Origin of the sequence: Henriciella mobilis, from assembly GCF_003576285.1 — a bacterium.
GTDB lineage: Bacteria > Pseudomonadota > Alphaproteobacteria > Caulobacterales > Hyphomonadaceae > Henriciella > Henriciella mobilis.
In genome coordinates this window covers 912,861-1,028,203 of record NZ_QWFX01000005.1, presented here as the reverse complement: position 1 = coordinate 1,028,203, position 115,343 = coordinate 912,861, and the positions used below count along the sequence as shown (strand labels likewise).

Here is a 115,343-nt window from a genome sequence, read left to right as displayed (position 1 = left end):
TATCGAGTCAGATGCAACACTGTCCTATGTCGAACACCTGCCGATCGGCCCGGTTCTGGGCATCCTGCCCTGGAACGCACCGTTCTGGCTCGCCTTCCGCTTCAGCGCACCGGCACTGATGGCCGGCAATTCCTGCCTGATGAAACATGACCCGCACGTCCCGGGTTGCGCCCTGGCAATCGAGAAATGCTTCCGCGATGCCGGCGCGCCTGAGGGTTTATTCCAGGCGCTGATGATCGAAACCCCGCGGGTCGAGGCCGTCATGCGTGACAAGCGCGTGCGTGGTATTTCATTCACCGGCTCTTCGCGCGGCGGCGCAAAAGTTGCCGAGATTGCTGGTTCAGAGGTCAAGCCCGCTGTCCTCGAACTCGGGGGTTCCGACCCATCCATCGTGCTCGCTGACGCTAACCTCGAAAAGGCTGCCGATGTCCTGACCCTGTCGCGCATCATCAATGCAGGACAGTCATGCATCGCGGCGAAGCGGATCATCGTCGAGGCCAGAGTCTATGAGAAAATGAAGACGCTGATGAGCGAGAAACTGGGCGCCTTGAAGCTGGGAGACCCCGCGCTTGATGAAACCGACGTCGGCCCGATCGCCCGCAAGGACTTGCGTGCCACCCTGGACCGGCAGGTGCGCAGCACGATCTCCGAAGGCGCAACCTGTCTGCTGGGCGGCGAGGTTCCCAATCGGGACGGCTATTTCTACCCCGTCACCCTGCTTGCCGACGTCGAGCCAGGCATGACAGCCTTCAAGGAAGAGACGTTTGGTCCCATCGGTGTGTTGATTGAGGCGCGCGACGAGGAACACGCACTCTCGCTCGCAAACGACACCGAATTCGGCCTCGCGGCTTCCGTCTGGACCAATACCGAGCGGGGCCAAGAGATGGCGCGCCGTATCGAGGCAGGACAGGTCAGTGTCAATGGCATCGTCAAGACGGACCCGCGCCTGCCATCGGGCGGCATAAAGGCGTCTGGTCTCGGACGGGAACTCGGCCCGCATGGCATCATGGAGTTCGTGAATGCCCAACAGGTCTGGGTTGGGCCTGTTCGCGACAGCTGACCTGGAAACAGACAAACCCGATACGGCAAATTTCGAAGAAGTTTGACGCCGTCATTTCAGCGCGGCTTCAAATCTCTTCTATAGTCCTTGACGTTGGCAAGGCCGCATTTCTCGCGGCCCGAACAGAACGTTCAGGGGCTGACCATGCTGCTAGTACAACGCATCGCATTGATCGGACGGGCGGGAATTCTCGCCACGAGCCTGATATGCGGCGCACACGCACAAACGTCGCTGGCTGGCGGAGAATCCGCTGCTGCCATGACGACGAACCGCCCGGTCGAGCGCGACCTCACGGTCACAGTGAACAGGTCCACGCCGGTCGACATCTCGCGACCATTCAAGCGAATTGCCGTATCACAGCCGGGCATCGCCGACGCTTCGCCAACAGCTGACAACCGCCTTTATGTTCGTGGCCGGACGATCGGCAGCACGAACATCCTTGTCTATGATGATGAAGGCCGCCTCGTCGAAGTGATTGATGTCCGCGTGCAGCATGACCTCGGCGCGATCCGCAGCGATGTCACCGCACTCTTTCCTGCCGTGGACCTTGATCTTCGAACTGTGGCCAACCGCCTGCATGTGCGCGGCGACGTTCCCGATGATGCAACGGCTGCCGAGATCATGGAGATCGCCTCCAGCTATGCTCCCGAAGCAGTGATCAACGCGCTCAAGATCAGCAGTCCGCAACAGGTCATGCTGGAAGTCCGCTTTGTCGAAGCATCGCGCGAGGATGTGAAAGAAATCGGTCTGGGCAACCAGGTGAGCCGCGCGGGTGATTTTCTCTTCTCGACCGGGTCCAGCTTGCTATCGGGCGGGGCGCCGAAATCCATCGCGTCGATCCTCGGGCGCTCGGGCGACGTCGATATAGACGTCTTCCTGCAGGCCCTTGAGGAGAAGGGAATTATCCGCACTCTCGCTGAGCCGAATCTCGTGGCGCGTTCGGGCGAGACGGCCAGCTTCCTTGCTGGCGGCGAATTTCCCGTGCCGGTGGCCGCTGACAACGACACGATCACAATCGAATTTCGGGAGTTCGGCGTGAGCCTCGATTTTACGCCCACGATCCTTTCGGATTCCAAGATGAGCCTGGAAGTTCGTCCGGAAGTCAGCCAACTTGATCCGCGCAACTCGGTCCGTCTTGCCGATGTCGAAATCCCTGCTCTCAGCGTGCGCCGGGCACATACTATCGTCGAGCTTGCCGACGGCGAGAGCTTTGCGATTGCGGGCCTGATCCAGAACACGGTCGACAGCACCTCGCTACAGACACCTTGGCTCGCGGATGTACCTGTTATTGGTGCGCTTTTCCGTTCCAATCGTTTCCGCGAGAACGAGACCGAACTCGTCATCATCATCACGCCCCGCCTTGTTCACCCTGCAGGCCGCGGCACGCGCCTGTCTGACCCGCTGGAACAGACGCGTGCACCATCAGACATTGAACGTGTGTTTCTCGGCGACCTTGAAAAAGGCGCGGACAGACCACTCGGCGAGGCCGTCAAGTCCAATATCGAAACCCAGTCAGTCCGCCCGGATCTGGGCTACGTGCCCCAACTTTCGGAGGGCGCAGAATGAACAATGAATCCGCGGCAATAGCCCCAGCCTCAAAGACCAGGCTTCACGTCTACGCTCCTCAATGGGGAGGCAACATTTCGGACGCTGCAGGAGGCCTGAGTTCAGTGTCGCTCACCGTTCACGCGGATGCGGCGGACGCTGTCGATGCGGCCGGCAAGGACGCCGGCGGCATCGCTGTCATTGAGCAGGATGCCAGCTTCGATCTGGTGGAACTGATGATCCGGATCTCGCAGGAACAGCCCGATTTGCCAGGCATCGTGGTTGGCAAGAATGTCCCTGTTCTCGCGGTCAAGCACATCATTGCGATGTCCCGCTGGGACCTGATGGACGTCCCCGTAAACGCAGATGAGCTGAAACAATCCGTTTCGACTGTCACCCGGCGTGACAGCATGGGAACCGACAATACCGGCAGATGCTGGAGTGTGACTGGCTCGGTCGGCGGCTGTGGCGCGACGCTGCTGGCTGTGGAACTCGCCTACCAGATCAGTCAGCGTGAAACGAACAATTCGGTCTGCCTCGTTGACCTTGACTTCTTCGACGGCGCCTGCGCGTCCTATCTGAACTGCCCGTCCAGCCTGAACCAGTCAGCGCTCACCCAATCTGCTGACCGCATCGATGAAGCCCTCCTGCAGGCTTTCATTTCACGCCACAAGAACGGCATCCACCTGCTCTCGGCGCCGCGCTCGGACCGGCTCTGGAATACGATCAAGCCGGAGGCCATACTCAAGGTGCTCGACGTCGCCTGTTCGACCTATGACCATGTCGTCATTGACCTGCCCCGCTGGCCGACACCGTGGACAGCCGCAGTCGTTACCGGGTCGGACGAAAACCTCGTCATGAGCGAGCTGACCGTGCCAGCGCTGCACGCTGCCCGTCATCGTGTGGAAGAGCTGGAAATGCTGTCTGACGGTCTCGCCCAGCCACGCATCCTGCTCAATCGCATGGCCAAGCGCATGTTCAGCAATACCGTCACAGTCTCGCAGGCCGAAGAAGCGATCGGGCGCCCGGTCTATGCAACGATATCGTCTGACTGGGAGGCGGCCTTGGCGTCTGTGAACTTTGGCCAGGCCGTCAGCCAGGCAAAGCCCGGTAACCGCATCTCGAAAGATGTCGAGGCGCTGATCTACGCGCTTGAACATGGTGAGGAAGCAACCTCGTCCACCATCAAGGCAAGAAGGAGTGCATAATGGGCCGGTTTTCCCTCCTCTCCAAAGCGCAGCAACCACCCCATGAAGACCGGCCGGCGTCCAAAGCGATCGAAGATGGAGAAGGTCAAGACCCCGTCGAAGCGCCCAACTTCCTGACGGGGCTGGACGAAACGGAAGATTCTGCTGACGAGGCAGATACACCGCCGGCCTTCGACCTTCTCGACGCCAAGCTTCGCGTTCATAACAAGCTGATCGACGAGTTGGACCTGTCCATGCTCGACAAGCTGGACGAGACGGAGATGAAGCGCCAGGTCCGGCGTCTTGTCACCGAAATCGTCCGTGAAGAGCGTATTCCGATGAACCAGGCGGAAGTCGCCCAGTTCGCCGACTCCGTATACGATGAAATGACCGGTCTCGGCCCACTTGAGCCCCTGCTCGCCGACCCGAGCATTTCCGACATTCTGATCAATGGCGCAAAGCAGGTCTATGTCGAACGCCATGGTGAGCTGGAACTGTCGGAAGCGAAGTTTCGTGACAATGCTCACCTGCGCCGGATCGTTAGCCGGATCGTGTCAGCGGTGGGCCGCCGCGTGGACGAAAGCCAGCCCCTGGTCGATGCCCGCCTCCTCGACGGCTCGCGCGTAAACGCGGCCATCGAACCCGTTGCGATTGACGGCCCACTTGTTTCCATACGGAAGTTTTCCAAGAAGCCACTGACGCTGGATAAACTTATATCTTTCAGGGCGATGCCGAAGGAAGTTGGCGAGTTTCTCCACGGTGCCGTGAAGTCCCGCGTGACCTGCATCATTTCCGGCGGCACCGGTTCAGGCAAGACGACCTTGCTGAATGCCTTGTCTGCCGCAATCAGTCACAAAGAGCGTCTGATCACTATCGAGGACGCCGCTGAACTCCAGCTGCAGCAGCCGCATGTTGCGCGCATGGAAACCCGTCCGCCAAACCTCGAAGGCAAAGGTGAGATACGGCAGCGCGAACTCGTCAAGAACGCCCTACGGATGCGGCCAGACCGGGTCATCTTGGGCGAGGTGCGTTCCGAAGAAGCCTTCGACATGCTTCAGGCCATGAATACCGGCCACGAAGGCTCGATGGCGACAATCCACGCCAACAATCCGCGCGAAGCCATCAGCCGGCTTGAACAGATGGTCGCCATGGGCGGCCTGAGGATTTCGCAGGAAGCCGTTCGCGGTCAGATCGCATCGGCTATCGGCATCATTATCCAGGCCCAGCGCCTGTCCGATGGCTCTCGCCGCGTGACCCATGTCACCGAAGTCACCGGCATGGAGGGTGAGGTCATCCAGATGCAGGACATCTTCAAGTTTGAACGCCTGCGCACGGAAGAAGACGGGACGGTCGTGGGGGAATTCCGCGCCAGCGGCCTGCGGCCGCGCTGTCTCGACGAAATGCAACGCCGCGGCATCCGTCTTCCCGTCGAGTATTTCGACCCGTCGAAGCCGCTACTCAAGGTGCCGTAAGCCCGATGGGATTTGATGCGGTCATCTATGTCCTTGCCTTCGGCTCCGCGTTCATGGCGGTGCAGTCCGCGCTCGGCTTCGGCAAGACGGCGCTGGAAAAGACACGCATCAACAAGCGTCTCAAGGTAAAGGACAGCCAGGCTACGGTGGCGGATCTCATCGTGGAGCTTCGCCGCCAGCGCGGGCTCGACCAGGACGGCAATGGACGGCTGTCCCTGCAATGGTTCAACGACCTGGTCACCCGTTCCGGCCTGAGTTTTCAGCCAACCGTATGGGCGGCGGTTGCAGCGGGCGTCGGCGCTGTGGCATTTGGCGCCGCGTTCTGGTTCCTGAAAAGCCCGACCTTTGCTGTGCCTGCCGGACTTGTTGCCGCAATTCTGCTCCCCCTGCTCTTTCTCAAGCACAAGGTCGCCCAGCGGGAGAAGCTGCTTGGCGCGCAATTGCCGGATGCCCTCGAAATCATCGTCCGGAGCCTCGAGGCGGGTCATCCGGTTCCCACGGCAGTTTCACTGGTCGGGCGCGAGATGCCGGACCCGATCGGCTCTGAATTTGGTCTTGCTGCCGACGAAATCTCCTATGGCTCAAGCCTTGAGGAAGCCGTCCGCAAGCTGGCCGAGCGCACGCGCCAGCCAGACGTCGAGCTTTTCGCTGCCACTGTCCGCCTTCAGGCCAAAACCGGCGGCAACCTTGCGAGCCTGCTCAAGGTCAATGCATCAACGGTGCGCGCGCGCCAGAAGATGCGCCTGAAGGTTCAGGCTGCGTCGTCGGAGGGGCGTGCCTCAGCGCTGATCCTTACCGCGGCGCCATTCCTCGTCATGGGGGCAATGTATGTGATCACGCCGAACTTCTATGGCGATGTCATTGACGAAAAGCTTGTCCAGTATGGCTTGGGCGGCTGCCTTCTCTGGATGGCCATCGGCAATCTCGTCATGCGCAAGATGATCAATTTCAAGGTCTGAGGAGGTAGAAGCAATGCCCCCACCGGTCCCTGACCAGATAACCGCGATCACGATCATCATGATCGTCATGGGCGCCGCGATGCTTGTCCTTGGCAGCAAGGTTTTCCGGTCGGTTCGCGACCGGCGCCAAGTCAGCGACCGGCTCAAGACTGACGACGGCCGCCCATCGCGGGTATCGGCTTATTCCGAACGGCCCAAGGTGAGCCTTGTCGAGAAGATCGGCCGCCGCTTCACCGATCCGAACTCCGCGGACCTGACGAAGCTCCGGTTCCGGCTGATGAAGGCTGGCTATTACGGGAAATCCGCGCCCCACATCTATATTGGCGTCCGCTTCGTTGCGTTAATCCTGCCACAATTCATCCTGCTTGCCTGCTGGCCGCTCGTGGACCAGTACATGCCCCAGCACGGCCTGTTGCTGTCGTCCGTCGCACTCGGAATCATTGCATTCATTTCCCCCTCCTTCATTCTCGACAAGAAGGTCGCAAGCCGCGAGGAGCAGTATCGAAACGGCTTCCCGGACATGATGGACCTGCTGGTCGCCTGTGTAGAGGCCGGTCTAAGTCTCGACGGTGCAGTCCAGCGCGTTTCCGACGAACTGGTCCAGCGCTATCCCAATCTCGCCGATCATCTGAAAATCATGAACCTGGAAATGCGGGCCGGACGTGCACGGACAGAAGCCTGGAAGAATTTCGCCGACCGCCTTGGTCTCGACGAGGCCCGGGCTCTGGCGACCATGTTGCGCCAGTCCGAGGAACTCGGCACGAGCGTTGGTGAGACCCTGCGCGTCTTCGCATCTGACATGCGTGAAAAGCGGATGCTCTACGCTGAAGAGAAGGCCCTTGCCCTGCCGGCGAAACTCGTCGTGCCGCTGATCCTCTTCGTCTTCCCGTCGCTACTGGTTGTGCTGATTCTGCCGGCTGTCGTACGGATGATGTACGTCTTCAGTCAGACCTGACCCCCTAGACGTCTCTCGCAGGACAAGACGCGCGCGCTCCAAATCAAAGAACCGCGCACCATGGCGCGATCGGGTTGTCACTCAAAACGGTATGAAAAAAGCCCCGGCCCTCATTCTGAGGACCGGGGCGAGACCCCTTTGTGAGACATTTCTGTCTTTTGGGCTTTCGCCCCAAGCCCCTTTACTGGCTGGCGGGTACAACGTGTTGGCTGATGTCTTCGCCAAGAACCACCTCAATCGTCGACGACACAGGTGCCTTGGGCTGCAGCGGCCGAGGCCTCGGCGCGACGTAGACGGATTTGCGCGGCTGTTCCTCTTCACGCAGCGACACCAGCTCGGCTTGTTCAAATGCATCATCGGCACTGCCTCGCAAAGCGAGCGACAATGTACCGGTCTGCGATGCGACGGACAGTTTCTGTGCCTGGTCCAGAGACACTGACAAGGTGGCCGTTTCAAAGACGTCGGGTTGCTCGCCCGTCATGTCATCGTTGAGATCTACGCCGAGCACTTCGACATTCTGCAGGAGGACCTTCGAGACAAGCTTCAAGACTTTTGAATCAGGGGCGGCATCTTCGGTGAAGATCACATCGACCCGGTCACCCGGCAGCACAAAGCCGCCAACGCCCGATACAGCTGTCGTGCGGATGGTAAAAGCACGGTAGCCTGGCTCGATCTTGGCCGAAAGCGATGCCCGCATGCCAGGAGACAGCAACATCGCATTCGACAGGGGCTGACCAGCAGCAATATCGATCAGCGTCCGGCGGCTTTCGCCTGACTCTTCCAGCGCCTCTCGCGAGTCAAAGCTGCCAGGCGGAATCGCACTGACAGGCCGCTCCTCGACGCTGAACCAATCGGGACTGACCGAGACACCGCGAGGGATGCTGCGTGTCGCAATGAGAACCGGTGCCTTCGGTGGTTCTGCAGGTGCGGCCACCTCAACCGATCGCACAGCATCCGGCTCGGAGGAAGATAGCCAGAGCCTTGCGCCAAAAAGGGCAGCCGCACCAAACGCAATCGACAGGACAAGAGTGATCACTGGGGACATTTGCATTGGTGCATTCCTCGAACATCAGGTTAGGGCTAACCTAAAGCCTCGCCCCTTAACCGGTGTGCAAACATGGAAAGGGAATTGGAGCAGATCGCTTAACCAAATGGCCCGACGACCTGTGAGAAGTGCCAGCTTTCTGCAGCCGCCGCCATTATTATAACATGTTATACGTTTTTGATGATCGCCGTAGGCACAGGAGTTCTACCCGTTGGAAAAGATGAAATCGTATCTCGGCTGGAAGATCGACTATACTGTGCCCGCCGGCGAGCCGGCATTCGCCGCACCGGACTCGATGTCCTGGCGCATATTCAAGAATCCGATCGCACTCGCCATTGGAGGCGTTGCTGCAGTTCTGCTTGAATTTGCAGACGCACGCATTCGTTCCGGCGTTTGGGATCACTCGGTCTTCAAGACAGATCCAATCGGACGCTCACAACGCACCGGGACCGCAGCCATGGTCGGCGTTTACGGTCCGCAAAGCGCAGCGCGCCGGGTTATCCAGGGCGTCACCAACATGCACAGCAAAGTGAGCGGAATGACACCGTCCGGGGAGGCTTACAAGGCCCTCGACGTCGAACTCCTCGACTGGGTTTCAGCCACGGCCGGCTTCGGCTTTCTGACGGCCTATGATCGGTTCGTGAAACCGGTCTCCTATGAGGACAAATGCCGATTCTACGAAGAAGGTGACCAGGTTGCGCGCCTTTACGGGGCGCAAAACCCAATCCACAGCCCGGAAGACTTTGACGCAATGCTCGCAGCGCTCATGCCGCGGTTCGAACCCCACCCGATCAATTCCGAGTTCCTAGACATTGTGAAGTCCGGCAAGGAAATGAGAAACGTTCCCAAGTCGCTGCAGTCGAGCCTCGCCAATGCGTCTGTGTCCATTCTGCCGCCGAAAGTCCGCGAAGTGTTGGAGCTCGGTCCGGAATATGATCTCAGTCCGCTCGCTCGCATGTCGCTTAAGTCGCTCGGCGCCCTGGCCGAGCGAATTCCAGTGAAAGGGTCACCGCCGGCACAGGCTGCCACGCGGCTGGGCCTGCCCTGGACCTTTGCATGGAAAAGCCCAAAAGCGCAGCAGCGCATCCTTCAGGCGGTTCCCGGCCTCGAAAGCGCTAGCCCGGCACATCCTCCAGCGGAATGACATCGACAGCCTGCCGGCTCTGCTGATCGGTCGCCGCTTTCAGGATGCCCTTGACCGGCGACACATCCGAATAGTCACGTCCGTAGGCAACGACAATGTGATCAACGCCAACATGGACCGCGTTTGTCGGATCGTACTCAATCCAGCCGAGCTCGGGGCCACACCATGCCCGAACCCAGGCATGCATGGCATCAGCGCCGCTGAGCCGCGACTGTCCGGGCGGCGGCGTCGTCCGAAGAAAGCCGCTGACATAGCCCGCGGGAATGCCAACACTGCGCAATGCTGCAATCATGATATGGCTGAAATCCTGACAAACGCCGTGACGGGCGGCAAACGCCTCTTCGTGCGATGTCTCGACTGACGTCGCGGTCGCGTCGAAAGACATGTCCTGGTTCAGAGCTTCACCGACGATTTGCACCGCATCGGCGACACCGATATCTGGCGGCAGCATGTCCTCGACATAGTCACTCAATTGTCTATTAGGCCGGATCCGAGGACTTCTGCCAAGGAAATGAAGGGGCGAATCCGGTGCCAGCGAGTGAATATCATTCAAGGCTGCCGGCAACGCATCCAGCGCCAGGCCCGAGGTTTCTTCCTTGACTTGGACATGGCGTTCAATCCGGGCTTTCAGGCTGAATTCTATCCGGGAATGGGCGTGGCTGAAGACGATCTCATGCGCTTGATTGCCAAAGAAGTCGCGAAAAGTGCTTCGTTCGCTGGGTACGGGCGCGACATCAAGCGACGCCGCAATGGCGCGCTGCTGCCCCGACAGGTCGCGAGGCATGAACCTCAACATATGGCGGCCCGCCCAGACTGGCGCTTTGTAGCTGTAGGTAATGCGCAGGCTGATATCATACCGCATGACGACCCTCAGCTCATATAGGTCCGACCGAGACAATCGGAAAATGCTCCGATATCGCTTCTCAGAGCCAGCAATGCTGCGCTGTTCATGGCATCCTGCGGCATCGTCACAAATTTTGTGTGAATGCGGAGGAGCTGCGAATAAACCTCTGACGGATGGCCATTTTCCATCGCGCGCGGCAGCGCCTCCACATGCGCCTTCAGTACATCGAGATGGAAAATCAACGACCGCGGATTAAGCGGATCCCGCGCCAGCAGTTCGATGACGGATTTGCGTGAGGCAATGAACGCATAGCGTCGACGGTGAGAAATCGTGCTGTCGCCATATTCCAGCGCCAGATCAAGCGATCCGTCAGGCGCGCCCGGGTCGAGAAAGCTTGCCAAGGCCCAGGCGAGCGACATGACATGCTCGATTGACCGCCCGAGGCTGAGAAAACGCCACTCTGTGAATCGGTACATGTTCTCGTGGACCAGACCGGTAAACCCGCTCGACTCCCGAAGCAACCAGACCATGCGCCTTGCTGTCTCGTCGCCAGCGTCCAGGTCTTCGTCCTCGTCATGCACCGTATCGACAATTTCCGAGATGGCTGCCCAGCCATCCGGCGATAGACGGTCACGCACGCTCCCCGCTGTTCTCGAAGCGGAATCGATGGCGCTGACCAAGCCTGCCGGCATCGCTTCATTAGTATCGAGCCCGATCCGTTTCATGAAGGCTGACAGGTGTCTCAACAACGGGGAAGATGGCGATTCCGCATCTGCCAGCCGGGAATGATATGCCCGGTTAAGGCGCGCAAACCCTTCGGCCCTGTCGACATAGCGACCCAGCCAGTAAAGGTTCTCCGCCGCATTGCTTGGCAGCGCGCCGCGTTTGGCGCGCGGCTCCGCCGTCATTTCGCTAACCAGCGCTGTTCGGGTATCGACCGGCGTATCGCTGATAATCCAGACGTCGGCGACGGAGCCGCCCTTCTGCATATTGAGAACAGTCGAGCCTTCCTGAGGTCCAATCCGGGCAAAGCCGCCCGGCATGACAGACCATCCGTCGTCTGTCCGCACCATGAAGACCCGCAAGCTCATGGGGCGCGGCTGCAGGCGCCCATCGACAAAGGCCGGTGAGGTCGAGAACGACACCGCCTCCTGCCCCACGAGATTTTCACCCTCCTCGTCGATCAGGTGCTGCACCGTTTTGTATACGGATGATTTTAGCTCTCCGGCGAGCACGGTCGTCTCATCGGGGTCGAAGGGCATGCGGGTCGAAAGGGCTGGCGCAATCATCATTTTGTCGACATGATCCAGCACATAGCGACGCTCGGCTGCCTGTCCGCACCACCAGGTGGCAATGTTCGAAAGTGCCAGGGGCTCTCCAAGAAGATGGCGGGCAATCCGCGGGAGGAACGCCATCAGGGCGCGGGTTTCGAGGATGCCGGTCCCGAGCGCATTCACCATCGAGACTGTGCCCCGTCTGGCCGCCCCAACAAGGCCAGCCGTGCCGAGCTTTGAGCCTTCTTCCAGTTCGAGTGGATCGGAGTACAGCGCGTCCAGGCGGCGCCACAAGACATCAACCGGCTGCAGCCCAGATACAGTCCGCACACAGACTTCTCCGTCCACGACAGTCAGGTCTTCGCCCTCGACAAGGAGCAAACCAAGATAGCGTGCGATATAGGCCTGCTCGAAATAGGTCTCGCTGTAGGGCCCCGGGCTCAGGATCGCGACATGATTGTCCGCAGACCGCCGCAGATTTAGCAGGCTGGCACGGACATCCCGGAAGAAACCCGACAGACGGTGCACACGCGCCTCAGCATAGTGCTCAGCGTAGACGCGAGATGTCGCCACCCGGTTCTCGAGCGCATAACCCGCGCCAGACGGTGCCTGCGTGCGGTCGTTCAGAACCCACCACTGGCCATTCGGTCCCCGTCCGATCTCAAAAGCGAGGAAGTGCAGGTATTTCCCAGATGGCGGATCAACACCGACAAGAGGACGAAGCCATTCGGGGCTCTGCGCGATAAGCCGGCCAGGCAGGTAACCGTCGCGGACCAGCCTGTTTTCTCCGTAGAGGTCAGCTGCAACCTGCTCAAGCAGCTGCGCCCTTTGAGTCAGTCCCCTGCAGATCTCATCCCATTCGCGCTCGTGGATGAGAACAGGCACATGCGAAAGTGGCCATGGGCGCTCGCGCGAAACGTCATTCGTGTACTGGCGCAGAAAGACGCCGGAATCGCGCAGGTACATATCCCCACGCTTGAACCAGCTATTGATGGTTTCTGGCGTCTGACCAGCCAGGTGCGAGAGAAGTCCGGACCAGGCGGGGCGCAGCTGGCCGAATTCGTCCAGCAGCTCATCCGGCGCCGAAGGATTAGGCCGGTAGGACTCCAGCAACTTCCAGATGGCGTCCGATTGTGCCGGGTTGGCCTGGCTCATCGATCTACACTCCAACGCCGCGACGCAGGTCGAGCGTCGTCGGAAACTCCGGATGCGGGCGCTCGGTTTCAGGCAGTTGTGCCCCTGGAGTATGGCCATGCGGCTCGAACCGCGCGAGCCGGCGGGCTTCGGCCTCGTTGGAATTGACCGGAAAGGTCTCATAGTTCCGGCCGCCGGGATGCGCGACATGATAGACGCATCCGCCGATAGCGCGGTTCGACCATGTGTCGAAAATGTCGATGGTGAGTGGCGTGTTTACGGGCAAGGTCGGGTGCAATGAAAGCGGTGGCTGCCAGGCCTTATAGCGCAGCCCGGCCACTTGCGTCCCATTTTCTCCAGTTGGCGTAAGGGGAAGCCGACGGCCATTGCAGGTGACGACATATCTCTCTGGCGCAGTTGCCTTCAGCTTTACCTGAAGGCGTTCAGCCGAGCTGTCAGTGTAGCGCACTGTGCCACCGATCGCGCCGGTCTCACCCAGGACATGCCAGGGTTCAATCGCCTGGCGAAGCTCGAGCCAGTTGTTCTCATAGGTAACTTCGCCGCAGAACGGGAAGCGGAACTCGAATTGGGCAGCATACCATTCCGGCTTCATCTCGAAGCCATGCTCGCGCAGGTCGTCCAGCACCGCCATGAAGTCCTGCCAAACAAATTCCGGCAGCATGAACTTGTCATGCAGCATTGTCCCCCACCGCGGCGGCTTGCCTGTGGCCGGGCTTTTCCAGAAGCGTGCAATCAGCGCCCGGAGCAACAGCTGCTGGGCAAGGCTCATCCGTGCATTCGGCGGCATCTCGAAAGCGCGGAATTCGACGAGGCCCAGCCTTCCAGTCGGACCGTCCGGGGAATAGAGCTTGTCGATACAGATTTCCGAACGGTGCGTATTACCCGTGACGTCGATCAGCGCGTTGCGTAGCAGCCGGTCGACAAGCCAGGGCGGCGGCATGTCACCCTCACCCGGTTTCGGGATCTGCGAAAGCGCGATCTCAAGCTCGTAAAGCGTATCATGACGCGCCTCGTCGATCCGGGGCGCCTGGCTGGTCGGGCCGACAAAAATGCCTGAGAACAGGTAGGACAGGCTAGGATGACGTAACCAGTGCAGGATGAAGCTTTTCAACAGGTCCGGCCGGCGCAGGAACGGGCTATCGAGCAGCGTCGCCCCGCCGACCACCACATGGTTGCCCCCACCGGTACCGGTATGCCGTCCATCGATCATGAACTTGTCCGCACCAAGCCTGCTCTGCCGCGCCTCTTCATAGATCGTCTCGGTCGTCTCAACGCATTGCTGCCAGTCATGCGCTGGATGGATGTTGACTTCGATGACGCCGGGATCTGGTGCGACCCGGATGACGTTGAGGCGATGATCGGGCGGCGGCGCATACCCCTCGATATGGACTTTCAGGCCCAGCTTTTTCGCTGAAGCCTCAGCTGCATGGATGAGCTCCAGGTAGTCTTCCAGCGCTTCTGTTGGCGGCATGAACACGCAAAGTCGTCCATCACGCACTTCAACAGACAGCGCTGTACGAACAGCCTCCTCGGCCCCATCAAGCGTCTGCTCCTGGATATCCTGACCCGCTGTGGCAGCTGTCCGGCTAGCGACAGGCTGGCGAACGACCCCGTCTTCATCCTGGTTGATCGCTTCTTTCAGCGTGAAGTCTGGCAGTGGGCCATGCGGCGCAGCCGGGTCAGTGATGTTGATATACGGATAAAGCGCTGGCGGCACATGCGGCAGCGACTCCAGGGGCAACCGGTAACCGGCTGGGGAATCGCCGGGGACAAGGAAAAGTTTTCCCCGCCGCAGCTTCCACTTCTCTGTTCGCCAGCGTTGTCCAGTTGCCTTGGCCTGCCAGCGCTGGACGGGAAGGACAAACCCGCACGGTTCCGTCAATCCGCGGTCAAAGACCCGCGCGATCCGTGCACGCGCCTCGGCATCCTTCAGTTCGGAATTCTCTGGCGTGACGTTTTCCGGCAGTTTGGCCTCCTTGAGGAGCCATTCACCGGGATCCTCATAGGCCGGCATAACCGCGTCTGTGTCGACGCCGAGTTCGGTCGCAATCTCAGTCATGAGCTGTTGGGCTTCTTCGGGCCCCACATCGTACTGCTCGGTCTCGCTGGCGATCAGGTTTTCATCCGCCCAGACCGGCTTGCCATCCCGGCGCCAGTAGAGCGAGAAGGTCCAGCGCGGCAAGGTCTCGCCAGGATACCACTTCCCCTGCCCGTAATGCAGGAAGCCGCCGGGCGCGAAGCGGTCACGCAGGCGCCGGATCAGCTTGTCGGCGAGGTCTCGCTTGGTTGGGCCGACAGCCGCGGTGTTCCATTCCGCCGCTTCGAAATCGTCGATGGAGATGAAGGTCGGCTCGCCGCCCATGGTGAGACGGACATCCTGCTCCCTCAGAACCTCATCCACCTTGTTACCGAGCGCATCAAGATCAGCCCAGCTCTCATCGGAGAAGGGCTTTGTAATGCGCGGATGCTCGGCGACGCGTGCGACCTGCATGTCGAAATGGAAGTCGGTCTTCGTGTCCGGATCGCCGGTAAAGCCGCCAGCAATCGGCGCCGCGGTCTTGTAGTGGGGGGTTGCAGCCAAAGGAATGTGACTTTCGCCGGTGAGCAGGCCTGAAGTCGGATCGAGGCCAATCCACCCCGCCCCCGGGATGTAAGCCTCGGCCCACGCGTGCAGGTCCGTGAAGTCATGGTCGGTGCCTGCCGGCCCGTCGAGCGCAACCAGATCCGGCTTCAGCTGGATGAGGTAACCCGACACGAAGCGCGCGGCGACCCCAAGACGGCGCATGAGCTGGACCAGCAGCCAAGACGAATCCCGGCAAGAGCCCGAGCCGATGGTCAGCGTCTCTTCTGGCGTCTGCACGCCCGGCTCGAGGCGGACGATATAATCAACGGCGTCCGAGACACGCCGGTTGAGATCGACGAGGAAGTCGACTGTTCCAGTCGTCCCGCGCGGAACATCCCTGAGAAACGCCTCGAATTTCGGGGTGAGCGGCTCTGTCGACAGATAGATACCGAGATCGTCCGCATAATCGTCGGAATACTCGAAGGGCCATTTCTGGGCCCGCTCTTCAACGAAGAAGTCGAACGGATTGTAGACGGTCATGTCCGCAACGAGATCCACCTCAATCTTGAATTCCCGGACCGGGTCGGGAAACACGAAGCGCGACATCCAGTTGCCATACGGGTCCTGCTGGTGGTTCACGAAGTGATTGTCTGGCGAGACCTTGAGGCTGTGCGAAACGATCCGCGTACGCGAGTGCGGCGCCGGTCTTAGCCGGATAATCTGCGGTCCCAGACTGACCGGCCTGTCATAGGTATAGTGCGTGAGGTGATGGATGCTGGCGAGAATTGCCATGAAGGTTCCTGAAGTTGCGCGAAGCTGGCTCCATCGCAGCGCATTCTGGCCGCGATTGCAAAGAACTTTCGGTCAAGGATTGTCGTGCAAGGCTGGAAAGCCCGTCCTGACAAGCTGAAGAGATTCTGCCGCCCAGCTTTCAGGCAGCCCCTTCACCACGTCTGAAGCGCTGGCGAAGACTTTCGATGATCATGCTCAGACCAAACTCGAACAGTTCGTCATGCGTCGGCTCCGAGCGAGCCTTGATTTCTTCATCGACAATGCGTTCCTGGAGAGCGGAGCCAAGCGCGAAACGGCGCAGGGTTTGAATGGCGTAGACCGCCTCAATTCTCGAGAACCCATGCTGTTCCAGTACTTTAATCGACTTGTTGATCCGTCCCCGTGTAAGTTCATCATCGAAATGCAGCCGGACCATGATGCGCGCGCCATCTCTTGTCGCTCGCGCCGCACGATTGATTGCGCGGGCACCGTCAGCCAGCCAACTCGACCAATCGAATTCGGCATCGTGCTGGCTCGGCGTCGGGATGAGCGACTGATAAAGCCGCCTGCACATCGCATCGAGAATTTCGTCCTTGTTGCGGAAATGCCAGTAAAGCGACGCATTCCTGATCCCGAGGCGGGACGCAAGCCTGCGTGTACTGAATGCGTCAAGCCCAGTCTCGTCGAGAAGCTCCAGCGCACTATCGACAATTCGCTCCTGATTTAGCGGTTCACGGTCCTCATCAGGCACTGGTGGATTGGAATGCGTCCCCATGATAGACGAAATATCGCTCCGAAGCGCCATAAAAGGCAAGCTGTTTCGAAGCTTTCGGCTCAACCATTGTTTCAGGCGGAAGCATGGAAGACGGGCCATGTCTCCGAAATGCGACCGTTTTCAAAGACGGCGATATCTCCAAACTGAAGGAAAACGGATTCCGACTGTTTCGGCCTCAAGAAAACATACTCGTCGGGCTCGATCAGCGTAGTCGACGGCGCCGTCAGCATCTGCTGATTGCTGGAGCGCCCATAGGTATCGTTCAGAACGACGCTCTCTGGCCAGACGGGCTCTGCCATCCAGTTGCCCCCAAAAATATAGACTGTCTTGTCGTGTCCCTCAGGCAGATCCGGCTGCCGACCGCGAACAAACTCGAAGCCTGCAATATTGATCCCGTCCAGAACCTTGAGCGCTGGCGTTGCAATGAAACTCGCTGGCCAGTGGGGGGCCAGCAGAGGCGTATCGAAATCAGTCGGCTTTACGAGTACCGAGCCCACGGAGACTTCATTGGCAATTTGTGTATCGCGATAGAGCCGGTAGGTCGGACTTCCGGCAGCATTCAGAATCAAACCGCCAGCAGGTCGCGAAGCGCATGTCATTGCCTTCGCTTTTGAGAAGACTGACCACGCGCTTTGAAGCGCCGCTTTACGCAGTCCGCCCTTTTCCGGCATTTTCGCGACATGCGGCTCATACCCCATCAGCCCGGCGAATGTTGCGTGGTTTGATCTGTCGATCGACCTCACCGTGTTAACCAGTGCGTCATCCGGGGCAAAACCGCCGCGGTGCAAACCCACATCGACTTCGAGCACCAGCTGCATCGTGATTTCGAGCTCTGCAGCGAGAGCCAGATATTGTTCCGCCCGGGTTGGAGTATCGACCAGCCACTTGATGTTGGCGTCAGGGTTGGCCTCGCTATAGAAGCGCCTTGCGGCCGCAACAGGCATCGGCTTTCCCAGAAGCTGTTCGGCTTCCGGCATTTCTCCAGCCAGGGCCAACAGCATCTCAATGTTGAAGGTCATAAGCCGGTCTGAACCCGTCCGCGTCCTGATGTGGCGGATGAGACCGACAGACGGCAGGGATTTTGCCACGATACGGTAGCCCATCCCTTCCGGCAGGTCGTCCAGAAGCGTTTCGATGTTGTGGTCGAGCCGGTGGCGGTCGATCACCAGAGTGGGCTCGGCAATGCCAGCCTCTTTCAAGGCTTGGGACAGGGCGGCGAAGTAGTTTGCGTCCAATGCTGGGGCGGCAGTCATCGTGTACCCTTCACGCCGAAAAGCGTTTTCAGGTAGGGCGTCAGGAAGCGGCCCTCAGGGTCAAGCCGGTTCCGTACTTTCGAGAAGGTGACAAACTCGGGATACAGGTCCGACAGCGACCGGTAATCGAGGCTGTGAAGCTTCCCCCAGTGCGGGCGCCCGCCGGCCTTTCGTAAAATCGGTTCAATATCGGAAAAGAAGAAGTCGTAGCTGTCCTCGTGATAGGCATGCACGGCAATTGAAATCCGGCCACCATCATTGAAGGGGCTGAGCCAGATATCGTCTCCTCCCGTCCGTCGAACTTCGATCGGGAAGAAGACATCTGGATGCTTCTTCTCAATTATCGCGATCACATCCGACAGAGCTGAAAGCCCTTTTTTGACCGGCAGGTGGTATTCCATCTCGTTGAACCGGACATTGCGCTGACTGGCGAGCAACTGCCAGCTGTTTCCAATGACATCCTCACCTTCGAAGGACTCGAATGCCGCCTTCAGGAATTCCCGTCTTCCCGCAACGTCGTCTTCAGCATAGTCGCGCGCCCGTTTGAGGCCCAGGACAGCTTCGTCATCGTCCTGTGGAGGCCTTGGAGTCGGTTTGTTTTTCGTTTCCTCGTGGGCAATCGAAATGCCGTAGCCCGAGAATGGGATATAGAAAAACTCGTAATTCCGGCGGGTTTTCCAGCGCGATTGGGCGTGACCGATCAGTGCGTCCAAGGGCTCAGCCCAGGTCAGCCGGTGCAAGCGGTAGGAATCGACAAGCTGGACTTCCGCCTCAACAATTACGCCGAGCGCACCAAGAGAAACGCGGGCGGCGTCGAAAGCATCGCTGTCGCGTTCGCGCGAGATGGTCAGCAACTCGCCGCTCGCGGTCATGAGTTTCAGTGCCGTGACTTCCGCCGAAAGGCAGGACAGCCCGGCGCCTGTGCCATGCGTCGCGGTGGAAATTGCCCCCGCCAGGGACTGCTCGTTGATGTCACCAAGGTTGCGAAAGGCAAGACCGTACCGTTCCAGTTCCGGCGACAGGTACTTCAGACGTGCGCCGGCATTCACCCAGGCACGCTTCGCTGTCTGGTCGACACTGTGGACCAGCCCCATGCCGTCCAGCTTGATCAGCGTTCCATCCGTCGCCGCTAGAGGTGTAAAGGAGTGGCCGGCGCCAACAACGCGTACAGGTCCAGCCGCCCTGGTAATTGCGGCCTTGAGGTCGTCCATATCGCGCGGTCTGGCAATATGTTGCGGCTCCGCCGTCTGATTACCGGACCAGTTGCTCCATCCCTTTTTCTTGTCGTGCCCGTCAGCCCCCATCGCAAACCCGGCCTCCCTGCATATCTGTTCTTCTTCAAAAAATAGTGGCACCAGCCGGGCCGGGTGTCACGGGGCTTGACTCTTTTGTTCCAGAACAAAATAAGAACATATGGAGTCTGAAGCGCTGAACATACCGGGCGTCTTTCGCCTCGACCGCAAGCCTGAAAAGGCAGAGGCACGCTTCCCGCTGAAACTCGGGGCCGAAGGTGTTCACGAAATCTGCGAGCATGCGCACGGCGACATGGGCGCGGTGAGCGGTTTTGCGCTGGCAGCGGCAAAACCAGCCCCCGGCCCAGTCTTCTGGATCCGTCAGAGACGGCTGCGTCAGGAGCATGGCCGGCTACTGCAAGCTGGCCTGCCCGCACTCATTCGTGACGAGCGGCCAGTCCTGCATGCCGAGACACGCAAGCTCGCCGACACACTCTGGGCTATTGAGGAAGCGGTGCGATCATCCGCTGTCAGCCTCGTTATGGCGGAGCTGGAAGACATCGATTTCACCGCTTCACGTCGGCTGACGCTTGCCTCTGGGCGCTGCGGCGTGCCGGTCATCCTGATGCTGCCCTTCCGACATGAAGGCTCGAGCGCAGCGTCCGCCCGCTGGCGGGTTAAACCCCGGCCTTCAGCGCCAAACCCATTCGATGCCCGCGCACCCGGCGCCCTGCGCTGGCAGGCAACCCTTGAACGCTCCCGCCAGGCGCCGGCCATGGCGGGGCATGTCTTCAATCTCGAGCTGGACGATGAAACGCTATCTCTCCGTGTGGTTCCCGGACTGGCCACTGACACGCCTGCGCCGCGCAAGGCGCCGCAACCTCGGCAAACCGTCAGCCCGGACCTGCGCCGAAGCGCCTGAACCGCGCGCACCCTTCGCCCTGCTGGAAGATGGCACGCATGGCCTGCGCGTGGTCGCAGCAAATGCGTCTGCACGCGCCCTCGGCATCGCACCGGGGCTCGGCTTTGCCGACGCAAAGGCACGTTGCCCGGACCTCCAGCATGAGGATATCGACCGTGAGGCTGACACCAGGGCCCTTGCCCGGCTTGCCACCTGGATGATCCGCTATTCCCCGCTGGTCGCACTCGACGGTGCTGACGGGCTGATGATTGAGACAACCGGTTGTGATCACCTGCACGGCGGGGAGCCGGCCATGATGGAGGCCATCTCCGCCACTCTGGAGGCTGATGCGATCCCCCACCGGCTCGGCCTTGCCGGCACGCCAGGAGCCGCCTCGGCGCTTGCCCGCTCAAGCCCCGGCACAATCCTTAGGGATGGTGAGGAGGCAGACGGGCTTTCGACCCTTCCCGTCACGGCCCTGCGCATCACACTTGAAGCCGAGACCCTGCTCAATCGCTTTGGCCTGCGCCAGATCGGCCAGCTCTACGGGATTGACCGCAAGGCGCTTGGGCGGCGTTTTCAGTCCAGAAGCGCTGCCGATGCCGTGCTGCTCCGTCTCGATCAGGCGCTTGGCCTGCGCCATGAGCCGCTCGACCCGATCACCCCGCCCCCGGCCCTGTCCGCTCGCCTGCCCTGTCCTGAGCCGCTACTCGCCAAGGAGGGCATTCTTGATGGACTGAACAGGCTGGCCGAGCGCCTCTGCGCTGACCTTGCCGCACGCGGTGAAGGTGCCCGCGCCTTTACCTTTCACGCTTTTCGTGCCGATGGCGGCCTGTCGACTGTCTCAATCACGCTGGCCCGGCCCTCGCGCAGTCCGAAGCACATACTTCGTCTCTTCGATGAGAAGGTGGAGCGGATCGGTCCCGGCTTCGGCATTGACCTGCTCATGCTTGAAGCCCGTCGTACCGGCCTGATGGAGATGAGCGCCGCCGCGCTCTCCGGGGACCTTGCTGCAAGTGATTCAGATCCCGTCCTGCTGTCCGCGCTGGCTGACCGGATTACGGCAAAACTCGGTGAAGGTGTCGTCAGCCTCGTCAGGCCGGTCGAGAGCCACCTGCCAGAACGTGCTGAACCACATGCCATTTATGAAGGCGCTCTGCCGATAGCGCGTATGCCCGGCCCGCAGGAAGGCCCGCGCCCGATCCGTCTCATCGACCCGCCGGAGGAGATCAAGGTACTTGCCGAAGTGCCAGACGGCCCGCCACTGCGCTTTGTCTGGCGCCGGATCGCCCGCAGCGTTGCCCGCGCCGACGGGCCGGAGCGGATTGCACCGGAATGGTGGACCCATACCGCACCGCCACCGCCCGCACAGAGCCCTGACGGTGTCGAACGCAAATGGCTCGCCCCAAAGCTCGACCGGCGCGCCGATGCGGCCCTGATCGACCGGATCCGCAGTGATCTGGAAACCGAGGATCCGGGCGAGCCGGTCTCCAACCTGCCCCGCGCACGGGACTATTACCGCGTCGAGGACGAGTCCGGCCGGCGCTACTGGGTGTTCCGTCAAGGCCTCTATCATGATGGCCGCGGCGGCACGCCCGCATGGTTCGTCCATGGGGTCTTCGCATGACGGATTATGCCGAACTCGCCGTCACGACAAACTTCTCTTTCCTGAGAGGTGCGAGCCATGCTGCCGAACTGGTCGCCCAGGCCAAGGGGCTCGGCCTTGCTGCGATTGGCGTGGCCGACCGCAACACGCTGGCCGGGGTCGTGCGCGCACACCTGGCCGCCAGAGAAGCAGGTCTGCGCCTGCTCATCGGCGCGCGGCTGGTGACGACTGACGGTTTCGAGCTGATCTGCTACCCGACGGACCGGGATGCCTATGGCCGCCTTTCCCGGCTGCTATCGGATGGCAAGCTGCGCGCGCCAAAGGGTGAGTGCCACATCACGCTGGACGACATCCTCGCCCATGCGGAAGGCCAGGTCTTTATCGCCATCCCGCCATCAAAGCCGGATGAGGCCTTCCGCCAGCGTCTGGAACGGCTGCAGGCGCCATGGGCCGGCCGGCTCTATCTTGCCGCACGGTTCACCTTCTCCGGGCGTAATCGCGAGCAGATCGCCCGACTTGCCGATCTCGGGATGAAGGCCGGCGGCGTACCCATCATTGCAATCAATGATGTCCTCTATCATGCACCGGAGCGGCGCCCCCTTCAGGATGTCGTCACCTGCATTCGCGAGCATTGCACGATTGAAGAAGCCGGCTACCGGATCGAGGCCAACGCCGAACGTCACCTGAAACCGCCTGACGAAATGGCGCGCCTGTTCAGGGGTTTTGAACCGGCCCTGCGCCGGACCCTGGAGATTGTCGAGCGCTGCCGCTTCTCACTGGACGAGCTCGCCTATGAATATCCGGATGAACCTGTCCCACCCGGCAAGACCCCGCAGGAACACCTGGAGAGCCTTACCTGGGCGGGAGCAGAATGGCGCTATCCCGACGGCATACCGCAGAAGGTCCGCGCTGCGCTCATCAAGGAGCTCGGCCTGATCCGGGAGCTTGATTATGCCCCCTATTTCCTCACCGTGCATGACATTGTCGCCTGGGCGCGCGGCCAGGACATTCTCTGCCAGGGACGTGGATCGGCGGCGAATTCAGCGGTCTGCTACTGCCTCGGCGTGACCAGTGTGGACCCGGGCATTACCGAACTTCTCTTCGAGCGCTTCCTGTCGAAGGAGCGCAAGGAGCCACCAGACATTGATGTCGACTTCGAGCATGAGCGCCGCGAGGAAGTCATCCAGTATGTCTATCGCCGCTATGGCCGTCACAAGGCTGCCCTCACCGCGACCGTCATCTCCTATCGTCCGCGCTCTGCCGTGCGCGAGGTCTGCAAGGCGCTTGGCCTCTCGGAGGATATTGCCGGGGCACTGGCGGGGACGGTCTGGGGCAGCTTCGGCTCGGATGTGAAAGAGAAGCAGATCCGCCAGGCCGGGCTTGATCCGGCAAACCCGACTATCCGCCGCGCCGTACAGTTGACCCGCCAGCTGATCGGCTTTCCGCGCCACCTGTCCCAGCATGTCGGCGGCTTCGTACTGACACGCGGGCCCCTGGTCGAAACCGTGCCGATCGGCAATGCCGCGATGGATGAGCGCACCTTCATCGAATGGGACAAGGACGATATCAGCGCGCTCAACATCATGAAGGTGGATGTGCTGGCGCTTGGCATGCTGACCTGCATCCGGAAGGCTTTCGACCTGCTTCGGCTCCACAAGGGGCTGGACTATGACCTCGCCACAATCCCACCCGAAGACAAGGCGACCTATGACATGCTGTGCGAGGGAGACTCGCTCGGTGTCTTCCAGGTCGAGAGCCGGGCGCAAATGAACATGCTCCCGCGTCTTCGCCCCAAGGTCTTCTACGATCTTGTCATCGAAGTCGCGATTGTGAGGCCCGGGCCGATCCAGGGCGACATGGTCCATCCATATCTGCGCCGCCGCAAGGGGCTGGAAAAGATTACCTACCCCTCTCCGGCACCCGAACATGGCCCCCCTGACGAGCTGGAAAGGATCCTCAAGCGTACTTTCGGCGTTCCTCTTTTTCAGGAACAAGCCATGCAGATTGCCATGGATGCGGCGAAGTTCTCACCTGATGAGGCCAATGGCCTGCGCCGTGCCATGGCAACCTTCCGGAAGGTCGGGACGATCCACAATTATGAGGACATGATGGTGGAGCGGATGGCCGCGCGCGGCTATGAAAAGGCATTCGCGCAGCGCTGTTTCGACCAGGTGAAAGGCTTCGGGGAATATGGTTTCCCGGAAAGCCACGCCGCCTCCTTCGCCCTGCTTGTCTATGTCTCCTCCTGGCTGAAGTGCCATCACCCCGATGTCTTCTGTGCAGCCCTGCTGAACAGCCAGCCCATGGGCTTCTATGCCCCGGCCCAGATCGTCCGTGATGCGCGTGAACATGGCGTCGAGGTGCGTGAGGCCGATGTGAACCTGTCGGACTGGGATAACACGTTGGAACCTGCCTCCCGGCCAGCGGGCACACGGTTCACTGGGCACGAAGAAACGCCCAAACAAACAGCAAAACTCGCTGTCCGCCTTGGCTTCAGGCAGGTCGACGGGCTTGGCGAAGACGAAATGGAGCAAATGCTCCAGGCCCGTCTTGGCGGATTCGATGCGCCCGAAGACATACGCCGCCGGGCCGGCATAACGCGCCGGGCCATGGAGCTTCTGGCCGCCGCCGACGCCTTCCGTTCGATGAGGCTGGACCGGCGGGCCGCGCTCTGGGCTGCGCGCGGGGAGGCGGCGGGCAAGCCGCTGCCGCTCTTTGCGGCTGCCGATACGGCTGAGCAAGGCGGCGAGGCTCGTACACCTCTGCCAGAGATGCCGCTCTCTGAACACGTCCTGCAGGATTACCAGACGACACGTCTGTCCCTTAAGGAGCATCCCATGTCCTTCCTGCGCGCACATTACAGAAGCTTGCGCACGATCAGCACAAAGGAAGCCGTCGACCTCAGGAATGGGTCGCGGGTACAGACGGCAGGTATCGTCCTGGTGCGCCAGCGCCCCGGCTCGGCGAGCGGGGTCTGCTTCATCACGCTGGAGGACGAAACCGGTATCGCCAACCTTGTCGTCTGGCCAAACGTGTTCGAGCGCTTCCGGGCCGTAGTCATGGGCGCGCGCATCATATTCGTGAAAGGCCGCGTCCAGCGCGCCGATAATGTCACCCACATCGTCGCCGAACAGCTGATCGACCGGACCGACGACCTTGGTCTCCTGTCTGAAACCACGCTCAGCGACCCGCTACGCCACGCGCTCGACCGAGCCGACGAAGTTGTCCGCCCCATTCCTGACCGCAAGGGACCAGAGCCGCGGAACCTGCACACCCACCCCCGCAATGTCCGCGTGATCCCGAAAAGCCGGGATTTTCATTGAGGAATGTGTGATTTACGCAGTAATTTGACTGGCTTCCCCACCGGAGCGACCTAATTCTGAGGTCAAAGGGTCAGCATGCGATGAACGAGGGACTTCACTCCCCGCGGTCTTGTGTGCTCCGCATTATCAGCGACTCCCGCTGCGGTTGAACGAAGAATTAGGAGAGATTTGCTAGGGGCTTGGATGTGAAACACCTTAAACTGGCATATCTGGGCCTTGGAGCCGCGCTAGTCATGGCGGCCTGTCAGGGCGAGCAATCGGCAAGCGATCAGCCGCGCGCTGAACGTGCGGTCAAGATCGTGTCCTACTCCGTCACCTATCGGACTGAAACCACCCGCGTGGAAGCAGTGGGCACCGCCCGCGCCCGGTCTTCAGCAACCATCTATCCCGAAACTGCCGGCGAGGTGACACAAGTCAATTTCGAGGCTGGTGACTATGTCACCAAAGGGGACGTGCTCGTGCAACTTGAAGCGCGTGCCGAGCGGCTCGACGTTGAAGAAGCAGAAGTTGCCTTGCGAGACGCCCAGCGAACCATCGACCGTTACAATCGTGCCAGCACACCGGGCGTGATCGCTGGCAACGAGATGGATCGTGCTCAGGCTGCCTATGATACCGCAAAGGTACAACTCGACATTGCGCGCGACGCCCTCGCCCGCCGTACCGTGAAGGCGCCGTTCTCCGGACATGTTGGCCTGACCGATATCGATCCCGGTGCTCGCATCACCACCAGCACGGTAATCACCAGGCTAGACGCCCGCGATATACTGTTTGTGGACTTCCCCGTGCCCGAGCAGACTTTTGGGCGCATCCAGACTGGCGACATTTTCGAAGTCGAACCCTTCTCGGACCCGTCGCAAACCTATGAAGCCGAAGTGCTCACCGTGGACAGTGCCATAGACGCGACAACGCGGGCCTATACGGTGCGAGCCGCAATCGATAACTCCAATGACCGCCTGCGCCCCGGCATGAGCTTCCGGATCGGCTTCGACTTGCCTGGACAGCGCTATCCGACCGTGCCGGAGGAATCCATCGTCTGGGGCGGCGACGGCGCCTTCCTGTGGAAGGTAGAAGATGGTCGCGCTGACCGCGTCCCCGTCACGATTGTCAGCAGGGATGCCGGTATGGTTCTGGTCAAGGCCGAGCTTCCCGAAGGAACGTGGATTGTCGAACAGGGTGTTCAGAAGGTTCGCCAGGGAACACCTGTCGAGACGCCTGGACGCAGCCAGACCATTGCTGGACCGGGCGACGAGCGCCGGGAGGGCGGTCCGTCCGCAGCCCTGCCATGATGCCGCCTGGCGCTGGCCTGCCAGGCCTTTCGGTTCGCCGTCCATTGCTGGCGGCGGTGATGAACCTTTTGATCGTCATCGCCGGACTGGCAGCCATGCTGGGCGTCGAGGTCCGTGAGCTGCCAGATGTCGACCGTCCAATCGTCTCCGTGCGCGCCAACCTGCCAGGTGCGGCACCAGAAACGATGGATGCGGAAGTTACCAGCATTCTCGAAGGGGCGATTTCCCGAGTCTCCGGCGTCCGGGAAATCAACTCCTCCAGCGAAGAAAACAATTCGCGCATTCGCATCGAATTCAATCCGGGAGTCGATCTGGACACGGCCGCGTCGGACGTTCGCGAAGCGGTCAGCCGCGTGACCCGCGAGCTGCCTGATCGCGTCGAGAATGTGGCGGTGACAAAGGCCGACAGCGAAGGTGAGGCGGTATTGACGATCGCCGTGATTTCGACCGCCTATTCTGAAGAAGAGCTATCGCGCATCATCACAAATGACATCATTCCGGAATTCCTGTCGATCGAAGGCATCGCAACGATACAGGAATTTGGAACACGCGAGCGCCAGATGCGTGTCGTGGTTGATCCGCTCCGCCTTAGCCGGTTCGGTCTCACCATAGCCGACGTTGCCAGCGCACTTCGCGAAGCGCCATTCGACGTGCCAGTCGGCAGCTTCCGCTCTGAAAGCCAGGAACTTATCGTGAGAGCCGAGGCAACTGCCGCGACACCCGAACTCATCAAGGACATTTACATTCGCGGCGACACCAAGATTGGTGATGTCGCAGAAGCCGTTCTCGGGCCGGCCGACGCCGATGACTTTCTGCGATACAACGGCAACCCTATCATCGGGCTCGGCGTTGTCCGGCAGGCGCAATCAAACACCATCCAGATATCCAGCGCGGCCAAGAAAAAGATCGAACAACTCAACCGTCGCTTCGATGACATCCGCCTTGAAGTGACCTCCGACGAAGCCGTATTTATCGAGAAGTCGGTCGAGGAAGTCCTGCTCTCTTTGGCCATCACCGTGCTGATCGTCGTCGGAACTATCTGGCTGTTTCTCGGGTCGGCAAAGGCAACAATTATTCCCGCCGTCGCGATCCCCGTTTCGTTAATCGGGACCGTGGCCGGCATCTGGGTACTCGGTTTCTCGATCAACCTGCTCACCCTGCTCGCACTGGTTCTGGCAACCGGCCTGATTGTGGACGACGCCATCGTGGTTCTGGAAAACATCCAGCGTAAGCAGGCCGATGGTCTTCGCCGGCGTGCAGCTGCAGTCATCGGCGGCCAGCAGGTCTTCTTTGCTGTCATAGCCACCACAGCTGTTCTGATCGCCGTCTTCGTTCCGATTTCCTTCCTTCCATCGACGACCGGTCGGCTTTTCCGGGAGTTTGGCTTCGTGATGTCGCTTTCGGTCGGTATCTCGTCGATAGTGGCCCTGACGCTTGCGCCGGCCATTGCTTCCAAATTCCGTTTCATCGAACGTGATCCGGCCGACCGGAAGGACAATGCACTCGAACGCTTTGGACGATTGCTGCTCGGCGCTTACGAACGCGCACTGCGCTTTAATCTCGACCGCCCGATGGTTATCGTCATCGTGTCATTGCTGGCCGCCATCGGGGCTGGCTTGCTTTACCGGTCCCTTTCGCAAGAACTCGTGCCCCCCGAAGACAGGGGAGTCGTCCAGGTCTTCGCCACAGGACCCGATGGGGTTGGTCTTGCCTACATGGAACAGGAGGCAGACGAAATCGAAGCGCTCCTTCAGCCATTTGTCGATGATGGCACGATCGAAAACCTGTTCACGATTGTTGGCGCCTGGGACCCCAACCGCGTCAACGTCACGGCGCGGCTAGCCCCATGGGAAGAGCGCGAGCTAAGCCAGCAGGATGTCATCTCAGCTCTGCAGGGCCCGATGTCGGAAATCCCTGGATCGCGAGTCTCGGTTTTTGGCCGCTCAAGCCTTAGCGTCGGCTGGGGCGGGCGCGGCGGCGGGTTACGGATCGCCCTGACCGGCAATAATTATGATGACATTTATGCCGCTGCTCGCTCGCTGGCTCGCGCAGTCGATAGCAGCGACATCCTGTCCAATGCCGATATTTCCTACCAGCCAACCCAGCCGCAACTTTCCGTGCAAGTTGACCGGCGCCGGGCTGCTGACCTCAACGTGCCGCTGGACCAGATTTCAGTCACCCTGCGGGCCATGGTCGACGGCGAAGATCTGATTGATCTCAATGTCGAGGACCAGGCTATTCCTATCATCCTGGAGTCGGAAACCGGCGCCATCCGAGACCCGGGCGACCTGCGGAACCTTTTCGTTCGCTCCGACGAGGGCGCGCTCGTTCCAATCTCGACATTGACGGAAATCCGCGAGGAGGGTGTCGCCGCCGAGCTGGACCGTACCGCTCAACGGCGCGCTATCGAAGTCGATATGGACATAGCGCCGGGGCTGCCGCTCGCTGATGCCATTGCCGAGATTGAAAGGCTGGGTGATGAGGCCCTTCCTGCGGGCATCAACATGATACTGCAAGGCGATGCTGCGACGCTGGAGGAAAGCAATCGCGATCTCCTCATCACCTATGGCTTCGCCTTTATCATCGTTCTGCTGGTGCTGGTCGCCCAATTCGAAAGCGTGACCAGTCCGCTGGTTATCTTACTGTCGGTTCCTTTCGCGCTCGCGGCGGCCGTATATGCCCTGACTTTTACAGGCGTGTCGCTCAATATCTACTCGCAGATCGGTTTGATCATGCTGATCGGTCTGATGGCTAAGAACGGTATCCTGCTCGTCGAGTTTGCCGACCAGCTGCGCAGCATGGGGCGGTCTGTGAAGGACGCTGTCTTCGAAGCCGCAATCATCCGCGCACGTCCGATCGTCATGACTTTGATTTCCACTGTACTTGGCGCTCTTCCACTCATCCTGTCGAGTGGAGCCGGCGCGGAAGCGCGCAATTCCATTGGCTGGGTGGTTTTCGGCGGGCTGGGGCTGGCCGCACTCTTCACGCTGTTCCTGACACCGGTGATCTATCTCGGCGTTGCGCGTCTGTCGAAGCCACGTACGCAGGAAACCCGTGCGCTGGAAGAAGAGCTCGAAGAAGCCCGTGCCCAGCAAGGCGGCCAATTGGCTGAGTGACAGCGGCAAGCGACATGCTATAGCCGGTCTCATGCTGGCCGCTATCGAGACAGGTGGAACCAAATGCGTTGCCGCATTGGCTGAGGCGCCTGGGAAGATACAGCGCCGCATCGAAGTCCCAACCACCTTTCCTGACGAGACGTTCGCGCGCTTGCGCGATGCGCTCGGCAACGCCGGCCCGATAAGCGCGCTCGGTATCGCAGCGTTCGGCCCAGTGGATATCGATCCGGCATCGCCCACCTATGGAGAGGTGCTGGTGACGTCCAAGCCAGGCTGGCAGGGCGCCTCCTACCGAAACGCCTTCGCCGGGCTCGGCTGCCCCCTACGGATTGAAAGCGACGTTTCCGGCGCTTGCCTGGGCGAGTGGGGTTTTGGCGCCGGACAAGGCGAAAACGTCATAGCCTATGTCACGGTGGGTACCGGGATTGGCGCAGGCGTCGTCCACAACGGGGCGATTCTCAATGGTGTCGGACATTACGAGATGGGCCATATCAAGGTCAGCCGCGCCGACGATGACGGCAAGGCCCGGTCGGTCTGCCCTCTTCATGACGATTGCCTTGAAGGCCTTGCCAGCGGGCCGTCTATTCTGGCGCGCTGGGGGCAATCACTTTCGGAGCTGGCGCAAGGCCACGAAGGCCTGGATGTAGAAGCTTCCTACCTCGCCCAACTCGCCCGAACGTTAACCCTGACCCATCGCCCCGCCCGAATTATTTTCGGTGGCGGAGTCATGAAAACTCCCGGCCTGATCGAAGCGATCCGACGGCATACGAAATCGAGCCTTGCCGGCTATATTGATTGTGGACGCGCTGGCGACATGTCCGATTATATCGTGCCCGCCTCGCTCGGCGATGATGCCGGGATCACAGGTGCCCTCATGCTGGCGGACTCCGCGCTGTCCGAGCAGTAAATGACTGCCCTTCGGGCAGGGCTTGGCGCCGCCCGGGCTTTCTGAGACCATTGTTGTCAACAAGCAGAAAGACTTGCCGGAGGAACCACCATGCTCGCCAATATCAGCGAAACCGCTGTTGAAGATGCCGACATCGCCAAGGGCCACAAGTACCCACTCGCATTCGATACGCCGCCCGCCGCAGACCTGACGGACCTCGACCTCTTTACGGCGGGCCAGCCCTTCGAGGCCTTCGCGACGATGCGCAAGCAATCACCCGTCTGCTGGCATGATGAAAGCGAAGGCGCCGGCTTCTGGGCGCTTACGCGGTATGACGATGTGCGCGCCACCGAGCTCAACACGAAGGTATTCTCGTCGCAGAGGGGCGGCATCCTGATGAATTACGGGCGCGCCGATCAGCGCCACCCTCTGCTCCATCGCGCCTCGCTGGATGCAATGATTTGCCTTGATCAGCCCTATCATATGCCGCTGCGCCGCGCGCACATGCCGTTCTTCACACCAGCCTATGTTGCGAACCTGAAGGCGCGGGTGGACGAAAAAGTAGGGACATTGCTCGACACTATGGAAGCCCGCGCCAGGGACTCGGGCGGGCCGGTCGACATGGTCGAGTTGTTCTCTGCCGAATTGCCCCTGTTCACCCTGTGCGAAATCCTCGGCGTCGCCGAATCCGACCGCCCGAAATTGATCGAGTGGATGCATTATCTGGAGCGGGCCAGCGATACGATGAGGAAGGGAGAAGAAATCGATCCGGCCTTCTTCGGCGCCTTTGTCCAGAACGTGCTTGAGATGTTCGATTTCGGAAAACACGTCCTGCAGGCGCGCCGTAGGGACCCAAAAGAGGACCTTCTTTCGGCGATTGCCAATGCCGAGATCGATGGCTCGAAGTTGTCTGACGAGATGCTTGACGGTTCCTGGCTGCTGATCGTGTTTGCCGGCAACGATACGACGCGCAATTCCTTGTCCGGCACGATGAAGCTGCTCACCGAATTTTCTGAACAGAAACAGATGCTTCTCAAAGACACTTCACTCATCAGCAACATGACACACGAGGCCATCCGCATGGTATCTCCAGTGATCTATATGCGCCGGACAGCGACCGAGGACGCCGAGATACGAGGCCAGAAAATCGCGGAAGGCGAGAAGGTCGTCATGTACTACGGCGCTGCCAATCGAGATCCGGACGTCTTTCCTGATCCAGACCGCATGGACGTCACCCGCGTAAACGCAAAAGACCATATCGCCTTCGGGATGGGGCCACATGTCTGCCTTGGTCAACGCGTTGCAAACATGCAGCTTGAGGTGGCCTACCGCCAGATCCTGGCTCGTTTTCCGAACGCGGAATGGACTGGAGATATCGACATCACGCCGAACAATTTCGTGCACGCAATCGCCCGCCTCGGTGTCGACCTCGGTATTTGAGCCGGAGCGCCATTGGCCATTGAAAGCCGGGCAGCAGAGCCTTCCCTCATTGGCCAAAAAGACAAGAATCCAGCCCGTTAGAACAAATTTCAAGTGCCAGTTTAAACGTTAGTTTCGGGTCGGGTGGTAGTACCAAAGCTGTAGTCAGCCTCGCAGGAATATGAACTTGGACCAAGCCGCCGTCATCGGCCTGACCGTACCGGTTGTGGCAGGTTGCATGTGTGCAATCTTCCTCAGCTTCTGGTACTACAATCGGGAAGATAGAAGCGCTCTGCGGTTCGCGACAGCCTTTTTTCTCGCCGTCACCGGCTTCTCGGCCAACCATTATATTCTGGACAAGGATACGTTAGCGAACGCGATCTTCCATAACGCGTGCTATTCTGGCGGCCTGTATCTCCTCCTGGATGGAATCCATCTGGCCTTCTCTCGCAAGACGCCGGTGGGCACTCTAGGAACAATTGGGATCGGCAGTGTCATCGCTGCCGTCATCATTCAGTTGTCCCCAGCCGACCTTGGCCAGCGTGTTCTCTGGATCAATACCCTTCAGGGCTGCATGCTACTCGTCGCAACGGCGAGCCTTTGGGGCATCTGGCGCAGCAACTGGACCGGCACGGCCACCTACGCTGCACTTATTCTTTGCGCCATCAATATGGTGGTGGTTGCTCCATACAACATAGTTAACTCGTTTGTTTCCGGGGACGTCTTCTTCCAGACTGCCTATTGGGCAACCATGAACATGGTTACCACACTGTCGGTTACGGCCATGGGAGGCGCTCTGGTGGCCGTTTGCGTTATGCAGAGACTCGCCGACCTTCGGGAGGATGCCGATCACGATTACCTGACAGGCTTGAAGACCCGTCGCGCTTTTGAAGAGGCGGCGCGCTATTATTGCGACGCCCGGTCGGGAGAAGTCGCTGCCACGCTCATCATTATCGACATAGATCACTTCAAGACGATCAATGATGAACACGGCCATGTCGCAGGCGACCAGGTTATCGGGCGGATCGGAGCATTCCTGAACGCTCAGACCCGAAGCAGTGACGTCGCCGGTCGCATGGGCGGGGAAGAGTTCTGCCTGCTTCTGCCCGGAACGGATACAGCAGGTGCCCGTCAGCTGGCGGCGCGCTTGCGAGCGAAACTGTCCAACCTCACTTTCGACGCGCTGCCCGAAACCCTTCGCGTGACCGCAAGTTTCGGCATTGCCGAGTTTGGTCGCCGCACCGCATTTGCAGATGCTTATCCCATGGCAGACGCCGCTCTCTATTCCGCCAAGACGCGCGGCCGCGACCGTATTGTCTGCGCGCCTGCCCCCGAGGATGCAGGCCGACCGATCCGGAGGGAACGCTTCAAGGCGCTCCCCGACGGATCGCGCGTGCCAGTCGGACAATTGGCGTCCTGACACCCGTGGCCAAAGGGCCGGAGCGTCAGGCGGCCCTGGAAATCTGCGACAAAGCTTCGCCTGCAGCGGTGCCCGACGCGCGCCAGGCGATATCTCCTAGCGACACCATACCGAGAAGCTTCTTTTCCCGGTCAACAACCGGCAGCCTGCGAACCTTCTGCTGAGCCATGTTTTCGGCGACCTTTTCGACCTCGTCATCGTCAAAACAATAAAGCACACCAGAACTCATGAGGTCGCTGACCTTGGTTCTCCGGACATCCTTGTTGACCGCCACGCCCCGCACGACGATATCCCGATCAGTTATCATTCCAACCAGTTTGTCGTTGCGAGCAACAGGCAAGGCTCCAACATCCTCCCGCTGCATCTTCGTCGCAGCCAGCTGAAGGCTCTCGTCAGCTTCGATGTAGCAGCAGTCCTTGTGCATGATGTCGTGAATTTTCATCGTGGTCCTCCATCTGTTCCGAGGCCGCGCAAGTCCCTCGTCCGGGCGTCCGTGGTGAAAGTCCGGAAAGCCAGATGACCGGCGCGCCTCAAGCGGACATCTGACATCCGCCCCGAAGAACCGAGTACCTTTATAGCAACTTGTTAGTGACTGAGGAAGATTCAGACGGCTCCCAGCCCGTGGACCTCCCCGCGCAAACTGCGTCTCCTTAAACCAGACTCACAACAGCTTGCCCGCAGCAACATTTCGCGCAACGTCTAGCCTAATGACGCTGGGACAGACTTGCCGCCCGCCCCGGTCACATGCTCTCTGTCGAGCAACCCAGAAAAGTGGAGGATACCTGATGTCTGAGAAGCCAGAAAGCGTTGGAAAAGAAGTCCTGTATGAAGTGAAGGACCATATCGCCGTCGTTACACTCAATCGCCCAGACAAACGTAATGCGGTAAACGGTGCCGTCGCTTCAGCGCTCGGCTGGATCTGCGAGGAGACGGAGCGTGACCCCGATGTACGGGTCTGCATTCTGACGTCTTCACTCGAATCGACCTTCTGCGCCGGCGCGGACCTGTCCGAAATTTCGAAAGGCAACGCCGCATCCCTGTCGACCAAGGCCGGCGGCTTTGCCGGGTTCGTCCGCTTCCCGCGCACCAAACCCTGGATCGCAGCGGTTCGCGGAAACGCTCTGGCTGGCGGCTGTGAACTTCCGCTCGCCTGCGACATGATCGTCGCGGCAGACGATTCCCGTTTCGGCCTTCCCGAAGTCAAACGTGGGATTTTTGCCGGCGCAGGCGGTGTTTTCCGGCTTCCGCGCGCCCTTCCCCGGAACGTCGCACTGGAAATCGTCGCCACCGGCGATCCGATGCCTGCGGAAAGAATGTACCAGCTCGGCCTGGTCAATCGCATGGTTGCCTCCGACAAGGTCCTTGAGGAAGCCAAGTCGCTTGCTGGCCAAATCGGTGTGAATGCGCCACTCGCTGTCCAGAAGAGCCTTGAGGTCGCCAGACAGGCCTTCGAGGGCACCGAAGAGGAGCTCTGGAAAAAGTCCGGCGCAGCATCTGCGATTGTGTTCTCAAGCGAAGACGCCAAGGAAGGACCGCGTGCCTTCCTTGAAAAGCGCGCACCTGTCTGGAAAGGCAAATAAAAAATTGCGCCGTCCGGGCGGAATGAGCGTGCCCGGACGGCGCAGTTGCAGGTCTTGCAAGCCCCTCAACTCGCAAGTCTGCAAGGCTTCAAGGTCGGGATCGAGGAGTCGGAGGCTCAATCCCAGTGAAGCCGTCAAATCAACGCTAACCCGGTGAACGCCGGCACAATATCCGTAAGAACCCGTAGGCGAGGAAGTGGGCTGGCTCTGTCGGCCACGGCGTTCCGGCCAATCTCTTCTGTCACACAGCGGCGGCCAATAAAAAGCCCCGCTCGCCGGACTGGCGAACGGGGCCGAATGGTCCGCCCGCTGCGCGGGCAGAACCTCTAAAATGATCAGTTGCCGAAGCGGATCTTTGCCCGCACACCGATCGTCCGCGGCGCACCCAGCGTCGCGTAATGCGAACGCACGGTGACCGGATCGCCATTGATATCCGACACAATCTGGTTGGACAGCGGAGTCGAGATGATGCCGGTCTCGATGTACTCGTCGAACAGATTGTTGACGTAGAGCGAGACGGACCAGTCTTCCGCGTCATAGGTCGCCTTGGCATTGGCAACACCATAGGACGGGATCGCAACCGATGAACCGCGCCCCCCCGTGCGGGTCAGGATATCATCCTGCCAAGAATAGGAGCCGTTGAAGATCAGCTGGTTACCGTTGGCGAGCGGCACATAATACTGACCGAACACCGAGAACTGGCTTTCAGGCGAACCCGGCAGGCGATCGCCAGCCTTGCCGTCCTCGAAAGCCGTGCCAAAGCCTGGAGGCGTGATCGTACGGATCAGGAACGGCACGTCTTCTGTCAGCTCGGTCTTTGCATAGGAATATGAACCGCGAAGATCGAATTGATCTGTGACACGCCAGGAGCCCTGAAGTTCGATGCCGGTCGATTCAGCCCCTGCCGCGTTCACCGTGATCGGAATGTTCGCGTTCACTGTGGCAGAAGCGACCTGAGGATCTGTCCATTCGACATAGAAGATCGCACCATTCAGGATGAGATCTCCGCCGAGCCAGGCCGTCTTGGCGCCAATCTCATAGTTGGTTGTCTTGTCTGGGCCAAACTGGCGCTCGTCGAACTGAGCAATATCGCCCGGATTCGGACCGTACTGCTGGCCGGGTGCCAAGGCACACGCACCCTGAGTCGCATTCGGATCGAACTCATCACATTGGCCGATGCCATTGGACGCACCAACACGATAACCTTCCGAGATTGTGAAGTAAGCGAGGAAGTCGTCCGTCACATCGTAGGAAACGTTGAATTTATAGAGGAAACCATCGTCTTCCTGGGTCAGGCTTGGATCGAAAGGCAGGCCTTTGATCTGGTCCAGCGTGATCAAAGAGAAACTCGGATCCTCGAAAAGTGGGAAGAACACCGTTGTATCGTTGGGCGCGGTCGGATCACCCGATGGATAGAACCGCTCGGTGATTGCACCGTCCAAGAGTTCATATTCATAGAAACGTCCACCGATTGTCGCCTTGAGCTTGTCGGTGAACTGGTAGCCGACTTCGCCGAAGATCGCCGACTCGGTCAATTCATTGTGAGCGATTGAGAAATACTCGAAGCCATCCGGGCGGTTTGTGATGAAGTCAAACCCCAGCACGTCATTGGCGTACTGCGGATAGCCCGGCACATATTCTTCAGACGTCGCAACGTTCTCCTGCTTCGAGTAGAACCCGCCGACAATCCAGTCGAACTTGCTGTCCATAGTGGAAACGAGTCGGATTTCCTGGGTGAATGTCTCGGTCTCGCCAACTTCGCGCGTGAAGGAACCGAAGGCCGGGAAAAGTTCGTAGGAGTACTCAAGCGATACCAGAAGGTTGTTCTGGTCGCGCTGGCCATCGTCCTCGAATTTGGAAAGGCCGGTCGCCGACGTCAGTTCCGCAAAGCCGAGATCGGCAATGACCTCGAGCGCAAGCAGCTCGTTCTTGATCTCGTTCGGTTCAGGCACGCGAAGACCATTCTCGAAGTCACCCGCCGAGAAGATCTCAGGTCCAGCGCCCGGGAAGACAGTACGCTTATTGGAAATCCGGCGGCCGCCGACATCGACGTCCTGGAAGTAGTAGGTCAGCGTGCCATCGAGCCAGTCGGTCGGCGTCCAGCGGGCAGCAAACCGGCCGGAGACGGCTTCCTCGGTGTCGACATCGTCTTCGCGGCGCAGATTGGCCGCGACATCGGCTGGATCAGAGAAATCCGGGTCAGGATTGGAGACACCGATTTCACGAAGCAGGAAGGGCTGGTCGACGAAACCGGAATCGTCGAGGAAATCGATCGAGCCGCGGATCGCGAAGTTGTCGCCAAAGCCTTTGTTGAAGGTGAAGCCGGTATCATAGGAGAAGCTGTCGGCTTCGGAATACTGATAAACATCGGCGCGGGCTTCGACCATGTCGGTGTTGAATTGCGGCTTGACCGGAATGTAGCGGATAGCACCCGCCAGCGTACCAGCACCATAAAGCGTGCCTTGCGGCCCAAGCAGGACCTCGACGCGCTCCATGTCGTTGAGCTTGAGGTCGATGAAAAGCGGGACTTCGCCAAGATAGGTCGCGACCGTGCCGCCCCCCTGAATTGTCACCATCGCCCGGGCCGATCGGGTCGGCATTGATGCCCCGCACGATGATCGGGTTGCCCTGACGCGCGCCGCGATCGACGACGTTGATCCCTGGTACGAAGGAAAGGAGGTCTGAAAGCTCGCTGATGCCTTGTTCCTCGATCTGGGCGGCGCCGACGGCGGCCACATTGATCGGGACATCCTGAACTGATCCTTCACGGCGGGTTGCCGTGATGACAACAACATCCTGACGGGCGACAGCTTCTTCGCCATCAGACTCCTGTGCGGCGGCGGTTGGCAGCGCCCCCCCGATCCCAAGTGCAAACACACTTGCACCCAAAAGCCAGCTTGTTTTCATTGTTTCGTACCTCCTACATGCGGATCAAGAGGTAAGCTTTTCCCGAGACTTTCCGTTTATCAATGAATTTCGTAACCAATCGACTGCTTTTGACCCATCGGTGACACAAATGTCACAATTGTAGCGGGCAACTGACCAATTTATGGACACTTCATGAGCTCAGGCGATTTTTCTCTGGTGCGTGACCTTCTTGCACGCCGTGCCTACAAGGATGCACATGCCTTGTGCATGAAGGCTATCCGGTCTGACCCTAACCGGGGCGAGCCGTACTTTCTTTTGGGAATACTCGCAGCCGACCATGAGAACCACGCCAAGGCCATAGAGCTTTATGACCGTGCCATCGGTCTTGGTGCAGCCCCCTCTGAAGCCCTGGCGCAGAAGGCGCGCAGCCTGATAGCCCTCAATCATCGCGACCAGGCGCTTGCCGCTGTCGAGCAGGCAGCTCATCACAACCCGTCCGATGCTGCGAGCCTGGACACCATCGGTGTCGTGTACAGCCGCGCCGGCCTGCATGAGCGCGCCTTGCCCTGGTATGAAAAGGCGGTTGAAACAGCGCCGGGCTCCGCCCGGCTGCGCTACAATCTGGCCGTTGCACTGCAGTTTGTTGGAAAGATGGACCTGGCCCGCCAAGCCTATGAGGCGTGTCTGGAGCGTGATCCGTCGGAAACACGCGCCTTGACGGGACTGGTCCAGGTTTCACGTCAAACCGAGGACGACAACTACCTCGACCGCCTGATGGCGGCTCAGGGAGTCCTTGCCCGGCGCCCCAGCGAAAAACAGGCTGATGAAACACTCCACATCTGTCATGCCATTGCGAAAACGCTGGAAGATCTCGGCCGACACAAGGAAGCCATGAGTTGGCTCGCGCGCGGCAAGGCAGCCAAGCTTTCCACGCTGAACTATAGTTTCGACAGCGACAGTGCCCTGTTCGAGGCGGCCATCTCGACGGCGGAGTTCGATCTCGCCGACGGACGTAATCAGGCCGCCCCCGTCTTCATCGTCGGATTGCCACGGACCGGAACAACGCTCGTCGATCGCATACTGTCGAGCCACCCGGTCATGACATCCGCCGGGGAACTCACGGATTTTGCGCTTTGCCTCAAACGGCAGCTGAACACGCCATCGCGCTATGTCCTTGACCGCGAGACGCTGCTTGGGGCGCAGCAGGCCGACATGGACGCTTTGGGCCGGGCATATATTGCACATGTGGGCAAGACGCTGGGCATGGAAGGCCGGTTCATTGACAAGATGCCGTTGAACGCATTTTACGCACCACTGATCCTGAAAGCTCTGCCGAATGCCCGCGTGATCTGTCTGCGCCGGCACCCGCTAGACACCGTGCTGTCGAATTATCGCCAGCTGTTTGCGACGAGCTTTTCCTACTACAATTATGCGCTGAACCTTGAGACAGCTGCCAGGTACTATGTTGGTTTCGACCGTATGATGGCCCGTTTCCGGGACGCACTTCCAGAGGATCGCTTTACCGAGGTTCACTACGAATCGATCATCGCCGACCAGGAAGGCGAAACCCGCCGATTGCTGGATTTCTGCGGCCTTGACTTCGACCCGGCCTGCCTCGCCTTTCACGAAAATGCCGCGCCCGTCGCGACAGCAAGTTCCGTCCAGGTCCGCCGACCGCTTTATTCTACCTCGCTCAACCGCTGGAGAAAGGTCGAGGATGAACTCGCACCAGCCATCGCCATTCTCGACAAGGCAGGGCTGCTGGAAGACTAAGCGATCGAACGCCGACACGGTCTGCTCTTGATCGCTGCCCCGCAAACTCTAGGGATAGCGGCTGGAAACAAGACGAGTCAGGCGCGCAAATGCCAGAAAGAAAGCGACGGTTTCGAACAGGACCGGGGACGCTGGTCGCCGCCGCCTTCATCGGGCCGGGAACCGTCACGGCCTGCACCTTGGCCGGAGCGAATTTCGGCTTCGCTCTCATTTGGGCACTCGTCTTCGCGACCATTTCCACCGTCATCCTACAAGACATGTCCGCCAGGCTTGGCGCGGGCGCACGGCTCGGTCTTGGCGAGGCCCTTCTCAAATCGGCACCTGGCTCGCTTGGCACGGCGATCGCGGCAGGGCTGATCCTGGCCGCGCTTGCAATTGGCAATGCGGCGTATGAAAGCGGGAACATCGTCGGCGGAGTCCTCGGTATAGAAGCGATTGCGGGCGAAGGCGCACGCCGGGCATTGATCCTCACCATCGCGCTCGTGGCCGGCGCCATCCTGCTTATCGGCCGCTACAAGCCCATCGAACGGATCCTTGTAGCGCTCGTCCTGCTCATGTCCGGCGCATTCCTGCTGGCTGCTATCCTGACGCGCCCCGATCCGCTCAACCTCCTTTCTGGTCTCTGGCCGATCATTCCCGAGAACGGTCTGCTGACGACGATTGCCCTGATCGGTACGACGATTGTGCCCTATAACCTCTTCCTCCATGCGGCGGCGGCCCGGCAGCGATGGAACGACGATCCTGCCAGTGTCACCGAGGCCCGGCGCGAAGCGGCCGTATCAATCGCCCTCGGCGGCGTCGTCTCCATCCTGATCCTCTCGGCCGCAGCTGCCAGCCTCTTTGCCCGCGGCATCGAAGTTTCGAGTGCTCGCGATATGGCGCTCACCATTGAGCCCGCTTTCGGCCCTGCGGCCCGCTACCTGATCGGGGCGGGCCTGCTGGGTGCTGGCCTGACCTCCGCAGTAACGGCGCCGATGGCAACGGCTTATGCTCTCAACGAATTACTGCCGCCGAAAACCACCGCCAGTCAGACCCGGCGCTTCCGCATCATCTCGATCTCTATTGTCGCGATCGGGGCCGCCATCGCCCTCAGTGGGGTAAAAGCCGTCTCGCTGATCCTCATCGCACAGGCCGCCAATGGGATTCTCCTGCCTGTTATTGCTGTCTTTCTTCTCTACGTCATGAACCGCCGCAGCCTCCTCGGAAAAATGGCCAATGGCCCCATGGCGAATTTTGCAGGGGTAATCGTCGTCCTGATTGCCGCCCTGCTTGGCGCGCGCGGGGTGTTGCGCGCGATTGAAACAGGGCTTGCCACGTTATGAGCGACACAATTGGCGGCAAATCTGCCAATGGCTGGCACTTCTGGGTCGACCGGGGCGGGACGTTCACCGACATCATCGCCCGCAAACCGGATGGTTCGTTCGAAATCACCAAGCTGCTTAGCGAGAATCCAGACGCCTATCAGGACGCGGCGATGGCCGGCATTCGCGATCTCACGGGGGCAGACGACGACGCAGCGCTCGACACACGTCAAGTCGAGGATGTCCGGATTGGCACCACGGTCGCCACAAACTCCCTGCTTGAGCGGAAAGGCGCCCGCACAGTTCTCATTGTAACGACTGGTTTCGCCGACCTCCTGCGCATCGGGCGTCAGGCGCGTCCGGATATTTTTGCGCTCGATATCCGGAAACCCGCCCCTCTCTATGACGTGGTGCGCGAAGTCGATGCCCGTATCGGCCTTGATGGAGCCGTCCTTTCGCCGCTGAATGAAGACGCCGCCCGCTCCATTCTGTCGGAAGCCAGGAATAATGGCGTGGCATCCTGCGCGATCGCGCTCATGAATGCGTGGAAGTTTCCGGAAATGGAACGCCGCTTGGGCGAGATTGCGCGGGAGATCGGCTTTCATCATGTCACGCTGAGCCACCAGGCCGATCCGCTGGTTGGCTATGTCGCCCGTAGCGCGACAAGCGTCGCTGACGCCTACCTCTCTCCAGTCCTGCGCACCTATGTCGACCAAGTAAGAGGCGCCCTCGGCAAGGTTCCGCTTCGATTCATGCAATCGAATGGCGGACTGGCAGACGCCGATACGTTCCAGGGAAAGGACGCTGTGCTGTCCGGCCCAGCAGGCGGCGTAGTTGGTTCGGCGCGCAGCGCTGCAGCGCTCGGTCATGACAAGGTGATCGGCTTCGACATGGGTGGCACATCGACCGACATATCGGTCTACGAAGACGGGTTCGAACGGGTCACCGAAGCCGACGTTGCCGGGACGCCGTTGCGGGTGCCGATGATGGATATCCACACCGTGGCGGCGGGCGGTGGTTCGATCATTCGCTTCGATCAGGGCCGGCTGCAGGTTGGGCCCCACAGCGCTGGCGCTGATCCGGGTCCGTGTGCCTATCGCCGCGGCGGCCCGCTGACGGTCACCGACGCGAACATTCTCCTTGGGCGTATCCAGCCGGCCTATTTCCCTGCCGTCTTTGGCCCCAGGCAAGACCAGTCCCTTGACGTAGATGCCGTCGAGGCAGCTTTTGCTCAACTTGCCAGCACTATTCAGGCAGATAGCGGGGACGCATGGACCGCACAGGAGATCGCCGGCGGTGCGCTTCGCATTGCGGTCGCCAATATGGCCCAGGCAATCCGCAAGGTAACGCTGGAAAAGGGGCGCGATACGGACGGATTCGTTCTCCAGGCTTTTGGCGGGGCCGGTGGCCAACATGCCTGTCTGGTCGCTTCGGAACTTGGTATCGACACAGTCCTCATTCATCCCTTTTCCGGCGTTCTCTCGGCGCTCGGCATCGGGCTTGCGGACGAGATCGATATCCGCCGCGCCTCGGTCGAGAAGCCGCTCGATGAAGCCGGGGTGGCGAACGCAAGAGAGACCATCGACGCTCTCCGCGCTGCGCAGAACGATCGGTTCGCCGGTGCCGGCCCGGAGTCGCTGGACTGGTCGCCCAGCATAGCACTTCGATATTCGGGTACGGACACGACCATCGATGTTCCACTCAATCGTGCCGAGGTCATGCGCGCCGCGTTCGAGGCAAGCCACCAGCGACAGTTCGGATTCACCACCCCAGACCGGTCGATCACGATTGAGAGCGTCACCAGCGAATTGCGACGGGCGGGCACCGATGTCCGCTTGCCGGAACGCCCCCCTCGCAGTGAAGGCAATGCCGAGGCGACAGCAACAGTTCCCGCGTGGTTCGAAGGAGAAGAGCTCGAAACGCCTGCCTATCAGCGCGCCGATCTTCGTCCGGGAGACGCGATAGAAGGCCCTGCCCTGATTGTCGAGCAGACGCAGACCACGGTCGTCGATCCGGGCTGGAGCGTCAGCGTAGCCGCGCGAGGCGACCTCATCATCACACGCAAGGCCATCCAGCCACGCGGTGATATCGCCGCCCACGGGACGCCGGACCCCATACTTCTGGAACTGTTCAACAACATGTTCATGGCGATAGCCGAGCGGATGGGGGCCGTGCTGCGCGAGACGGCAACCAGCGTGAACATCAAGGAGCGCTTGGACTTCTCTTGCGCACTCTTCGACGCAGAGGGGCAGCTCCTTGCCAATGCACCGCATATGCCGGTGCATCTGGGCGCCATGGGCGAAAGTGTACGCACCGTCCTGAAGACACGCGGCACGAGCCTCAGGCCCGGCGATATGATCGCGCTCAACAATCCGTTTAATGGCGGCACCCATCTTCCGGATATCACCGTCATCTCGCCCGTTTTCGACGAAACCGGCAGCGAGATCCGCTTCTTCGTCGGCAATCGCGGCCACCACGCCGACATTGGCGGCATGACACCGGGCTCCACACCGCCTGATGCAAAAACGCTCGAGGAAGAGGGTGTTGTCATTGACGACTTCCTGTTGCGTTCGGCTGGCGAGTTCCGCGAGGCGGCCTTCCGCGACCTGCTCGCAAGCGCCGCCTACCCCGCCCGCGATCCGGATTCCAATGTCTCGGACATCCTCGCCCAGATTGCCGCGAATGAAGCGGGCGCCCGTGACGTTCAAGCCATGATCGCCCGCTATGGCTGGGCCGGCGTTTCGGCCTATGCCCGCCATGTCATGGATAATGCCGAGGAAAGCGTGCGCCGCGTGATTGACCGGCTGAGCGATGGCGAGATGCAGGTGGAAATGGATGACGGCCTGCCCCTCTGTGTCTCCATAAAGGTCGACCACACCGCTCGTTCCGCTCGGATCGATTTTTCCGGCACTGGCGCCCAGCGTCCTGGTAACTTCAATGCTCCGCCCGTCGTGACGCGGTCGGCAGTACTTTACGTCTTCCGCTGTCTGGTGGCGGACGAACTGCCCTTGAATGAAGGCTGCATGCGACCGCTGGAGCTGGTCATCCCCGATGGCAGTTTTCTCTCTCCTTCTCCAGGCAGCGCCGTGGTTGCGGGCAATACCGAGGTCAGCCAGGCGGTCTGCAATGTCCTGCTCGGCGCACTTGGTGCCTGCGCGGCAGCGCAGGGAACGATGAACAATTTCCTCTGCGGGAATGATACCTACCAGTACTACGAAACGATCTGTGGCGGCGCGGGTGCAGGCCCGGGCTTCGACGGCGCGTCTGGTGTCCACACGCATATGACCAATACCCGCATCACCGATCCTGAAATCCTTGAACTTCGCTACCCGCTGCGAGTGCGTGGCTTCTCGCTGCGGCCGGGATCGGGGGGTGCGGGCAAGCACAAGGGCGGCGACGGCGTTGTCCGCGAAATCGAAGCGCTGAGCGGGACGACGGTCACCCTGGTGTCCTCATCCCGCTTTATCCCGCCTTTCGGACTCGCAGGCGGCGGCAATGCTGAAACCGGCCGCCAATATGTCCGTCGCAAGACCGGCGAGACGGAAGACGTCGCCGGCATTTCCCGGGTCGAGCTGGAGCCCGGCGACACAATCACCATTGAGACTCCGGGCGGTGGCGGCTACGGGCATGCCGATGATTAAAACCGAGGACATACGACCGACCATCAGGCTGCGCCAGACGTCCGCTGGCCCGGCCGGTCGCGAACCATTCGACCTCACTGATCGGGGGCTGATGCTTGGCGATGGCGTGTTCGACACCTCCCTGGTGGTAGCTGGCAAGGTCCTCCTCATGGAGGCGCACCTTGAGCGGCTCGCGAAAGACGCCGCCGCACTCGGTATCGATATTGATCCCGGAACGCTGCGCAGCTTCGCTGCAGACGCGATTCCCGACGAGGCAGAAGACGGCGCCCTTCGGCTGACCGTGACGCGCGGGCCGGGCCCCAGAGGCGTTGCCCCGCGCGCCGTCGGGGAAGCCACGCTGATCTCGAAGTTCGACCCTGGTAAACCCGCTTTCCCGGCTCCGCCCATCCGCCTAGCCTGCAGCGACATCCTGCGTAATCCCAGCGCGCCGTCCTCGCGCCGCAAGACGCTGTCCTATACGGACGCCGTCATCGGCACGCAGCGCGCGAAAGCGGCCGGCTTTGACGATGCGCTCTACTTCACGCCGGGCGGCCATGCGGCCTGTACCTCCATCGCCAATATCTTCGCCCGATTCGGGCAGACGCTGGTTACCCCGCCGCTAGAGGATGGGGTCGTCGATGGCATCATGCGCGCCTGGCTGCTCAAGACCGCGCCCGACGCCGGATTCAAGGTCGAGGTGGCAAGCCTTTCGGCACAGGCCCTCGCGCGCGCCGACGCGCTTTACCTGACAAACAGCCTGCAGCTTATCAGGGCGGTGGAGGGGTTGGACGATATTCGCTTCGATGCCGCGTTGCCCGTCTCTCTCGTCGAGCTTTTCACGGATCTGCTGGACAGTTGAACGCGCTACTCCCGGCTGAGCGGCGCCATATCCGCGTCTCCCTGGCCATGCGCTGTCCGCGTACCTGGCACCCGGATGTCCTCGACAAGGTCCTGGATGTCCTGTGGCGGCGCCTTGGTGGCGAGCGCCACCGCGATCCCGACCGCAGCCGACAGCCACATGAAGACGAAGCCAATCCCTTCCGGCGAGACGCCGAACAGCCAGTGTGCCGGATCGGTGTCGACGAACTTGAACCAGTAGATATAGCCGAACGTCGTCACGAGCCCCGTGATCATGGCAGAGATCGCGCCTTCCCGATTCATCCGCGTCCAGAAGATGCCGAGGAAGATGACCGGGAAAAGCGATGCCGCTGCGAGGCCGAAAGCAAAGGCGACCACCTGGGCAACGAAGCCGAGATTATTGGAGAAGATGCCAAGCAGCCCGGCCGCCAGCACAGCGCCAGCCGCAGCCCCGCGCGCGACGCGAAGTTCGGTCTTGTCATTCATGCCCTTGAACAGGGTTCGTCGGCAGAGGTCATGGCTGACGGCTGAACTGATCACCATGAGGAGGCCCGCTGCCGTCGATAGCGCTGCCGCAAGCCCCCCGGCCACGACGAGCCCGATCACCCAGCCGGGCAGGTTTGCGATCTGCGGATTGGCGAGGACGAAGATGTCATTATTGGGCGTCACCTCGTTCGCGACGCCATCGGGGGCATTCGGCCCGCGATACTGCATTATGCCGTCGCCATTCTTGTCCTCGAAGGCGACCAGGCCTGTCGGCTCCCAGTCCTTGTACCAGGTGGGCACAGGCTTGCCGCCTTCAGCCTCGATTTCTGCAGCCCGCGTTTCGTAATCTTCCTCGTCGGAAATGTAGGTCGACTCGTTCACCGTATCGATGAAGTTGATCCGCGCGAAAGCGCCCACCGCCGGCGCCGTGGTGTAGAGGAGCGCGATAAAGATCAGCGCCCAGCCGGCCGATACCCGCGCCGCGCCCGCGCTCTTCACCGTGAAGAAACGGATGATGACATGCGGCAGCCCCGCCGTCCCGAACATCAGGGCAGCGGTGATGCAGAAGACGTCGATCATCGACTTGTTGGTCTCGGTATATTCAAGGAAGCCGAGATCAGTGACGACGGTGTTGAGCTTCTCCAGCATGGAGATGCCCTCGCCTTTGGCCTCGCCGATGAAGCCAAGTTGCGGGACCGGGTTGCCCGTGATGATGATCGACATGAAGATCGCCGGGACGGTGTAGGCGAAGATGAGCACGCAATACTGCGCAACCTGCGTATAGGTGACGCCCTTCATCCCGCCCAGGACGGCGTAGAAGAAAACGATCACCATGCCGATGATGATGCCCCACTCGAAGGGCACGCCCAGAAAGCCTGAAAAGGCCACGCCGACGCCCTTCATCTGCCCTGCGATGTAGGTGAACGAGACGAACAGGGCGCAAACCACCGCGATCACGCGCGCGGTCGTGGAGTAGTACCGGTCCCCGACAAAATCCGGCACGGTGAACTTGCCGAACTCCCGCAGGAATGGCGCGAGCAGCAGGGCGAGCAACACATACCCGCCCGTCCAGCCCATCAGATAGACCGAACCGCCATAGCCCATGAAGGCGATGAGCCCCGCCATGGACAGGAAGGAGGCCGCCGACATCCAGTCGGCTGCCGTCGCCATGCCATTGACGGTCGGGTGGACGTCATGGCCGGCGACGTAGAAATCGTCGGTCGAGCCAGCCCGCGCCCAGATGGCGATGCCGATATAAAGCGCGAATGTCGTGACGACGAAAAAAAGGGTCCACGGATCGAGCATGTCAGGCCTCCACCCCGTGCTTCTTCTCGATCCGGCGCATGGCCCAGCAATAGAAGAAGATCAGGCCGACAAAGACGTAGATGGCGCCTTGCTGGGCGAACCAGAAGCCGAGCGGTGCCCCGCCAATGGAGACCTGGTCGAGCCAGTCACGCAGCAGGATGCCCGCTCCATAGGAGACGACAAACCAGATCACCAGCAGGCCGATGGTCAGCCGGACGGTGTCTTTCCAATAGGCTTTCGCGCGCGCTCTAGCGGTTTCGTCTGCCATATGGCCCTCCCCTTTAATGCTTCGCCGACTCTCATGGCCGCTTTTTGGAGATGGTACGGATCAATTCTGCAAGCTGCAATCGACAATCCGGTTTGCGTGCCTGCGGGCTTGTCTCGGAAGGAACGGATGTGCAGCTCTGGCCGCCTGGAGCCGGATCCATGTGAGGCGCCCCAGCGCCGATACGGGATCAAATCTGCCCCCCTGCGCCAAAACCGCCACGAGCCGGCGGCCCTGGCGTTTCGAACAGACTGCCCTGTGAATGACAGGGCCGGGCGCGTCCGGTTTGAACGCTGAAGTGACTGCCGCTCTTTCGAGACGGCGATAGAGCGCCCGAACCGGACGCGCCCGCGGAAGCTTGCCCGCTCGTTTGACGCGGGCCACCCAGAGGTGACACATGGACGAGCCGTCGCCCACGCGCACAAGTGGATAGCGCCGACCGCCCATGGCAGGGGCGTTACACCCTGCCGGCAGCACTGGTCACTTCCGCCCCAGCTCCTTGCGAAGCCCTCTTCAGACACGCCGCGCGCTCGCTTGCCCGCTGCCTGCCTCAAGAAGCGCACCCACCGGTCGGTCCGGACCGCCCTGCCCGGGTGCGAGGTGAGGCGATTATGCCGGTGAAGCGGCAGGGGCGGAAACTATGGGGAACATTTTTGCACACATCGCCCGCTTTCCCCCGCGTTCAGCGTTTCGCGGGGCGCTGGTGCATGTTACTTCACTAGGCAAACAAAAAATTCTCTGGAGGAACCATGCATTATGCCGAGCTGAAGCGGGCACGTGATGAATTGACCGGGCCGGGCGCAGACTTCGAGATCGTCGAGGCAGACGTTCTCGGCAACCGTATCCGCACCTGGAAGAACGCCCCGCCGAGCGTGCGAGAAGTGTGGCTTGCGACCCGCGAATTCGCTGACCGTGACTATCTCGCCTATCACGATGAAACGCTGACCTACGCCGAAACGCATGCGCTGACCGCATCGGTCGCCAACTGGCTGTTTGCGCAAGGCGTGAAACCAGGCGACCGCGTCGCGATTGCCATGCGCAATTATCCCGAATGGATGATCATCTACTGGGCGTGCTGCTCGGTCGGCATCACCGTTGTCGGCATGAATGCCTGGTGGACGGCCGAGGAAATGGCCTACGCGCTGAAGGATTCAGAGCCGAAAGTCATCTTCCTCGACAGTGAGCGCCTGGCCCGCGTGCGCGAGAACCCGGACATGGTCGCCGGCAAAACGCTAGTCGGGGTGCGGCTGGACGACTACCCCGCCGATGTCACCCCCTGGAGCGATGTGGTTGCCACGGGCGGCGAGATGCCCGAGGTCACGGTCGACCCGGACAGCGATGCCTGCATCTTCTACACATCCGGCACGACGGGCTTTCCAAAAGGCGCGCAGCTCACCCATCGCGGTTGCGTGTCGAACCTGTACAACATGCTCTACGCCCGCGCCTCCTCCGCGCTGGCCGTCATGTATGCCACCGGCGAGGTGCCGCCCGATCCGCCGCCGGTCCCGGTGACGCTGATCAACACGCCGCTCTTTCACGTCACCGCCAACAATTGCGCCGCCTATGCCGTCACCGCAGCCGGCGGCAAGATGGTGCTGATGTACAAGTGGGATGCGGGCGAGGCGTTGCGCCTGATCGAAACACACCGGATCATGACGGTGAGCGGTGTGCCCGTCATGGCGCGCGAACTCATCAACCATCCCGACTTCGACAAGACCGATACGTCCAGCCTGATGGCGCTTGGCGGCGGCGGCGCGCAAGTCCCGCCGGACCTCGTCCTGAAAATCGAGGAAAAAGTGGCCACCGCGCGCCCGAACACAGGCTATGGCATGACTGAAACCTGCGGCATCATCACGTCCGTCGCAGCCGACTTCTATGTCGACCGGCCTGACAGTGCTGGCCCGGCCATGCCAAGCTATGAAGCCAAATGCGTCGATCCGGACGGCAATGAAGTGCCGCAGGGCGAGACCGGCGAGCTCTGGGTGCGTGGCTCATCCGTCATCAAGGGCTATATCAATCGCCCGGACGCGACCGCTGAAACCATCACCGATGGCTGGCTGCACACGGGCGACATTGCGCGCATCGACGAGGATGGCTTCATCTATATCGTCGACCGCAAGAAGGACATGGTGCTGCGTGGCGGCGAGAACATCTACTGCGCCGAGGTCGAGGCCGGCCTGTATCGTCATCCGGCCGTGGCCGAATGCTCTGTCTTCGGCCTGCCAGATGAGCGCCTCGGTGAGGAGGTTGCTGCGGCCATCGTCGCCAAGCCCGGCGAAACGCTGAGCGAGGACGCCATCCGCGAGCACTGCCTCACCATCATGGCCAAGCACAAGGTGCCGCGCTTCATCTGGATTCTCGACGAGGCCCTGCCCCGCAATGCCAGCGGCAAATTCCTCAAGCGCGACCTGAAGGAGCAGCTGCTCCAGCAGCTTGCCCAGGCCAGCAGCTGATCTCGTCCCCGGCCGCCTTCAGGCGGCCGGGAACTAGTTCACAAGACCTATTCGCCCGCCGATTCGTCGGGAACCGGGAAGCCCCGGTCACGCATCAGGGCGTTGGTATCGGGCGCATGACCGCGGAAGGCCATGTAGGCATCCGACGGCGACATGGTGTTGCCGACAGACAGGATCCACTTACCGAACGCGTCGGCGGTCTCCCGGTCGTAAGGCCCACCAGCTTCTTCAAACGCTTCCCAAGCGTCGGCACTGAATGTGTCGGCCCACAGATAGGCATAATAGCCGGCCGCATAGCCCTCGCCTGAGAAGACGTGGGCAAATTGCGGCATGCGGTGGCGCATTGGCAGCTCCTCCGGCATGCCGAGGCTCTCGAGCGTTTCACGCTCGAACGTATCAGCGTCGAAGCCTTCGAAGTCTGTCATCGTGTGCAGTTTCATGTCGACCAGCGCGCTGGCGAGATACTCGGTCGTGTCGAAGCCCTGACGCGCATTCGCCGCCCGCTCGATCTTGTCGACCAGTTCCTGCGGGATAGGCTCGCCGGTCTCGACGTGAAGCGCATAGTTCGAGAGCACCTCACGCGTCGGCAGCCAGTTTTCATGGACCTGGCTCGGGAACTCGACATAGTCACGCGGCACGGCAGTGCCCGCCAGCGACGGATAGGTCACGTTCGAGTTCAGCCCGTGCAGGGCATGGCCGAATTCATGGAACAGCGTCGTGGCATCGTCCCAGGAAATGAGGACCGGTTCGCCCTCGCCCACCTTCACGAAGTTGGAATTGTTGGACACGATGGGCGTGGTGAACCCGTCTAAGTTGTCCTGCGTGCGGTAAGCATTCATCCAGGCGCCGGAGCGCTTGCCCGCGCGTGCATAGGGATCGAAGTACCACAGGCCGAGATGCTCGCCGTCGCGGGTCACTTCCCAGACGCGGACATCTTCATGGAAGACGGGCACGTCGTCGATCTGCGTGAACTCCATGCCGTAAAGCTCGCCAGCCATCCAGAACATGCCTTCGCGGAGATTCTCCAGCTGCAGGTACTGTTTCACGGCTTCGGAGTCGAAGTCGTACTCCGCCTGGCGGACTTTCTCGGCATAGTAGCGATAGTCCCATGGCGCGATCTCGAAGTCGGCCCCTTCGGCATCGGCCACCGCCTGCATGGCAGCGACTTCCTCGGAAACCTTCGCCTTGGCCGCCGGCCACACTTTCATCATCAGCTCCATCGCTGCCTTCGGCGTGCCGGCGACATTCTTCTCAAGGGCCCAGGCCGCATAATTGTCATAGCCGAGCAGCTCGGAGCGTTCCGCCCGCAGCTTCATGATGTCGGCGATGACGGCATTGTTGTCATACTCATCGCCATTGTCGCCGCGATCGTAATAGGTGCGCCAGACCTCTTCACGCAGGGCCCGGTTGTCGGAGAAGGTCAGGAAGGGGTCCATCGAGGAGCGCGTGTTGAGGATGGCATACTCCCCGCCTTCATTGTCGCGCGAAGCAGCAGCCGATTTCGCTGCATTGACGACCGATGGCGGAAGGCCCTCAAGCTGGTCCTCGGTGAGCCAGGTGACATAGGCTTCCTCGTCGTGGAGGAGGTTGTTCGAGAAGGTCGTATAGAGCGATGCGAGTGCCTGGTTGATCTCGGCGACACGCGCCTTGTCGGCATCGTCAAGGCCAGCCCCGGCGCGCGTGAAGTCTGTGTAGTAGTCCCAGACCAGGCGCTGCTGCTCGGGGGTGAGCGTGCTGTATTCGTCGCCATTGTAGATCGCATCGATGCGTTCGAAGAGCGCCTCATTCTGATAGAACTCATCACGGAAAGCAGCGAGCTTCGGCGCCATCTCGCGCTGGACCGCCTGCACGTCCGGGCTGCTAAGGTTCGACGACCAGATGCCGAACAGGGTCGAGACACGGTCCAGTTCGGCCCCGCCCTCTTCCAGAACGAGGATCGTATTGTCGAAGGTCGCCGGAGCATCCTGCGCCGTCAGGGCGTCGAGCTCTTCGCGAGCGCTGTCGATGGCCGATTCAAGCGCAGGCTGGAACATCGAGACCTCAACCGCATCGAATGGCGGCACACCGGCATAGGGCCCGGACCACTCGGCCGTCAGGATGCGCCATGACTCATCCTGCGCGGGCGTGTCGGCGTCGGCCTCTTCAGATGGGCTGTCTGCAGTCTCGCTGCCGATTGCTGCAGCGGTTTCGGTCGGCGTGGCCTCGCATCCGGAGATCGCCATGAGGGCGAGCGCCGATGCGCTGAAAAGCAAGCTCGGTTTCATCGAATATGGCTCCTGGTTCCAACATGCCCTTTCATGACAGGGCGGGCAAAAAACATCCAGTTTCAAAAGAAACTATGTCGTTGACTTTAGCAGCGGCCGGGAAATGGCCAATGCGTCAGCTGCTACACATTTCACTGTATTTTTTTTGCAACAGGATGGTCTGATGATTGCAAGCTGTACGCAGTCGTACAGGCAGGTGGGGACCTGACATGCCATTTCTGAACGGTTTCGCCGTGGCGGACGGGAGCCGCGTTGCGCTGATCGCCCCGGATGAAGGCGCATCAATTACTTATGCCGCGCTGGACGCGCGCGCGAACGCCGCTGCAGAAGCCCTCCGGAACCGCCGTAACCTGGTCTTCATCGAGGCGCGCAACACAATCCAGTCGGTCGTGAATTACTGCGCGGCCCTGCGCAGCGGGTCGGTCGTTCATCTGCTGGACTCCTTCGACACCAAAAAGGCGCAATCGCTGATCGACGCCTACGCCCCCAATGTACTGATGTCGGACGATGCGACCGAGACGTTCAATTCCCGACCACTCGACCTGCACCCGGACCTCGCCGCCCTGCTGTCGACATCGGGAAGCACAGGCACACCGAAATTCGTGAAGCTGTCGCGCGAGAACCTGAAGGCCAATGCCCGGTCCATCGTCGACTATCTCGGGATCACGCCTGCTGACCGTGCGCTCAACAATCTGAAGCCGCACTATTCCTTCGGCCTGTCCATCATCAACTCACACTTCGAGGCCGGCGCCAGTATCGTGCTGACCGACCGGTCCTGGATGGAAGACGCCTTCTGGCAGACCCTCGACGAGACGCGCGCGACCAGTATTTCCGGGGTGCCCTATAGCTATGAGATGCTGGAGCGACGTCAGTTCGACCCGGCTGACCATGCCAGCCTGCGCTATGCGGCACAGGCAGGAGGCAAGCTGCACCCCCGCCTCGTCAGGCATTTCGCCGGCCTCTTCTCGCGCTGCGGCAAGGAATTCTTTGTCATGTACGGCCAGACCGAAGCAGCGCCGCGCATGTCCTTCCTGCCGCCGGACATGGCCGCGGACTATCCCCACTCCATCGGCCGCGCCATTCCAGGCGGCGAACTCATGGTTCTCGATGATGATGGCGTACCCGTCGAAAACCTGGGCGAGGAAGGCATTCTCGCTTACCGCGGCGCCAATGTGATGATGGGCTATGCGCTCGAGCCGGACGAACTGGCCAGCGACGATACGCCAGACATCCTCCTGACCGGAGACCTTGCCCGCGAAATCGCACCGGACCTGTTCGAGATCACCGGGCGCGTGAGCCGGTTTGTGAAACCTTTCGGCCTGCGCATCAGCCTCGACCAGGTGGAAGCATTTGCAAAGACCATGCATGCCCATGTCGCCGTCACCGGGACGGACGAAAAGATTGTCATTGCCCTGGAAGGCGATCTGGGCCCCCAAGCGGGTCGCGAGATCGTCGATGCCAGCAGCGAGCGCTTCTCCCTGCCGGCAGAGACGTTCGAAGCCCGGATGTTCGACGCATTGCCGCTGCTGTCAAACGGCAAGATCGATTACGCGGCGATCAAGCGCGCGGGCTCCACGGAACGTGTATCGGTGTTCCGGCGGATCGCCTTTCTGATCAAGGATGCGCTTGGTTTCAGCCAGGACCGGCCGGAAACCATCATGGAGGCTTTCCGATCCGTCATGCAGACCGACCACATCTCTGCAGACGATACATTCGAGAGCCTTGGCGGCGACTCCCTGTCCTATGTCAGCCTGACGCTCGAACTGGAACAGCTGCTCGGCCAGAACCTGCCGCGCAACTGGACATCCACCAGCATCGATGCGCTCGAAGCGCTGCGCGAGGACGCCCGTCTTGTCCGGATGGCCTGACCGGCTGACTGTCAGGCCGCGATAAGGGTCCGGCTGCGGTCTCTCAGCAGGATCTTCAGCACCACAAAGCTTGCGACCGACAGCAATACGGTCGCCGCGAAGTAGACCGGCAGCGTCACCAGCGCCGGCACATCGGCAAGGAAATGACTGTCGATGAGCCGGAAGGCGGCAACGAAATAGCCATGCACGAAGAAGATGAAGAAGCTGATCCGTGCAAACAGGTCCAGCCAGCGCGTGCGATGGTTCATGAAGGCGTAGAACAGGCTGAACAGACACACCGACATCACAAGCTCGATCAGCAGGTGCAGGCGCATCTTGAAGGCATGGGATGCATCACCGAGCATCGGCAGGCTGGCGCTGAATACGAGCAGGACCAGCGCCACGAACACGGCGCCTTTGGCATGGGTCCGGTAGAGGCCCGGCCGCGCCGCCAGCAACATCCCAAGAAGGAAGGCCGGCAGGAAATAGACCGACTCCAGTTCCGGGAACTTGTCGCTCTCGGGACGCCCGACAATTACCCCGACAACGACACTCAGCAGGAACACGATTGCCAGAGCCCCTATCCTGTCTTTCAGGAGGACAAACAAGGGTGACAGCGCAAACAGCGTGATGATCATCGGGATGAACCAGAGCGGGCCGAGATGCGCGCCAGTGGCGTAGAGGAACCCGACCTGCAAGACCGGGTTCAGGCTGGAAAACCAGTCCATGTCCATCCAGGCATGGTCGGTCTTGATCCCAAGGCAGTAGATGGCGATCGCCGGTATGGACAGGACAAGGTAAGGCAGGATGATCGCCTTGAATTTGCCCAGCATGAACCGCCCATAGCTGAAGTCATTCGTCGTGAAACTGAACAGGAAGCCGGCGATGGCGACGAAGTAGAACGTGTCGTTACCGATCGCGGAATCCAGGTAGCGGAATATTTCCGGCTGTACCTCGTAGACCGACAGACAGTGCGTCAGGACGATCAGCAGGATTGCTGCGCCCCTGAAATTGTTTACGTGATACATCCCCACCCCACAGAGAACAGAACACTAGCTAAACTGCGAATGGCTCGGTATGCCACGCAGCGCATTCTCGCGGGCTTCAAGCTGGCGGCTGCTCGGCACACTGGCGCGCGAGAGTTTCTGGTTGAAGACGTCGATATGCGCATCGGTCCAGCTCGCTGCTGTATGGCAGAGCGAGGGCGCATGCTCATAGGCCTTGTGGCTCATCTTCTCGATCAGGCTGTCATCATGCGAGAACATTTCGAGCAGCTCAACCAGGCGGCGCGGATCATTGACCGAGAAGCGCCGCCCGAATCCGAGATGTTCGACATCCGTTGAGAGGTAGGCTGAGTCCGAAACGATGACCGGGAGCCCGCTCATGGCCGCCTCGAGAATGACCAGGCCGAACGGCTCGGTCACCCGGCTCGGCACGATCAGCGCTCTCGCCTTGCGGGCATATTGCGCAATCTCGCCCGGTTGCAGCCAGCCTGTCAGGCGGGCATGCGGGAAATTGCGCGACGCCTCACGCTCCAGCTCACCGCTGCCGACCATGGTGATGGTCGTGCCGGCATCGGACGTCGCCTTGAGCGCGATATCGGCGCCCTTGTCGCGTCCAAGCCGGCCGACAAACAGGTAACCGGCATTCTTTTCCGCGCGAATGCGGGCATTTGTCCACGCATCAACCGGATTGGGAATGACCACCGTATCGGGCGCCGAAAACCCGGCGCGGCGGAACTTCAGGCGCATCTCTTCATGAATGAAGGAGAAGGTGGACGGGCTTTGATCGAATTGTGCGATGCGGTTCAGGTGCATGTGGCGGGCAAAGCGCCAGTATTTGTGGATCGCATTGCGCCGGTCGCACTGCTTCATGAAGCAGGCTGTCGACATCGGTTTGGCGTCGCACGGCTCAGACTTGCCGAAGTGCAGGAAAGACCCGTTCGGGCAGACATTGAAAAAGTCATGGCAGGTCACCAGCGTCCGGTCGGCCACCGGTCGCAGCGCCTTGTAGATGGTCGGCGACAGGATCTGCGCCCAGTTGTTGAGATGGTAGACGGTTCCCGGCGTATCATGCTCGGCAATCCACCGGCCGATCATCGCCACCGTGTTGGAGTTATGGATGCCGTCGCGCATGGCCTGAAGCGCCGAGCGCTCCAGCAGGCCCTGGGAGTTCAGGCCGCTGACCGTGACACCAAGATCTTCGAGATGGTCGGTCGTCGCCTGCCCCGTCAGCAGCGTCACAGGATAGCCGCGCGCTCGGTACTGCTCGACCGCCTTCAGCGCGAGAATGCCCGCACCGCCTTCGGCAATGCTGTAATCGTGGATAACGACAATGCGGTCGATCTTATCCATGCCGGCTCCTTGCGGGCGAACGCCGCGCGCTTGTAAACCCGCCGACCTGTCGGCGGACATCCATGACGACCGTATCGCCGCGTGCATCCATGTGATGGCAGCCGATCACGCCCGGTTCGAAGTCCGGCTCAATCTTGCGCACTATCGTCTCCTGGTAATCGTCGAGCGAGATGTGGTCGATCTTCATGACGTTGAGGCCATAGCCATAGCGGCCATGGGAATTGTCCTGCGAGATGCGGTAATAGGCGCCGTCCCGCTCGAGGATACGCCCGCCATTGCGGGCCGTGCGCGAGTCGAAGACGACGGGGTTGAGCGCATGCGGCGTCAGCGTCTTCATGCCCGGTCCGTCGACCTTGTAGAGATGCAGTTCGGAATTCATCTCGCCGAACGGATCGTTCGAAATGTTGGTGAACAACCACCAGTCATCGCCGATCTGCGCGAGGCTGGAATCGGCTGCAATCACATTGTCGAGGATTGTGGCCTCACGCTCCCAACGGTCCGGGAATTCGATGCAGCGCCAGGTCTCGATACGGTGCGCACCACATGTCTCCGGCATCATGAAGAGATCACCGTCATGCTCGAACAGGAACGGGAAGGACAGGTGGTAATCCGTCTTTAGCACAGGGCGAACATCCGCCAGCGCGCCATCCTCGAACCGGCCCGCACTCAGATGGCCGCGGCCTGTCGTGTAGTCATAGACTTCGAAAAAGCACCATGTCTCGCCATCCCGCTCCCACAGGAACGGGTCGGCATAGTATTCATTGGCCGGCGTCGGATGCGAGCGCATGGCCGACGGATCGGCGTCGGCAAAGGCGCTTTCACTGGTCTTCAGGAAGAACATGCCGGGCCGCAGCCCTACCTTGGTCGCAACCTTCTCGACGAGGCGCGCCATCATGCCGCCGGTAAACTTGGTCAGGTAGACCAGCAGGTCCAGCGTCCCCGGCGTGCATCGCGGCTGCGGCGCTTCGGCGAGCTGGTCCAGATGCAGGCCGCCGCGCTCGGCGCGCTTCAATTCGCGCAGGATCAGGGCAACCGCCTTTTCGCACATGAAGAGGTGATTGCGGGTCACCACGAACTTGGTGTTGAGCGCCGCCGCCGAGACCAGGGTCTTCGCCTTCCCGCCGCCCGGCGTGCGCAAGAGGGTGACCTCCGTCACAGGCGTCTTCTTCACAATCGCCTGCATCGCGCCGGCGCCGAGGCTTTCACGCGACACATCCACCGACCAGACGCCAAGCGGCACGTCGGATGCGATGGCATCTGCATCGCCGCCCGCCGTCAGGTCGATCACGACGTCGGGCTTCAGCACAGCAACGCCGTCAACGTTGGCCTCGCCGGTTTTCAGCGTTGCGCGGGCCTGATCGAACAGCTCGGTTTCAGCCGCTTGCGGCTTGGCAAGGAGCCGGCTTTCAAAGGCCCACCATGCCTTGAAGAGCGGACCGCTCCGGGACGACACTGCCTGGCTATCCGAAACCAGGAAGCCGCACAGTTCAAGCTCCGGCGCCCGGCAGATACCCTCGGCCAGCCGCAGCATCCACGGCGCCAGGGTATCAGGACCCGTACAGAGGATAGCGACCCGAAGCGTCATTGGCTCGCCCCCTTCCAGGGAAGCTGGACATTGTGCGCTTCGGCCAGATCCTCAAACGCCGCCAGCGTGGCCGGCTCGAGGTCGATCCCATTCTTTTCGCTCTCGGCAAACGCCGCCCAGCGGGCGTCGCCCGGCATCCGGACATCGCGGTCCCCGCCCGAAGCTGCAATGACGCCGGACAGCATGTCCATGCGCGCATAAAAATCGTCCATCGGCATCCAGCGCGCGGCATCGAGCGCCAGAATGAAATGCCCATTCTTCCCGCCCGTATCGACATGCTTGTACATTGAGCCAAGCTCGCGCGAGATGCCGGCGCCAGTCAGGACCGCGCTCAGGATCTCGACAAGGATGGCAAGGCCAAAGCCCTTGCCGCCGGCCGCTGGCAGGAGTGTGCCCGCCATAACCTTGTTCGGGTCGAGGATGGGGTCTCCGGCCGCGTCGATAGCGACACCCGGCTCGAACATCTCGCCCTTGGCGGCCTTTTCGCGAACCGTCGATCCGGCCACCGCAGCGGTCGACATGTCGACCAGGATGGAGCGGCCATCACGGCGCGGCGCGCCAAAAGTAAACGGGTTGGTGCCGAGTACCGCATCGAGGCCACCCGGCGCGGCGACCTTCGGAAAGGAATTGCTGAGGACGAGACTGATCATGCCCCGGCGCGCGGCCAGCTCGGCATAGTAGGCGCCCGCGCCAAAAAAGTTGCTGCCGGTCACACCTACAACGCCGACGCCTTGCCTGGCTGCGATGTCGCAGGCGCGGTCGACGGCCAGCCGTCCGGCATAGTGTCCGAAGCCATTGTCGCCATCGAGGTGATGCGCGCTCGGCGCGAGCTCGGTGAAGACGGGCGCCGGTGGACACTTGATGCCGCCAGCGGCCACACGCTTCAGAAGGATCGGCAGGCGTTCAACGCCATGATTGCGGCGTTCGACCTTGTCACACCAGACGAGGTTGTCGGTCACGGCGTCGGCCTGCTCGGCATCGACGCCAGCAGCGATCATCACCCGCCGGGTAACCAGATAGAGCTCAGCGCCTCGAATCCGCATGGCGTCCTTGTGCCTTGAACACATTAGCCACTTTCGAAAAGACCTTGGACACGTTGCCCCACGCCTCTGCCAGGGTCGGCATCGGGTCTCTCACGCTGAAATATGGCAGGATAAAGGGCTGGCCCAGCACTGTCTTTGCCCAGGATAATGGGCCCATGATGCCGAGCTTGCTCTGTTCGCGCATGGCCATGAAGTCCCGATCTGGATACCAGAGGCGGAGTTTCTGGGAGTACGTCCTGAATTCCTGAACCGGCTGGCCGGTCAGGTGGCAATAGATCATCTCATCGATCGGTGCTCCGGCTTCCGTGACGAGGCGGTGGGCTGCGGTGAACCGCGCATTGACCTCGATGATCTTGAGCTTGCCGTCGCGGGTGTCGCGCTTGAACTCGACATTGCCCATGCCCTGCCAGCCAATGCTTTCAAACAGAAGGCGGCCAAGCTCTGCGGTTTCCGGGAGCCATTCGGACTGGTGGAAGCAGCCGCCGCCCTTGTTCATCGGCCAGCGGCGGATGACGCTCTTAGTATAGTCGAAGAGGCAAACGCCATCGGTGGTGCGGTAGGTGTAGTAGCTGCTCAGCAGGTCATCCGGGCCGGGGATCATCTCGACCACCATCACGTCCTGCCCGCGCGAACGCGCCAGCGCGACCTTCTCGACGACTTCCTCGAAGCTGTCCTCGACGATGAAAAGCTTGGTCCCGAATTCATGGATGAAGGCGTAGGAATCCAGCGGCTTCACCATGACCGGAAACTTGATCTCTTCACGGATGTTCAGCACGTCCAGATCGGACTTGATTTCCCAATAGTTCGGCGTCGGCACATCGACCTTGCGCGCAAGCGCGAGCGTGGCCTGCTTGTCCAGCATGGTCCGGCGCAGCTCGGGAACGAATTCCTCGACGCGGTAGTGTTCTGACAGGGCCTTGTGGTTAGCTTCCATGAAGGCCAGCGACTCATCGCAGAAGGCAAAGATGATACTGCCCTTCAGCGTCTCGAGCTGATCTTCCAGCAGCAGCTTTCGCCAGTAATAGGGCGCGGTGTTTCCTTCCGGCACAGGAAATGTCTGCCGGGTGTACTTGGAATCCATAGACCGGCACCCAGGAAGCCCCGTGGCCGTGACATGCACACCAAGCCGGCCCAGATTGCGGGCGACGGCCACAGCGTTTTCACGTCCTCCGAGCAGGATGACGGGGGTGCTGGTATCAATCTTGGTCATATCTGAATCGTTCCCGATCCCGTTTCGAACATCTTCTCAAGAAGGACCGCAGCCACATCCGCCTTCTGGTCGTCATTCGCGACCAGATAGTGGTGATGTATCCCCGGATTGACGTTGATCTCGTTGAAGATCACGCCCCCTTCCTTCAGCGGCACGGAAATATCGTCCGCTGTCACGTCGAGCCCTGCAAATCTCACGCCGAATGCCTTGGCGAGCCGGGCGCCGGCTTCGATTATTTCAGGATGGACCTGATCGCGTACGACATGGTTCTGCGCGGCTGCGTTCTCATTGACCGCCAGTTTGACCCGGACCACTTCTCCGGCCTTCGGCACATAACCGGAATTCCGGCCCTCGGCAGCCAGCGTGTTCCGGCTCTCCTGGTCGAGGATCAGCGGGCTGAGCGCTGTGATCGGATCCATGGCGAGGCGGCGTTCATTCTCCGCCTTGACCAGCGCCGACACGCTTGAGCTGCCATCGCCGGTGACCGTTGGCGAATCCCGGCGGACGGCATCGATGAATTCGCCGTCGAGATAAAGAATACGGTAGTTGTCTCCAGTCAGCTGTTCTTCGGCCATGAGCGCCTGATTGAAGCCGGCCGCGTGACGGGCGGCCACCTGAAGCGCGTGTTCGGTCGTGATGCCGGTGGTCACGCCGCGCCCGCCGCCTGTACCGTCAGCGGGCTTGATCACGATCGGGCCGGACTGACTGGCGAGGAATTTCTCGGCCTTGGACAGTGTTGCCAGCGTGAAGTTCTTGAAGGCGGGTGTCCGCACATCGGCCTTCGCCATGAATTCGAACGTCATGGCCTTGTTGGCCATCAGCCGCAGGGTCACCTGGCTGTCGAGCATCAGATCGGAATGGTCGACAAAGGTCGCCCGATCGCCTCGGCTGATCTGGACCAGTCCGTTGGCGCGGCGTTCGGCTGTCGCGCCGACCTTTTCGGCAGCCTCGGACCAGAGTGCCTTGTAGAAACTATTCCTGACGGTCCGGAAGCGCCGTCGCGCGAGTCCGGCCTGGGCATCGAGCAAGCGGCGTTTGTTGCGCAGCCAGACGCGAGTGGCGGGTTGAACCGGCATGAGCAAAAGTCTTCCAGACCATCAGGAGGTTAGCTATCAGTCGTTAAACGCGCATCCCGTGCTGCGGAGCTGGTCATCAACCCACGCATTCGAGAAGATTCCGCGTTTCACGTTTTCGACATACTCAGCCTGACGCACCTTGCTTGCGCGAAGGCGGCTGAGGATCTCCGGACCGTAGTCACGCGGAACAACCGCGATACCGGTCAGGTCTGCCTTGATGATGTCGCCTGGATTGACGACAACGCCGCCGCAGCAGATCGCCGTGTTGATCTCGCCCGGGCCGCGATGAAGCGGGCCGAACGGTGTGGTGCCGCGCGCGAAAACCGGAAGGCCGGTTTCCTGAACGCCCGGAAGGTCACGGATCAGGCCATCGATAATGAAGCCAGCAATGCCGCGATGCTTGGCCTTGTTGGCGACCAGGTCACCAAACACGGCGTTCGTCATCGCGCCACTGCAGTCAACGACAACCACGTCACCAGGCTTTGCGATGTCCAGCGTCTTGTGGATCATCAGATTATCGCCCGGATAGCACTTGACCGTGAGGGCTGGGCCAAGCAGTTCCTTGTCGTTGGACAGGTTCGAGATTTCACCACTCATCGCGTAAAGGCGATTCAGGCTGTCTGATACGTCGGCCGTTTCAAACTCTGCGAACCCTTCGATGATTTCCTTCGGCGGCCGCGGAAAGTTTGTCCGGATCATGAAGCCCGGTCCGGGCGTCATTTCTGCCGATTTCAGTTTCTCTGCCATGTAATTGTCCCCTTATACGCTACTGGTGCTGAATACGTCCCTGAATTCAGACCGTTTCGATATCCGGCTTCTATGCCGGTGTAACTTCGGCTTCTTTTTCGCCGAAGATGTTTTCACCGAGCGGATCGCGGCCGTCGCCATTTGCCTTGATGTAAAGGATGGCCGTGCCGGCTGGCTTCACGCGCTCATGGAAGATCGACGAGCCGAGGAAGACGATAAGATCACCGATCTCTTCGTGCAGCATGACGGCTGTCTCTTTCTGGTAAACGTGTTCGAGATCCGGGTGGTCGCGATCGGTCAGGAAGACCGCACGCTCTTCCGTATTCGGACCGAATTGCAGCTCCGGAAAGACGCAAACCGTGGAGCCTTCAGACAGGTGCACCGGAAGACCGATGGACACAGCCGATGCTGCCCGGTCCTTGTGCGGCGCCGGCCACGGATCGGCCGCCTCGTCATAGACCTTCAGGTGGCGTTCGGAAATCGTGAAGCCATCCTTGTCGATGCCTGTGAGTGCCGACAGACCGTCGCGGAATTCATTTGCAGCTTCCTGCGACTTGAACTCGAAGACATATTGGCGCTTCTTGCCGTAGATCTTCCAGTTCTGCGCTTCGTTGAGCTGATTGCTCTGGGAATCCTCGTAGAAACCCTTCAGTTCGCTGACGAACTCGTCAGACAGAACGTCCTTGAGATGAACATAGCCCTGCTTCTTGAAAGTCTCGTGAGCAGAACCTGGATCGTATTTGAACAACATGGCGTCCCCTTCCACGTCCATAAGATGTTGCAATGTACCGATGAAAGCTGAATTGCCCCTCATCAGTGTCCCCTAACGAGTGTCCCGGCTTGATCTGCGAGATATCGAGACACCCGATCCGATTGTGCAATTGGCGCGCCAACTGCGCAATAGAGACTAGGAAAAAAAGGGCCTCGCGTCATTCGATTGCGCGCAAACTGCTAGTGACTGCCTCAAGATTCGTCTGACTGGCGAAGTCCTGCGCAAAAACCACCCAGCCGGCTGTGCCCCATTCCAGCCTTTGCGACTGCCTATGAGGAGGCAGGTCCCGGGTTGAGCGCGGGACGCGCCCGCGTCCCCGGCGCTGCCTGTGCCGGTTCTGGCGGCTCCACATAGTAATGCAATACACCCTTTCGGTAGAATACCGATGCACAGGCGATACCCGCCATCACGTAGAAGTGGATACCGAGATCCACCGTCGACGAGGATACAGACGCCGCAATCAGGATAGCGAAACAGCCTGCCCGTCCGGCCGAAGCGTATTGCTGGGCCTCATCGTCGGCTAGGCGCGAACGCTTCGAGACATCCTCCAGAAACAGGCGCATGAAGAACAGGCCGAACAGGACAAGTCCGATAATCCCCAGATTGGCAATCACGCCGACGAGGAAGCTGGACGTGCGGACACTCCCAAGACCAGCGCCCAGGCCGAAACTGTTCACGAAGGCCTCCAGGCCACCCATGTTCCAGGACGAGCGTTCAACACCGCTGGCGCTTCCGAGCTTGTTGGTGATGGACTGGTCGAAAGTCTCAAGGATCGGCGCGATCAGGTCGGGCTTGATGGCAACAGCGGTGGCTGCGCCAAGCGCGGTGAGCGGGCCGAGCGAGATGAAGATAATCCGGTTGGTCGATGAGCGCGCCGCCAGCGAACGACGGCCATCGGTTTTCGCCAGCGACCGCGCATATGCAACGGACAGATAGCAGATCAGTGCGAGATAGCCGGTCGAGGAAAACGCAAAAAGGATTGAGAAGAAGGTGAGCAGCGCGATCAGGCCGGTAACTTCCGGGCGCACGCCCCCGCGCCAGAGACGGAAGTTGAAGGCGAACAGGCCGACGCTGAAGGTCGCGAAGGTCGCCGCTTCAGGAAACGCGCCGGTGACCCGCTTAACGCCCATGAATTTGTGCGAGAAGTTCTGCGAGTAGTCTGCGTTCCGGATGAAATCGAGAACATTGCTCGCGCCAACGGCGAAGGTGGCGGTGTCCACGAGCACGATGACCAGGTTGAGCGCACTCGCAATGATCAGCGCCCCGCCGGCCTTTTTCAGCATCTCATTGGTACGCGCCATCGACGAGACGGCTGCGAAAATGAACAGAGACGCGGCAAAGTAGACCGCCTGGTTGAAGTTGGCGCCCGATGGATAGAGCGGCACTTCGATGATGAACTTCCGGTCGGCGTTCATCGGGAAAACCATGAATTCGCCGGCGAAAAGCCGCGGCATCAGAATGCTGGAGCTGAAGCCCCAAATGCACAGCAGCAGCAGCAGAAAGCCCGGCCGGCCCTGCTGCATCGCCACGGTCGCAAAATCGAACCCCCTGTTCCGGATCAGGACAGCCAGGACGAGGAAGCCAAGGCTGAGGTGGCCCGGGGTAATATTGGCGCTGCCAAACGACATGGCGGATGCCGCGCCCAGGAGGCCCATACAGCTTGCCAGCGTGAGCGCCATGGCGCTTGAGCGCAAAACGGCAAGTACGCCAAGGCCAAAGGTGATCAGGCCAATAAGTTCAATGCTCACGGCCAATCTCCCGCATCTGGCGATACGGCGAGCTTGCCGGACGACATTCTATCCCCAACTGGCGCGTCAAATTCATCCCCATGGACATCGCCACTGCTTTACTCGTGACGCAATTATTCCCCTGAAGCAAGAACCATGCAGACTGGTGGCACAGCGCTTACGGCAGATGCCTAGCTGCTTGCCGGCTCATTCTCACTGGCCGGCAGGATGGCCGTGCTCACCGTATGAAGCAGGCCCAGTGTCCAGGTTCGCATCGCGACAAAAGCCGTGACGACATAGGTCACCACACCGACAATTGCCGTGACCGCAATGGTTACGATCGGTCCTTGCGCCTCGAGCAGCATGGACGCGCCAAAAACAACCAGCAGACCCGCTGCGCCAAGCGCAAGCCCAGGCAGCACAGCCCGGCCAACAGCCAGCATGGTGGTGTCCGTCAGGCGCGTCAGCTTGTGCGTCAGGCGAAGAACATAGACCAGAGCGGACGGAAACATGCCGAAGGCAACCGCAATAATACCGAAGTGAACAGTGCAGAGCAGCGCCACAAGAAGGATGATCGCCTCAAGTACCCGCGAGCGGAACAGGAAGGCGGTGTGACCCGCCGCAGCCAGCTGTGCGCTGACGATCTGGTCAGCCGACGTGATGATCTTGGCCCAGCACAGGATCTGAAGAACCGGCACCATGGCCATCCACTCGCCACCGAGCATGACGGCGATGAGCTCATGCGAGAGCAGGCTGAGTGAACCGAGCACGAACAGCATGATGGAGAGGTTAATGACCAGCAGGCTCGTCCAGAGCTCGGCTGACAGGCGCTTTTCACGCGCCATGCGGCCGACGGCCTGCCAGGTCAGGATGCGGAAGGTCTGCGCGAACAGGTCAAATGCCGCGCCGGCCGTACGCGAGCCCATGCGGAACAGGCCAACGGCGCGCGCGGTGAGGAATCCGCCGAGGACAATGTCCGCGCCGGAGGAGGTGAAGTAGGCCAGTGCGGAATTTCCATAGAGAGGCGTTGCAAAACTGACGATCTTGCGCGCGTCGTCGCGCGACCATTCCGGCTTTGGCAGCAGGCCGCATTTCCAGCAAAGCGCTGCGGCCATCAGGCCCGAAGCGACATAGCGGTTGACGATCAGGGCCCATACCCCAAGACCGTTGACGAGCATCAGCACGGAAACGGTGAACCCTGCGATCTCCGAGCAGATCAGCGCACCATAGTAGAACTTCACGTCCCCTTTTCGTAGCAGCACAGCCTCTTGCCAGCTCGCGATCAGCGCGAGGATCGGCATACCGGCGGTAAACGCCATGAGCTGCGCGAGAAGATCGCCCCAGCCGAGCAGGTACACGCCAAGCGAACAGGCCAGGATGAAAGCTGCGAACGCCAGCGAAAACATCATCTGAAGGGTAAAAGCCGTCCCCTTGGTCTGCTCGAAGGCAGGCTCCCGGAGCACGAAGTGATAGATGCCCGAATACATCTGGATCACGCCGAAATTCATCAGGATCGACGACAGGACAAAGATACCGAAGAGTTCGACCGTCAGGAAGCGGCCAGCCAGCAGGAGCAGGACAAGCAGCATCATCTGCGCGCAAAGCCGCGCGACAACGCCCATGACCGCTAGAAGACCGACTTGCCGCCGGGCCTGACCAGGTGATGCATCCGACAAGGAAATACTCCGTGGGGCTCGATTTGACCCCCTTCATGCAAATCCCACGCTACTTCGAATGCGTCATACGCCCGCGAATGGCGCCTGTATACGCTCGCAGCATGTCCTGGCCGTTTCATTCCGGGACTGGCAAGACTTCAGGCGCTCGGGGTCTGCTCTGCCGGAACTGACCTTATTTCTTGCCGCGCAGGCGGTCCCTGAAATCGCGCTTGGCCGTTTCCAGGTCGCTCGACAGCCGCCCGCGCAAGTCGGCGCGCAGCTTGTCCAGTGTCGAGCCGCCGACGGTCATCTCCTCAGGATCGATACCGACACTCTTCATGGCCTCGTTCATACTGGGCCCTGCCAGCTTGAATCCTTCGGCCTGTTCGATGGCGCCAATGGTCCAGAACGCCTCTTCCGGCGCCCAGGCGTCCATGGTCTCGAAGGGGATCCGCAGATACCCATTCTCCGCAAATCGCACGCCCCAGCTGTTGCGCACGAGCCAGGTGTTGTCATCGAGGTCATACCCGACGATCAGCATGGAATGCCCAGCGGGCGGCTGGTTGTTGGGCACCTGGTCGGGCTTCGGCATGACGCCGGTCTCATTGGCGTGGTTGTAGTAGTTCATCGGTGCAAACATGCCGAAGACGATCGGCAGGCCCTGCGCCAGCGCCTTGAGGGCCGACTCGCCGCGCGGGGTGCGGGCATACTGAACAGCCTCATATTTCTGCGCATTTTCGTAACAGGCTTTAGGCGGCGCCTGCGTCACGCGCTGCAGGTCGAATGGCCAGAGCGCAGCTTCGCAAATGCCGTGCGCGAGCATCGAGGCCATCCCGTGATGGATTAAAGTGCCGCTGTCCTGTCCCTGCGTGCCCGAGAGCGCACGGGCATTGTAATAGACGAACAGGCGCGACATGTCGGTGACCGGAAGGCCGGCCTTCTTCTGGTGGAACTCCAGCGCGCCGACCACCGCATTGCCGACACACGAAGACGTGGTGAGCTGGTCCTCGATCGGCGAGCAATGGATGCGCAGGTCGACCTGCCGGGGCAGCCGCATGCTCGACGCGATCAGTTCCGGTGCGGCGGGCGCCGTCTTGTCGAAGATGCAGCCGGTCAGCTTGTAGTTTGTGAAGTCGGCCATGGAACCTCCTGCTCCAGAAGTGAAAATGGGCGTATTGTCTGTCTGGCAAATGCCGCACTGATAGGTGAAGACCGGCAGCGGAGAGTTGCAGTTCCAGCAATGGGTTGGCCGGCCGAATGTCTTCTTGTCATCGGTCATGGACAAGGCTCCCCCGGATTATGATTCACATGCATCTGACCCTGGGCCACAATCGTCGTGCCCGACGGATCGAAGGTCTGATAGGAAATGTGGCACTGACGGTCCCAGCTGGCCCGGCCTTGCAGCGAGAGCCCCATGGCCGGTGCGGAGACGACATAGGTCCCATTCGAACCCGACAAGGACCCCCTGATCGTGTAGTAGCCGCCATCCATTCCATAGCCGTCGCCGCTGAACTGGCCGCTATCGGACATGCGGATGTCGTAGACGATGCCCGAACCGTCATTCCATTGACCGTTCAGCGCACGCACGGGTGGCGGCGGAGGCGGTGGCGGTGAGTATGGCGGACCATCCTCGTCATCAGGGTCAGGAACCGGATCGGGATCGTCATTGACATCATAGCCCATGCACATCCGCCAGCTGTCGCCAACGAGACCGACACAGGGATCGTCGTCGATAACATCTTCAGGCCAGACCGCCGCGATCAGGACGACACCCGCTACGCCGGCGCCGGCCACATACCACCAGGGCTTGATCTTGCCGCCAGGGCCGACCGGCCCTGGTGTAGGCCGAGGATCGGGAGCTGGTGGGCGCCCCAGATTGACGGCGTCCACCAGTGCCGAGCGATAGTCCTCCGCGCTCTGCGGCCGGTTGGCCGGGCGGTTCGAAAGCCCCTTCTCGATCAGCGCATCGATGTCGGCAGGCACATCGGAGCGTCCGCCGGAAGGCGGCTGCCAGTGACCCTGTGGCAGGACATCGACCAGCAATTCATAGAAGATCACCGAAACCGAATAGAGGTCGGCTGGCGGCCCGGCAGCATCAGGATTGGTAATCTGCTCGGGCGCCATATAGCGCGGCGTGCCGAGGCCGGTTCCTGTGCCGCTGTCTACCGTCCCGCCGGCTGCGCGGGCGATGCCGAAGTCAAGGATCTTGAGCGGCGCGGCCTTGTCGTCCGGTTCACCCGCCAGGATGATGTTTTCGGGCTTGAGGTCACGATGGATAACGCCGGCCGCATGGGCCGCCTTCAGGCCATCCAGGATTTCGGCGATGATACGGGCCGCAACCCGCAACGGAACATCCTCACGTGCCTGCACCTTCTGGCGATGCCAGGCGCGAAGCGACTGCCCGTCGAGATACTCCATCGACACGAAAGGCTGGCCGGCCTCTTCACCGACATCATACACAGCGACAATATTGGGATGGCGGATGTCGCGCGCCGTGATGCCTTCAGAGATCAGCCGGTCGACGGCATTCGATCCGGCGAGGCGTTCGGGCCGGATCAGCTTCAGCGCAACCTGCTTCTTTGCCAGCTTGTCATCGGCGCGGTAGACCACGCCCATGCCCCCGCGCCCGACAACGTCCTCAATGGTATAGCGTCCGGCGAAGACGGTTCCGGGCGCAAGCTCCGGCTGCTTTCTCGAGCTCGGTGAAACCGTGCCCGTATCATCGAGGGTTTCCAGCCCGCCCACCGTCTGCATGGCGGAGACGTCTACTGAAGCGGGCTTCTCGCCAACAGGTTCGCCACATTCCGGGCAAAAGCGGTCGTCTTCGCTCATTGCGTGCTGGCATTTGCTGCAGGTCGTCATGAGGTCTGTTCCATCAGGCAACGGGCGGAAGGCCCTGGAAAGTGATGCCGGTCACCCGGCCATGTTCACTGTGAAAGCGGGTCTTGAGGCGAAACCGGTCCTCGGAGCCGCGCAGCGGCGCGATCTCGTCGCCATCACTGAGGACCACGGTCTTGTCGCGGCCATAGCCCTTGCCATTGACTGAGACACCGCCACCGCCCGTTACACGCAGGATCAGGCGGTCACATTCGATGTAGAGCTCGAAATGGCGGCGCGAGATCTGCTGGCTCAGGTCACGGTCGATGTTGCCGGCCTCGTCGCGGACGAGCAGACGTATATCGCCTGGACCACCCTGGCTTCGGGTCCGGCTGCGGCCAGCCGACAGGATCCCGTCCGATGTCAGGATAGGGCCGGGAAAAGGGGTTTCCGCGTCCGGAAACCCCTCCCACGCAAGGCGGGCGCCTCTCGGCACCCACACCATCTCACTGGTCCCCCGAAGTCCCAGCCTGCGTTCGTGCTTCTCTGCCCGGACAAGCGCAAGGTCGACCGCTTCAGTCGACCGCTTAGCGACGGTATCCGACGCCCCCTGCCCTGAAATGTAGACCGTGTTGCCGTGCCCGGCGCTCTGCCCGCCAATATTTACAACGGGCGCGGCAGCCTTGCTGTCGTCCTTGACCTCGATGGTCAGTGAAGCGGCAAAGACGAAGGCCTCCTGGCGCCACCGCCAGTGGCTCGACACCGCAATCAGGACTTCCAGTCCATGAATGCCAGCCAGGCCCAGCGGGTCGGTGCGAACCGAGAAAGGCCTTTGTTCGCCGGCATGCAGCCGCTCCCAGCCGAGATCGACCTCACGCCACTCGCCATAGCCTTCGCTGCTCCATACGGACGTTACGAACAATGGGCGGCCCACGCCTGAGCGGTTTGCCAGCAGCAGGGGTATGGCGACGGCCCCACCGATACGCGCTTCAGTCTGCGCGCCCGCCGCCATCTGGAGGTGCGGTGACACGCACACCGTGCACCGTCCCGCATCGTCGAGCAGGCCACCGCATTCCTCGAACGCCATGCACCGGATCAACGGCTTGCCGCATTCACCGCAGAACGTCGCATCCTCTTCGAGCGCCGACGTGTAGCAGCAGGGCTGCTGCGTGCGCTCGGGAAGGTTATGGGAGGAAGACGGGGCACTCATGTCATCAGGTCCGCAGCTTGTGTCCGCAGCCGGTGCAGAAATTCGCCTTGGCCGGCAGGGTTCGCCCGCACTTCGGACAATCGACCGTCGTCGGAGAGGTCTCCAGCCCGCTATCATGCTCATGACCGGACTTGCCGCCTGCACCGTGGGCAACGCCAGTGGCCCCGGCCATGCCTGCCTTGAGGATGTCGAGTTCATGGCGCCGGCCCGCTTCGCGCTCCTCGGCGGCGCCCCTGACCAGTTCGCGCATGGCCTCCATGGTGCTTTCGCCGCCACCGGCTTTTGCCCGGGCCTGCTCAATCAGGACGTTGGCAACATCCGGCGACAGGCCCGCATTGATCGCCATAATCTGCTCCGGCGACATCTTCGCGCCGGCCTGCAATTGCGCCGTCCGGGAGTCGGTGTCTGCCCGCACCTTCGCGATTTCATTTTCGGTCTCGGCTTTTTTGCCGCGAATATCGCGGTCGGTATCGCGATCCTTGCCTGAATGCTCAATGTCCATGAGGCTGCGCAGATTGGCGGCAGACTGCTCCTGCGCGATACGGGCGAGTTCGAGCTCCATCCGCTCGCTGCGTTCCCTGATCTCGACATCGGTAAACGCGCCGATCTTCTTCATCTCGGCGACGTGCTTGGCATCGAGGAGCTCGATTTCGCGCTCGACGGTGCGCAGCCGGCTGGCTTCCGATGTCAGGTCGGTCAGGTGGCTCGCCTCAGCGAGGTCGTTTTCAAGCTTGGCCGCGCGTTCGGTCCGCAACACCTCGATTTCGTGGGCAAGCGCCTCCATTTCCTGGCGGCGTGTCGCCTGCTCGCGCGCGTCCAGGAAAGCGACTTCGCTGTTGAGCACCATGTGAGCAAGCTCATCCTCGCTGGCGCTTTCGAGCTTGGCCATGTCGACATTGGCGGTAACCCGAATCTCGGTCGCTTCGGACTGGCGTTCCACCTCCCGCTTCAGCAGCGACAGCTGGTGGTCGAGCATGTCCTGCTCGCGGTTCAGACGGGCGCGGAGAAGAGCTTCACGTTCGACATCGCTAAGCGCCCACTCCACTGACACGGCCCGCACCATGACGCCGATATCGCCGCAAACGCGTTCGGCTTCCTGCATCATGTCCGCCTGGATCTTGTCCTGCAGGCCGCGCTCCCCGCGGATATCCTCGGCGTTCACTTGACGCAGCGCCGCTTCCATCACCCGGTCGGAGAAATGCGGCGCAATGCGTTCCAGCACATCCATCCGCGAGAGGCTCTTTCGCCCGGCCGAGGGCGCGGATTCCTTCGAAGCCCCATCGCTCTCATTTCGGGACACGCCGCTCATCAGGCCAAGGATATTGGACGGCTTGTCCGGGTCGAGCTGCAGCTCCAGCGTCGCCAGCCCCTCAATGTAGACATCGTCCTTGGACGTCCCGAAGACCGGAAGCTGGACCTGGAACGGTTTCAGGTCGGCGAGCATCATCGCGATATGACTTGATCCGCCGACGACGCTTTTTACGGCGTTGACCAGCCCACCTGCTGAAAAGTGCGCACCCTTGTAGGTGTCGATCAGCTCACCATTGCGGAACAGCAGCGCGGCAAGGTCCGGCGGGGTCGCAAAGCGCTTTTCAAGAAACGCCTTGAATTCGGATTCACGGACAAATTCCGCAAGCAGGTCCGGGTCGGTCAGTACGAGTGGTTGCGAGGCCATGGATCAGCCCTCCTGCCATTGGCGGCTTTTGAAAAAGCGGTAGACGTGAACGATGATGACAAGCGATGTCACGGCGAAGGCGATGGGATGGTTGGCGATCACCGCCCCCATCCGCTCGATGGAGGAGTACTCCTGCATCATCGAGCCCATGCGGCTGACCTGGAAGATCGCGCCATAAATCATGGTGGCCAAGGTAAAGACGGACATCAGGAAGCTAACGAGCCCCGCCAGACGGCCGGCCAGGGAAACCGGCCGGCGCTTGCCCACCATGGCTTCTTCCCTCGCCCGCTTTTCCAGCGCCTCATCATAGGTCGCCCCGCGTGCAATCGCTGCCTCGCGGGCCGCATGGTCGACGTTCAGGAAGTCCGGCTGGGCCGCCTTGTTCTTTCCAGCCGACTGGACCGGGGTCAGATTGGACGCAGAGCGCCGCCACCAGACGAATACCGTCAAAGCCAGCCAGACCGCGGCCACCGCCATGGTCACGTTCAATAGAAGCGTGATCAGCGGCCAGGCCTCGGGCGGGATTTGGTCCAGTGTCTCCTGCATGTCTGCGTCCTCGAAATGCGTCGGGTCTATAGAAGGAGGCGCAGCCCGGGCGCAGAACGGGTCACAAGGCCGAAAATATTTTTGCGGCGCGCGATTTGGCAGCAGACTTGCGATTGGCTCGCAACTATGGAAGGCTTCCAGTCGAGGAGGACGCGCATGGAAACTGTAGATGCAGCTGCGGCAAAGGACTTGCTGTCCGCGTGGCGTGAGGGCGACCTGGCGGCCCGCGACCGGCTGTTCGAGCTGCTCTATTCCGAATTGCGACAGGTTTCAGCCGCTTTGCTGAGATCCGAAAGCAACGCGTCTCTTTCGACGGGTGACCTTGTACATGAAGCGGTCGTCCGGCTGATCCATATGGATCAGATCGAGTGGACCGATAAGGCACACTTTCTTGCATTGTCGGCGCGCGCCATGCGCCGCGCCCTGATTGATCATGCCCGCAAGAAAAAGTCGGGCAAGCGCGGTCATCGCAAGGTCACGCTGGTTTCGAGGATCGCTGATGGCGGGCTTCACAGCGTTGAACTGGATATCCTCGAAAAGGCACTTATCCGCCTCAATGTGATCGATTCCGAGAAAGCCGAAATCGTCGAGCTACGCTATTTTGGCGGCTTGAGCCTTGAGGACATATCGGAAGTCACCGGGTCGTCTGTTTCAACCATCAAGCGCCAGTGGCGGGTGGCTCGCGCCTGGCTGCTGGACAGCCTTCAGGACGCAGCCCGGGATGAGCACGGATTCGCTTGACGCCAAGGCGATGACGATTTTTTCCGAGGCGCTCGACCAGCCCTCGGACAGCCGCGAAGCGTGGATCAAGGACGCCTGCGGGGACGACACCGCCTTACTGGCCCGTGTTCGCGCGCTGCTCAATGCGGATACCGGACATGCCAGCCTTCTGCGGACCGGCGGCGCCGCCACGGACCACCAGGACGCCCCCCTTCCAGAACGCGTCGGCGCCTACCGCATCACCGGTCTGATCGGTCAGGGAGGCATGGGAGCAGTCTATGAAGGCCACCGGGACACAGAGGACTTCGACCACGTCGTCGCCATAAAGGTCGTGCGCCCAGGCGCGCTGTCGGACTCGCTCGTCGAACGCTTCCAGCGGGAACGGCGCATCCTCGCACGGCTCAACCATCCCCACATCGCCCGCCTCTATGATGGCGGCCAGACCGAAGACGGCGCGCCCTTCATCGTGATGGAGCGCGTCAACGGTATGGCGATCACCGACTGGGCCGATGAGCGCTCGCTCGCCCGGGATGCCAGGCTGTCGCTTTTTGACGACCTTTGTGACGCGGTACGGCATGCCCACCAAAACCTCATCATCCATCGAGATATCACACCAAACAACGTCCTCGTCACCCCTGAGGGCTATGTGAAACTGATCGATTTCGGTATCGCAAAGCCGCATGAGGACGAGGAGGAAACCGCCAACGCGATCAATCCGGAGATGCTCAGTTATACGCCAGGATTTGCCGCCCCTGAACGCGCCACCGGCAGCGGTGCAAATACGCTTTCTGACATCTTTTCCCTCGGCAAGATCCTCGCCGCCCTGCTCCCCGAAACCATGCGGGACAGGGATCTCGACGCGATCATCGCAAAGTCGACAGCGCGCGATCCGAAAGACCGCTACCCCTCGGTCGACAGCCTGCTGGAAGACGTGACCAGCTATCGCAAGGGCTATGTTGTTGCAGCTCGCGAGGGCGGTACGCCTTACCGGATTAGCAAGTATCTCAGCCGTCACCGTATCGGCGCAACGGCGACAGCCCTGGCAACACTGGCCCTGATTGGCGGCCTGATCACCATGACGGCCCTTTACCGCTCAGCGAGCGAAAACCGGATGGCCGCCGATGCGCGATTCGACGATGTCCGGGAACTCGCAACCTTCATGATGTTCGACCTCTATGACGAGATGGAGAAGGTTTCCGGGAATACCCATGCCATCTCAATACTGGCCGACGAGGCCCAGACCTATCTGGACTCGCTGAGCGGCGACTCCCGCGCATCGCTGGATGTCCAGCTTGAAGCCAGCCGGGGATACAAGCGCCTGGCCGACATCCTCGGCAATCCCAAGAATGCCAATCTTGGCCGCCGGGACGAAGCGGGCGAGATGCTGGAAGCGGCCTACAGCCAAGCGCAATCTCTTTATGACAGCCACCCGGACGACAGGCAGGCGGTTCGCACGCTGGGCGAAGTCGCGTTCTCCCTTTCCACGCATCTCTATGTCTCCTCGGACCAGAACCAGCGCTCTCATGAGCTGGCTGAGCAATCGGCCGCGATGTACCGGAAGCTGACCTTGTTGCCGGACGCGCCCTTCGACGATCACCGCCAGTTCGTACGGGCAAAGATGATGTCAGGCGTTCCCCTGCCCTGGATGGACAAGGACGAGGAAGGCATCGCAATCCTGAAAGATGCTCTCGCGGCGGGCGAAACACTGGTTGAAACCTATCCCGATGAACCGGAAGCGAAACTCCTGCTAGGATCGATCAATGTCGAGGTCGCGCGCGCCTTGGTCCGCAGGGCGGACAAGGAAGGCATTTCGAGCGACAGCCTTCCCTATTGGGACGAGGCCGTCCGTCTTCGCCTTGAATCGTATCGCGACAATCCGGAGAATATACAGCCTTACCGCTCGCTGGTGACAATCCATTATGAACGCGGCGCTGTGCTGCGCTCGGAAAACCGGCCAGCCGAAGCCCTTGCCGAGATGATCCGCAGTCGGGAGATCGCCGAAGAGCTGCTCGCAAACGATCCTGACGATGCGTGGCTGCAGCGAATGCTTGGCGGCGTACAGGACGAAATTGCCAAAACGCTTTCCTATGAAGGCCAGCATGCCGAAGCCATCGCGGCCGCCGCAAAGGCGAAACGCTACAGCCTCGACGAGTTCGAGCGATCGCCCGACAATTTTGGCGCAAAGCGCGAGTGGGCCTACAGCCTCTCCCTCTATGCAGGCATTTACCTGAAGGCGGGCAAAATGGCTGAAGGCTGCGCCCTGGTGTCTCAATCACGCCAGCAATGGAATGAATTGTCGGAGAAGCATTCCCTGTCAGACCACGACATCGCGGTTTCCATAGCTGAACTGGAATCGCTTGAGGAAAGCTGCGCAGGCTGAACGCGCCGCTCAGTAATGGAACATCACATCGAACTTCAGGCTGGAATCGTAATTCTCGCTCATCAGGGGCGGGTCCGTTTCATACCGGAAGTCATATGAGACGCCCGCGCGCACCTGGTCGGTTACAGCGGCATTCAGACGAAGCGTCGGATTGAAGGTCGATGTCGGCTCCGAAAGCGTGGCCTTGGAGTCGAATTCGAAGTTCCAGTCCTCATTAACGGCCCAGTCGAGTTCGAAGGACCCGTAGATGCCAACGCCGTCAATGCTCCTGTCCTCTTCCGACAGCTTCAGCAAACGGTATCCCGGCCCCAGCTCGCTGCGAATCGTCAGCGCGTCCTGCTGGACCAGATATGTCCCGGCTCCGACGCCGGCGAATGCGCTGGTCTCGAAACCCGAGAACGCATCACGGTCAATTGAGCCACGGACATAGCCAAAATACCTGTCAGTCCAAAGCGTATCCAGCTGATAGGACGCGCCCCAGTTCCTCTGGTTCTGTACGCCATTGGCCCGGGACGCATTGCCGTAACCTTCAAGCCTGTGGATCTGGGCCCGGCGCATGAGATTGACCTTGCCGTGCATGCCGAGGTGGAAGGTGTCCGAATTGCCCTTGGTCTGAACGGCGTTCAGCGTGAGTTCCGCGTTGAGATCATCCCAGTAGGTGGGCTTCTCCAGCTCCGCTTCCTCGATCTGCACATCGACCGGCGCGACCACGACCAGTGGCGCAATCTTGAGAGGCGCAACGGGTTTCTGAAGCTCTTCAACGAAACGGTCGATCTGACCGGCCTGGTCGGGATAGGCTGACTTGGCCGCCGAGATGACAGCTTCTGCCTGTTCCGGATCGTCAAAACGCATCGCAGCCGAAAGCATGCGCCGCACGCCCGGCGGCAGTGGCTCAGGCTGAACGATGACGGTTTCAGGTTGAGCGCCTGCAACAGCAGCAGGCGCCAGGAAAAGCTCGAGCATGCGCACTCGCCCCGGTCGGTTTTGGACAATCGTTTCAATCTGCTGAAACCGATTCAGATTTACATTCCATAAACCCGAAACACATGCGGCGCAGCCGGGCTGCATTTTGGCTCAGCCGAAGGCCTCACACCCTCAGCGCGCGCCCCCGATTCCAACACGGCATCGGCTACCCATGAGGGGCAAACCACACCGACCATGACTGAAAATCTGCTAAACCATCACTGCGTTTGCATTATTTTTTGCAAGTTTTGCATTATTTTCGAGTCCCCGAAAACCGTGTAAACTGTAGCGTTTTCGCCTCACTTATGGGTAATCTACGCCGGCTTTACAAATTTTTTTCGATTTCCCGTTTGCAAAGTTTGCGAATTTTTGCGACACAGGGGCGGGTTAAAAAAATCGGGCGCAAAGCGTCAGGGAGGAAAATATGATTTTCACGGACTCGATCCGGCAGGGTCTTCTTGCAGGCGTCGCGGGCAGTGCCTTGCTGTTCAGCAGCTCGGCAGCTTTTGCTCAGGAAGAGGCCCCGGCGGCCTCGCAACAAAACGGCGACGAGACAGCTGCGGACGGTGAAGACGAAACCGCACGCCTGAGCACAGTCACGGTGTCCGGCATTCGCGGCTCCATCCAGAACTCTCTCAACCTGAAAAAGAACGAGACGTCGATTGTCGAGGCCATCTCGGCGGAAGATATCGGCAAGCTGCCGGATCTCTCAATCGCCGACTCGCTGGCCCGCCTGCCCGGCGTCACCGCACAGCGCGTTCGTGGCCGCTCGCAGCAGATTTCCATCCGCGGCCTGGGGCCGGACTTCTCGCTCGCGCTCTGGAATGGCCGTGAGGTGGTCTCCGCCGGCAACAATCGCGGCGTCGAGTTCGACCAGTTTCCGTCCGAGCTTGTCTCGCAGGGCGTGGTCTACAAGACCCCGGATGCGCGCCTCGCAGCGACCGGCATTGCCGGTGCCGTCGACCTGCGTACCGTGCGCCCGCTCGATTACAGTGACCGCCGCATAAACCTGTCGGCCAAGTACACGGTTAATGACAATGGCCAGCTGAACCCCGACTTCGACGATGACGGGTTCCGCTATTTCGGATCCTATATCGATCAGAACGAAGCCGGCACGATCGGCTGGGCGCTCGCCGCCACGGTCCAGTCGAACCCGACGCAGTACTACTCGCGCGAGCTGAAAACCAATGACGGCCAGACCAGCATCGACGGCACGACCGGGCTTGTGTATCCCTCCGACAACCCCCGAACGGGCGTCGTGTCACGGGACTTCGAGCGGACATCCATCGCTGGCTCCCTGCAGTTCGAGCCAACCGATCGCTGGCGCACGACAATCGATACCTTCTACACCGATACTGAGGATTCCGGCATCTTCCGGGGTGTTGAAACGCCGGTCGCTTCATGGGCCAATTCCAGCCCGGCCCTGACCAACATCACGGGATCAAGCGGCTTTGCCGACAGCGCCACTTACGCTCCGGTCAACCCGATCCTGCGCACGGACGAAGAGGGCAACACGGCCGAAATCTGGGCCTATGGCATTAACTCGTCCTACGACGTCACGGACCGGCTGACCCTGACCGGTGACATTTCGCGCTCGACCCTCGATCGCAATGACATCGACTACGAGTCCTATGCCGGCACCGGTTTCGCCGGCGCGGGCCCCTTCGACACGCTGACCTTCAATTTCCCGAATGATGGCGAGTACTCGATCGATCACGACCTGGACTACACCGATCCGTCGGTCGTGCTCCTGACCGATCCGGGTGGCTGGGGCCAGGTCGGCTTCATCAAAGAGCCGAAGATCGAGGACGAACTCGACCAGATCCGCCTGGAAGCCGAGTACGACATGGAGCTTCCATTCATCACCGGCCTGGTCGGCGGCTTCCTGTACACCCAGCGCGAAAAGACCTTCGACTCCAACGAAGCCTTCCTCCGCGCCGGTCCGGATTTCGTCAACGGATCGCTCGCCATCCCGTCCAACGCCATCGCGGGCAAGACGGATTCTGGCGATATCGGTTTCGACATGATCGCCTACCGCACCGGCCGCATGCTGAACGACGGCACCTATACGGTGGAAAAGGCGACGTTCGATACCGAATGGATGGTCGAAGAAGAGATCCAGACCTTCTACGCCATGGCCAAAATCGATGACGAGCTTGGCGGCGTGCCGGTCCGCGGCAATTTTGGCTTCCAGTACATCGATACGACGCAGAGCTCGACTGGAACGCTTAACTTTGGCGCCAACCAGTTTATCCAGGATGTCGAAGAGAGCTACACCAACTTCCTGCCGAGCGCGAACCTCAGCTTCGAGGTGATGCCGGATACCTTCATCCGGACTGCGGCCGCCCAGACTCTGACCCGCGCGCGCCTCGACCAGCTGGCAGCCAACCAGTCTCTGGAGACCAACAATCTGGTTTGCGCCGATACGAATGGAGACCAGCTGCCGGATGCCGTTGGCACGGTCAATCCGCAAGCCGGACGGACCTGCTTCACGCAGAGCGGCGGCAACCCGTTCCTGCGTCCCTACAAGTCGACCTCGTTCGACCTCGCCTTCGAGAAGTATTTCGGCGCAACGACGGCGGTCTCATTCGCCCTCTTCCACAAGGAACTCACGGACTGGGTCGTCCAGCGCGACTTCCTGATCGACGGCACGCAATCGATCCGGGCCGGTGGCCTAGGCGACTTCCTCGACGCCAATCCGGAAATCGCACCGGTCGTCCTGAGCGGACCGGAGAACTTCACGGAGGGCTCGATCACAGGCTTCGAGGCGACGCTCCGAATGAGCCTCGACGACTATCTGCCGCCGGCGCTCGAAGGGTTTGGCTTCAATGCCAGCTACACCTATGCCGACAATGAGCTCGACGACGGTAACGGCGGATCACTGGCCATCCCAGGCTACTCCGACACGGTATGGTCTGGCGACGTCTACTACGAGAACCATGGCTGGCGGGCCCGCGTGAGCGCGCGTCACCGGTCGGAATTCCTCTCCGAAGTCCAGAACTTCGACGGCTCGCTGTCGGGCGCTCAGGCCCTGGACGAGACCATCGTTGACCTCCAGGTCGGCTATGAATGGGACCAGGGACCGCTGGAAGGCTTCGGTGTGAATTTCGAGGTGTTCAACCTGACCGACGAGCCTTTCGTGACGGAAAACCAGACCGTGGATCCGACGGTAAGGTTCCCAAGCCGCCACGAACTTTACGGCACGACTTACAACTTCACGATTTCCAAGTCCTTCTAGGGCCTGGTTCTCCTCCTAAATCGTGAACAGGGCCCGCCTTCCTCATCCGAGGGCGGGCCTTTTTTATCTCTCCCGCGCCGCTAAGTTGGCGCCGAGCCAGGGGCAAGGAAACAGCACGCATGACAAGTGTCCAGATCGAGACAGTCGTGATCGTCGGCGGCGGCACAGCGGGCTGGATCACGGCTGCGGCCATGGCAAAGCTACTGCCCTCCTCCATCACTATCACGCTGATCGAATCCGAAGCGATAGGCACGGTCGGCGTTGGCGAAGCGACGATCCCGCAGATCCGCCGGCTGAACGGCATGCTGGGCCTTGATGAAGATGAGTTCGTCCGCGAAACCCGCGCGAGCTTCAAGCTCGGTATCGAATTTTCGGACTGGGGCCGCATTGGCGAGCGCTACATCCATACTTTCGGAGATCCGGGCATCAACCTGGCGAGCCTCCACTTTCACCACTACTGGCTGCGTGCCCGCGCCGAGGGCAGCGCATCGAGCCTGTGGGACTTTTCGCTTCATCATCGCGCGGCCTATGCGAACAAGTTCGGACGCATGGAGCGGGTCGGCAATACATCGATGACGGGCCTGGCCTACGCCTTCCACTTCGATGCGGGCCTCTACGCCGCCTATCTTCGCCGTTTTGCCGAAGCCGCCGGCGTCAACCGGGTCGAAGGGCGGATTTCGGCCAGCCATCTCAACAGCGAGACCGGCTTTATCGAGTCCGTCCAGCTCGCGAATGGTGAGCAGGTTGCCGGCGACCTTTTTATCGACTGCTCGGGCTTTCGCGGACTTTTGATCGATGGCGCGCTGGGCATCGACTATATCGACTGGTCGAAGTGGCTCCCCTGCAACCGGGCGCTCGCCGTGCCGTCGCAGAAGACTGAGCCGCTCCTGCCTTATACCAAAGCCATGGCGCGCGAGGCCGGCTGGCAATGGCGCATCCCGCTTCAACACCGCACCGGAAACGGCCACGTCTTCTGCGACAGCTTTATCGACGAAGCACGTGCAGCCGAAATCCTGGTGAGCAATCTTGATGGCGCGCCCTTGTCTGATCCGAAACCGCTGCGCTTCACCACCGGCCGGCGCGAACAGTTCTGGGCGAAAAATTGCGTCTCGATCGGCCTGTCGAGCGGCTTCCTCGAACCGCTTGAGTCGACTTCCATTCACCTTATCCAGTCCAATGTCTCCCGCCTGATCGAGCTCTTCCCGACGCGCAGGTTCGAACCGGCAAACATCGCCGAATACAATCGGCGCGTCGGACATGAATATGAGCTGGTGAGGGACTTCCTGATCCTGCACTATCATCGAACAGACCGGGACGACACGGAGTTCTGGCGCTACTGCGCGAACATGGACGTGCCTGACAGCCTGAAAGCGAAGATGGACCTGTTTGCCGGCGGCGGGCTTCTCCATACCGAGCCCGAGGACCTGTTCCGCGAGTCGAGCTGGGCCCAGGTCATGATTGGCCAAGGCCTGATGCCTGAGGCCTATCACGCCATGGCCAACCGTCTGTCATCAGAGCAACTGTCGCGCTTCCTGTCTGATACTGGATCCATCGTAGAAAGAGCCACGGCTCAGCTTCCGGAACATGCGGATTTCCTGCGATCTCACTGCAAGGCGGATTTGCAATAGCGTTCGATAAAGGCGCGATGATCCGGCATCGCGGCAACCGCTTCCTTCATGGCAGAACGCACCTGGCCGAGGCGCTCGGCGACGGGAACCGCGGCCCTCATGCCAGACAGCGCTGGCGCGCGCTCAGGCACCACGCCTTGCCCCAGATAAACGGCGATCCAGCTCGGATTGGTGAACAGTTCGCGCTCGTCCGAGACGATCATGCCGTGGCTGCGGAAATGGTCGATCTTGTAGGCAAGCCGTTCGGGCACATCCATTTCGCTGCAATGACGCCAGAAACCGTCACTGCGCCGCTCGGTCGCCTTGTAATGCAGGATAAGGAAATCGCGGATCCGCTCATACTCGGCCGCCGTGAGCGCGTTGTACTCTTCTGCCAGCAGGGGTGACATGTCCCGGCCGGGAAACATGGCGAGAAGGCGCATGATGCCATACTGGATCAGGTGCAGGCTGGTCGATTCCAGCGGCTCCATGAACCCTGCGGAGAGACCGATGGCGACAACATTGCCGTTCCAGAATTTCTTCCGGCGTCCGGTCTGGAACCGTAAATGTCTCGGCTCCGCAAACGGCTCACCCTCGAGGCTGGCCAGCAATTCTGATTCAGCGTCTTGCGGTGAGAGGTAGTCGTCACAAAAGACATAGCCGTTGCCGACCCTGTGTTGCAGCGGGATACGCCACTGCCAGCCGGCTGTCTTCGCGGTTGATTTCGTATACGGAAGAAGCGGCTCATCTGCCTTGCAGGCGACCGCCACGGCCCGGTTGCAAGGAAGCCAGTGAGACCAGTCCTCAAAACCGGTTTTCATAGTCTTTTCAATGAGAAGGCCAAAGAAGCCGGTACAATCAATAAAGAGGTCGCCGTTGAACGCCCGGCCGTCCTCCAGTGTCACCGAACGCACAAAGCCAGTCTCGCCATCCTGCATCGCATCGACCATGCGGCCCTCGACACGGGTTACGCCGCGCTGCTCGGCATACCTCCGGAGAAAGCGGGCATAGAGTGTCGCGTCGAAATGATAGGCATAATCAAAGGTCGACTGGATCAGCCGCCGATCCCGAGCGGGATGTTCGAACCTTCCGGCTTTCGCCGCCGCCCATGCCATCGAATAACCGTCTACGGATGATTCACGCCCGGCGATCAGCTCGCGGATAAGATACTGATAGAATGGAACCTCGTCGAACTCGGCGCCGTACTGGCCGAATGGATGAAAGTAGGCGTGCCCGTCACGTGTCCAGTTGATGAATTCAATGCCCAGCTTGAACGTCCCGCTCGTCTCCCGCAGAAAGGTCGCCTCATCTATCCCGAGACGGGCATTGAAATACTTCACGGGCGGTATGGTCGCCTCACCCACGCCGATGGTGCCGATCTCCTCGGACTCGACCAGCGTGATCTCGCAACTACCCTGCGTGGCATTGGCGAGTGCCGCTGCCGTCATCCAGCCCGCCGAGCCACCGCCAGCGATCACAACTTTCTGAACCGGTCCGGACTTCATGCGACGCACTCCCCACGGTATTTGCGCTTGGTAGCACAGCTTGCTGGTATACTCTGCTCACCCGCGCCAGGAGTTTGATCACGATGACCAGCACCCGCTCCGAAACCTATGTAAGCGTGTCCATCAAACGCTTCGGGAACGAAGGCGAACCCATTGTAATTATTGATGGTTTTTATAGCGACCCTGACGCACTTGTGCGCCAGTCTGCAGCCTCGATCTTTGGGCCCGCCGGGCGTCACTATCCGGGCCAGCGCGCGTCGGCACCTTCGGCTTATCTTGCCGAACGGATGAGCCTCCTGAAGGACCTGCTCACTGACGTGTTCGAGGCCGGCAAGGGCGCTGCGCTGGTGGAGTGCAACTTCTCCGTCGTGACAACACGTCCCGAAGCGCTCACGCCGATCCAGCGGCTTCCGCACTTCGACAGTACCGACAAATCCTACCTCGCCCTGCTCCATTATCTTTGTCCGGCAGACGCGGGCGGCACGAGCTTTTACCGGCATTGCGCGACCGGCTACGAGACCGTCACCGAAGACAGGCTCCAGCCCTATACGGCCAGCTTGCAGGCTGAAGCCACTCGCGATGGCCTTCCGCCTGCCGCCTACTTTTCGGGCTCCACCCATCATTTCGAGCGTATTGGCAGCGTCGAGGCCGCTTTTAACCGCATGGTGATCTACCGGGGCTACCGGCTTCATTCGGGTGATGTCCTGAAGCCCGAACAGATCGGTCAGCCTGGCGCGGACCCGCGCCTGACGGTGAACACCTTCCTGAAGGTTCGCACCTGACCGCTCAGCGGACATAGATCCGGTAGCTCCAGGCTGGCAGGTCCAGCTCAATCTCCGCATCGAGCACCGCGCGCTCACCCGAAAAATATTCCGTATACTGACCGGCATAAGGACCATCGGTGAACTGCACCACCTGATCGCGCGGCGACAGGTTCATGACGGCCAAAACACCGCCATTTTCATCCATGCGCGAAAAACTCAGCACGCCCTCGGGTGCGGTATTCACCACCGGCACCATGCGCGCGCCAGCCGCCCCATTGTGGAGCGCCGTCGTTTCCGTCTTGAGCTCGATCAGCGCCCTGAACAGGTTTTCGATTGGATGGTCGCGCCACTGGATCGGATCTTTCTCGAAAAATTCGAGCTGTTTCTCATTAAAGGCTTCCTGCCCGTTATAGATGAGCGGAATGCCCTCGCCGACGAAGGAGAGGACAATGGCGCTTTCATAGGCGGGACCGTAAAAATCCGGCGCGGCGGCGTCCCAGGAGTTCTGGTCGTGATTGGCGGTGTATGTCATCCGGTAGGCGTCGTGCGGCCAGACGCTCTCATTGCCGGAATAGTAGCCAAACAGGGCGTTGGCCTTCGCCTCGCCCTTGCCGATGGCGTGCATGATGTTCTTCCACTCCCAGGCATAAGACGCATCAAAGGCGCGCCTGTGAATGTCGCGCTGATCGAACTCTCCGAGCATGAAGACGGGTTTCACGCTATCAAGTTCGGCGCGAACCTCTTCCCAGAAGTCGAGCGGAATGTAGCCGGCGACATCGGCGCGGTAGCCGTCGATGCCGACCTCTTCGACCCAGTAGCGCATCGCACCGGCCATGTATTCGCGCAGCTCCGGATGGGAATGGTCAAGATCGATAATATCCGACCAGTCCCACCAGCGGGTTGGCATGAAGTCGCCGTCCCAGTCGCGCTCATACCAGTCAGGATGCTGCTCAACGAGCGGATTGTCCCAGGCGGTGTGGTTGGCGACCCAGTCGAGGATGACATGCATGCCGCGCTCATGGGCGGCGTCGACAAAGGATTTCAGGTCTTCGAGCGTGCCGAATTCCGGGTTCACGCCGTAATAGTCCCTGACCGAATAGGGGCTACCGAGGCTGCCCTTGCGGTTCTTTTCGCCGATAGGATGGATGGGCATCAGCCAGATGATATCGACGCCGAGATCGGCGAGACGGTCGAGCTCAAGCTCCGCAGCGGCGAATGTACCTTCCTCGGTGAACTGGCGGGTATTGAGCTGGTAAAGGACAGCGTCATCCGCCCAGTCAGGATGATCGACCTGGACGTAGGGCTGCGGGGCCCAGCGCGAAGGAATGTCGGCCGCGGGCGGCTGCGTCGAAGCGCAGGCCGCGAGCGCGAGCGCTGTCAGACTTGTGGCAAAGAGGCGGATCATGCGTCGGCTCCCAGCGGTTCAGGCGAAGCGTCCTCGGGAATGTCAGAAACAAAGAGCACAGCGATCGCGGCACAGGTGAAGGAGGCCGAGGCGATTGCGAAGGCCCAGATCGGCTCATTGCCGAAGAAGGTACGCAGCAGGAAGCCGAGCAACGTCGCAGCGACAAGCTGGGGCACCACGATAAAAATGTTGAAGATGCCCATATAGATGCCCATTTTCCGCGCGGGCACGGAGCCGGCGAGGATCGCATAGGGCACCGACACGATTGCCGCCCAGGCAACCCCCACACCCACCATGGGCAGGACGAGCGGTGCCGGATCATCAATCAGCACCATTCCGGCAAACCCGATTGCGCCGAGCAACAGGCAGGTCGCATGCAAGCGGCGCCGGTCCACCTGCGCGGCGAGCCAGATAATAGCAAGCGCAGCCGCGGCAGCGACGCCGTTGCGGACCGCGCCGAGAAGGGCCCACCAGTTGCCCGCATCCTGGTAGAGCGCCGTCGCCGCATCCGTTGCACCATAATGATGGTCAGCGACCGCCGGCGTGCCGTAGATCCACATGGCGAAAAGGCCGAACCAGGAAAAGAACTGGACGGTTGCGAGCTGGCGCATGGTGATCGGCATGCGGAACAGGTCGCCGACGACTTCCATGAAACCGTTGCGATCCCGCCCCCGGGAGCGCATGGCGCCTGCCGCGACCTGAATGATGCCAAATCCTGCAATCAGGGCCGCGAAGACGTAGAGGTCCTGCTTGAATTCGACATCGCCGAGCCAGGTGAGCCAGGATGGGCGAGGGTCCATCATGCCCGCCCAGAAAAAACCACCCAGCAGAAGACCAATCGCGAGCCAGGCCAGGCCACCGCTGAAGAAAGCGCCCGCCGAACGCGGCGGGGAGTCGTCATCAATGGCCTCACCAAGCCCGAGCGCTTCACGCCGCGCTGCCTCGAACTGCTCCATCTGCTCCGGCGAGTATTCCGGCGTTGTGAGCACCGTCAGCAGGACAGCCAGGAACAGCGCGGCGCCACCAATATAGAAAGCGAGATGCACAGTCATCGGGATTTCACCCTCGGGTGCGGTATTCGAGACGCCAAACTCGGTCATCAACCAGGGCAGCGCGCCGGCAATCACGGCCCCCAGACCGATGAAGAAGCTCTGCATGGCATAGCCGGTCGTGCGCTGGCGATCGGGGAGCATGTCCCCGACAAAGGCGCGGGTCGGCTCCATGGTAATGTTCAGCGATGCGTCCATGATCCACAACGTGCCCGCCGCGATCCAGAGCGCCGGACTGTTCGGCATGACGAAGAGGGCAAGTGACGCAAATATCGCCCCGACAAGGAAGTATGGCCTGCGCCGGCCGAAACGCCCCCAGGTCTTGTCTGAAAAATGACCAACGATGGGCTGGACGATGAGGCCGGTGAGCGGGGCGGCGATCCAGAGGATCGGAAGCGAGTCGATGCTGGCCCCAAGTGTCTGGAAGATCCGGCTCACATTGCCGTTCTGCAGGTCGAATCCAATCTGGATACCGAGAAATCCGAAACACATGTTCCAGATCTGGCCGAAGCTCAGCTTGGGTTTCTGCATCCTCTTCCTCCCAGCCCGCGCCATTGTTCTATTTGGGCGCGCGGGCACCATAGTGTTTTTCTGGCAGCCTATTCAGCAATCAGCCGGATAGCCGCTCCGCCCGACGTGGCGAGCGGAATTTCGATGATGTCGGACGCCGTCACATCGCGCGTCTCGAGCGTGATCGCGTAAGGATTCGTCTTCCAGTCGGCGTCCGGTCCGTCACGATAGATCTCAGCTGTATAGGCACGCCCCTTGTCGAGAAAGCCGAGCGGAATGCTGACCGTGCGCGCCTCCTCATCGGTCAATGCACCGACATACCAGTTGTCGGAATTGCTATCCTTGCGGGCCTGGACGATGAAATCGCCAACCTCTCCATCCAGCGCAATGGATTGCTCCCAGTCCGCGGGCACATCCTTGATGAACTGGAAGGGCTCGGGATTTGCCTCATAGTTTTCCGGCAGGTCAGCGGCCATCTGCACCGGACTGTAGATGACCACATAGAGGGCGAGCTGCTTGGCAAGCGTCGTCTGCACGCGGTTCTGGTCATCCTCGCCATTCGGCATCAGGTCGAAGATGCCTGGCGTGAAATCCATCGGACCGGCGAGCAGGCGGGTAAAGGGAAGGATCGCCGTGTGCTCTGGCGGGTTGGGCGGCGTACCCCAGGCGTTGAACTCCATGCCTCGGGCGCCCTCGCGGCTGACCGCATTCGGATAGGTGCGGCGAAGGCCGGTATCCTTGACTGGCTCATGAGCGTTGATCGCGAGGCCATATTCATGCGCCTTTTTCAGAACCTTGAGGTCATGGACGACCCGCTCCTGCCCGTCATGCCAGCCATAGCGGCGAATGCCCTCATCATCATGAAAGACGAGGTCGCTCGCATCGGCGACATAGCCTGTCTTGACGGTGGAATAGCCATTTTCCCGGTAGAGCTCGAACGCGTCTTCGAGCTGGGCTTCATAGTTTGCGATATTGGCTGAGGTTTCGTGGTGGCCAATCAGCTCCACGCCTCTCGAGGCGGCATAATCCGACAGTGCTTCAATGTCGAAATCCGGATAGGGCTCAGCAAAACGGAACAGGTCGCCATTGCTGAACCAGTCTCCGTCCCAACCAATGTTCCACCCCTCGACCAGCACGCCGGAGAAGCCATTCTCAGCGGCGAAGTCTATATACTGCTTGGTGTTTTCCGTTGTCGCGCCATGCTTGGGGCCTGAGCCCCAAGTGTACTTGTTGATGTGCATGCCCCACCAGATCCCGACATATTTGCCGGGCGTGAAATAGGAGACATCACCAAGCGTGTTCGGCTCATTGAGGTTGAGGTAGATGTCGGAGCCGTTGACCAGGTCGGCGGCCGTATCGCCGATCTGGATCACCCGCCAGGGCGTATTGAAAGCGCCGCTGACCCGCACCTTGACCCCGTCATGGCGCGGAGCGAGCTCAGCCTCCAGTATACCGGCCCGGCGCTGGTCCAGCCACATCCCGGCATAGTCGATCAGGGCGGCTTCGTGGATCGCGACGTATGGACCGGCGGTCTCACCAGAGTCCATTTTCAGTGTAAAAGGGGTATGAACCCGGTACATGTCGCGCACCGGCGTGGTCTTGTAGATATATTCGTACCGGTTGAACTCGCCTGCCGGCGTCCACCAGGACATCGCATCAGGATCGACGGCGAATTCCGTGATTTCGTCCACCAGAGCGCGCTCTCCCATGTCCGGCACTTCGTAACGGAAAGCGACCCCCTCATCGAATACGCGAACCCGAAGGGTAAACGCCCGCTCCGGACCGCTTGTCGAGGCAAACCGCACGGAAACCTCCTCGTGCCGGTCCTGAACGATGGTCCGCTCACCCCAAGGCTGGGACCATTGCGTATCGACGACCGCCCGGTTGGCCGATACAGCCGAAAAGCCCCGGTCAAGATCGGCGCCTTCGGCAAAGCGCAGACCCAATTTCGAGACACCGACAATCGTCTTCCCATCGCGCTCGACCGAATAGACAGGCTGGCCATCGCGGGCCGTGACCTCGACGCGCGTGCGCCCATCCGGAGAGCTGACGGTGAAAACCTCAGAGGGAGCGACCGCGTCCGGTGCCTGCGCCTGGGCGACGAAGGCTTGCGGAGCCGCGCACGCGATCGCGGCACCAGCCATCAGAGCCATGGAAAATGCGGATGCGATGCGCGTTGTTTTCATGGTGTGACCCTCCCGTTTGGCCGTCTTTTATAGACCCCAGACTGTATTGCAAACTTTTGCAAGTCAATTCAAATTTTTCAAAAACACGAATCGGGAACGCCATTGGGGGCACGCTTTCCAATCCCCAAAAACCCCAATCTTAAAAGGTTTTTCAAAGATTTTGCGGATAGCATCTTGCGTGAATTAACTCGCATGCTACCAATGCAAAAGTTTGCGGAAATAGACAAAAGAACATCCGCAGCAAAGAGGGAGCGCCCCCATGACCAGAACATCCGCATACCTGCGCGCCGGAGTCCTCGCCACGCTGCTCGCCGCAGCCGGCTGCACCAGCCTGGCTCAGGCCCCGGATGCCAAGCCCTTGCCGCCATTGGAGGATCGCCTGCCCCAGGACGAGATCATCTATTTCGTCATGCCGGACCGGTTCGAGAATGGCGATCCGTCAAACGACAGAGGCGGCATTTCCGGAGATCGGCTGGACCATGGCTTCGACCCGACCGATAATGGCTTCTATCACGGTGGCGACCTGAAAGGCCTGACCAGCCGGCTAGACTATATCGAGGCGCTCGGCGCGACCGCGATCTGGCTGACGCCAATCTTCGAGAACAAACCCGTGCAGGGCCCGCCCGGCCTCGAGAGTGCTGCCTATCATGGCTACTGGATTACCGACTTCACCAATGTCGATCCGCATCTCGGCACACGGGAGGACTTCAAGGCTTTTGTCGAGGCGGCCCATGCCCGCGGCATGAAGGTGTACATGGACATCATCACCAACCACACGGCCGATGTAATCCAGTACCGCGAATGCAGCGAGACCGCTGCGCCGGGCGATGAAGTGGGTGAAGAGGGCTGCGTCTACCGCAGCAAGGGCGCCTATCCATGGACGACCGAAGGCGGTCCGGATGGCCCGGTCATCAATGAAGGTTTCCTGGGCAGCGATGCGGCGTATCAAACCGCGGAAAACTTCAAAGCCCTCGACAATCCGGACTGGGCCTACCATCCCTTTGTGCCGGCGAATGAAGCATCAGCGAAAACGCCCGCCTGGCTGAACGATCCAATCTACTACCACAATCGCGGCAATTCCGCCTTTGAGGGCGAGAGCTCGCGGTTCGGGGATTTCGCAGGCCTCGACGACCTGATGACCGAGGACCCCCGCGTCGTGGCAGGCTTCATCGACATCTACAAGCAGTGGATCACCGACTACCGCGTCGATGGTTTCCGCATCGACACCGCCAAACATGTGAACCCGGAATTCTGGCAGGCTTTCGTGCCCGCCATGGAGGCGCATGCCAGGAGCCTTGGCATCCATCACTTCCACGTCTTCGGCGAAGTGTACGAGTTCGATGCCGGGCGCCTCTCCGCCTATACGACGCGTGACAGGCTGACCTCCGTGCTCGACTTCGCCCTGCAGAGCGTCCTGCAGGACATTGTCGTCAACGGCGCGCCGGCGCGGCGGCTGGAAGAGCTGTTCGAAGTCGATCATTCCTATGCCGACGGCCTGGAGACAGCTGCCATCCTGCCGACCTTTCTCGGCAATCACGATATGGGCCGCTTTGCCGGTTTCCTGCGTGAGGCAGATCCGGACATGACGGATGAGGAGATGCTCGCCCGCCTGAAGCTTGCCCATGCCATGCTGATCTTCTCACGCGGCGTGCCGACCATCTACTATGGCGACGAGCAGGGCTTCGTTTCCGATGGCCATGACCGAGCCGCGCGCGAGAACATGTTCGAGAGCCAGGTTGCCGATTACAACGACAATGATCTCGTCGGCACGCAGGCCACGACGGGTGATGTGAACTTCGACACCCGGCATCCGCTTTTTAGCGCCATCGCTGAAATGGCCGCGACCCGCATGGCGCACCCTGCCCTGCGCCGCGGCAAGCAGGTGATCCGCCACTCTGACGAAGAGGGCGGCCTGTTTGCCATGTCCCGCTTCAATGAAGACCGCACGCGAGAATACCTTATCGTCTTCAACGCCGACGAAGAGGCGCGCACGCTGAACCTTTCGGTATCAGGCCTGTCCGCTGAGTGGGCCTCGCTGCACGGAGATTGCGCCCCTGCCGCGTCTTCGCCCGGGAGCTATCCGATAACAGTTGCCCCGCTCGACTTCCTAGTTTGCTACAGTGAGCAGGGCTAATCCATGAGTATTGAAATGAGTGAATGTCCAGACAATGCGCTCGCGCGCCGTCCATCCGAACGCGATACGTTGAACGCCCCCTGGTGGAAGGGGGCGATCATCTATCAGATCTATCCACGCAGCTTCCAGGATACGACCGGCGACGGCATTGGTGACCTGAAAGGCATCATCAAGCGGCTGGACCACATTGCCTCATTGGGTGTGGATGCTGTCTGGCTCTCGCCCTTCTTCAAGTCGCCGATGAAGGATTATGGCTACGACGTCTCGGACTATTGCGATGTCGACCAGATGTTCGGTTCGCTGGAGGATTTCGACCGGCTTGTCGAACGGGCACATGCGCTCGGCCTGAAGGTGATCATCGACCAGGTCTATTCCCACACATCGGACGAGCATGCCTGGTTCACCGAAAGCCGGGAGAGCCGGACAAACCCCAAGGCCGACTGGTATGTCTGGGCAGACCCCAAAGAAGACGGATCCCCGCCGAACAACTGGCAGTCCGTGTTCGGCGGCACGTCATGGAAATGGGATGCGCGGCGACAGCAATACTACTTCCATAACTTCCTGCCCTCACAACCCGACCTGAATGTCCATAATCCGGAGGTTCAGGACGCCTTGCTCGCGGCGGCGAAGTTCTGGCTGGATCGCGGCGTCGACGGCTTCCGGCTGGATGCGATCAACTTTGCCATGCATGACCGGCAACTGCGGGACAATCCGCCGTCCGGCCTGCCGATGGACCTTGTGACCCGGCCATTCGACATGCAGCGCCACATCTATTCGATGTCGCAGCCCGAGGTCCCGGCTTTCCTGGAGCGTATCCGCGCCCTGCTCGACACCTATGACGGCAAGTTCACCGTGGCCGAAATCGGCGGCCCGGACCCGATCGATGAAATGAAGCGGTTCACCGAGGGCGACAGCCGGCTGAACTCCGCCTACAGCTTTGACTTTCTCTATGCCAAGAGCCTCTCGCCCGACCGTGTGGCACGCTCGCTGAACCAGTGGACAGGCACCGGTTCGGAGGGATGGCCGAGCTGGGCCTTCTCGAACCATGACGCCCCGCGTGCCGTCAGCCGCTGGGCCGCCGCCGGCGACCGCAAGCAGGCTGCTGACCTCCTGCTTCTGCTCCTGCTCGCCCTGCGCGGCAATGCTTTCATCTACCAGGGCGAGGAGCTCGGCTTGCCTCAGGCGAACGTACCCTTCGAGCACCTCAAGGATCCCGAAGCGATCGCCAACTGGCCGCGCACGCTCGGACGGGACGGTGCGCGCACGCCGATCCCATGGGAAGCGGACAAGCCGCATGCCGGCTTCTCGGCGGGTGAGCCATGGCTGCCGGTTGATCCCGGCCATGTGCCGCTTTCGGCCGACCTCCAGGAGGCCGACCCCGGCTCCAGCCTGAACGTGACCCGCTCCCTGATTGCGGAGCGGCGCAAATGGCCGGCCCTGCGGCTCGGCAGCCTGCGCTTTCTCGACGCGCCGGAAGGGGTCATCGCCTTCGAGCGAACGCTTGAGAGTCAGACTGTTCTCTGCGTCTTTAACGTCAGTGACACCATCCGCCGCTATATGCCGCCGGAGGGTAACGCACTTGCGGTGGTTGCACACGAACGCGGCAGCGCCGTAGATAAGCCGTCCGTGCCCGGACAGCTCGAGCCCTGGAGCGGCTACTGGGCCGTCGGGCAAGCGCACGAAAACTGAGGAAACCCGGCACGATGGCCAAGAATTCGAACCAACCAGAAAAGCGGACGACCCGCCTGGAGGACCTGGCCGAGCGCGCCGGCGTTTCGATCTCGACCATCTCGCGTGCGCTGAACGACAGCCCGGCGATCAATCGGCGCACCAAGCAGAAGATCTGGGAACTCGCCCGCGAGCTTGACTATCCTTTTCGCCAGCGCATGCCGGCCGGCCCGATCGGGGCCGAAGCGACGATCGCTGTCGTCGTGCCCGAACCGCAGGCGCGCGACGGGCATATCTACGATCCCTTCTTCTTCGAACTGCTGGCAGGGGTGGCTGAAGCTGCGCGCGACCGGAATTGCGATGTCCTGATGAGCCACATCACGCCGACCACCTATGACGATCTCGCTTTCGCAATGAGCACAAGCCGCGCCGATGGCGTTATCTTCATCGGCCAGAGCTCGCTGCATCTGGAATTCAACAAGCTGGCGATGAAGGACAGCCGTTTTGTCGTCTGGGGCGCGGAACTGCCCGAGCAGGCCTATTGCTCGATCGGCAGCGACAATCCACGCGGTGGGTGGCGGGCGACGGCGCACCTCACCCGGCTCGGGCGGGACAAGATCCTGTTCCTTGGCGATACCGAAGCGCCGGAAGCCATGCAACGTTACAAGGGCTATCTCGAAGCGCTGGACCAGGCCGGTATCGAGGCGCGCCCCGACTGGTACCTGCCGGTCCATTTCGAGGTCGAGTCCGCAGAAGCGGCCGTTCACAGCCTGATCGAGCGGGGCATGGATTTTAACGGGATCGTCGCGGCCAGCGACCTCATCGCGCTGGGTGCCATCCGCGCCATCGAGGCCTCGGGACGGCGCGTGCCGCAAGACGTATCGGTGGTGGGATACGACAACGTTCCTTTTAGCCGGCTCACGCGCCCGGCGCTGACGACCATCTCTCAGGACACAGTAAAATCCGGCCGTTTGCTGGTCTCGAAACTGATCGACTCACAAGGCGGATCGCGCCGCTCCGAACGCTCGCCGACCGAGCTGATCGTACGCGAGTCCTGCGGCGCCTGACGCGGACACGGCTCCGGCGCGATACCCGCAGCAACGGCGCATCGAGATTGGCAAGAAACCTGATGCTATGGCACACTTGCCTTCGATATAAAGCTAGCTTGTCCGGGAATCGCCATGTCGAATGCATCGATCCTGCTGTCAGAATTGAAGCCGCTGCTTGACGCCGCGTCGGAGAAGGGAATCGACCTACGGGGCCTGTCAGACGGGGTGGACGGGCGCATTCCGATTGCAGACTATTTCCGCATCCAGCGCGACATCGCCGTCGCCTCCGACGACCTGACAGCCGTGCTGTCCAAACGCAAGCTGACCTTCAAGACCGGTCACTTCCTGGTCGCCCAGATGCAGCAGGCCACCTCCCTGCTTTCGGCCGTCGAAGTGTTGATCGAACACATCAACATGATGCATGGCGACAATTACAACTCGCTGCGTTTTAGCGACGACCGGGTCTGCCTCGTCATCGACGATGAAAGCTTTCCATACCTGTCCGACGACGATCCGGATTTCGTGCAGCTGATCGGCGATTGCCTGCTGATCAAGATTCACAGCCTTCTGGACAGCCTCACGAATGGCGTTGCCGAAGCCGCGCTCCGGCGTGTCCGGCTGAAACGCAAGCGCGGGGACGCGATGCGTCCCCAGAACCGTTTCTGGTCGGTTCCGATCGACTATGGCAGCCATGCCTATGAGCTTTCGTTCGACTATGACATGGCGTGCCGTCCCATCCAGATTCGTGGCCAGGTAGATCTCAGCGCCGACGGCATATTCTCGCGCGTGATCAGCTATCTGGAAGCCCGTGAAACCAATAGCGCCATGCGCAGCGTCACGACCCGCACCATGGACCTCATCGATGACGGTATCACCCGCCAGGCCGACGTCGCCCGCCGGCTCGACATGAGCGTGGCGACCCTCCGCCGCCGCCTCTCCGAAGAGGGCAGCCACTTCCGCCAGCTGCTCCTGACCGCCCGTTTAAGGCGGGCCGAAGCGATGCTGAGGCGTGGCTGTTCTGTCGCGCGGACAACCGAAGAACTCGAATACTCAGACATCCGCGCCTTCAACCGCGCCTTCAAGCGCTGGAAAGGCCAGACACCGGCCGCTTTCGCGCAGGCTTGCCAATCCTGATCACATCCGCGTGAGCGAAAGTGTTCACTCCGCTTGACGGCTGATGTCGTTGGCAGATGGCCATCATCAAGTGAGTTTCTCCCGCATAGGGCGCAGTTCGCGTCATTCATGAGACGGCGCCTCAGACGCCGATGGGAGGAACTACATGAAAGCTTACACCCTGAATCCGTTTCGTCTTGGCTTGGTATCGGCCATCGCCCTGACGGCTGGCTTTGGCGCCAGCGCGCAGGACGCCACCGCCGAAGACGATGCTGGCGCAGAAACCCAGCGCCGTTTTACCGCCGTGAAGGTCACCGCCCAGCGCCGCGAGGAAAACCTCGTCGATGTTCCGCTGTCGGTTTCGGCCTTTGACGGCGATCTGCTGGCCGATCTCGGCGTGGCCGACCTCACCGAGATCGCCAAGATCACGCCAAACGTCACGCTGGAAGTCTCGCGCGGCACCAATACCACGCTCAGCGCCTTCATTCGCGGCGTCGGCCAGCAGGATCCGGTCGCCGGCTTCGAAGCGGGCGTCGGTATCTATGTCGACGATGTGTACCTCAACCGGCCGCAGGGCGCGGTTCTCGATGTCTATGACGTGGAACGGGTGGAAGTCCTTCGCGGGCCGCAAGGCACGCTATACGGCCGAAACACGATTGGCGGCGCCGTCAAATATGTCACGCGCGGCCTGACCGATGAGCCCACCTATGAAGTCAATCTCAAGGCCGGCAGCTACAATCAGCTGGATGGCGTAATCACCACCTCGCTGCCCGTCACAGACAGTTTCCGCGTGGGCGCCGCTGTCGCGAGCTTCAACCGCGATGGCTTCGGCGAGAACATCATCACCGGCGAGGAGAACTACAACAAGAAGCTGTTCGGTGCCCGCCTCTCGGCAGAAGTTGATGTCAGTGACAGCTTCCAGCTGCGCGCCGCAGCCGACTATTCACTCGACAAGTCAAATGCCCGCCAGGGGCATCGGCTGCTCGACGACCAGTTTCCGCCCTTCACCTACCCCGTTCTCGGCGATGTCTTCGACACGCGCGCCGGGCTGGACGTGATCGAACAGCGCGTGGAAGCCTATGGCGGTTCGCTGATCGCGGAATTCGACGTGAATGATCAGTGGACGATCAAGAATATCCTCGCCTACCGCGAAGACGAGAGCACCTCGCCGATCGATTTCGACTCGCTTCCCGAAGCCGATTTGGACGTTCCGGCGATTTACGAGAATGATCAGTTCTCGGAAGAGCTTCAATTCCTCTATTCCGGCGACCGGCTCGAAGGCCTCATTGGCTTTTACTATCTCGACGCCAATGCATCGACCGTGTTCGACGTGCTGCTGGCCACGACGGGCGACCTGCTGAACCTGCCCGGCCTCAACGCCCAGACATTCGGTGATGTCGGGACCGAAACATGGTCGATCTTCGGCGACTTCACATACGATCTGACGGACAAGGTTTCCCTGTCTCTCGGGGGCCGCTACACTGAAGACACGCGTAAGTCTCAGGTCCTGCGGCGCACCTATATCGGTGGTTTCTCGGAATTCTTCGGTGGCGATCCGATCCTCATCGCGACGACGTCCGACTTTAATGGCGAAGCCGATTTCGACGATTTCAGCCCTCGCATTTCCGTGAGCTATCACCCCACGCCTGACATGAACCTTTATGCGACTTACTCGCAGGGTTTCAAAGGCGGCTCCTTCGACCCGCGCGGTCAGACCTCGGCTGCCCCTGACCTCGACCAGGACGGCACCGTTTCCGAACAGGAAATATTCACCTTCATGCAGTTCGACCCGGAAGAGGTCGACTCCTACGAGGTCGGCTACAAGGCCAGCCAGCTTGACGGACGCGTGAACTACAGCCTGGCAGCCTTCTATTCGGACTATAAGGACGTTCAGGTTCCCGGCTCGATCGGTGTCGATACCGATGACGACGGTATCAACGACTCCTTCAGCGGCGTGACGACCAATGCCGGCGCCGCAACCATCTGGGGTGTCGAGTTCGAAGGCACCGCCACGGTTGCCGAAGACATGGCAAGGTCGGGCGACCTGCTGAACCTTGGCTGGTCGGTCGGCTATCTAGACGCCCAGTATGACGAGTTCATCGATGCTTTCGGCAACAACGTCGCCGATCAGCGCGTCATTCAGAACACGCCGGACTGGACCGCCAACGGCCGCATCTCCTACGACACACCGTTTGCTGGCGGCAACTTGCTGCTCAACACGCAGCTCTCCTATCGCGGCGACTCCAGTCAGTTCGAAGTGCCCGGACCGCTCGACCAGGAAGCCTTCACGCTGTGGGATGCCAGCATCCGCTGGGAAACCGGTGATGGCCGCTGGGGCTTCAACCTGACTGGCAAGAACCTGACCGACGAGGAATACATCGTGGCCGGCTACGACTTCGTGACCATCGGCTCCCCGCTTGGCCTTGAGGGTACGCTGACGGCCTTCTACGGCGATCCGCGCACGGTGACAGCAGGCGTCGATTACAAGTTCTAGGCTGCCTTTCCTCCCAAGGACATGTGCGGCATCGAAAGGTGCCGTGCATGTCCAGACCTGTGACGAATGGCCAGGACAATGAGCGACATCTTCTACAAATCGACTGATGGACTGGATCTTTATGCCAGGTCCTACGGCCCAGAGGACGCGCCGCTGACGGCCCTGTGCATGCATGGGCTGACCCGGAACCACAAGGATTTCGAACCGATGATCGCGGCGCTGGGCGGGACTTACCGCTTCATCGCAGTCGATGTGCGCGGGCGCGGGCAGTCAGATCGAACCATGGAAGCAGAGACCTACACGCCCATGGTCTATGCCGGGGACATGCTGACCCTTCTCGACCATCTAAACCTGCAGCGCGTGGCGCTCATCGGCACGTCCATGGGGGGGCTGATGGCGATGCTGATGGCCAAGTCCGCGCCGAACCGGTTCAGCGGCATCGTCCTCAACGATGTCGGTCCGGTTGTCGAGCGCGCGGGCCTTGAACGGATCGCGGCCTATGCGAGCGATCCCAAGCCAGTCGAAAGCTGGTGCGATGCGATTTCGAAGACAAAGGCATCACAGGGCGCCGCCTTTCCTGACTATGGCGATGACGACTGGTCGGCCTTCGCAAAGCGCACATGGAAGCAGCAGCCGGATGGCAGGCTCGAACTCGATTACGATCCGGAGATCACAAATTCGCTCGCGGAGTCGAAGCCAGGCCTGCTGACGCGTATCGTCATGTGGCGGGTCTTCTCATCCCTTAAGAAGATACCGCTGCTCGTCGTGCGCGGCGGCGAGTCCGACATCCTTTCCCAGAAGATCGCCGCGCGCATGATCAAGCGCCACAAGGATGCAGAGCTCGCCGTCGTTCCCGGGCGGGGACATGCCCCGATGCTGGACGAACCGGCAGCCGTCAGCGCCATCAGCGCCTTCCTCAAACGGATAGAGACCCAGTCATGAATACAACATCGACGAAGGATCAGGGCGTCTTGGCCGGCCGGACCTGGGTGCTGATCGTCCTGACACTGGTCTACACCTTCAACCATGTCGACCGGCAAATCCTGATCACGGTGATCGAACCGATCAAGGCCGAGTTCGGGCTATCTGACGAGCAGATCGGCCTGCTGACAGGTCTCGCCTTCGCAGCGCTCTACGCAACGCTCGGCATTCCGGTCGCAATGTGGGCCGACCGCGGCAACCGGCGCAACATCATCACCCTGGCCCTGACGATCTGGTCGGGCATGACGGCGCTGACCGGGCTGGCAAACAATTTCTGGCACCTCTTCCTCGCGCGGATGGGAGTCGGCATCGGCGAGTCCGGTGGCACGCCGCCAGCCACCAGCATGATCGCCGATCTCTATCCGCCGCAGCAGCGCGCCTTTGCCCTTGGCGTTTACACGACAGGCATCGGCTTCGGGATCATGGTCGGCTATATCCTCGGCGCCTTTGTCTACGCCCAGTTCGGCTGGCGCGCCGCCTTCTTCGCGGCTGGCATACCCGGCCTGTTACTGGCGCTTCTGGTGCGCTTCACCATCACCGAACCGGTGCGCGGGTCTTCCGACGCCTACCAGTCAACCGAAGACGCGCCGGGTTTCCTCGAGACGCTGAAATTCATGCTGACCCAGCAATCCTATATGCTGATCCTCGCCGGCTGCCTGATGATCTGTATCTCTGCCAACGCCTTCGTGGCGTTCACGTCGAGCTATCTGCAGCGGACGTTCGACGTCACCGTCTCGCAGGTCTCGCTGCCGCTTGGCCTGCTGATTGGCGGCGTGGGCGGCGCGGGCGCGATGATCCTCGGTGCGGTCTGTGACCGGCTCTCGGCAAAGGACCTGCGCTGGCGGCCCTGGATGATCGCCGTGTGCAGCGCCGCCGCCCTGCCCTTTGCCTGGATGATGCTCAGCGCGCGCAGCGTCGAGATGGCCTATGTCTGGAATATCATCCCAAGCTTCGTCGGCCTGATCTATGCCTCGATCGCCTATACGGCGACGCAGGAACTCGTGAAAGTCCGCATGCGCTCGGTGGCAGCGGCGTTCACGCTGTTCAGCCTGACCCTGATCGGGATTGGCGGCGGGCCATGGATTGCCGGGCGGATTAGCGACATGTTCCTCGATGCCGGAAACGCAGCCCCGCTGGCCTCGGCGCTCAAGGTAATTCTTGCCTTCAATGCCGCGAGCATCGTCTGCCTCCTGCTCGCCGGTCGGACTTATCGCAAGGATGTCGAGCGGGCCGCTGGAACGCCTTCACCGCCGCCGGAGCATGTCGCGGTGCACGAAACCGAGGCAGTTGGCTGAGCTGAGACCAGGCTCTCCAATACAGGCCGCGCGGCAGCCCCACCGCGCTTCACCGCGCCGCGGGCGATCCCGGTGTCTCATGCGCCGATTTGAAGATCATACATGTCGAACGGACAGGAAATGCGGGGCGCTATGCGCCGGAAACAGTCACATCGTGTCAGAAATACGACACCTGTAACTCGAATAGCCCCAAAAAGTACAAATTTATGTTGACGCGCAGTTTTGGACGCTGAACGGTGCGTGACAGGCGTCAATCAGGGTTAATTCAACTCAATAAAACTCGGGTAGCCGGCAGGATTCCGTATCGGCCGGCAATAGTCAGAGGGGTAAAAACATGTTCACCAAGAAGTTTGGGGTGCGTCTCATGCACTCGACAGCACTTTGCATGGCCATGGCGGCCGGATATGCGAGTGCACAGGAAGCCGACGAGAGCGTTGTCGTCGTTCCGGCTGAAGAAGAACCGGCAGCCGACGAAGCGCGCCAGGACAAAGTTGTCGTCACCGGTTCCCGCATTGCGCGCGACGAATTCTCCAGCTGCACCGATCGACGTCCTCACGGCCGACGAGGCGCAGATCGAAGGTATCGCCGACGTCGCCCAACTGCTGCAGTCCTCGACCGCCGCATCGGGCTCGGCCCAGGTGAATGGCGCTGTCTCCAGTGCCTTCGTCAGCAATGGCGGCACGGGCGCTGAAACACTTTCGCTGCGCGGCCTCGGCGCCAACCGGACGCTGTTCCTGCTCGATGGACGCCGCGCCGGCCCATCCGGGACGCGCGGCTCGGTATCCGCCTTTGACCTCAACTCCATTCCGCTGGCCGCTGTTGAGCGTGTTGAAATCCTGAAAGACGGCGCTTCGGCCGTTTACGGGTCTGACGCCATCGCTGGCGTCGTCAACATCATCACGCGCAAGGATGATGGCGGCGTCATTGATGGCTTCATCTCGACGCCCGAGAAGGGCGGCGGTGAAGTCTTCCGCCTCAGTGGGACATACGGCAAGTCATTCGACAAGGGCAGCATTCGCGGCACCGCCGACTACTACAAGAGCCGCAAGCTCGCCCGCGGTGACCGCGACTATCTCGATTGCGGCGAAGCCTATGCCTTCAACCCGAATGGCGGTGGCCGGGCCGACGTCATCGATCCGCGCACCGGCGAGTTCCAGTGCCGTGACCTGCTCTGGGGCCATGTCTGGATCTATGACTATGCGGGCGCGGATTCGAACATACCGGACACTTTCCCGTACCTCGCACAGTACGATTATGACGGCTTCCTTGCTCAATACCTGCCGCAATATCCGGCAGCGACAGACCCGTTCCAGCTGACTGTTCCGTCCGGCTTCTATCCGATCTACTACGATCAGAACGACATCGATGGCCTTGCAGCCTGGGACGGCATTACCGTTGGCGACGAAGCGCGGGGCCTGGTCGATTACGATCACCCCTTCCAGAATGCAGAAACCCTGCAGCCGGAAGTCGAGCGCATCACCTTCCTGCTCTCGGGCGAGTACGAGCTGACCGACAATGTCACAGCCTACGGCGAAGCGCTGTACAACCGGCGTGAGACCTTCAACGACAGCTACTCGCAGTTCTGGTCCTATCACTATGGCGAAGACAGCCGCGGCCTGTTTGGCGGCTCCGGTATGAACCCTGAGCCGTCGGCCCAAGGCTGGACCGGCTTGCAGTGGTTCTCGCCCACCGCCATCACCGACCGCAATGATGAAAAGGTCGTGGTCGAGTATCAACGTTACGTCGCTGGCCTGCGTGGCGACTTCGGTGGCTTCCTCGATGGCTTCAGCTGGGATCTGGCCTACCAGTATTCCGACTCTCAAGGCGATTACACTGAGGACTTCATCTACGGCGACGCAATCTACGACTACAACTTCCAGACGTCGCTCTGCGCCGACATCAATGGCGGCGTGACCTCGGTCACCGGAACACCTTGTGTTGACGTTCCGTGGTTCGATCCGGAGCTGCTTCGCGGCAATTACAGCCAGGAGGTCGAGGACTTCCTGTTCACGCGTGAAACCGGCGACACCAAATACACCCAGTCGTCGCTCGAAGGCTATATTACCGGTCCGCTATTCGAACTGCCGGCCGGCACGCTGAGCGGCGCTATCGGCTTCCTCTATCAGGAGGACGAAATCACCGACACGCCGTCTGATATTGTGCTTGCAGGCAACGCCTGGGGTGCCTCATCGGCTGGCATCACTACGGGTAAGCAGGAACAGACAGCCTTCTATGGTGAGCTTGAAGTGCCGATCCTGGCCGACCTTCCGCTGGTTGAAAGCCTGACATTGGCGGCATCGGGCCGGATCACGGACATCAATACGGTCGATGAAACTGGTGACAATTACCGCCTCGCCCTCAACTGGCAGATCACGCCGGAGTTCCGCCTACGGGCCACGCAGGGTACGTCCTTCCGGGCACCGGGGCTCTTCGAACTTTATCTCGCAGACGAAACCAGCTTCGTCCGCCAAGGCCTCATCGATCCTTGTATCAACTGGGGTGACGCGGGCACGCCGGCCATCGTCCAGGCGAACTGTGCGGCTGACGGCATTCCCGACGATTACGTTGGCGGCGCCATCACGGCCAACCTGTTCCGTGGCGGCGGCCTTGGCCTTCTGGAACCGGAAACCTCCGACAACTTCAGCGCGGGCTTCGTCTACACACCATCCTATATCGATCTGAGCTTTGCGATCGATTATTTCGACATTGAGATCAACGACGAAATCACGACGCTGACCGCCGCCCAGATTCTGGATGGCTGTTACACTTCGCAGAGCTTCCCGAACGATCCGCTGTGTAGCCGTTTCGACCGGAATGCTCCGGACGCAAACGATGCAAACCGCATCACGGACGTCCGCGCGCAGTTCATCAACGTGGCATCGCAGAAAAGCGAAGGCCTGGACTTCACGGCACGCTACGGCCACGACACAAAATGGGGTCGCCTGACCGTTGAGGCACAGGCTACCCACCAGCTCGAAGCCTATCGCGTTACGCTGGAAAACAGCCCTGTCGAAGATACCAATGGTGAATACGGCGAGCCGAAGACAACGGGTTACGTCAACTTCAACCTCGACACTGAGACGCCGTGGAGCTTCTTCTGGGGCATCGACTATATCGGCGACACCGACCAGACCGAGCGCAACTCCGAGGACCTCGCGTCCACGCTTTACGGCGTTCCGGTTCGCTACAAGTGGTACACGGAAGAAACCATCTACCATACCTTCTCGGCCCAGTACGACGCTGATGACTGGACCTTCCGGGCCGGTGTGGCGAACGTCTTCGACGAGCATCCGCCGGCTGTCTCCGACTCCGACTCGGGCAACTCGCTCATCGTGTCGCAGTACGACTATCTCGGCCGCCGCGTCTTCTTGAACATCTCGAAGCGCTTCTAGGTAGCCAACAGTACAAATCAGGGGCGGCGGGCATAATGTCCGCCGCCTTTCTTTTTGACGGGGCACAGCGCGGCTATAGTGTCGTGTTGACACCCGCGCGCAGGATGGGTGTCCTGCGGGAGATCACAGGGAGCCGGGGCGAATGCCGCACATCAAGGTCAAGCCAGACAATCTGAATGAGCGTAATCGTGAGTTCACTCAGACGCCGTTGAAAACGCCGGTTTTCCTGAATTCGGTCCCGAAGAGCGGCACGCATTTGATGCGCAACATCATGCGCATGTTCGTGCCAGTCGAACAGCAATATCACGACACCTTCATCCAGATTCCCGTGCTGCGTCAGCATCTTGAGGCCTTCTATCCGCACGCACCACGCTTGAGCTGGGGACATCTTCTGTTCTCTGACGATGCGGCCATCGTGCTGCGCAAGGTCAACCATGTGCTGCTGGTGCGAGATCCATATGACTGGGTCCTGGCGCGGGCGCGCTTCTTCCTGTCGGACAATTTCGAGGCCAATCTGGAGCACCTGAAGGGCGGCAATGCTGATACGCTCGATGTCCTGAACATGATGATTTTCGGCATTCACAACAAGGTGCCCTCGATGCGCGAGATCTACACGCACAATGCCGCAAGCTGGCTTGGCTCCAGCGCCCATCTGGTGCGCTACGAAGACCTCGTCACCCATGTGAAAGCGCTCGAAACCCCCGAAGCGGAAGCCTTCTTTTCCAAGCTGTTTGCCAAGTGCGGTATGGCCATGCCCGCCGACTGGCGCGAGCGCGTACGGATCGGCTCGGACCGCAAGATGAGCAGTACGGCCCGCGAAAACCTGACAACTCGCGATGAGGTGCCAGACGAATTGCCGGAGACACAGAAGCAGCTCGTCGATTACTACGTGCCCGGACTACGCGCCCTTCTGGGCTACGCATGAGCATCACTAATTATAGGCAGGTAACCGCAGAATGAGACGTGTGCTGATTGTAGGCGGAGGGTCGGCCGGCTGGATGACAGCAGCCTACCTCAATGGCGCCCTTAACGATCGCGGCAATGCGCCCACCGTGAAAATCAGCCTGATCGAATCCCCAGACATCCCGCGCATTTCTGTCGGCGAGGCAACCGTCCCCTCGATCCAGCATGTCCTGTCCGTCGCCGGCCTCGATGAGACGGAGTTCATGAAGGCGGCGGATGCGACCTTCAAGCAGTCGATCCGCTATCAGAACTGGCTCCACAATGACCAGAGCTTCTACCATCACCCCTTCAGCCGCTACCGGATTCAGCCAATCGACAGGACCGGACGGGCCTGGCTGAATTCCGACCGTTCGGTTCCCTTCATGGAGACGGTTTCGGCCCAGCCTGTCATCTGTGACATGGCGCGCGCCCCGAAGATGCTTGGGCGCTGGGATATGGGCGCCCCGCTAGCGTACGCCTACCATATGAACGCCCAGAAATTCGCCGACTATCTGAGAGATTTCTCTACCGCGCGCGGCGTCTCCCACTACCTCGAGAACGTGACCGACGTTGAAATGCGCGAGAACGGACTGATCAAATCGGTCAGGACCGATCGCGGCAATGTGCACGAGGCGGACATTTTCGTCGATTGCACGGGCTTTCGCGCGCGGCTCATCGGAGAGACCCTTGGCGTCGGCTATGAGGACTATTCCCGGTGGCTGATGTGTGACCAGGCCGTGGTTGGCCGCATACCCTATGACCAGTTCTATCCGGGCCTCATCCGCCCTTACACGACGGCCACGGCGCTTTCGTCCGGCTGGGCGTGGGATATCCCGATGCAGGATCAGCGCTCCGTCGGCTACGTTCATTCCAGCCACTTCATTTCGGCAGAAGAGGCAGAACGCGAATGGCGGGCCTATGAAGGGCCTCACGCGAAGGACATCGAAACGCGGCTGATCAAATTCCATGTCGGCCAGAGGCAGAAGGCCTGGCAGGGCAACTGCCTCGCAATCGGGCTGGCGGGCGGGTTCATCGAACCGCTGGAATCGACCGGCCTCTACCTGTCGGACCTCGGCGCCGTGATGCTGGCAGAGCATTTTCCTTATACTGATGATATGCTGGAGGCGATGGCCTTCCGGGTGAACCGGGTGATCTCCAACCGGTATTTCGAGATCCTCGATTTCATCAACATGCACTACTGCCTGTCGCGCCGGACCGACACGGCTTTCTGGCAGGAGGTGCAGAAACCAGAGCGGATCACCGACCGGCTGAAAGCCAAGTTCGAATACTGGAAACTCAAGCCGCCGAGCGCTTCGGACTTCCAGGACCAGTCCTTCCCGGGCGGAGCTGGGCAGATTGACCGGGTCGTTCCGGGCTGCGACCCGCGATCGCCCGTCGATACGGCCGGTCTCTGGAACCATGAGAGCTATGAGGCGATCATGTACGGCATGCATTTCTGTGGCGAACCCCTGGCACCCCCGTCGACGGACGCCCCCAAGACGCGGGTCATGCCTGCGATCATCGAGCGTCTTCGCGCCGCACAGGTAAAGCTCCCACCGCATGACATGTGGCTGCAGCGTGCGCTTGGCGCGCCGAGCTTCACCAGTGCTGGCTACGAACCTCCGGGTTGGGCGTCAGGCCGGGCGCGGCCATACTGATCAGCCAAGCCCTGCTGCGAAATCATCTATTCGCGCCTGCATTGATGTGAGCTGCGGCAGTAGCGGTGCAATCTCCGCTTCGAAGCGTCGCCACTTGTCCGGATCTGGCTGCGACACTGTCGAACGCGACAGCGGCATTGACCCAATATTCAGGTCGGCTGGCGCCCCATCGATCCCTAACGTTTTGCAAACGCCAAGGAGTGCCTTGCCCGGATCGGCCATGAAGTCCGAATAACTCAGCACGGTCAGCCGTTCGGCCGGCAGGCCTGACAGGCCGGAGATGATCGCCTCATTGCAGGCCAGCCACTGGAAGGCCGCAATTTCCGCAAGCGACCGGCCACGCATCTTCTCCCAGCCGGGCGGCAAGACGAAACACCAGCCCGGCAGAGGCCAGTCCGGCAGGTCCCGGAAGGTAATGAACCGCCCCTTGTTGAGACCAACTGCCCAGGCCTCAATCAGGCTGGCAACATTCTGGCGCGGATCGCGATGCAGGAAAACGAAGCGGGCCCTTGGAAACATTTTCAGCAGGAAGGGAATGTTGAGTGCATTGCGGGGCGTCTTTTCGACAAGCGTCACATGTTCTGGACGGGCCTGCGGCGGGTATTCAAGGTATCGGCGGCCCCGATCGTCTCGCATCAACAGGACAAATAGGCGACGGAACATGTCAGCCGTCTGAGGATCGGCGTGGCGCTCGTCAAGGGCCATCGAACTCAATGCCGCATCGCTGGCTCTTAAATGCGGAAACTCCCTGAAGATCGCGTGGCTCTCGCCGCCGATGCTCCAGAAGGGCGGGATACGACAGATCTGTTCGAACATCAGTGTACTGCCGGCACGTGGCGCGGACAGGATGATGACGGGGTCTGGCATCAGCGCATCGAGCGCCGCATCTCCCAGGCCGGCCGTCTCCTGGGTGGCGATCGGTTTGAGGTCGGGCGCCCGCTGCATGCTCTAGACCGGAAGCGGCACGTCGGCTTCTTCCGGATGGCAATCGCAAGGGATCCGCAACACGACGGAGTCCGCGCAGGCCTTGGGCGTGCAGGGCTCGCCCGGATGCACCTTGTCCGCGCAGCAGCACGGCTCCCATGGGAAGACCCAGTCGAGGATCAGGTGCACGCGGTCCTCATCGCCGTGATTGGCAACATAGTGCATCCGCCGATTATTGATCTCCCAGATCTCGCCCTCCTTCATGTTCATCCGTTCCTTGCCAACATAGAACCAGCAATCGGGATTGGTCACGATTGGCAAGTGCACCCGATGGGAATGGGTCAGAGAGAAGTTCTTGTCCTGGTGGATGGAGATCTTGCCACCCGCCACGAGCTTGGCGAGGCTGATCCGGATGAAATAGCCGCGAACCGGCTTCTGGAACTTCGCGAAGGTTTCCGGGTGGGTTTCGTAAAATTCTGCGATCTGCGCGAGCAGCGACTGGATTGCCGGTCCGAACAGGTCGAGCGCTGGTCGACGCGTCGGATGCGTATGCCGGAAGTCTTCATCATAGGCGAGCCCGATAAACTGCGTATCCTTGTGCACCTCATAGCGCTTCTGGCGCGTATCGTCGGCCAGCCAGTGCTCCTGCGTCAGCCCGAGCACGAGCCGTTTCAACTCGCTGGTATCGAAGCTGCCGACGCGCTTGAAATTACCCTGGAAGTTCATGTCACCCATCCCGGAACATTCGACGTTCAGAGTAGGCAGCCCGCCCTTCCAAGGCAACCAGCACCATGCGGCGTACGGGAGCGCAGGTTTCAGAAAAAGGGTTGGGTGGCAAGCCTGAGCCGCCACCCAACTACGAAGTCAGTCTTAGAAGGACGTTGGTAGCGCTACCACCAAGTTGACTGAAACTCAACGACTATTCAGGCGGGCGTGCCACACTGTCGCGCCCGATGACCTCGTAGTCGAACCGGACCGTCTCGGCCTCCCTGTCTTCCGGACGTCCGCGAACGGCCCTGGCCGCGAGCTTCACGGCCAGCGCTGCCATGTCTGCAACGGGCTGGCGGACCGTGGTCAGGTTCGGCCAGACCGTCGATGCGATCGGCGAGTCGTCGAATCCGGCGACAGACAGGTCCCGCGGCACCGACAGACCATGGCGGGCAGCTGAAGCCAGTACACCCGCCGCCATATCGTCATTGGCTGCGAAGATGGCGGTTGGCGGCTCATCGAGGCCGAGCAGCTCATCGGCGGCGTCAAGGCCGGACCGATAGGTGAAATAGCCCTGCTTCACGAGCGTTTCATCGAGGCTGAGCCCAGCTTCCCGCAAGGCGGCCTTGTAACCGTCAAACCGTCCCGCCGCCGCTGTGTGGTCGGGGTGGCCCTTGATGAAAGCGATACGCCGGTGCCCTCGCGAGATCAGCGTCGCTGTCAGGTCATGCGCCGCCGCATATTCATCGATATTGATCTCGGTTGCGAGGCCCGGCTTGATGGCACTCGAAAGGAAGACGGCCGGAAAGCGGTGCTCCTCGACCAGCCGCCAGATGCCAGGATTGTCGCTGATCGGTGCAGGCACAATCATCGCGTCCCAGTCGCGGTTCATCTGCGCAGCGAGGTCGTCCAAATTCAGAGCGTCGGCCTGCGTGCGCTCCACAACGACATGCGCCCCAATTTCGCGAGCCGATTCCAGGACCCCCATCAACAGTTCACCGAGATACGCCGATGAAGGGTTTCCATAAAGCAGGCAGATGCGAAGTGACCTGGCACCGGCCAGGTTACGGGCGGAGATATTGGGCGAATAATTGAGACGCTCAATCGAGGCGCGTACGCGTTCGCGCGTTTGCTTCCTGACGTTCGTTTCGCCATTGATGACCCGCGAAACGGTCATCGGCGAAACGCCCGCATCCTTTGCCACGTCGGACAAGGTGACAGATCGTGATTTTCTCGATGGAGGCATTCACCCGTCCAGACCTGCTGATTCCTGCGCGGCGCAGCATGCTGCGCGCTCCCCAGCCCGTCAATTCGGCCTGCTGACAGAAACGCGAACTGACCGGTTAAGCCGATCAGAAGTCCACCGGCCGCCCTATCCGGCTTTCTTCATGGTCTCGGAGAGTTCAATCAGCTGCCGCAGCTGCGATTCCGTTTCCACAATGGCGCGAATGGCCTCCGGGGCCGCCTTCAGTACATTCTGCGCCGGTTCCGCCGCGCCCAGGACAAAGCCCTGGATTTCATCGCACCCCGTCTTGGCCAGCGCTGCCAGCTCGATTTCGGTTTCCACGCCTTCGGCAACGACCGTCATGTCGAGCGAGCGGCCGAGACGGATAATCGTCTCGACAATGGACAGGCTGTTGTCGTCGGTGGCGATGTTCTGGACGAAAGAGCGATCGATCTTGATTGTGTCGAATGGCAACCGGCTGAGATAGCCGAGCGAGGAATAGCCGGTTCCGAAATCGTCGAGCGCAATTTGCACACCCAGTGCCTTGAGCGCCCGGAAAACGCGCAGCGCCCGTTGGTCGTCTGAGATCAGAACATTCTCTGTGATCTCGATTTCCAGGCGGCTTGCATCAAGCCCGGACTCGGCGAGCGCGGCGCGTACAGCCTCGACAAAGGTATGGTCGCGGAATTGCAGCGGACTGGCATTGACGCTGACACGCCGCTTACCGTCCTGCCGCGCCGCCGTCATACAGGCCTGGCGCAGGACCCATTCACCGATCTTGACGATCAGCCCACAGCCTTCGGCAACAGGTATGAACTCGCTCGGGCTGACCTGTCCACGACGCGGATGATTCCAGCGAACCAGCGCTTCGTAGCTCACAATTTCACCAGTCTCGAGGTTCATGCGTGGCTGGTAATGCACCTCAAGCTCTTCGCCCTCCAGCGCATTGGCGAGGTCGAGCTCCAGCAGCTGACGCAGCCGGACATGTTCGTCCATGCCAGTCTCGAAGAGCGCATAGCAGTTCCGGCCATTATTCTTGGCATGATAAAGCGCCGTATCGGCCCGCGTGACCAGCCCGACAGACTGGATACCGTCACGCGGACAGAAGGCGACGCCGACAGACGCCCCGATCCGCACACGCTGGCCATCCGACAGCTCTATCGGCCGGCTGAGCGTCTCCACGAGGCGCATGGCGAGCTCTTCAGTCTGGCTGACGAAGTCGATCCTTGGCTGCAGCACGGCAAATTCGTCACCGCCCAGCCTGGCGACCGTATCGCGGCTGCGCACGAGGTCACGGATCCGCTCGGCGGTCGCCTTGAGCACTTCGTCGCCCGCGGCATGACCATGCAGGTCATTGACATCCTTGAATTTGTCGAGGTCGATGAGCACCACCGCAGACATGGTCTGCTCGGTCATTGTCTCGTCGATCATGGCAGACAGTCGATCATTGAACAGCGCGCGGTTTGGCAGCCGGGTCAGCGGGTCATGCAAGGCCATGTGGCGGATACGCGCCTCAGCCTTCTTGCGCTCTCGCAGGTCGACAATAGCGAGCACACGCATGTCGGTTCCCCTGAACGTCACGTCGCGGCTGCGGACTTCGACCGGGATCGCCTCACCCTTGGAATCGATGACTGACAATTCCTCGATTGGCGCATCCGGCGAGCGTGACAGTTTGTCGAGTTTGTCGATGTCGGCGCTGGACAGAAGGTTGTACAGAGGCCGCCCGCGCAGGTCTTTCAGGCTGGCGCCGACAAGCTGGCTGAGCGCGGCATTGCCATCGACGATTTCGCCATCGACGACCAGGCAAAGCGCTTCAAACGTCGCATTTGCCAAGGCAGACAGGCGCTCAGCCTCCTCGAAGCTTCGCCGGTCGCTTTCGAATTCGGCGCGCTCCTCCTCCCGCGACTGCATGGTCTCCATGAGGGCGTTGAACGTGCGCGTCAGGCGCTCGGCATCGTCGCCCTGCTCTATCGGCAGGCGCAGGTTCAGATCGACCGTTCCACGTGCAAGGTCGCCCATCGCATCTTCGATATGCCCGATGCCGATACGAGTCGAATGTTCGTTTTCATTGAGGCCGCGCTCTTCTGCTTCGCGGGAAACGCGGATTCCCGATACGGCCCTGAGCGTGATGTAAAAGGTGAGCCCGACGCCGAATGCCCAGCCGAAATTGATTGCGCACCCGAGCAGCTGCACAAGCGCCTGCTCGAAACGGCCACCGGCGGGCAGCATGGCAACCGGCGCCAGGACTGGCAGCAGCAGCACGCCGACAGCACCGGCGAACCCGTGAACACCCACGGCCCCTACCGCATCGTCGATGCGAAAGCGCGTCTCCAGCCATTCATTGAACCACAGGGCTGCGACGGCACCGCAGGCGCCGATCAGCATGGATGTACCGGGATTCAGGATATGGCACCCGGCCGTCACAGCGACCAGGCCCGCGATCAGTCCGTTGATCACCTTTTCCGGCAGCACCGACCGGTCGCGCGCCATCGTCCAAGAATAGCCTGCCAGGCAGCCGGCTGCGCCGGCCAGGATTGTGTTGAGAACAATCGCACCGATCTCGGCCGTCGCCGCCCCGGTGGAGCCGCCATTGAAGCCGATCCAGCCGATGTAGAGCATCAGCGTCCCGGCACCGGCCAGCACCGGGCTGTGACCGGAAAACCGGACCGGCCGGCCATCTGCCGTGAACCGGCCGCTTCTGGCGCCAAGCACGATACAGGCAGCGAGCGCCAGCCAGCCCCCGAGTGCATGAACGACGGTCGACCCCGCAAAGTCGATATAGCCGAGATTGCCAAGGAAGGCGCCAGGGTTCTCCTGCAAGGCGCCGCCCCACGTCCAGTGAACAAAGACCGGATAGATAAACGCCCCGATGACTAGCGAACCGATGACATAGGCTGAGAGGCGCATGCGCTCGGCAACTGCGCCGGACACAATGGTTGCGGCGGTACCGCAAAACATGACCTGGAAGACAAAGAAAATCTGCTCGGGTGCGCTGAGCTGACCAAGCCCGACAAATGACACCTGGAAGCCTGCCGGAAGGATGGATGTGGCGCCGAACGCGATCATGAACCCGACCGCAGCAAAGGCAATGGCAGACGCCGTGAAGTCCATCACGTTCTTCATCGTCACATTGATGGAATTCTTGGACCGTACCATGCCCGCTTCCAGCAGCAGGAAGCCAATCTGCATCAACATGACGAGTCCCGCCGCGACGAGGACCCAGACGTAATCCAGAAGCTGCGCAGTATGGGCAATCGGCGAGACATGAGAGGCGGAAGCCGAGGCCTCAGAAGGCGATGGCAGGACAGCCAGGCCGAGAAGGCAGGCGGCAATTCGACAGACGCTCATGAGACTCGCCAAGCCAGCATCTCCTGTTCAAGGAATATGAAGAGACGATGCTGTCTTTAGCGGAGCTTCGTAAAATCCACGTAAACTGTTGCAAATACTATTATTCGTGGCGGACGCGAGATCTTTTGAGTGACGCGTGGAGCCTACTCGTTGCCGATGTAACCGAGAACGGTTGCCCGCTGGATCGCACGCGCCTTGCCGGCCACTCCCAGCTTCTTCGCACTGTTGGTGATATGAAAGCGGACCGTCGGAACCGAAATGTCGATGATGGTTGCAATCTCCGAGTCTGTCTTTCCCGCAGCCGCCCATTTCAGGCACTGGATCTCACGGCGGGTCAGATAGACTGCCGGGCTTTTGGGACCGATGGCCCGGGCGTCGTTATAAGTCGCGATGAACTTAAGCGCGAGGGCGTGCAGGTGCTCGGCATGCGCATCGAACAGGGGGCGCACGTCGATCTCCTCGTCGCTCGCCCAGACCACCGCACCGATGGTCCCGCCCGGAAGGTAGACCGGCGCGACAATAGCGGACGCAATGTGCCCTTCCTTGTACTGCTTGGGATCGTGGCTGGCCTGCAGGGCCTCGTTCGGACGCCAGCTGCCAAGCTCACCCTTGCCGAAATAGAAAGGTTCCGCGCAGGTACGCGTCGCGTGAACCATCGCTGAACGAAGCGCAAAGGCGCGGTCCTTCCAGTACTGGAGCTCTGGATCAATCCAGCGAAACAGCGTCTCCGCAAAGGGGCGGCCATCCGCATCGACCATCGGCTCAGGACTGCCGATGTCGGCGCTGACGGCATTATAGGGTAAACTGAGGTCCTGGCCCGTCCGGCTGACCTCATGCGCAAGTGCAACAACCTGTTTTTCAAGCATGTTCAAAGGTGCCGAGTGTGTCGTGGACGTCCAACTTCAGAACCCTATTACAACTAGCAGCTTGTCGATTGCCACCCGTCACTGCAAGTTTAACTCAGGGGCAAGTGAGCCCGTAAAAAAGACAAGAAGGGAGGGCGGGTCATGAAACTCACGCTTGATCAGAAGCACGAAGATTTTCGCCGTGAAGTCAGAATGTTTCTTGAGGAAAACTTGGCGCCGGAGCTGGCGCAGGCCGGCCGGCTGTCCACGAGCGTTTTCAGCGAGCCGCAGCACAGCAAGCCCTGGCTGAAAATCCTGAACGAAAAGGGATGGGCCGCACCACACTGGCCGGAAAAGTATGGCGGTCCCGGCTGGGACGAGATGGAAAAGTACATCTTCGCCTCGGAATGCGCGCGCGCGGGGACGCCTTCTCTCTCTCCCATGGGCCTGCACATGGTCGGCCCGTGCATCATGGGATACGGAACAGAAGAGCAGAAGGCCTATTACCTGCCCCGTATCCTTTCAGGCGAGGACTATTGGTGTCAGGGCTACTCGGAGCCGGGGGCCGGCTCTGACCTTGCAAGTCTTCAAATGCGCGCCGTCTCTGATGGTGACGATTATATCCTCAACGGCTCAAAGATTTGGACGACACAAGCCCATCACGCCAACAAGATGTTCTGTCTGGTGCGCACCTCCACCGAGGGCAAGCCACAGCAGGGTATCACATTCCTCCTTCTGGACATGAACCTTCCTGGTATTCGCGTGGAACCCATCATCACGCTGGCTGGCGAACACGAGGTCAACCAGGTCTTCTTCGACGATGTCCGCGTGCCGAAATCCGGTCGCCTCGGTGAGGAAAATGATGGCTGGACGGTCGCGAAGTATCTACTCGAATTCGAACGCGGTGGCGGCAACTCCGCTGGTCTCGAAGCGGCTCTTGAGCGCATCCGGATCATGGCCCACGCAGAACCGGCCGGCGGTGGCCGGCCACTTGCCAGCGATCCGGCTTTCCAGCGGCGTTTTACCGACACGAAGATAGCCCTGGAAGGGATCGTCATAACGGAAAAACGCGTCACGGCGGCACTTGCCGGGGGCGGCAATCCGGGGCCGGCCTCATCGATGCTGAAGACCGCCCGGACCGAAACCATGCAGCGGATTGACGAACTGGCCATCGAAGCGGCGGGCCTCTACGGCAATGTCGATCAGATGGCCGCGCGCCAGCCCGGCTCAAATATCGAACCAATCGGCCCCCAGCACAGCCTCACGGCCATGCCGCGCTATCTCAATAACCGCGCAGGGTCGATTTATGGCGGGTCGAACGAGGTGCAGCGAAATGTGATGGCGAAGCTGCTCCTCAAACTCTGAACCTGTAATAAATATCGGCCCCTGTCATTTCCGATAGCTTGTAAGACTCCCCGTCTGCGTGAACCATCGCGCCTTGATAACCGACAACCGGGAAAACCCGGACAGGGAGGAAAATATGGTTCTCAGAGTTTCACTACGCCACAGTCTTGTCACGACCACGTCGCTGGCGCTTCTGGCGGGCTTCGGTCCGGCCGCTGTCGCGCAGGATAATGACACCGGCGCGGCAGCCGCATCCGAAGAGGCCGCAGCAGAAGCCGAAGTCGACAGCGATCGCCGTCTGACCTCGATCCAGGTGACCGCCCAGCGCAAGGAAGAATCGGTGCTCGACGTTCCGATGTCTATCCAGGCGTTTGGCGAAGACCAGCTTGATGACCTGCGCGTCAACAGCGTCGATGACCTCCAATCGGTCATCCCGTCCTTCACCGTGTCGCAGTCCTATCAGGGCGTGCCGACCTACACGCTGCGCGGTATCGGCTTCAATACGATCAACGTTTCCGCGACATCGACCGTCGGCACCTATGTTGACGAGGTCGCCTATCCATTCCCGTTCATGAACTCCGGCCCGGTTTTCGACGTGAACCGTGTCGAAGTCCTGAAAGGTCCGCAGGGCACCCTCTTCGGCCGCAATACCACGGCCGGCCTGATCAACGTCGTCACCAACAAGCCTGGCGATGAATTCGAAGGCAGTCTCGGCCTCGATGTCGGCAATTACGACACCATCAATTATGAAGGCATGATCAACGTGCCGCTGGCCGACAATGTCCAGGCCCGCTTTGCCGCCCGTCACGAGAGCAGCGAAGAAGGCTGGCAGGTTTCCGACCTCACCGGCCAAGACCGCGGCACGATCGACAAGACCGGTTTCCGCGCCGCCCTCGCCTGGCAGCCAACCAGCAACATCGACATAGACCTTTCCTGGAATGGCTGGACCAATAACTCTGACACGATCGGCGGTCAGGCCATTGGCCTTACCCCGGCTACCAACCCGCTCAGCCCGTTTGCTGGCGGCGCCGCCGCCTTCAACGCACCAGGCGTTGTGGACTATGTGCTGAACAACAATCCGACAGATGCTGAAACCGCTGAATGGGCGCCGACATCGGCCCGCGCCAGCACGCAGTTCGGCATTTCGGGCTTTGATGGTCCGCTTGAGGAAGACTCCAGCTTCAACGCCTACAAGCTTGGCGTCGACTGGCGGTTCGACAATGGCATGCAGCTGTCCTCGCTGACCGGCTACAACGACCTGCAGCGTGAAGCCCTGCTCGACTGGTCGGGAGCCCCGGCGGCTATCCTGCTTCAGGACATTGATGCCGAAATCGAATCCTTCAGCCAGGAATTCCGCCTTGAAGGATCAACCGGCATCGCGGACTGGATGGTCGGCGTCTACTATTCCAAGGACGAGATAACGGACTCCAACCAGACGCTTCTGCGTGACAATGCCAACAGCAATTTCATCAGCACGATCGCAACAGGTCTGGCTTACGATACCGAGAACACGCTGAGACTGCTGAACCCGGCGCTGGTGCAGCTCGAGCAGGCGAACCCGGCAGCCTATGCGGCGGCGATTGCGCAGCAGACGGCCTTCATCAACTCGTTGAATGTCGATCCGGAGACCGGCCTGCCCTATTCACCGGCTGAAATCCTCGGATCGTT

Annotated in this window: 76 protein-coding genes and 2 pseudogenes (2 of these 78 cut by a window edge); 39 read left to right on the top strand and 39 right to left on the bottom strand. The window is 60.7% G+C overall.

The genetic code is table 11. The features are described from left to right. The 6 genes from D1223_RS04580 to D1223_RS04555 all read left to right on the top strand — a co-directional run. On the top strand, positions 1-1,060 hold the 3' portion of the coding sequence (locus D1223_RS04580) for an NAD-dependent succinate-semialdehyde dehydrogenase (protein WP_119375203.1). The gene continues 314 nt to the left of window position 1, outside the view; 1,060 of the gene's 1,374 nt are visible here — the last part of the coding sequence; its start codon lies off the left edge, out of view; its stop codon occupies positions 1,058-1,060. A gap of 144 nt (positions 1,061-1,204) precedes the next feature. After that, complete coding sequence (locus D1223_RS04575; RefSeq protein ID WP_119375202.1) at positions 1,205-2,626, top strand: type II and III secretion system protein family protein; 1,422 nt, start codon at positions 1,205-1,207, stop codon at positions 2,624-2,626. A 104-nt stretch (positions 2,627-2,730) separates the two neighbouring features. Further along, entirely contained in the window at positions 2,731-3,813 is a 1,083-nt protein-coding gene (locus D1223_RS04570) for an AAA family ATPase (RefSeq protein ID WP_119375201.1), read from the top strand. Beyond that, positions 3,813-5,264: a CpaF family protein gene (locus tag D1223_RS04565; protein ID WP_119375200.1), complete on the top strand. Its 1,452-nt coding sequence runs from the start codon at positions 3,813-3,815 to the stop codon at positions 5,262-5,264. Before D1223_RS04570 ends, D1223_RS04565 begins: the two co-directional genes overlap by 1 nt. A gap of 5 nt (positions 5,265-5,269) precedes the next feature. Further along, positions 5,270-6,223: a type II secretion system F family protein gene (locus tag D1223_RS04560; protein WP_119375199.1), complete on the top strand. Its 954-nt coding sequence runs from the start codon at positions 5,270-5,272 to the stop codon at positions 6,221-6,223. A gap of 13 nt (positions 6,224-6,236) precedes the next feature. Next, on the top strand, positions 6,237-7,178 hold the full coding sequence (locus D1223_RS04555; protein WP_119375198.1) for a type II secretion system F family protein: 942 nt from the start codon (positions 6,237-6,239) through the stop codon (positions 7,176-7,178). A gap of 181 nt (positions 7,179-7,359) precedes the next feature. Here D1223_RS04555 and cpaB read toward each other — a convergent pair whose 3' ends face one another. Continuing rightward, positions 7,360-8,229, bottom strand: a complete 870-nt coding sequence (cpaB, locus tag D1223_RS04550) for a Flp pilus assembly protein CpaB (RefSeq protein ID WP_119375197.1) — start codon at positions 8,227-8,229, stop codon at positions 7,360-7,362. Positions 8,230-8,443: 214 nt separating this feature from the next. Between cpaB and D1223_RS04545 the strand changes: the two genes are divergently transcribed. Beyond that, positions 8,444-9,367, top strand: coding sequence for an oxygenase MpaB family protein (locus tag D1223_RS04545; protein WP_119375196.1), 924 nt, complete (start codon positions 8,444-8,446; stop codon positions 9,365-9,367). Here D1223_RS04545 and D1223_RS19005 read toward each other — a convergent pair. The 7 genes and pseudogenes from D1223_RS19005 to D1223_RS04515 form a co-directional block, all read right to left on the bottom strand. Continuing rightward, positions 9,339-9,839, bottom strand: a complete 501-nt coding sequence (locus tag D1223_RS19005; protein WP_233353042.1) for a transglutaminase-like domain-containing protein — start codon at positions 9,837-9,839, stop codon at positions 9,339-9,341. The two genes, D1223_RS04545 and D1223_RS19005, sit on opposite strands and share 29 nt — an antisense overlap. A 201-nt stretch (positions 9,840-10,040) precedes the next feature. Further along, positions 10,041-10,163, bottom strand: a pseudogene (locus tag D1223_RS19000) (transglutaminase N-terminal domain-containing protein); the annotation flags it as partial. A gap of 74 nt (positions 10,164-10,237) precedes the next feature. Continuing rightward, entirely contained in the window at positions 10,238-12,640 is a 2,403-nt protein-coding gene (locus D1223_RS04535) for a circularly permuted type 2 ATP-grasp protein (RefSeq protein ID WP_119375194.1), read from the bottom strand. A gap of 4 nt (positions 12,641-12,644) precedes the next feature. Then, a complete protein-coding gene (locus tag D1223_RS04530; RefSeq protein WP_119375193.1) occupies positions 12,645-15,995 on the bottom strand; it encodes a transglutaminase family protein in 3,351 nt (1,116 codons plus the stop codon). 139 nt (positions 15,996-16,134) lie between these two features. Continuing rightward, positions 16,135-16,779 carry a TetR family transcriptional regulator gene (locus D1223_RS04525; RefSeq protein WP_158588404.1) on the bottom strand — a complete coding sequence of 215 codons (645 nt, stop codon included), beginning with the start codon at positions 16,777-16,779 and terminating at the stop codon, positions 16,135-16,137. 41 nt (positions 16,780-16,820) lie between these two features. Next, positions 16,821-18,002 (bottom strand): alanine racemase, encoded by a 1,182-nt coding sequence (locus D1223_RS04520; RefSeq protein ID WP_119375191.1) that lies wholly within the window; start codon positions 18,000-18,002, stop codon positions 16,821-16,823. After that, positions 17,999-19,306, bottom strand: a complete 1,308-nt coding sequence (locus tag D1223_RS04515) for a D-arabinono-1,4-lactone oxidase (protein ID WP_119375190.1) — start codon at positions 19,304-19,306, stop codon at positions 17,999-18,001. Before D1223_RS04515 ends, D1223_RS04520 begins: the two co-directional genes overlap by 4 nt. 109 nt (positions 19,307-19,415) lie before the next feature. Between D1223_RS04515 and D1223_RS04510 the strand changes: the two genes are divergently transcribed. The 8 genes from D1223_RS04510 to D1223_RS04475 all read left to right on the top strand — a co-directional run bounded on the left by D1223_RS04510 (position 19,416) and on the right by D1223_RS04475 (position 33,191). Continuing rightward, positions 19,416-20,156: an ImuA family protein gene (locus D1223_RS04510; RefSeq protein ID WP_119375189.1), complete on the top strand. Its 741-nt coding sequence runs from the start codon at positions 19,416-19,418 to the stop codon at positions 20,154-20,156. Beyond that, complete coding sequence (locus tag D1223_RS04505; protein WP_119375188.1) at positions 20,044-21,762, top strand: Y-family DNA polymerase; 1,719 nt, start codon at positions 20,044-20,046, stop codon at positions 21,760-21,762. The genes D1223_RS04510 and D1223_RS04505 overlap by 113 nt, the downstream gene beginning before the upstream one ends. Then, positions 21,759-25,064: an error-prone DNA polymerase gene (locus D1223_RS04500; protein WP_119375187.1), complete on the top strand. Its 3,306-nt coding sequence runs from the start codon at positions 21,759-21,761 to the stop codon at positions 25,062-25,064. The genes D1223_RS04505 and D1223_RS04500 overlap by 4 nt, the downstream gene beginning before the upstream one ends. 233 nt (positions 25,065-25,297) lie before the next feature. After that, a complete protein-coding gene (locus tag D1223_RS04495; protein ID WP_119375186.1) occupies positions 25,298-26,350 on the top strand; it encodes an efflux RND transporter periplasmic adaptor subunit in 1,053 nt (350 codons plus the stop codon). Continuing rightward, positions 26,350-29,466 (top strand): efflux RND transporter permease subunit, encoded by a 3,117-nt coding sequence (locus D1223_RS04490; RefSeq protein ID WP_407646933.1) that lies wholly within the window; start codon positions 26,350-26,352, stop codon positions 29,464-29,466. The genes D1223_RS04495 and D1223_RS04490 overlap by 1 nt, the downstream gene beginning before the upstream one ends. Beyond that, positions 29,405-30,373, top strand: a complete 969-nt coding sequence (locus D1223_RS04485) for an ROK family protein (protein WP_147372672.1) — start codon at positions 29,405-29,407, stop codon at positions 30,371-30,373. Before D1223_RS04490 ends, D1223_RS04485 begins: the two co-directional genes overlap by 62 nt. A 90-nt stretch (positions 30,374-30,463) precedes the next feature. Next, on the top strand, positions 30,464-31,792 hold the full coding sequence (locus tag D1223_RS04480) for a cytochrome P450 (protein ID WP_119375183.1): 1,329 nt from the start codon (positions 30,464-30,466) through the stop codon (positions 31,790-31,792). A 166-nt stretch (positions 31,793-31,958) separates the two neighbouring features. Then, positions 31,959-33,191 (top strand): GGDEF domain-containing protein, encoded by a 1,233-nt coding sequence (locus tag D1223_RS04475; protein WP_158588403.1) that lies wholly within the window; start codon positions 31,959-31,961, stop codon positions 33,189-33,191. A gap of 25 nt (positions 33,192-33,216) precedes the next feature. On the opposite strand, the gene D1223_RS04470 is transcribed toward D1223_RS04475, so the two are convergent. Next, on the bottom strand, positions 33,217-33,633 hold the full coding sequence (locus D1223_RS04470; RefSeq protein ID WP_119375181.1) for a CBS domain-containing protein: 417 nt from the start codon (positions 33,631-33,633) through the stop codon (positions 33,217-33,219). Between the two features lie 343 nt (positions 33,634-33,976). On the opposite strand from D1223_RS04470, the gene D1223_RS04465 reads away from it, so the two are divergent. Next, positions 33,977-34,771, top strand: coding sequence for a crotonase/enoyl-CoA hydratase family protein (locus D1223_RS04465; RefSeq protein ID WP_119375180.1), 795 nt, complete (start codon positions 33,977-33,979; stop codon positions 34,769-34,771). A gap of 335 nt (positions 34,772-35,106) precedes the next feature. On the opposite strand, the gene D1223_RS04460 is transcribed toward D1223_RS04465, so the two are convergent. Together D1223_RS04460 and D1223_RS18995 are read right to left on the bottom strand one after the other, a co-directional pair. Beyond that, entirely contained in the window at positions 35,107-37,371 is a 2,265-nt protein-coding gene (locus D1223_RS04460) for a TonB-dependent receptor (protein ID WP_233353034.1), read from the bottom strand. 55 nt (positions 37,372-37,426) lie between these two features. Then, positions 37,427-37,678, bottom strand: a pseudogene (locus D1223_RS18995) (hypothetical protein); the annotation flags it as partial. A gap of 153 nt (positions 37,679-37,831) precedes the next feature. Between D1223_RS18995 and D1223_RS04455 the strand changes: the two are divergent. From D1223_RS04455 to D1223_RS04440, 4 genes are all read left to right on the top strand, one after another. Next, the gene (locus D1223_RS04455; RefSeq protein ID WP_119375179.1) at positions 37,832-39,412 is read left to right on the top strand and encodes a tetratricopeptide repeat-containing sulfotransferase family protein; all 1,581 of its coding nucleotides are present in this window, start codon (positions 37,832-37,834) and stop codon (positions 39,410-39,412) included. A gap of 89 nt (positions 39,413-39,501) precedes the next feature. Further along, positions 39,502-40,734 (top strand): Nramp family divalent metal transporter, encoded by a 1,233-nt coding sequence (locus D1223_RS04450; protein ID WP_119375178.1) that lies wholly within the window; start codon positions 39,502-39,504, stop codon positions 40,732-40,734. Continuing rightward, on the top strand, positions 40,731-44,354 hold the full coding sequence (locus tag D1223_RS04445; protein WP_119375177.1) for a hydantoinase B/oxoprolinase family protein: 3,624 nt from the start codon (positions 40,731-40,733) through the stop codon (positions 44,352-44,354). The genes D1223_RS04450 and D1223_RS04445 overlap by 4 nt, the downstream gene beginning before the upstream one ends. Further along, entirely contained in the window at positions 44,341-45,192 is an 852-nt protein-coding gene (locus D1223_RS04440; protein WP_158588402.1) for an aminotransferase class IV, read from the top strand. The genes D1223_RS04445 and D1223_RS04440 overlap by 14 nt, the downstream gene beginning before the upstream one ends. A gap of 5 nt (positions 45,193-45,197) precedes the next feature. Here D1223_RS04440 and D1223_RS04435 read toward each other — a convergent pair whose 3' ends face one another. Together D1223_RS04435 and D1223_RS04430 are read right to left on the bottom strand one after the other, a co-directional pair. Further along, positions 45,198-46,982, bottom strand: a complete 1,785-nt coding sequence (locus D1223_RS04435; protein WP_119375175.1) for a sodium:solute symporter family protein — start codon at positions 46,980-46,982, stop codon at positions 45,198-45,200. Position 46,983: 1 nt separating this feature from the next. Next, positions 46,984-47,250 carry a DUF4212 domain-containing protein gene (locus D1223_RS04430; protein WP_119375174.1) on the bottom strand — a complete coding sequence of 89 codons (267 nt, stop codon included), beginning with the start codon at positions 47,248-47,250 and terminating at the stop codon, positions 46,984-46,986. 746 nt (positions 47,251-47,996) lie between these two features. On the opposite strand from D1223_RS04430, the gene D1223_RS04425 reads away from it, so the two are divergent. Continuing rightward, positions 47,997-49,700, top strand: coding sequence for a class I adenylate-forming enzyme family protein (locus tag D1223_RS04425; protein WP_119375173.1), 1,704 nt, complete (start codon positions 47,997-47,999; stop codon positions 49,698-49,700). A gap of 47 nt (positions 49,701-49,747) precedes the next feature. Here D1223_RS04425 and D1223_RS04420 read toward each other — a convergent pair whose 3' ends face one another. After that, positions 49,748-51,964: a M3 family metallopeptidase gene (locus tag D1223_RS04420; protein WP_119375172.1), complete on the bottom strand. Its 2,217-nt coding sequence runs from the start codon at positions 51,962-51,964 to the stop codon at positions 49,748-49,750. Positions 51,965-52,173: 209 nt separating this feature from the next. Here D1223_RS04420 and D1223_RS04415 point away from each other — a divergent pair, with 209 nt between their 5' ends. Beyond that, positions 52,174-53,832 carry a non-ribosomal peptide synthetase gene (locus D1223_RS04415; protein WP_119375171.1) on the top strand — a complete coding sequence of 553 codons (1,659 nt, stop codon included), beginning with the start codon at positions 52,174-52,176 and terminating at the stop codon, positions 53,830-53,832. An 11-nt stretch (positions 53,833-53,843) separates the two neighbouring features. Here the strand turns inward: D1223_RS04415 and D1223_RS04410 are convergent, their stop codons facing one another. From D1223_RS04410 to D1223_RS04340, 15 genes are all read right to left on the bottom strand, one after another. After that, positions 53,844-54,839: an acyltransferase family protein gene (locus D1223_RS04410; RefSeq protein WP_119375170.1), complete on the bottom strand. Its 996-nt coding sequence runs from the start codon at positions 54,837-54,839 to the stop codon at positions 53,844-53,846. Between the two features lie 24 nt (positions 54,840-54,863). Continuing rightward, complete coding sequence (locus tag D1223_RS04405; protein ID WP_119375169.1) at positions 54,864-56,165, bottom strand: glycosyltransferase family 4 protein; 1,302 nt, start codon at positions 56,163-56,165, stop codon at positions 54,864-54,866. After that, positions 56,158-57,750, bottom strand: a complete 1,593-nt coding sequence (locus D1223_RS04400) for a glucosamine inositolphosphorylceramide transferase family protein (RefSeq protein WP_119375168.1) — start codon at positions 57,748-57,750, stop codon at positions 56,158-56,160. The genes D1223_RS04405 and D1223_RS04400 overlap by 8 nt, the downstream gene beginning before the upstream one ends. Then, positions 57,747-58,793: an Ldh family oxidoreductase gene (locus D1223_RS04395; RefSeq protein WP_158588401.1), complete on the bottom strand. Its 1,047-nt coding sequence runs from the start codon at positions 58,791-58,793 to the stop codon at positions 57,747-57,749. The genes D1223_RS04400 and D1223_RS04395 overlap by 4 nt, the downstream gene beginning before the upstream one ends. Continuing rightward, entirely contained in the window at positions 58,774-60,003 is a 1,230-nt protein-coding gene (locus D1223_RS04390) for a carboxylate--amine ligase (protein ID WP_119375166.1), read from the bottom strand. The genes D1223_RS04395 and D1223_RS04390 overlap by 20 nt, the downstream gene beginning before the upstream one ends. Next, positions 60,000-61,079 carry a cyanophycin synthetase gene (locus D1223_RS04385; RefSeq protein WP_119375165.1) on the bottom strand — a complete coding sequence of 360 codons (1,080 nt, stop codon included), beginning with the start codon at positions 61,077-61,079 and terminating at the stop codon, positions 60,000-60,002. Before D1223_RS04385 ends, D1223_RS04390 begins: the two co-directional genes overlap by 4 nt. Positions 61,080-61,115: 36 nt before the next feature. Then, positions 61,116-61,826: an RraA family protein gene (locus tag D1223_RS04380; protein ID WP_119375164.1), complete on the bottom strand. Its 711-nt coding sequence runs from the start codon at positions 61,824-61,826 to the stop codon at positions 61,116-61,118. Between the two features lie 70 nt (positions 61,827-61,896). Further along, complete coding sequence (locus D1223_RS04375) at positions 61,897-62,577, bottom strand: hypothetical protein (protein WP_147372668.1); 681 nt, start codon at positions 62,575-62,577, stop codon at positions 61,897-61,899. A 290-nt stretch (positions 62,578-62,867) separates the two neighbouring features. Further along, complete coding sequence (locus tag D1223_RS04370) at positions 62,868-64,346, bottom strand: hypothetical protein (protein ID WP_119375162.1); 1,479 nt, start codon at positions 64,344-64,346, stop codon at positions 62,868-62,870. Between the two features lie 170 nt (positions 64,347-64,516). Beyond that, a complete protein-coding gene (locus tag D1223_RS04365; RefSeq protein ID WP_147372666.1) occupies positions 64,517-66,001 on the bottom strand; it encodes an oligosaccharide flippase family protein in 1,485 nt (494 codons plus the stop codon). 172 nt (positions 66,002-66,173) lie between these two features. Next, complete coding sequence (locus D1223_RS04360) at positions 66,174-67,259, bottom strand: C1 family peptidase (protein ID WP_119375160.1); 1,086 nt, start codon at positions 67,257-67,259, stop codon at positions 66,174-66,176. Continuing rightward, positions 67,256-68,842, bottom strand: a complete 1,587-nt coding sequence (locus tag D1223_RS04355; protein WP_119375159.1) for a serine/threonine-protein kinase — start codon at positions 68,840-68,842, stop codon at positions 67,256-67,258. Before D1223_RS04355 ends, D1223_RS04360 begins: the two co-directional genes overlap by 4 nt. 13 nt (positions 68,843-68,855) lie before the next feature. Beyond that, a complete protein-coding gene (locus tag D1223_RS04350) occupies positions 68,856-70,007 on the bottom strand; it encodes an FHA domain-containing protein (protein ID WP_158588400.1) in 1,152 nt (383 codons plus the stop codon). 4 nt (positions 70,008-70,011) lie between these two features. After that, entirely contained in the window at positions 70,012-71,682 is a 1,671-nt protein-coding gene (locus D1223_RS04345; RefSeq protein WP_119375157.1) for a zinc ribbon domain-containing protein, read from the bottom strand. Between the two features lie 3 nt (positions 71,683-71,685). Continuing rightward, positions 71,686-72,228 (bottom strand): hypothetical protein, encoded by a 543-nt coding sequence (locus D1223_RS04340; RefSeq protein ID WP_119375156.1) that lies wholly within the window; start codon positions 72,226-72,228, stop codon positions 71,686-71,688. A gap of 156 nt (positions 72,229-72,384) precedes the next feature. Between D1223_RS04340 and D1223_RS04335 the strand changes: the two genes are divergently transcribed. Then, a complete protein-coding gene (locus D1223_RS04335; RefSeq protein WP_119375155.1) occupies positions 72,385-72,969 on the top strand; it encodes an ECF-type sigma factor in 585 nt (194 codons plus the stop codon). Further along, on the top strand, positions 72,950-75,328 hold the full coding sequence (locus tag D1223_RS04330; protein ID WP_119375154.1) for a serine/threonine protein kinase: 2,379 nt from the start codon (positions 72,950-72,952) through the stop codon (positions 75,326-75,328). The genes D1223_RS04335 and D1223_RS04330 overlap by 20 nt, the downstream gene beginning before the upstream one ends. Positions 75,329-75,337: 9 nt before the next feature. Here D1223_RS04330 and D1223_RS04325 read toward each other — a convergent pair whose 3' ends face one another. Continuing rightward, complete coding sequence (locus D1223_RS04325) at positions 75,338-76,291, bottom strand: DUF481 domain-containing protein (RefSeq protein WP_158586700.1); 954 nt, start codon at positions 76,289-76,291, stop codon at positions 75,338-75,340. A 424-nt stretch (positions 76,292-76,715) separates the two neighbouring features. Between D1223_RS04325 and D1223_RS04320 the strand changes: the two genes are divergently transcribed. Together D1223_RS04320 and D1223_RS04315 are read left to right on the top strand one after the other, a co-directional pair. After that, positions 76,716-79,529, top strand: a complete 2,814-nt coding sequence (locus D1223_RS04320) for a TonB-dependent receptor (protein ID WP_119375152.1) — start codon at positions 76,716-76,718, stop codon at positions 79,527-79,529. A 119-nt stretch (positions 79,530-79,648) separates the two neighbouring features. Then, positions 79,649-81,157 carry a tryptophan halogenase family protein gene (locus D1223_RS04315; RefSeq protein ID WP_119375151.1) on the top strand — a complete coding sequence of 503 codons (1,509 nt, stop codon included), beginning with the start codon at positions 79,649-79,651 and terminating at the stop codon, positions 81,155-81,157. Here D1223_RS04315 and D1223_RS04310 read toward each other — a convergent pair. Beyond that, on the bottom strand, positions 81,133-82,641 hold the full coding sequence (locus tag D1223_RS04310) for a tryptophan halogenase family protein (RefSeq protein ID WP_119375150.1): 1,509 nt from the start codon (positions 82,639-82,641) through the stop codon (positions 81,133-81,135). The two genes, D1223_RS04315 and D1223_RS04310, sit on opposite strands and share 25 nt — an antisense overlap. A gap of 83 nt (positions 82,642-82,724) precedes the next feature. Here D1223_RS04310 and D1223_RS04305 point away from each other — a divergent pair, with 83 nt between their 5' ends. Next, entirely contained in the window at positions 82,725-83,423 is a 699-nt protein-coding gene (locus D1223_RS04305) for a DUF6445 family protein (protein ID WP_119375149.1), read from the top strand. 4 nt (positions 83,424-83,427) lie between these two features. Here D1223_RS04305 and D1223_RS04300 read toward each other — a convergent pair whose 3' ends face one another. From D1223_RS04300 to D1223_RS04290, 3 genes are all read right to left on the bottom strand, one after another. Beyond that, positions 83,428-84,810 carry an alpha-amylase family glycosyl hydrolase gene (locus D1223_RS04300; protein ID WP_119375148.1) on the bottom strand — a complete coding sequence of 461 codons (1,383 nt, stop codon included), beginning with the start codon at positions 84,808-84,810 and terminating at the stop codon, positions 83,428-83,430. Beyond that, positions 84,807-86,390, bottom strand: coding sequence for an MFS transporter (locus tag D1223_RS04295; protein WP_119375147.1), 1,584 nt, complete (start codon positions 86,388-86,390; stop codon positions 84,807-84,809). Before D1223_RS04295 ends, D1223_RS04300 begins: the two co-directional genes overlap by 4 nt. A 68-nt stretch (positions 86,391-86,458) precedes the next feature. After that, positions 86,459-88,555: a glycoside hydrolase family 97 protein gene (locus D1223_RS04290; protein ID WP_233353033.1), complete on the bottom strand. Its 2,097-nt coding sequence runs from the start codon at positions 88,553-88,555 to the stop codon at positions 86,459-86,461. A gap of 259 nt (positions 88,556-88,814) precedes the next feature. On the opposite strand from D1223_RS04290, the gene D1223_RS04285 reads away from it, so the two are divergent. The 10 genes from D1223_RS04285 (at position 88,815) to D1223_RS04240 (ending at position 105,281) form a co-directional block, all read left to right on the top strand. Next, a complete protein-coding gene (locus D1223_RS04285; protein ID WP_119375146.1) occupies positions 88,815-90,689 on the top strand; it encodes an alpha-amylase family glycosyl hydrolase in 1,875 nt (624 codons plus the stop codon). A gap of 15 nt (positions 90,690-90,704) precedes the next feature. Beyond that, positions 90,705-92,378, top strand: a complete 1,674-nt coding sequence (locus D1223_RS04280) for an alpha-glucosidase family protein (protein ID WP_119375277.1) — start codon at positions 90,705-90,707, stop codon at positions 92,376-92,378. Between the two features lie 14 nt (positions 92,379-92,392). Continuing rightward, entirely contained in the window at positions 92,393-93,424 is a 1,032-nt protein-coding gene (locus tag D1223_RS04275; protein WP_119375145.1) for a LacI family DNA-binding transcriptional regulator, read from the top strand. A gap of 114 nt (positions 93,425-93,538) precedes the next feature. Then, positions 93,539-94,540, top strand: coding sequence for a helix-turn-helix domain-containing protein (locus tag D1223_RS04270; RefSeq protein WP_119375144.1), 1,002 nt, complete (start codon positions 93,539-93,541; stop codon positions 94,538-94,540). A gap of 145 nt (positions 94,541-94,685) precedes the next feature. Next, positions 94,686-97,013 (top strand): TonB-dependent receptor, encoded by a 2,328-nt coding sequence (locus D1223_RS04265; RefSeq protein WP_119375143.1) that lies wholly within the window; start codon positions 94,686-94,688, stop codon positions 97,011-97,013. 78 nt (positions 97,014-97,091) lie between these two features. Beyond that, a complete protein-coding gene (locus tag D1223_RS04260) occupies positions 97,092-97,955 on the top strand; it encodes an alpha/beta fold hydrolase (protein ID WP_119375142.1) in 864 nt (287 codons plus the stop codon). After that, entirely contained in the window at positions 97,952-99,289 is a 1,338-nt protein-coding gene (locus D1223_RS04255) for a spinster family MFS transporter (RefSeq protein ID WP_119375141.1), read from the top strand. The genes D1223_RS04260 and D1223_RS04255 overlap by 4 nt, the downstream gene beginning before the upstream one ends. Before the next feature lie 491 nt (positions 99,290-99,780). Continuing rightward, on the top strand, positions 99,781-102,681 hold the full coding sequence (locus D1223_RS04250; RefSeq protein ID WP_233353032.1) for a TonB-dependent receptor domain-containing protein: 2,901 nt from the start codon (positions 99,781-99,783) through the stop codon (positions 102,679-102,681). A 142-nt stretch (positions 102,682-102,823) separates the two neighbouring features. Continuing rightward, a complete protein-coding gene (locus D1223_RS04245) occupies positions 102,824-103,606 on the top strand; it encodes a hypothetical protein (RefSeq protein ID WP_119375139.1) in 783 nt (260 codons plus the stop codon). A gap of 31 nt (positions 103,607-103,637) precedes the next feature. Then, positions 103,638-105,281, top strand: a complete 1,644-nt coding sequence (locus tag D1223_RS04240; RefSeq protein ID WP_119375138.1) for a tryptophan halogenase family protein — start codon at positions 103,638-103,640, stop codon at positions 105,279-105,281. On the opposite strand, the gene D1223_RS04235 is transcribed toward D1223_RS04240, so the two are convergent. The 5 genes from D1223_RS04235 to D1223_RS04215 form a co-directional block, all read right to left on the bottom strand. Beyond that, the gene (locus D1223_RS04235; protein WP_119375137.1) at positions 105,282-106,226 is read right to left on the bottom strand and encodes a sulfotransferase family protein; all 945 of its coding nucleotides are present in this window, start codon (positions 106,224-106,226) and stop codon (positions 105,282-105,284) included. Between the two features lie 3 nt (positions 106,227-106,229). Then, positions 106,230-106,931, bottom strand: coding sequence for an aspartyl/asparaginyl beta-hydroxylase domain-containing protein (locus tag D1223_RS04230; RefSeq protein ID WP_158586709.1), 702 nt, complete (start codon positions 106,929-106,931; stop codon positions 106,230-106,232). A gap of 193 nt (positions 106,932-107,124) precedes the next feature. Continuing rightward, positions 107,125-108,117 (bottom strand): LacI family DNA-binding transcriptional regulator, encoded by a 993-nt coding sequence (locus D1223_RS04225; protein WP_233353041.1) that lies wholly within the window; start codon positions 108,115-108,117, stop codon positions 107,125-107,127. A 168-nt stretch (positions 108,118-108,285) separates the two neighbouring features. Beyond that, positions 108,286-111,486 carry an ammonium transporter gene (gene amt / locus D1223_RS04220; RefSeq protein WP_119375134.1) on the bottom strand — a complete coding sequence of 1,067 codons (3,201 nt, stop codon included), beginning with the start codon at positions 111,484-111,486 and terminating at the stop codon, positions 108,286-108,288. A gap of 143 nt (positions 111,487-111,629) precedes the next feature. Further along, on the bottom strand, positions 111,630-112,352 hold the full coding sequence (locus tag D1223_RS04215) for a helix-turn-helix transcriptional regulator (protein WP_119375133.1): 723 nt from the start codon (positions 112,350-112,352) through the stop codon (positions 111,630-111,632). Positions 112,353-112,493: 141 nt separating this feature from the next. Between D1223_RS04215 and D1223_RS04210 the strand changes: the two genes are divergently transcribed. Then, the gene (locus tag D1223_RS04210) at positions 112,494-113,696 is read left to right on the top strand and encodes an acyl-CoA dehydrogenase family protein (RefSeq protein WP_119375132.1); all 1,203 of its coding nucleotides are present in this window, start codon (positions 112,494-112,496) and stop codon (positions 113,694-113,696) included. A gap of 115 nt (positions 113,697-113,811) precedes the next feature. Beyond that, positions 113,812-115,343 carry the 5' portion of a TonB-dependent receptor gene (locus D1223_RS04205; protein WP_119375131.1) on the top strand. It continues 1,114 nt past the right edge of the window, so only the first 1,532 of its 2,646 coding nucleotides appear in the window; the start codon lies at positions 113,812-113,814; its stop codon lies off the right edge, out of view.

What these genes read in the sequence shown, in the direction of transcription:
- D1223_RS04575 (WP_119375202.1), top strand. Translation starts at nt 1,205, where the DNA reads ATGCTGCTAGTACAACGCATCGCATTGATCGGACGGGCGGGAATTCTC.
- D1223_RS04565 (WP_119375200.1), top strand. Translation starts at nt 3,813, where the DNA reads ATGGGCCGGTTTTCCCTCCTCTCCAAAGCGCAGCAACCACCCCATGAA.
- D1223_RS04560 (WP_119375199.1), top strand. Translation starts at nt 5,270, where the DNA reads ATGGGATTTGATGCGGTCATCTATGTCCTTGCCTTCGGCTCCGCGTTC.
- D1223_RS04555 (WP_119375198.1), top strand. Translation starts at nt 6,237, where the DNA reads ATGCCCCCACCGGTCCCTGACCAGATAACCGCGATCACGATCATCATG.
- cpaB (WP_119375197.1), bottom strand. Translation starts at nt 8,229, where the DNA reads ATGCAAATGTCCCCAGTGATCACTCTTGTCCTGTCGATTGCGTTTGGT.
- D1223_RS04545 (WP_119375196.1), top strand. Translation starts at nt 8,444, where the DNA reads ATGAAATCGTATCTCGGCTGGAAGATCGACTATACTGTGCCCGCCGGC.
- D1223_RS04535 (WP_119375194.1), bottom strand. Translation starts at nt 12,640, where the DNA reads ATGAGCCAGGCCAACCCGGCACAATCGGACGCCATCTGGAAGTTGCTG.
- D1223_RS04530 (WP_119375193.1), bottom strand. Translation starts at nt 15,995, where the DNA reads ATGGCAATTCTCGCCAGCATCCATCACCTCACGCACTATACCTATGAC.
- D1223_RS04525 (WP_158588404.1), bottom strand. Translation starts at nt 16,779, where the DNA reads ATGGCGCTTCGGAGCGATATTTCGTCTATCATGGGGACGCATTCCAAT.
- D1223_RS04520 (WP_119375191.1), bottom strand. Translation starts at nt 18,002, where the DNA reads ATGACTGCCGCCCCAGCATTGGACGCAAACTACTTCGCCGCCCTGTCC.
- D1223_RS04515 (WP_119375190.1), bottom strand. Translation starts at nt 19,306, where the DNA reads ATGGGGGCTGACGGGCACGACAAGAAAAAGGGATGGAGCAACTGGTCC.
- D1223_RS04510 (WP_119375189.1), top strand. Translation starts at nt 19,416, where the DNA reads ATGGAGTCTGAAGCGCTGAACATACCGGGCGTCTTTCGCCTCGACCGC.
- D1223_RS04505 (WP_119375188.1), top strand. Translation starts at nt 20,044, where the DNA reads ATGAAACGCTATCTCTCCGTGTGGTTCCCGGACTGGCCACTGACACGC.
- D1223_RS04500 (WP_119375187.1), top strand. Translation starts at nt 21,759, where the DNA reads ATGACGGATTATGCCGAACTCGCCGTCACGACAAACTTCTCTTTCCTG.
- D1223_RS04495 (WP_119375186.1), top strand. Translation starts at nt 25,298, where the DNA reads ATGGCGGCCTGTCAGGGCGAGCAATCGGCAAGCGATCAGCCGCGCGCT.
- D1223_RS04490 (WP_407646933.1), top strand. Translation starts at nt 26,350, where the DNA reads ATGCCGCCTGGCGCTGGCCTGCCAGGCCTTTCGGTTCGCCGTCCATTG.
- D1223_RS04480 (WP_119375183.1), top strand. Translation starts at nt 30,464, where the DNA reads ATGCTCGCCAATATCAGCGAAACCGCTGTTGAAGATGCCGACATCGCC.
- D1223_RS04470 (WP_119375181.1), bottom strand. Translation starts at nt 33,633, where the DNA reads ATGAAAATTCACGACATCATGCACAAGGACTGCTGCTACATCGAAGCT.
- D1223_RS04465 (WP_119375180.1), top strand. Translation starts at nt 33,977, where the DNA reads ATGTCTGAGAAGCCAGAAAGCGTTGGAAAAGAAGTCCTGTATGAAGTG.
- D1223_RS04460 (WP_233353034.1), bottom strand. Translation starts at nt 37,371, where the DNA reads ATGCCGACCCGATCGGCCCGGGCGATGGTGACAATTCAGGGGGGCGGC.
- D1223_RS04455 (WP_119375179.1), top strand. Translation starts at nt 37,832, where the DNA reads ATGAGCTCAGGCGATTTTTCTCTGGTGCGTGACCTTCTTGCACGCCGT.
- D1223_RS04450 (WP_119375178.1), top strand. Translation starts at nt 39,502, where the DNA reads ATGCCAGAAAGAAAGCGACGGTTTCGAACAGGACCGGGGACGCTGGTC.
- D1223_RS04445 (WP_119375177.1), top strand. Translation starts at nt 40,731, where the DNA reads ATGAGCGACACAATTGGCGGCAAATCTGCCAATGGCTGGCACTTCTGG.
- D1223_RS04440 (WP_158588402.1), top strand. Translation starts at nt 44,341, where the DNA reads ATGCCGATGATTAAAACCGAGGACATACGACCGACCATCAGGCTGCGC.
- D1223_RS04435 (WP_119375175.1), bottom strand. Translation starts at nt 46,982, where the DNA reads ATGCTCGATCCGTGGACCCTTTTTTTCGTCGTCACGACATTCGCGCTT.
- D1223_RS04430 (WP_119375174.1), bottom strand. Translation starts at nt 47,250, where the DNA reads ATGGCAGACGAAACCGCTAGAGCGCGCGCGAAAGCCTATTGGAAAGAC.
- D1223_RS04425 (WP_119375173.1), top strand. Translation starts at nt 47,997, where the DNA reads ATGCATTATGCCGAGCTGAAGCGGGCACGTGATGAATTGACCGGGCCG.
- D1223_RS04420 (WP_119375172.1), bottom strand. Translation starts at nt 51,964, where the DNA reads ATGAAACCGAGCTTGCTTTTCAGCGCATCGGCGCTCGCCCTCATGGCG.
- D1223_RS04415 (WP_119375171.1), top strand. Translation starts at nt 52,174, where the DNA reads ATGCCATTTCTGAACGGTTTCGCCGTGGCGGACGGGAGCCGCGTTGCG.
- D1223_RS04410 (WP_119375170.1), bottom strand. Translation starts at nt 54,839, where the DNA reads ATGTATCACGTAAACAATTTCAGGGGCGCAGCAATCCTGCTGATCGTC.
- D1223_RS04405 (WP_119375169.1), bottom strand. Translation starts at nt 56,165, where the DNA reads ATGGATAAGATCGACCGCATTGTCGTTATCCACGATTACAGCATTGCC.
- D1223_RS04400 (WP_119375168.1), bottom strand. Translation starts at nt 57,750, where the DNA reads ATGACGCTTCGGGTCGCTATCCTCTGTACGGGTCCTGATACCCTGGCG.
- D1223_RS04395 (WP_158588401.1), bottom strand. Translation starts at nt 58,793, where the DNA reads ATGCGGATTCGAGGCGCTGAGCTCTATCTGGTTACCCGGCGGGTGATG.
- D1223_RS04390 (WP_119375166.1), bottom strand. Translation starts at nt 60,003, where the DNA reads ATGACCAAGATTGATACCAGCACCCCCGTCATCCTGCTCGGAGGACGT.
- D1223_RS04385 (WP_119375165.1), bottom strand. Translation starts at nt 61,079, where the DNA reads ATGCCGGTTCAACCCGCCACTCGCGTCTGGCTGCGCAACAAACGCCGC.
- D1223_RS04380 (WP_119375164.1), bottom strand. Translation starts at nt 61,826, where the DNA reads ATGGCAGAGAAACTGAAATCGGCAGAAATGACGCCCGGACCGGGCTTC.
- D1223_RS04375 (WP_147372668.1), bottom strand. Translation starts at nt 62,577, where the DNA reads ATGTTGTTCAAATACGATCCAGGTTCTGCTCACGAGACTTTCAAGAAG.
- D1223_RS04360 (WP_119375160.1), bottom strand. Translation starts at nt 67,259, where the DNA reads ATGACCGATGACAAGAAGACATTCGGCCGGCCAACCCATTGCTGGAAC.
- D1223_RS04355 (WP_119375159.1), bottom strand. Translation starts at nt 68,842, where the DNA reads ATGACGACCTGCAGCAAATGCCAGCACGCAATGAGCGAAGACGACCGC.
- D1223_RS04350 (WP_158588400.1), bottom strand. Translation starts at nt 70,007, where the DNA reads ATGAGTGCCCCGTCTTCCTCCCATAACCTTCCCGAGCGCACGCAGCAG.
- D1223_RS04345 (WP_119375157.1), bottom strand. Translation starts at nt 71,682, where the DNA reads ATGGCCTCGCAACCACTCGTACTGACCGACCCGGACCTGCTTGCGGAA.
- D1223_RS04340 (WP_119375156.1), bottom strand. Translation starts at nt 72,228, where the DNA reads ATGCAGGAGACACTGGACCAAATCCCGCCCGAGGCCTGGCCGCTGATC.
- D1223_RS04335 (WP_119375155.1), top strand. Translation starts at nt 72,385, where the DNA reads ATGGAAACTGTAGATGCAGCTGCGGCAAAGGACTTGCTGTCCGCGTGG.
- D1223_RS04330 (WP_119375154.1), top strand. Translation starts at nt 72,950, where the DNA reads ATGAGCACGGATTCGCTTGACGCCAAGGCGATGACGATTTTTTCCGAG.
- D1223_RS04325 (WP_158586700.1), bottom strand. Translation starts at nt 76,291, where the DNA reads ATGCTCGAGCTTTTCCTGGCGCCTGCTGCTGTTGCAGGCGCTCAACCT.
- D1223_RS04320 (WP_119375152.1), top strand. Translation starts at nt 76,716, where the DNA reads ATGATTTTCACGGACTCGATCCGGCAGGGTCTTCTTGCAGGCGTCGCG.
- D1223_RS04315 (WP_119375151.1), top strand. Translation starts at nt 79,649, where the DNA reads ATGACAAGTGTCCAGATCGAGACAGTCGTGATCGTCGGCGGCGGCACA.
- D1223_RS04310 (WP_119375150.1), bottom strand. Translation starts at nt 82,641, where the DNA reads ATGAAGTCCGGACCGGTTCAGAAAGTTGTGATCGCTGGCGGTGGCTCG.
- D1223_RS04305 (WP_119375149.1), top strand. Translation starts at nt 82,725, where the DNA reads ATGACCAGCACCCGCTCCGAAACCTATGTAAGCGTGTCCATCAAACGC.
- D1223_RS04300 (WP_119375148.1), bottom strand. Translation starts at nt 84,810, where the DNA reads ATGATCCGCCTCTTTGCCACAAGTCTGACAGCGCTCGCGCTCGCGGCC.
- D1223_RS04295 (WP_119375147.1), bottom strand. Translation starts at nt 86,390, where the DNA reads ATGCAGAAACCCAAGCTGAGCTTCGGCCAGATCTGGAACATGTGTTTC.
- D1223_RS04290 (WP_233353033.1), bottom strand. Translation starts at nt 88,555, where the DNA reads ATGAAAACAACGCGCATCGCATCCGCATTTTCCATGGCTCTGATGGCT.
- D1223_RS04285 (WP_119375146.1), top strand. Translation starts at nt 88,815, where the DNA reads ATGACCAGAACATCCGCATACCTGCGCGCCGGAGTCCTCGCCACGCTG.
- D1223_RS04280 (WP_119375277.1), top strand. Translation starts at nt 90,705, where the DNA reads ATGAGTGAATGTCCAGACAATGCGCTCGCGCGCCGTCCATCCGAACGC.
- D1223_RS04275 (WP_119375145.1), top strand. Translation starts at nt 92,393, where the DNA reads ATGGCCAAGAATTCGAACCAACCAGAAAAGCGGACGACCCGCCTGGAG.
- D1223_RS04270 (WP_119375144.1), top strand. Translation starts at nt 93,539, where the DNA reads ATGTCGAATGCATCGATCCTGCTGTCAGAATTGAAGCCGCTGCTTGAC.
- D1223_RS04265 (WP_119375143.1), top strand. Translation starts at nt 94,686, where the DNA reads ATGAAAGCTTACACCCTGAATCCGTTTCGTCTTGGCTTGGTATCGGCC.
- D1223_RS04260 (WP_119375142.1), top strand. Translation starts at nt 97,092, where the DNA reads ATGAGCGACATCTTCTACAAATCGACTGATGGACTGGATCTTTATGCC.
- D1223_RS04255 (WP_119375141.1), top strand. Translation starts at nt 97,952, where the DNA reads ATGAATACAACATCGACGAAGGATCAGGGCGTCTTGGCCGGCCGGACC.
- D1223_RS04245 (WP_119375139.1), top strand. Translation starts at nt 102,824, where the DNA reads ATGCCGCACATCAAGGTCAAGCCAGACAATCTGAATGAGCGTAATCGT.
- D1223_RS04240 (WP_119375138.1), top strand. Translation starts at nt 103,638, where the DNA reads ATGAGACGTGTGCTGATTGTAGGCGGAGGGTCGGCCGGCTGGATGACA.
- D1223_RS04235 (WP_119375137.1), bottom strand. Translation starts at nt 106,226, where the DNA reads ATGCAGCGGGCGCCCGACCTCAAACCGATCGCCACCCAGGAGACGGCC.
- D1223_RS04230 (WP_158586709.1), bottom strand. Translation starts at nt 106,931, where the DNA reads ATGAACTTCCAGGGTAATTTCAAGCGCGTCGGCAGCTTCGATACCAGC.
- amt (WP_119375134.1), bottom strand. Translation starts at nt 111,486, where the DNA reads ATGAGCGTCTGTCGAATTGCCGCCTGCCTTCTCGGCCTGGCTGTCCTG.
- D1223_RS04215 (WP_119375133.1), bottom strand. Translation starts at nt 112,352, where the DNA reads ATGCTTGAAAAACAGGTTGTTGCACTTGCGCATGAGGTCAGCCGGACG.
- D1223_RS04210 (WP_119375132.1), top strand. Translation starts at nt 112,494, where the DNA reads ATGAAACTCACGCTTGATCAGAAGCACGAAGATTTTCGCCGTGAAGTC.